Here is a 92,270-nt window from a genome sequence, read left to right on the forward strand (position 1 = left end):
CGGGTTCTTTGACGGTTCAGGTATTGTTCGATCGGCTGCCAATCAATCACTTGATCCAACTTCAATAGTGGGAAGCGGTCGATGTGTTTGGCAATCATGGCTTGTGCGGTTTGCTGGAAGAAGGTGCTCATGAGAAATCCCCTAAACGTCTTGGTGGGAATTTAGGGGATTTTGGGGAATTTTGTAAAGGTCTCAGGCTTTCTCTTTTTTACCAATATTTAATCGGCGGCAATCTCAGGCTTTGGCAAAAACGCTTTTGGGAACATACTATCCGCGATGAGGCCGATTTTGCCTGCCATTTTGATTATCTGCATTTCAATCCGGTCAAACATGGCTATGTAGGACAAATTTCCGATTGGCGGTTTTCTACGTTTAACCGTTATGTCAAACAGGGTATTTATCCGCATAATTGGAGTGGCGGCAATGCAGACTTTTCTATTGAATACGATTAAAGTAATGTCGGATTCAAGAATCCGACATACGGAAGACTAAAGATTTTATGTGTGTTACGGCTTGCTGTAAATTTTGATAGAGATTACTTTTTAACTGGAAGCAAGCTGTATCCTTACCTACTGCGTGTATGGCTGCACCAGACCCCCCGCCTGCGGGCGGCACAAACTTTAAAACCGATGTGCAGGTTAAAACCTACAAGGATGCGTGCGGTACGCAGGCGTTTTTGCCGTTCAAACCATTATTTTAAACCTTGTATCGAAACATCACTCGCTGCTTTATCTTGAAAAAATGCCGTCTGTAAGCAAACGTGCTTCAGACGGCATTCTTTATCCGGCGGTTTGTTATCCGATCCGTTTGAATACCAAGTCCCAAACGCCGTGTCCGAGGCGTTTGCCGCGCGCTTCGAATTTGGTTTCGGGGCGGTAGTCCGGGGTGGGGGCGTAGTCTGCAACTGTATTTTGCAGGCTGTCGAAGCTACTGAGGACTTCAAGCATCTGCTGTGCATATTCTTCCCAGTCTGTCGCAAGGTGGATATAGCTGCCGGTTTTGAGTTTGGGTAGCAGTTTGGCGATGAAGGGGGCTTGTATCAGACGGCGTTTGTGGTGGCGTTTTTTGTGCCACGGGTCGGGGAAGAATATGTGGATGCCGTCGAGCGAGCCGTCTTGCAGCATATTTTCGACGACTTCTACGGCATCGTGCCGCATCACGCGGATGTTTTCCAAATGATTTTCGTCTATGAGTTTGAGCAGGTTGCCTACGCCGGGACCGTGTACGTCGATGGCGAGGAAGTCGGTTTCGGGCAGGCGGCGGGCGATTTCTGCGGTTGCCGTCCCCATACCGAAGCCTATTTCGAGGATTTTGGGTCGGCTGCTTCCGAAACGGGCATTAAAATCGGTCGGTGTTGCTTGGTAGCCGATGCCGAAGTGGTCCCATAAGGTATCGATGGCGCGTTGCTGCGCGGCGGTCATATGGCTTTGGCGGAGGACGAAGCTGCGGATGCTGCGGGGGTGTCCGGCTTGACGGTCGTTTGGTGTTTGGTTTTCGGCGGTGTCTGTCATAATGCTTCCGTGCGCTTGTGCAATCAGGATGCCGTCTGAATGTGAAATGTCTGTTCGGACGGCGGGAAGGGAAAGGGGCGATTATACCTGTTTCGTTTTTGCGGGGTAAATGTACCGGTGTTCAGACGGCATTTTGCCACTGTTGCAGCAGTTCTTGCAGGACGCTTTTTTGCCCGTATCCGTTGTTTATGGCTTCTTGCAGGTAGCGGCAGGCTTTTTCTTTGTCCGGTCCTACACCGTGTCCGCTGTAATGGATGCAGGCGAGGTTGTAGAACGCCATACTGTCTTTTTGCGCGGCGGCTTGTTCAAACCATTTGCGGGCTTTGCCGTAGTCGGCGGCTATGCCCTGTCCGAAGTAGTACATACTGCCCAGATTAGTTTGGGCTTTGCTGTGGCCGAGTTCTGCGGCTTCTGTGTAGAGTTTGAGCGCGGCCGCGTATTCGGGCGCGCATTGTAATCCGTAATGCAGGGCTTGGGCTTTTTGATAAAGCTGTTCTGCCCTTTGCCGCCTGATGGCGGAATCTTTGATGCCGCCGTATTGGTCGGGATGGTTTAACGCGCTGTCGGATATGAGTTTCTGATAGGCGGAAAGGCTGCCGGCTTCGGCTGCCTGCCGGTAATAATGCCGGGCTTTTTCCGTATCGGGGGCTGTGCCTAAACCGTAGCGGCAGATGTCGCCCAGTATCCGCAAACCTTCGGGATGGCGTTCGGCGGCGGCTGCCTCGGCATGATGCAGGGCAAGTTTGTGGTTTCTTTCCTGATATTTGCCTTGCAGGTAGATGTCGGCCAGTGCGGCATGGGCATCGGGGTCATTTTCCTGTGCCGCCTGTTGGAACCGGTAAACGGCTTCGTCGGGGGCGGCAGGCAGGATGAGTTCGGCAAGCGGGGTGCAGGCGGGAATGTATCCTTGTTGTGCGGCGGCGCGCAAATGATTGACGGCCTGTGCCGTGTCAGTTTGCGTCCCTTGTCCGAAACGATATTGCAGCCCGAGTTGCCAATGTGCTTCCGGCAAGCCTTGTGCCGCCGCTTTTCGGTAGAGCAGGTGCGCCGTTTCAAAATCCGGCGGTGTGCCGTACCGGCAGTATTGGGCGAGCAGGTATTGCCCGTGGGGATTGTTGTTTTTTGCGCTTGTTTTTGCCCATTCCAAGGCTTCTTCAAAATGTCGGGACGCATACAGCAGGTACATCAGGCGGACTTGTGCTTCAGGCAGCTCTTCCTCTGCCAGAGGTCTGTAAAGCGATATCAGGGTTTCTGGGGGCGCACCTTCCAATTCTTGGATATATGCCAGATTGTAACGCGCGTAGGGATGCCCCTGTTCGGCTGCGATGCGGAGCATTTCCATACCTTGTTCGCGGTCTTGGTAGGGGCTGTCCGCGTCCATCAGGTGTTTTGCCAACTCGAATGCAGCGGCGGGATGACCTGCCGAGGCCGCTTCTGTCAGCAGTCGGCGGACTTCGGCAAAGTTATATTGTTTTTGAGACAGGCGTTCCAAGGCCTGTCGATAGGTTAAGTCGGGATTGTTCATATCAGATCGTTTTCCGTTTTGTCGAATCATCGTTATTTGTTATGAAGTTAGGTTTATATCGGCACGCCGGTCTGCTGTATCATATTTTCACAGACGGTTTTTGCTTTGACGGCATACTAATGCAGATGATTATAAATGGTTTCCGCCAATGCCTTGCTGATGCCTTCCACTTTTTCCAAGTCCTCGCGGCTGGCTGCAATCACGCCGCGCAGGCCGCCGAAGCGGGTAAGCAGGGCTTGGCGGCGTTTGCTGCCGATACCGGGGATGTCGCTTAAGGAGGAGGTAACGCGTGCTTTGTCGCGTTTTTTGCGGTGGCCGGTAATGGCAAAGCGGTGCGATTCGTCGCGTACGGTTTGCAATAGATGCAAGGCGGGGCTGTTTGGCGGCAGGCGGAAGGTTTCGCCGGTAAAAGGCAGTATGAGTTCCTCCATACCGGCTTTGCGCTCCGGGCCTTTGGCAATGCCGACCAAAGGGATGTGCAGCCCGAGTTCCTCCCATACGGATACGGCGATGCCGATTTGTCCTTTGCCGCCGTCAATCAACACGGCATCGGGCCATTTTACGGTCTCGCTGTTGGCTTCGGCTTCCTGCATTTTGCCGTAACGGCGCGTCAACACTTCACGCATGGCGGCGTAGTCGTCGCCGTGTTTGGCGGTCGTGATGTTGTAGCGGCGGTATTGCGAAGGCTGGATGTTTTGTTCGTCGTACACGACGCAGGAAGCGATGGTGGCTTCGCCTTGGGTGTGGCTGATGTCGAAGCATTCGAGGCGGTTGAGGCCGTCTGAATCCATGCCGAGGATTTTGGCGAGTTCGTCGATTCGGTGTTGCTGGCTGCTTTGTTGCAGGCGGCGTTGGGCAATCGCCATTTGTGCATTTTGTTCCGCCATTTTCAGCCAGACTTTGCGTTCGCCTATGGTTTTGGTTACGAACTGCATTTGTTTGCCGTGTTCGCCCTCTAGGGCTTCTTTCAATGCGTCGGGGACAGGGAAGTTACTGATGATGATGTCGGGTTTGCTTTTGCCCAGATAGTGTTGGGAGACAAAGGCTTCGGCGTAATCTTGCCCGTTTGGTTCGGGATCGTTTTTGGTGTCGGGGAAAAAGCTTTTGTCACCGACGTGCCGCCCGCCGCGTATGCTGACCCAGTGTACGCAGACGATGCCGTCTGAAACCGCCAGCGCGAGCAGGTCGATATCGTTGGGGTTGTTTGGGTTTTTGCTGTCGATGAACTGGTTGCTCTGCATGATGCCGAGTGCTTGGATTTGGTCGCGGTAACGGGCGGCTTCTTCAAATTGCAGGTTGGCGGCGGCAGTTTGCATTTTGTGTTGCAGGGTGCGCGTCAGTTCGTCGGTTTTGCCGTTGAGGAAAGTGGCGGCTTGGCGCACGCTGTCGCGGTAGTCTTCTTCGCTGATGTGTCCGACACAAGGCGCGGTGCAGCGTTTGATTTGGTACAGCAGGCAAGGGCGGTCTCGGTGTTCGAACACGCTGTCTTCGCAGGTACGCAGCATAAAGACTTTTTGCAACACCTGAATGCTGTCGCGCACGGCATTGCTGTTCGGATACGGGCCGAAGTATTGGTTGGGCTTTTTCAGCGCGCCCCGGTAATACGCCATTTGCGGATATTGATGGCCGCTGAGCATCAGATAAGGATAGCTTTTGTCATCGCGGAAAAGGATATTGTATTTCGGCGACAAGGCTTTGATGAGGTTGTTTTCGAGAATCAGGGCTTCGGCTTCGGAACGTGTGATGGTGGTTTCGATATGGCGAACCTGTTTCACCATCAATGCGATGCGCGGCGAATGGTCGTTTTTTTGGAAATACCCGGACACGCGCCGCTTGAGGTTGACCGCTTTGCCGACGTATAAGACTTTGCCGCCTTCGTCAAAAAAACGGTACACGCCCGGCAGCTTGGGCAGGTTTTTGAGGAAGAGCGGGATGTCGAATTGTTCCGGAGGACGGTTTTCTGTATTCATATCAATCATTTGAAAAACGGCTTCAGACGGCATATCGGCAGCGGCAGCCTTATCCGTTCGGAAAAGCTGTCGGGCGATTATATGCGGTCAATCGATTTTTACCCGTTTCAGGCGCAGGGCATTGCCCAATACCGAAACCGAGCTTGCCGCCATTGCCGCGCCTGCGATGACAGGGTTTAAAAAACCGAGCGCGGCAAGCGGAATGCCCAAAATATTGTAGAAAAAGGCGAAAAACAGGTTTTGCTTGATGTTTTTCAACGTCGCCCGCGATACCGACAGCGCATCGGCGAGCTGATTAACCGAATGCTGCATCAGCGTAGCGGATGCGGTGTGTTCGGCAACGTCCGCGCCGCCTTTCATCGCGAAGCTGACGTTGGCGGCGGCGAGTGCGGGCGCGTCGTTGATGCCGTCGCCGACCATCGCCACGGTTTTGCCGGCAGCTTTGAGTTTCTGCACTTCGGCGGCTTTGTCGCGCGGACTCATATTGCCGAAAGCGTGGGCGATGCTCAGTTGTTTGGCGACGTATTCGACCGTGCCTTGGTTGTCGCCGCTCATGATGTAAACGTCGATGCCGTGTTTTTTCAGACGGCCTATGGCTTCGGCGGTATCGGCTTTCAACGCGTCGGCAAGTGCGAATGCGCCGATGGGTTTGCCGTTTACAGATATGGCAACCACACTGGCGATTTCCCAAACGCCGTCTGAAAACTTCGGCAAGGTCAGTTCGGCAAATTCGGCTTTGCCCGCTTTCACCAATCCCGCGCCTTCCACTTCGGCGGCAATGCCTGCGCCGACAAAGGTTTGCGCGTTTTGTGCGGCGGGGATTTCCAAGCCGCGCGCTTGGGCTGCAGAAACGATGGCGCGGGCGAGCGGGTGGGCGGCGTTTTGTTCGACAGCGGCGGCGATGCGGTACAAATCGTCTTCGTCAAAGCCGCTGTCGGGAACGCAGTAAACGGCAGCAACCTGCGGCCTACCTTCGGTCAGCGTGCCGGTTTTGTCCAACACGACGGCATCGACGTGGGCGGCTTCTTCCATCGCCGCCGCGTCTTTAAACCAAATGCCGTGTTTCACCGCCTTGCCCATGCCGACCATAATCGCGGCGGGCGTTGCCAGACCGAGTGCGCACGGACAGGCAATCACCAAAACAGCAACGGCGTGCATCAGTGCCACCGTCCAATCACCTTTCACCAGCCAAGTGGCGATAAAAGTCAGAAGCGCAATGCCCACAACAGTTGGCACAAATACCGCCGCCGCCTTATCTGCCACGCGTGCAATCGGCGCTTTGCTGCCTTGTGCTTCAGAGAGCGCGTTCATCATATCGCCGAGCAGGGTTTGGCTGCCGAGCTGCGTAGCGCGGTACACCACGCTGCCTTCAGTCATCAGCGCGCCCGCCAACACTTTGCCACCCGCCTTTTTCTCTTCGGGATTGGATTCGCCGGTAAGATGGCTCTCGTCCGCCCAACCGCTGCCGCTTTCAATGATGCCGTCTGCGGCAATGCGTTCGCCGTGGTTGGCGCGGATAAGGTCGCCGATTTGCACTTGGTCGATGGGTAGCTGCCGCCATTCGCCTTCGCGCTGCACATTGACTTGGGTGGGCGTAAGTTTCAGCAGCAAGCCCAAGCTGTTCAGGCTGGATTTTTTGGTACGGTGTTCCAAAAACTTACCCAGCGACACAAACCCAATCACCATTACGCCCACTTCAAAATACACATGCGCCATGCCGTGCGCCGCATGCGGACTGAAAAACAGCATATAGACGGAATACAGATAAATCGAGACCGTGCCGATGGTAACGAGCACGTCCATATTCGCCAGTCCGCCTTTAATGCTCGCCCACGCGCTTTTGTAAAACGGGATTGCCAGCCAAAGCTGTACCACGCTTGCCAATGCAAACTGCAACAAGGGCGACAACATCCAATCGTGCCGTGTCCAATTCAGCCCTTTTAGCATCATCCCTACCATACCGATAAGGAAGGGGATATTGATGGCCAGCAAAAGCCACAACCTCCAGCCGATATGGTGTTCTGCTTCGGGTTGCGGCAATGTATCTTCCGTCTTTTCCTTCGCGCCGTAACCGGTTTTCTCAATGATTTTGGCAATGTCGGCTACTGAGGTTTTGCTGTCGTCAAACGTAACCTGAGCTTCCTCGCTGGCGAAGTTCACCCCCGCCGATTCGACAAAATCTTTTTTGTTCAACACTTTTTCAATGCGCGAAGCACATGCCTGACAGGTCATGCCTTCGATTTGGAAACGGATTTTTTGTTGCATAAGCGTGATTCCTGCTTTGATATTCAGACGGCAGTCAAGGCTGCGGGATGCCGTCTGAACGCCGGTATGGTCAAAATTTCTCAAACGCGCCGATAATTCGAGTAGAATCCGAAAACTTGACACAGCAAAGGAAAAACAATGTCCCAACACCGCAAACTGATTATTTTGGGTTCCGGCCCCGCCGGATACACCGCCGCCGTCTATGCCGCGCGCGCCAATTTAAACCCCGTCATTATTACAGGTATCGCACAAGGCGGGCAACTGATGACAACGACCGAAGTGGACAACTGGCCTGCCGATGCCGACGGCGTGCAAGGGCCGGAATTGATGGCGCGGTTTCTCGCCCACGCCGAACGTTTCGGAACAGAAATCATTTTTGACCAAATCAACGCCGTCGATCTGCAAAAACGCCCATTCACACTCAAAGGCGATATGGGCGAATATACTTGCGACGCACTGATTGTCGCAACAGGCGCGTCCGCCAAATACCTTGGTTTGCCGAGTGAGGAAGCGTTTGCAGGGAAAGGCGTTTCCGCTTGTGCCACCTGCGACGGTTTCTTCTACAAAAACCAAGATGTTGCCGTAGTCGGCGGCGGCAATACGGCAGTTGAGGAAGCACTCTACCTTGCCAATATCGCCAAAACCGTTACGCTGATTCACCGCCGCAGCGAGTTCCGTGCCGAAAAAATCATGATCGACAAACTGATGAAACACGTAGAAGAGGGCAAAATCATCCTCAAGCTGGAAAGCAATCTGCAAGAAATCTTGGGCGACGATCGGGGCGTAAACGGCGCATTATTAAAAAACAACGACGGTTCTGAGCAACAAATTGCCGTCAGCGGCATCTTTATCGCCATCGGGCACAAGCCGAATACCGATATTTTCAAAGGGCAGTTGGAAATGGACGAAGCCGGCTACCTGAAAACAAAAGGTGGTACGGCGGACAATGTCGGTGCAACCAATATCGAAGGCGTATGGGCGGCGGGCGACGTAAAAGACCATACCTACCGTCAGGCAATTACCAGCGCGGCTTCCGGCTGTCAGGCGGCTTTGGATGCGGAACGCTGGCTGGGCAGTCAAAACATTTGAATGCCGTCTGAAACCGAAATTTTCGGCGGAATGCAAGTTTTTCGCACCAAATCCTTGATTCCGTCGGCAAACCCCAATATAATGCCCGTACTTTGAACCTTGCCTTCTGCTTTCGCATGGCGGAAGGCTGTTTTTACCATCCATAAGGAGATAACATGCGTCATTACGAGATCGTGTTTATCGTTCATCCTGATCAAAGCGAGCAAGTGCCCGCTATGGTTGAACGTTACAAAACCATGATTACCGAGGCAAACGGTAAGATTCACCGTCTGGAAGATTGGGGTCGCCGCCAACTGGCTTACCCGATTAACAAAATCCATAAAGCACATTATGTTTTGATGAACATTGAAACCACTCCCGAAGTGGTCGAAGAGTTGGAAACCGCGTTCCGTTTCAATGATGCGGTATTGCGTCATCTGACCATCAAAACCAAACACGCCGTTACCGAAGCATCCCCTATGTTGGGTGGTGAAAAGGCTAAGAACCTGCTGAGCGGTGCGTCTGAAGAAGCGGCTGCCCAATAATTGGGATTCACTAATCTTGTTTCGCTTGCCGCGTTAATTGAAAAGGTTTTCCCTATTCGATATACGCCTGCCGGAATCTCTGTCTTAGATATTATCTTAAAGCATGAATCATGGCAGAAAGAAAATGGACAGCAATGTCTTGTCCAATTGGAAATTCCGGCACGGATTTTAGGCAGGCAGGCGGAAGAGTGGCAGCATCGGCAAGGTGTATATGTTCACGTCGAAGGTTTTTTAGCTCAAAAAAGCAGACGTTCCCTGATGCCGATGCTCAGGATACAAAATATTCAAGAATATAAAGGTTAAACGACAATGGCTCGTCAATCATTCAAACGTAGAAAATTCTGCCGTTTCACGGCTGAAAAAATCCAAGAAGTCGATTACAAACAAGTTGATTTGCTGAAAGACTTTATCTCTGAAAACGGTAAAATCATTCCTGCACGCATCACAGGAACGAAGGCATTCTACCAACGCCAATTGGCTGTTGCCGTAAAACGCGCGCGCTTCTTGGCACTCCTGCCTTATACCGACCAACACAAATAATTTTGGAGTTTAAATCATGCAAATTATTCTGTTAGAAAAAATCGGCGGTTTGGGTAATTTGGGCGACATCGTTACCGTAAAAAACGGTTATGCCCGCAACTTTTTGATTCCTGCTGGTAAGGCAAAACGTGCTACTGAAGCAAACATGAAAGAGTTTGAAGCACGCCGCGCAGAACTAGAAGCCAAACAGGCTGAAATTTTGGCAGATGCCCAAGCCCGTCAGGAAAAATTGGATGGTCAAACCATTATCGTTGCCCAAAAAGCCGGTGTGGACGGCCGCCTGTTTGGTTCAGTTACCAATGCTGACATTGCAGCTGCAATCGTTGCTGCCGGTATCGAAGCTGTGAAAGCAAATGTACGCCTGCCAAACGGTCCTCTGAAAGCCGTTGGCGAGTATGAAGTAGAAGTTGCTTTGCACACTGATGCCGTTGCTAAAATTACCATTGCCGTCGTTGCTGCAGCTGAGTAATTAAAATTATCAGAATGCCGTCTGAAACCCTGCCGATTATCGGAATATGGTTTCAGACGGCATTTGTTTTGTTTTCCGTATATTCTGCAAAGGTCTCGGTCAGGTTGTCTGTCCTCTTGTCGGAACAGGAGGCAGGGCAGCTTTGTCCTGATTAATTGCTTGTGCAAACGGTAAGAAGGTTTTTAAAGCAGGTTGTACAGCATTTTTCCGGCAATCAAAAGCAACATAATACCGAAGGATTTTTTGAGTTTGGCAGAAGAAAGTTTGTGGGCGGTTTTGACACCGAGCGGGGCAAAGGTAATGGTTGCCGCGCTGAGGACGGCGACGGCGGGCAGGTAAAGGAATCCCAGCGACCCTTCGGGTAATCCTGCAATATTCAGACCGTTGACCAGATACGATATTGCGCCGGAGAGTGCAATCGGCCAGGCAAGGCCGGATGATGTGCCGATGGCTTTATGGGTAGGGAAGCCGCAGTGGATTAAGAAGGGGACGGAAAGTGAACCGCCGCCTATGCCGACCCAGCTCGACATTGCGCCGAACAGTGTGGAAACCGCAATCAGCCCGGGCAGCTTGGGCAGCGGGCGTGATGCCGTCTGAGGGCCGGTATGCAGTGTTTTGAATGCGACGGCGGTTAAAAACAGGATGAAGAAAATTTGAAGCCCGAACGCGGGGATATATTTTGCGGAGAGTGCGCCCGCGAATACGCCGAATATCATACCCGGCATCATCGCAAATACGGTTTTCCAGTCGACCGTCCGTTTTTTGTGCTGCCCCAACATACTGGAAAAGGCGGTGAAGACCATGACGGCGAAGGATGTGCCGACGGCGAGGTGTTGTGCGTAAGGATGTTGTGCCAAACCCTGCAAATCAAGCACCCATAAAACGACAGGGACAATCAGCGTGCCGCCGCCTACACCGAACAGGCCGGCGATAAAACCTGCCGCACTGCCTACGGCAAGCAGGATTAAGATAATGTCCCAATGCCACATTTAATCCGCCTTTCTATATTTTTTCCAAAATCGGCGTGCCGCCATAATGTAGCCGGACAGGCTGTATCCGAGAAAGAACAGGAAGAGGACGAGCGACGGTTCCCAAGTGACCAGAAGCAGCAGTAAGACGGCAAGCAGCATTCCGACAAAGGGGACTTGTCTGCGGATGTTGATTTCTTTAAAACTCCAAAAAGGGATTTGGACAATCATCGACAGGCCGGCAAACAGTGTGATGCCCAATGCCCACCAGTGGACGGCGGGGAATTTTTCGACGCTGTGGTTGACCCAAATCAGCCCGACAATCAGCGCGGCGGCAGTCGGACTGGGCACGCCGATAAACCAGCGTTTGTCCACCTTGCCGATGAGCGTGTTGAACAGCGCGAGGCGCAGGGCGGCGCAGGCGCAGTAGATGAAGGCGACGGAATAACCGATTTTGCCGAACTGCCAAAGCTGCCATTTGTAGGCAATCAGAGCGGGGGCAACGCCGAAGCTGACCATGTCGGCAAGGCTGTCGAGCTGCTCCCCGAACGCGCTTTGGCTGTTGGTCAGCCGCGCCACGCGCCCGTCCATACCGTCCAGCAGCATGGAGATGAATACCGCGATGGCAGCGGTTTCATAACGTCCGTGCATGGATTGGGTGATTGCGTAAAACGCGGAAAACAGCGCGGCGATGGTAAAGGAGTTAGGTAGCAGGTAAATACTGTTTTGACGCAGAGAGCGTTGCGGGGTGTTTGGCGGGATTTCCATAGTTGAAGTGTCTCACGGACGTGGAGAATTGATGTTCGGATTATAACGCAAACGCTTATCGAACAATACGCCCTTTAGGATGAAGCCCTCGGAGGCGGTTTGTTTTTCTGATGGAGGATGCTTTGCGGGGCGGTTTGACTCTGCCTGCCGCCGGGTGTGTTGTTTCAGATTTTTGCCGGATGGATATTGTTGCTGGGCATTTCTGGGCTTGCCGGAAGGTATCGGGGGGAGGGCATCGGAATATGCGGCGCGTCGTTCAAACCGGGGCGGCGTTTCCCTATTTTCGGGGAGTTTGCAGGTTTCAACAAATTGAAAGATATTTTTTGCATTTCTGACCGTATGCTGATTTTGAAGCGGGATAAATTGTAGGACAAGGTTTTTCGCCCGCTGCAAGGTTTGCCTGCAATGCCGTCTGAAAACAACAGCTTGCCGCTAAGGCGGCAGTATGCGGATTTGCGTTGCCGAAACCGGTTTGCCGTACCCCGGCGGTGCAATCTGAGGGGAGGGATAAGCCGATAAGGCGGGACTTATCCTGTTTTTTGTTTATAATGCGACAGAATTTGGACGAACCGTCAGGAGTTTATGATGATAAAAAGGATGGCGGCAGTATCTGTACTCTGCCTGATGACTGCGGCGGCACAGGCTGCCGATACTTACGGCTATCTCGCCGTTTGGCAGAATCCGCAAAATACGGACGATGTTTTGCAGGTTAAAACCACAAAAGAAGATTCGACGAAAAGCGAAGCGTTTGCCGAGTTGGAAGCCTTCTGCAAAGGTCAGGACACGCTTGCGGGCATTGCTGAAGACGAGCCGACCGGATGCCGGTCGGTCGTGTCGCTGAACAATACCTGTGTCGCGCTGGCATACCCGAAAGCCTTGGGCGCGATGCGCGTTGAAAACTCCGTTGTGATTACTTCTCCGCGTTTTACGAGCGTTCATCAGGTCGCACTCAACCAGTGCATCAAAAAATACGGCGCACAGGGACAATGCGGTTTGGAAACAGTGTATTGCACATCTTCTTCTTATTACGGCGGAACTGTGCGCTCTTTGATTCAAAATCTCAAATAAAACGGAAAATGCCGTCTGAAAGATGTTCAGACGGCATTTCCATATCAGCGGTCAGGATTCTTTTGAATCGGGCAGCAGGCTGTTCAACACAATGGCGAGTACGGCGCACAAGCCCACGCCGGCAAAGCTGAAGCTGCCTAATTTGAGCGTCATGCCGCCGATGCCCGTGGTCAGTACCGAGCTGACGATGACCAGGTTTTTCGGCAGCATCAAATCGACTTTGGCATCAATCAGGGTTTTGATGCCTAAAGAAGCAATCGTACCGAACAGCAGCAGCATAATGCCGCCCATCACGGGCATCGGGATGGAGGCCAAAAACGCATTGAATTTGCCGAAAAACGCCATACAGACGGCAAAAACCGCCGCCCAAGTCATGATGACGGGGTTGCTGTTTTTGGTAATCATCACCGCACCCGTTACTTCGCCGTAGGTTGTAACCGGCGGGCCGCCGATCAGACCCGCAAGGCACACGCCCAAGCCGTCGCCCGCAAGGGTTTTGTCCAAGCCGGGGTCTTTCGTATAGTCTTTCCCCGTCACATTGCCGATTGCCATGATGCCGCCGATGTGTTCGATGGAGGGGGCGACGGCAACGGGCAGCATAAACAGTGCCGCCTGCCAGTTGACCTGAGGCGTTTCAAAATGGGGAACGGCGAACCAGGGCGCGTGTGCAATGCTTGCCGTGTCCACCAGTCCCATCAGCAGTGCCAAAACATAACCCGAAGCGACACCGATCAAGATGGGAATCAGCTTCATCATCCTGCTGCCGAAAACCGATACGATGGCGGTAACGGCAAAGGTAAAGCCGGAAAGAATCAGCGAATCGGTATAGTCGATGACCTGTTTGCCGTCAGCCTGACCCATTGCCATGCTGCTTGCCGCCACGGCAACAGACAGGCCGATAACCATGATGACGGGGCCGATGACGACCGGCGGCAGCAGTTTGTGTACCGCTGCCAGTCCGCGCCAACGGATCAGCGCGGCAAACACAAAATACATAAAGCCGGCGGCAAACAGTCCGAACATGGTGGAAGGCAGCCCCCATTCGCCAACGGAGTAGATAATCGGCGCGATAAAGGCAAACGAAGAGCCGAGAAAAATCGGCACTTTGCGTTTGGTTGTGATTTGGAACAGCAGCGTTCCCAAGCCTGCGCCCAAAAGCGCAAGAGCCGGATTCAGACCGGTCAGCAGGGGGACCAGCACCATCGCGCCGAATGCCACAAATAAAATCTGTGCACCGGAAACGGCAAGTTTCAGTTGGTTCATACCATCTTCTTTCAGTCGGTTCAAACGGCACGGATTATACTGGTTTGCCGAGGGTCTGCGTAAAAATACATACGTCGGGCAACAGATATGCCGTCTGAAAGACAACGTCTGTCTGTTGCAGGATGAAAGCAGGAGAAATGGAGTATAATCCGACACTTTCCATATTCAATCCGCAAGCCGTCCCGACCCTTATTTCAGACGGCATTTTCCGGTAATACGGCATGACAGAAAAATCCCATAAAAAAACAGCAAAAGGCAGGGCGGGAAGCCCGTCCCCAACGTCCGCGCGCAACAAGAAAGCCGACAACGGCGCGCGGGGCAATAAAGTTTCCGAGCGGCTCAAGGCGGTCAAAGAGCTGCAGAAAACCGAAGCCAAAAAGGCGCGTCCCGAACATGTCGTCAACCTGATTGCCGACGCGCTGTGGCTGATGAGTTTGGCGGCAACCCTGTATCTGGCGATTTCCCTGATCAGTTTCGATATGGGCGATCCGTCTTGGTCGCACAGTTCGCCGCTTGCCGGAGATGCCGCCAATTGGGGCGGACTGTTCGGCGCGTATATTGCCGATGTCGGCTATTATCTTTTCGGCTGGTCGTTCTGGTGGTGGATAGCGGCTGCCTGCGTCATGCTGTATAAAAATTTCCGTCTGCACGCAAAACAGACGGAAAACGAGGCATACAACCACAAAATCGCTGCCGCCGCGCTGTTTGTCCTGACGGTCTTCAGCCCCGTCTTGGAGTATTTTGTGCTGGGCGGAAAATATGCCGACTCCCTGCCTGTCGGAGCTGGCGGTATGGTCGGCATACGCGTCGGCGCAGTGTTTGCGTGGCTGCTGGGGAAATCGGGCAGCCTGCTGATTATCCTGGTTGTTCTGCTGTTGTCGTTGTCCCTGCTGGTGCAGATTTCATGGCTGGAATTTTTGAACGGTACGGGCAGGGTGGTTCAAAACCGTCTGAATGCTTTATTCGGAAAGGTCATGGCTTTGGGAAAACGCCGGCCGAATACCAAAACAGACGGTGTCGATACCCAAAACACACGGCGCATGGTGAAAGAAGCCAAAAACATCACCGCCAAACCTGTTATTCCCCTCGAAGGCAGCAGCAGCAACCGCAAATCCGTCGCGGTTTCCGTTGCGCCGCCGCCTAAAATCCAACCTTCGCTGTTTGAAGACAATGAAGTACAGCAGAACGGCGAATACCACAAGCCTGCATTGAACCTGTTACGGATTCCCGACAGCGAGCCGGTCAGCATCAATCCCGCCGAATTGGAAAATACAGCCGAACTGATCGAATCCAAACTGGCAGAATTCGGCATCGGCGTACAAGTCGTATCCGCTACATCCGGTCCCATCATCACGCGCTACGAAATCGAACCCGCGCAAGGTGTCAAAGGCAGCCAAATTGTCGCCTTGTCGAAAGATTTGGCGCGCTCGATGTCGCTGCAATCCGTGCGTATCGTCGAAACCATCGCCGGGAAAAACACGATGGGCATCGAGTTGCCCAACGACAAACGCCAAGACGTGATGTTGAGCGAAATCTTGTCCTCGCCCGTGTTTGCCGAAGCCAAATCCAAGCTGACCGTCGCGCTGGGCAAAGACATCGCCGGTACGCCCGTCGTTGGCGACTTGGCGAAAATGCCGCACCTTTTGGTTGCCGGTATGACCGGTTCGGGCAAGTCCGTCGGCGTGAACGGTATGATTATGTCTATGCTTTTCAAAGCTACGCCCGAGGAAGTCCGCTTTATCATGATCGACCCGAAAATGCTTGAGTTGAGCATTTACGACGGCATTCCGCACCTGCTCTGTCCGGTTGTAACCGATATGCGCGAAGCGGGACAGGCGTTGAACTGGTGCGTCGCCGAAATGGAAAAACGCTACCGCCTGCTCTCCCATGCGGGTGTACGCAACTTGGAAGGCTTCAACCAAAAAGTCGAACAAGCCAAAACGGCAGGAAAGCCGCTGCTCAATCCGTTCAGCCTGACCCCCGACGAACCCGAACCTCTGGAAAAACTGCCGATGATTGTAGTCGTTATCGACGAGTTGGCAGACCTGATGATGACCGAACGCAAAGCCGTCGAGCAACAAATCGCCCGCCTCGCCCAAAAAGCGCGTGCCGCCGGCATACATATGATTGTCGCCACCCAACGTCCCAGTGTCGATGTCGTTACCGGCCTGATTAAAGCCAACATCCCGACCCGTATGGCGTTTACCGTGCAAAGCAAAATCGACAGCCGAACCATCCTCGATCAAATAGGCGCGGACGAACTGCTGAAATACGGCGACTCCCTGTTCCTCCAGCCCGGCAGTGCTGAACCGACCCGCCTGCAAGGTGCGTTCGTTTCCGATGATGAAGTCCACCGCGTCGTCGCTTTCGTCAAGGAGCAGGCACCGGCAAATTATGTAGAAGGGCTGCTTACAGGCGAAGCAGCACAGGAAACGGCAAATATCGTCAGCCCCAATGCAGACAGCGACGAATTGTTCGATCAGGCAGTCGCCTATGTTTTGGAAAGCAAAAAAACTTCCATTTCGTCTTTGCAGCGGCAGTTGCGTATCGGCTATAACCGCGCGGCAAACCTGATGGAGGCACTGGAAAATGCGGGTGTGGTTTCGCCGGCCGATTTGAACGGCAGCCGTAAAATTTTGGCGCGTAAGGATCATTTGTAGCCCGTGTCGCAAAATGCCGTCTGAACGGCGGAATTGGCGTTTCAGACGGCATATTATGTTTCAGGAGGAACATTGTGATATACTTGCCAGCTAAAATTTTCCCTTTGCGGCAATGCGGTTCAAATCCCAGTATCCGCCGCGCGCCGGCCTTCCGTTGCCGGGAAGGGGTGTCATTTTATCAACACAACAAATTTAAGGGTTTATGATGAGCGTAACTGTTGAAACTTTAGAAAATCTGGAACGCAAAGTAGTGTTGTCCCTGCCTTGGTCCGAAATCAACGCAGAAACCGATAAAAAACTGAAACAAACCCAACGCCGTGCCAAAATCGACGGTTTCCGTCCGGGTAAAGCACCTTTAAAAATGATTGCCCAAATGTACGGTGCAAGCGCGCAAAACGACGTGATCAACGAGCTGGTGCAACGCCGCTTCTACGATGTTGCCGTTGCCCAAGAGTTGAAAGTGGCAGGCTTCCCCCGTTTTGAAGGCGTTGAAGAACAAGACGATAAAGAGTCTTTCAAAGTTGCCGCCATTTTTGAAGTGTTCCCCGAAGTCGTGATCGGCGATTTGTCTGCACAAGAGGTCGAAAAAGTAACCGCTTCCGTCGGCGATGCCGAAGTGGATCAAACCGTAGAAATCCTGCGAAAACAACGCACACGCTTCAACCATGTCGAACGCGAAGCCCGAAACGGTGACCGCGTCATCATCGACTTTGAAGGTAAAATCGACGGCGAACCTTTTGCCGGCGGTGCATCCAAAAACTACGCCTTCGTATTGGGCGCAGGTCAAATGCTGCCTGAATTTGAAGCCGGCGTAGTCGGCATGAAGGCGGGCGAAAGTAAAGACGTTACCGTCAATTTCCCTGAAGACTACCACGGTAAAGACGTTGCCGGTAAAACTGCCGTGTTCACCATTACGCTGAACAACGTTTCCGAAGCAACTCTGCCCGAAGTTGATGCCGACTTCGCCAAAGCATTGGGCATCGCTGACGGCGACGTTGCCAAAATGCGCGAAGAAGTGAAGAAAAACGTAAGCCGCGAAGTGGAACGCCGCGTAAACGAACAAACCAAAGAATCTGTAATGAACGCGCTGATTAAAGCCGTAGAGTTGAAAGTTCCGGTTGCTTTGGTCAATGAAGAAGCCGCCCGTTTGGCAAACGAAATGAAACAAAACTTCGTCAACCAAGGTCTGGCCGATGCCGCGAACTTGGATTTGCCTTTGGATATGTTCAAAGAACAAGCCGAACGCCGCGTATCTTTGGGTCTGATTTTGGCCAAACTGGTTGACGAAAACAAACTCGAGCCGACTGAAGAACAAATCAAGGCCGTTGTCGCCAACTTCGCAGAAAGCTACGAAGATCCTCAAGAAGTGATCGACTGGTACTACGCAGAGCCTTCCCGCCTGCAAGGTCCGACTTCTTTGGCAGTAGAAAGCAACGTCGTTGATTTCGTTTTGGGCAAAGCCAAAGTAACCGAAAAAGCTTTGTCTTTTGACGAAGTGATGGGCGCACAAGCCTAATCATCTTCAAAAGGTCGTCTGAAACAGACAACTTGAAAGCACCAAAGCACCCCTTTGGTGCTTTCGCAACATTGACAGGAGACAAAAATGTCCTTCGATTTCAATAATTACCTCGTTCCTACCGTTATCGAACAAAGCGGCCGCGGCGAGCGTGCATTTGATATTTACTCGCGCCTTTTGAAAGAGCGCATCGTATTTTTGGTCGGTCCGGTAACCGACGAGTCCGCCAATTTGGTGGTTGCCCAGCTGTTGTTTTTGGAAAGTGAAAATCCGGACAAAGATATTTTCTTCTACATCAATTCCCCCGGCGGCTCGGTAACGGCAGGCATGTCGATTTACGACACGATGAATTTCATCAAGCCCAACGTCTCCACTTTGTGCTTGGGACAAGCGGCAAGCATGGGCGCATTCCTGCTCTCGGCAGGCGAAAAAGGCAAACGTTTCGCCCTGCCCAACAGCCGAATTATGATTCACCAGCCTTTAATCAGCGGCGGCTTGGGCGGTCAGGCATCCGACATTGAAATTCACGCACGCGAGTTGTTGAAAATCAAAGAAAAACTCAACCGCCTGATGGCGAAACACTGCGGCCGCGATTTGGCAGATTTGGAGCGCGACACCGACCGTGATAATTTCATGTCTGCCGAAGAGGCAAAAGAATATGGTTTGATTGACCAAGTTTTGGAAAACCGCGCTTCTTTGCAGCTTTAAACCTTGTGAAGTAGACAAATGCCGTCTGAAAACAGTTCAGACGGCATTTGTCTTATAGGGACTGTATCGGGATGATTTTGTTCTGGTTGCGTTTGGAGCCGTTTTCGCCGTAGTTGGTTTTGACATACTCTTCAACAATAGCCAGAAATTCCGTTGCAATGTTGTCGCCTTTCAGCGTTACTTTGCGTTCACCATCTACATAAACCGGCGCGACGGGTGTTTCCCCCGTACCGGGCAGGCTGATGCCGATGTCGGCCAATTTGCTTTCTCCGGGGCCGTTGACGACACAGCCCATCACGGCGACATTCAAGGATTCCACACCGGGATAAGCAGTGCGCCATACGGTCATTTTTTGGCGCAGGTAGTTTTGCACATCTTGAGCCAGTTCTTGAAAAACGGTACTGGTGGTGCGTCCGCATCCCGGGCAGGCGGTAACCATCGGCGTAAACGAGCGCAAACCCATAGTCTGTAAAATCTCTTGCCCGACGACGACCTCCTGAGTACGCGGGCTGCCCGGCTCCGGAGTGAGTGAAATGCGGATGGTGTCGCCGATTCCTTCTTGAAGCAAGACGGATAATGCCGCTGTTGATGCGACAATACCTTTGCTGCCCATACCGGCTTCGGTCAAACCCAAATGCAGCGGATAGGCGCAACGGCTGCCCAGTTCGCGGTAAACCTGAATCAGGTCTTGAACCGCACTGACTTTGCACGACAGGATAATTTTGTCTTCGGGCAGTCCCAATAGAACGGCTTTTTCGGCAGATTCCAAAGCGGAGACAATCAGTGCTTCCTTCATCACTTCTTCGGGCGGTTTCGGCGCGGAAGAAGCGAGGTTGGCATCCATCATGCGTTTGGCGAGGCTCTGATCCAAAGAACCCCAGTTTACGCCGATGCGGACGGCTTTATCGTTTTCGGCAGCAGTCCGAATCATAAAGGCAAATTTTTCATCGCCTTTTGCACCTTTGCCGACATTGCCGGGATTGATGCGGTATTTGGACAGGGCTTTTGCACACTCGGGAAATTCCGCCAACAGGCGTTCGCCGTTGAAATGGAAATCGCCAATCAGTGGTGTGGCATAGCCCATATCGTCCAAGCGGCAGCGGATTTCGGCAACTTTGGACGCGGCTTCGGGGCTGTTGACAGTGATTCGCACCATTTCCGAGCCGGCATCGCTCAATTCCTTAATCTGCAATGCGGTGGCTTTTGCATCGGCAGTGTCGGTGTTGGTCATAGATTGGATAACGACGGGTGCTTCTGAACCGACGGTAATATGATCGATGCGGACTTGATGCGTCCTGCGGCGTTGGAGTGTGTTCATATGGTTTGAATCTGTTTATTGACCGGTGAGGACGGTTTGCAATTCTTCCGAGTAGGGGAAATTTGCCTGCAATTGTGCTTCATATTCGTATGCCGCCTGCGCGTTGCCGAGGGCTTTGGCAATTTTCCAGCCAAGCAGCAAATCATCGGCCTGAAGGACTTCTACCCTGCTTTGGTATTTTTTAAAGTAGTAATCGGCATCGCCCAACTGCCCGGCCAGCATTTTGGTGCGCGCCAGTTCTTTAAATGCGGGGGGGAACTGCGGCTGCGAGGCGAGCGAGCGTTCCAAATAGGCTTCCGCCAATCCGAATTGCCCCTGTTTGGCACTGCATATGCCTTTATTCAGGTTGGCAATATAAGGGGTCGGGTAGGTGGGGTCGGCCAAGGCTTTGTCGAAATATGCCATAGATTCGGCAGGGCGGTTGAGCCTGCCGCACAGGAACCAGCCGTAGTTGTTGTTGATTTCGGCACTGTCGGGTTTGATGGATAGGGCTTGCCGGAAACTTTCCTGCGCCTTGTCGTTAACTTTCAGGTATTGATAGATTTCGGCACGAACCAGCCAGGCAAGTTCGTTTTTAGGGTCAGATTTCAAGGCATCTTCAATACTTGCCGTTGCCTGACGGTAGTCCTGACCGCGCATATATTCCATTGCCAACTGGGTTTTGATATTGGAAACCTGATTGGCTTTTTCTGCCCGCGAGGGGCGGTAGGAAGTGCTGCACGCGCCCAAGGCAAGGACAAGCAATAAAGAGATTCGTTTGGATGGCTTAAAAGGCATAATTACCCCTGTTGTCCGATTAAAATCTGCTGCCATTTTTGTTGGCGGCGCGTTTTATCCTGAACCTGACCTGCCAACTGTCCGCAGGCGGCATCGATGTCGTCGCCGCGCGTTTTTCGTACGGTAACGACAAATCCTGCCTGCTGCAAAATATCGCGGAACACACGGATGTTCTCATTGCTGGAGCGTTCGTATCCGGAGTTTGGGAAGGGATTGAACGGAATCAGATTGAACTTGCAGGGAACATCTTTGACCAGTTCGATCAGTTCGCGCGCATGTTGCGCCTTATCGTTTATTCCGTCCAACATGACGTATTCGAAAGTGATGAAATCCCTGGGTGCTTTGACCAGATAGCGTTGGCAGGCCGCCATCAGTTCTTTCAAGGGATATTTTTTGTTCAACGGTACGATTTGGTTGCGGACTTCGTCATTGGAAGCATGGAGGGAAACCGCCAAAGCCACCGGCATGACATCGCGCAACCTGTCCATTTGGGGAATCATACCCGAAGTGGAAACCGTTACGCGGCGGCGGCTCAAACCGTATCCGTGGTCGTCCAGCATGATGCTCAAGGCGGTAACGACATTGTCGAAGTTCGCCATCGGCTCGCCCATACCCATCATTACTACATTGGAAATTACGCGTTCGTTTTTCGGTGTAACGCCCATCGCTTTGTTTGCCCACCACAATTGCCCGATAATTTCGGCAGCGGTCAAATTGCGGTTGAAGCCCTGCCGGCCGGTCGAGCAAAATGTACATTCCAAAGCGCAGCCGACTTGCGAGGAAATGCAGAGCGTGCCGCGATCCGATTCGGGGATGAAGACGGTTTCCACGCCGTTGCCCGTCCCGACATCCAAAAGCCATTTTCGAGTGCCGTCTGAAGATTCTTGAGACATCATCAGCTTGGGAATTTCGATGCTTGCCTGTTCGTTCAGTTTATGGCGCAGGGATTTTGCCAAATCGGTCATTTCGTCAAAATTTTGCGCGCCGGATTGGTGCATCCAACGCATAACCTGTTTGGCACGGAAAGGTTTTTCGCCCATATCGGCAAAATGTCGGGTCAGCCCTTGAAGGTCGTAGTTGAGCAGATTGGTTTTCATGTGTTTGTGTTTTTCTTAAATTAAGGCTTCAAATAAAAAATTGCAGGGCAGGCAAGTTTGATTTAAAGCCTTTTGCAACTGAGTTTTCAGACGGCATGGATATATTTTATGCCGTCTGAAGAGGAGTTGTGCGGTGTATTGTATCAACGGGGGCAGATTTCGGTTTGGCTGAAAAAGTAGGCAATTTCCAAAGCGGCATTTTCCACGCTGTCGGAACCGTGTACGGCGTTAATGCTGACTGATGTGGCAAAGTCCGCGCGTATTGTGCCTTCGGCGGCTTCGGCGGGATTGGTCGCCCCCATCAGTTCGCGGTTTTTCAGAACGGCGTTTTCGCCTTCCAGTACTTGAATCATAACCGGGCCGCCAGTCATAAATTCAACCAATCCGGCGTAGAAAGGGCGGTCTTTGTGAACCGCATAAAATTCTTGCGCCTCTTTGAGGGTAAGCTGCTTCATTTTGGCGGCAACGATTTTCAGACCGTTCTCCTCAAAGCGGCTGTATATTTTGCCGATAACGTTTTTGCCGACGGCATCGGGTTTGATGATGGAGATGGTGCGTTCAATCGCCATGCTATATCCTTATTTTTATTTAAGAAGAATCAAATCGGTATTCTACCAAAAAAATAACTTATCCGCCTGAAGCCTTGGGGGATAGGGTCAGGTGCGGCTGTTCCAAATAAACTTCGGACTGCATTTCGACCATCCGGCTGGCGGTGCGGGTAAATTCTTCGGCAAAATAGCCTTCTGTGTAGATATGGTTGACATCTACCGCGCCGGTGGCACACAGTTTGACTCGGAAATCGTAGAGCACGTCAATCAGCCAAGTCAGCCGCCGCGCCTCCGCCTTTTCTTGCGGTGAGAGTTGTTCCAAACCTGAAACAAAAACCATTTCATAATGTTCGGCCAAATACAGATAGTCGGACTGCGAGCGGGGGCCGAAGCACAGTGCGCGGAAATCAAACCATATGGCACAGCCGGACTCGGCTTTGTGGGGAATCTCCCGGCCGTGGATGGTGCTGATGCCGGGGTTCAAATCGGTAATGCCTGTCATTTCTTTGAACAATTTTGCCAGTTTTGCCTCATTTTCTTCATTGGCAGGCGTAAAGAAAATCTCGGCGGGGCGGAGGGTACGCAGCCGGTAGTCTTCCCCGCCGTCAACGTTTAAGACGGTCAGGCTGGATTCGATGAGCGCGATTGTGGGAAGAAAACTGCTCCGGTTTTGACCTTGCGGGTAGAGTTCGGAAGGCGCGTAGTTTGAAGTTGCCACCAAAACAACGCCCTCGTTAAGCAGGTTTTCCAGCAGACGGCCTAAAATCATTGCATCCGCAATATCGCTGACATGAAATTCGTCAAAACACAATACGCGGGTTTCTTTGGCAATCTCGGCGGCAACGGATTTCAACGGGTTGCTTTCGCTTTTCAGGGCTTTCAGCCGCCGGTGGATTTCTGCCATAAAGGCATGAAAGTGAACGCGGCGTTTGCGGCGGTAAGGCAGACATCCGAAAAAAGCGTCCATCAGAAAGCTTTTGCCGCGTCCGACCCCGCCATAGAAATAAAGCCCTTTGGGAACTTGCGGGGAACGCAAACTCCTGCCTAAAAAACGGTTTCTTTTGCGTTTGAACATCATCAATTCGGTCCAAAGCCGATCGAGGTGTTCGATGGCGGCAGCCTGTGCGTCGTCGCGGATGAAGTTGGGTAGTTGTGAGGCGGCTTGATACCAGGTCAGCGGGCTGTGGTTTTCAAATGGAGGAGCTTTAAAAAGTTGGTCTCTATTACTCATATTTAACCTTGTTATACTTCTTGCGGCGGAGAAAGAAAATGCTTACCGTCGGTATTATAAATGATTTCCTTCAAACTTGGCGTTTTCCGTGGAAAAGAATAATGACGCGCACAAGGGGGGTATGAGCAAAGGCGGCGTTTCAATATGGTGCAGATATGAGCCCAAATGCCTTTTATTTCAGGCTGCGTTTTAATATTGAAGGAGGACAAATGAAACAGATGGTGAATCGCGAAGCTGTTACGCTACCGTCAGCTTGGAGGGAGAGAAAACAAAACAGGAACAGGCTGCTTATGCAAATTCAGCAACGAATAATACGAAGTCTGGAAGTGAAGTAGGAAATACGGGCGATTTTAATGTTTGACCAATCAGGTTTTAAGCTCAAAAATGATACTAATCAAATCAAGGGCAGGGTTTGATAATCTGTAGGGCCGGCTCCTTCAGGTTCAGACGGCATACGTTTATGCCGGCACTTCCTATTCCTCGTGCCGGCTATCCCAAACTGCTTTGAAAACTGAACGCTCTTCGGTTTACTTCAAAAATGCGGCGTGATAAGCAATATGCTCGCCAATAAAACTGGCAATGAAGTAATAGCTATGATCGTAGCCTTTATGGAAGCGTACATCGATCGGCTGGTTTGCCGCACGACAGGCTTCGATAAAATCTTCGGTACGCAATTGTATTGGCAAAAACTCATCTTCCAAGCCTTGATCGATACGCATACCTTGCACTTTATAGCCTTGTTGGATGAGTGAGTTGGCATCATATTGCTGCCATTTTTCACGGTCTTTCCCTAAATAAGCAGTAAAGGATTTTTTTCCCCACGGTACGAGGCTTGGCGATAAAATAGGCGAAAAGGCAGAAACACTTTGATAACGTTCTTGGTTTTGCAGTGCCAATACCAATGCGCCGTGTCCGCCCATTGAGTGTCCCATAATGGAACATTTGCCGTTGGTAGGAAAATGTTCCTCAATCAGACGGGGCAACTCGTTCAAAATGTAATCATACATTTGATAATTCGCCGCCCAAGGCTGTTCGGTCGCATTCAAATAAAAGCCTGCACCTTGCCCCAAATCATAAGCATCATCGTTCGGCACTTGCTCTCCGCGAGGGCTGGTATCAGGCGCAACCACAATCACTTGATGTTCTGCCGCGTAATGCTGAAAGCCTGATTTAGTAATGAAATTTTGTTCCGTACAAGTTAAGCCGGAAAGCCAATAAATCACTCCAAGTGGTCGATTTTCCGGATTATTTGGCAAATAGACGGCAAATTTCATTTCGCATTGCAGCGTTTGAGCATGGTGTGCCCAAACTTGTTGCGAACCGCCAAAAATTTGATGTTGTTCAATCAGTTTCATCGCGTACCTTAGTAATGAATAACTGCACGGATCGATTTACCTTCGTGCATTAACTCAAAGGCTTCATTGATTTCATCGAGTGTCATTGTGTGGGTTACAAACGGTTCTAACTGGATGTCGCCTTTCATTGAGTCTTCCACCATTTTCGGAAGCTCGGAGCGGCCTTTCACACCGCCAAATGCCGTGCCTTTCCAAACACGACCTGTTACCAACTGGAACGGACGCGTTGAAATTTCTTGTCCTGCGCCCGCTACGCCGATGATAATGGATTGTCCCCAGCCACGGTGTGCACTTTCTAATGCCTGGCGCATTACATTTACGTTGCCGATACATTCAAAGGTGTGGTCTATGCCCCATTTGTCGATGTCTAACAACACATCTTTGATCGGTTTATCGTAATCGTTCGGGTTCAAACAATCCGTTGCACCAAACTGTTTTGCCAGCTCAAATTTTGATGGATTGGTATCAATAGCGATAATGCGGCCGGCTTTCGCTTGACGCGCACCTTGCACCACAGCCAAACCAATCGCTCCCAAGCCAAACACAGCCACAGAGTCGCCTTCTTGCACTTTTGCCGTGTTATGTACCGCACCAATACCTGTGGTCACGCCGCAACCGAGCAAACATACATGTTCGTGGTTGGCTTCCGGGTTGATTTTCGCCAATGAAACTTCTGCAACAACTGAGTATTCACTGAAAGTCGAACAGCCCATATAGTGATAGATCGGCTGACCTTGATAAGAAAAACGCGTCGTGCCGTCCGGCATTAAACCTTTACCTTGCGTATCACGCACTGAGACGCATAAGTTGGTTTTACCTGAACGGCAAAACTCACATTCGCCACATTCAGCGGTGTAAAGCGGAATAACGTGATCACCTGGTTTTACGCTTGACACACCTTCGCCCACAGCAACAACTACACCTGCACCTTCATGTCCAAGCACCACAGGGAATACGCCTTCAGGATCGCTTCCTGATAACGTAAACGCATCAGTATGGCACACGCCCGTGTGGGTATTGCGGATTAACACCTCTCTTTTACGCGGCATTTCTACGTCGATTTCCACAATTTGTAAGGGTTGATTTGGAGCGAATGCCACCGCCGCACGAGATTTGATGGTTGAATCGGTTTGTTTCATTTCCATTGTCTTTCCTCTTAATTCATTGACAAAACAGCCTTGCCTGAGCAACATAGCAACAGTTTACACTTTAGAGTTCACTCTAAGGCAAGTATTTTTTACCGTTTTTGTTTAGAGGGAGGGAAAATGACTTATACCACTGCCAAAGCTGCCGAAAAAATAGGCATCTCCGCCCACACTTTACGCTTTTACGACAAAGAAGGCTTGTTGCCTAATATCGGACGTGATGAATACGGTAACCGCTGTTTTACCGATAACGATTTGCAATGGTTGGGTTTATTGCAATGCTTGAAAAATACGGGAATGAGCTTAAAAGACATCAAACGCTTTGCGGAATGTACTGTCATTGGCGACGATACCATTGAAGAACGCCTTTCCTTGTTTGAAAATCAAATAGAAAATGTGAAGTGTCAAATTGCCGAATTGAAACGCTATTTAGATTTGCTTGAATACAAATTGGCGTTTTACCAAAAAGCGAAAGCATTAGGTTCGGTAAAAGCCGTAAATTTGCCGCAAATTCCTGAAACGGCTTAGTTTTAGTGCAATAAGCAGGATTTTTGTCCTGTTCGTAATAGAAATCAACAATTTGTTGTTTAAAAAGCGGATTGTAAGCAATGATAAAAAAATCCACGCTCTAATCCGTTGCTTGCTTGGCTCAAGGTATTGAAGCAGCGGATGAAGTTAAACCACAGAAAAAAACGCCGCTTGGAAGCAGCGTTTTGATGCTAAGGTTTAATTGGCATTTTCTTTTAAAGCCAAGTCGACCCGCTCGCGCAATTCTTTACCGGGCTTGAAGTGGGGTACATGTTTTTCAGGTACTTCCACACGCTCGCCAGTTTTGGGATTGCGACCGATGCGGGCAGGACGATGGTTCAAATCGAAGCTGCCGAAACCGCGAATTTCGATGCGTTGACCTCGGGCAAGCGATCGGGTCATGGTGTCAACCAGGACTTTTACGCTGTACTCTACGTCTTTTGCCTGAAGATGCGTGCCGTTTTTGGCGGCAAATACTTCTGCCAAGCGAGCCATTAACTCAGACTTTGTCATGTCTGCAACCTTATTCTTGCTCGCCGGAGAGTTTGGCTTTCAGCAGGTCGCCCAAGCTGGTGGTGCCGGCATTTGCAGTAGCGGCTGCGTTGACGGAGTTCAGTGCTTCGCGGCTTTCTTTGGCATCTTTGGCTTTAACGGAAAGTTTGATGCTGCGGTTTTTGCGGTCAACGGTAACGATGACGGCTTCAACTTCGTCGCCTTCTTTCAGTTTGGTGGTCAAGTCTTCAACGCGGTCGGCGGCGAATTCAGAAGCGGGCAGGTAGCCTTCTACTTCGTCAGACAGAGCAACAACAGCACCTTTGGCATCAACAGATTTCACGGAACCTTTAACCAAAGAACCTTTGTCGTTCACGCTGATGAAGTTGCCGAAAGGATCGCCTTCCAGTTGTTTGATACCCAAGGAGATGCGTTCTTTTTCCACGTCGATTGCCAATACGACGGCTTCGACTTCTTCGCCTTTTTTGTATTTGCGTACGGCTTCTTCGCCGGATTCGGTCCAGGACAGGTCGGACAGGTGAACCAGACCATCGATGCCGCCGGGCAGGCCGACGAATACGCCGAAATCGGTAATGGATTTAACCGCACCGGAGATTTTGTCGCCTTTGTTGTGGTTGGCGGCAAATTCTTCCCAAGGATTGGCCTGGCATTGTTTCATACCCAAAGAGATACGGCGGCGGCCCTCGTCGATTTCCAAAATCATGACTTCGACTTCGTCGCCCAGTTGTACGACTTTGCTCGGGTGTACGTTTTTGTTGGTCCAGTCCATTTCGGAGACGTGTACCAAACCTTCGATGCCTTGTTCGATTTCGACGAATGCGCCGTAGTCGGTCAGGTTGGATACTTTGCCGAACAGGCGGGTGCCTTGCGGATAACGGCGGGTCAGACCGCTCCAAGGATCTTCGCCCAGTTGTTTCATACCCAAGGAAACGCGTTGTTTTTCTTGGTCGAATTTCAATACTTTGGCTTCAACTTCCTGACCGACTTCCAAGACTTCGCTCGGGTGTTTCACGCGACGCCATGCCAAATCGGTGATGTGCAGCAGACCGTCGATACCGCCCAGGTCAACGAATGCGCCGTAGTCGGTGATGTTTTTGACGATGCCTTTGATGACGGAGCCTTCTTGCAGGTTTTCCAGCAGGGCTTTGCGTTCTTCACCCAAAGTGGCTTCCAGAACGGCGCGGCGGGAAACAACGACGTTGTTGCGTTTTTTGTCCAGTTTGATCACTTTGAATTCGATCTCTTTGCCTTCAAAGTGGGAAGTGTCTTTTACAGGACGTACGTCAACCAAAGAACCCGGCAGGAATGCGCGGATACTGTTGATCATAACGGTCAGACCGCCTTTGACTTTGCCATTGATGATGCCGGACAGGATGTCGCCGTTTTCCATGGCTTCTTCCAGGGCAATCCAATCGGCTGCGCGTTTGGCTTTTTCGCGGGACAGTTTGGTTTCGCCGAAGCCGTTTTCGACGGATTCGATGGTAACGGTAACGAAGTCGCCGACTTTAACTTCAATTTCGCCTTGAGCGTTTTTGAATTCAGCTACATCAATCAGGGATTCTGATTTCAGACCTGCGTTTACGGTAACGAAGTTTTGGTCGATTGCCACGACTTCGGCGGTAATCACCTCACCCGGGTTCATTTCTTGCAGGGTAAAGCTTTCTTCCAACAGCTGAGCAAAATTTTCCATAGACATATATAACTCTTTTCGGTACACCGCCAAGGGGTGCGGGGTAGGTTGGTGGATGCCTGTCGACCTTGGCGCGGCAGGCGGGTAAATAAGGTTTCAGACGGCATATGGGGGATTTTTATGCCGTCTGAAACGTAATGTGGGCAATTATACCTGAAAATTTAAACTTTACGATACCAATCAAGCACTTTTTTTACAGTTTCTTCTATAGTCAGGCGGCTCGTATCCAAAAGCAGGGCATCGGGCTGTTGTTTCAGGGGGGCAACCTTGCGGTTTCGGTCTGCCTCGTCTCTGGCTTCGATGTCGGACAAGATGCGCTCGAATGCCAAACCTTCGCAGGGGATGCCGATTTGTTTGGCGCGGCGTTCGGCTCTGATTTTGGATTCTGCTGTCAGGAAGATTTTGAGTTCGGCTTCGGGGAATACGACTGATCCGATGTCCCGTCCGTCGGCGACCAGTCCTTTTTTGGTCAGAAAATCGCGTTGTCGTTGCAGCAGGGCGGTACGGACTTTAGGCAATTGCGCAACGGCGGATGCCCCCATGCCTATGGCTTCTGTCCGTATGCCGTCTGAAACGTCTTCTCCGCCGAGCAGGATGCGGTTGCCTGAAAATACGGCGGGCAGTTTTTTTGCCAGTTCGGAAACATTTTCTTCATCGTGCCATTCCACGCCTTGTTTTTGCGCATATAGGGCGGTCAGGCGGTAGAGCGCGCCGGTGTCGAGATAATCGTATCCCAATGCGGCGGCGACGCGGGCGGCGACCGTGCCTTTGCCCGATGCGCCGGGGCCGTCGATGGCGATGACTTTTTGTCTGTTCATAAGGGGGATTCCTGATGGTTTGGGGTATGGGTTTTGCCGTCTGAAAGGTGTGTTTCCCGTTGGGGCAGATTCTACCTGTTTTAAAGGACGATTGTCTAAGCAGACGGAACGCCGCCTGCCCGGAAGCGTTCGACAGAAGCCGACAAGCCGGTTCGGATTCCGGCGTTGCGGGTATTGTGGCGGGCATCAATGTAATGCCGTCTGAAAGAGGCATGACCTTCAGACGGCATCGATTGCTACGGATTAGAACAGGTTGCTGACGAAAATTAGCAGAATCACCAGCGGCACGAGGTATTTCACATAGGCAAACCAGATATTGACCGTCGTATGATTGCCTTTATAAAGCAATTCTTCCTTCGCTTCGTCCTTCATCACAAAACCGACAAACAGCGCGGAACCGAGCGCGGTCAGCATAAACAAGATGTTGCCGCTGATGTAGTCGAAGGCATCGAAAATATTTTTGCCGAACACGGAAACGTCTTTCCACGGACCATAGCTCAAAATAGACGGGATGTTGCCGAAAACGAAGATGGCGGACAATACAATCGTAATCGCGGCGGTGCGGCGGATTTTGGTTTTTTCCTGGATGGTCGTAATCAACACTTCATAAATCGTCAGCGAAGTCGTCAGTGCGGCAATCAGGAGCAGAGAGAAGAAAATCACGGCGAACACAGGTCCCGCCCACATATGTGAGAACACAATCGGCAAGCTTTGGAATACCAAAGTCGGGCCGGAGTCGGGGGCAACGCCGAAGCTGAAGAGCGACGGGAAAATCATAAAGCCCGCCAGTACGGCGATGATGGTATTGGTAATTGCCGTGATAACTGAGGTTTGCACCAGATTTTCGTTTTTATCCAAATAGCTGGACAAGGTAATCATCACGCCGAAACCCAGGCTCAGGGCAAAAAATACCTGCCCCAAAACGAAGACGAACAGTTCGGCGGTAATCTTGCTGAAATCAGGTTTCAGATAGAAAGCAACCCCTTCCATCGCGCCCGGAAGGGTAACGTTGCGGACGACCATCGCGATTAGGAACAAAAACAGCAGCGGCATCAGGTATTTTGCCGCTTTTTCAATGCCGCCGATAACGCCTTTGACCAAAATCCATTGGTTCACAACGACAAACAAGAAAGTGTAGAACGCAATTTCCCAAGGGCTGTTTTCAATGTGTTCGGTAAAGAAGCTTTTCGTTATTTCGCCGCTGACTGGGTTGGAAATATTCAAATTTCCTCCAATAATATTAACGATATAGCTGATTACCCAGCCGCCGAGTACCATATAATAAGCCATGATGCCGAACGCGCCGAGCAGCCCCATCCAGCCGACCAGTTTCCAAATTTTGGCAACGGGTTTGCCGTTCATCGAACCGCCGAACGCATCCAGCGCGTTCACGCCTTTGCGCCGTCCGATGACGTTTTCTACCAAAATCATCGGTATGCCGATAACCAGCATCGCGATACAGAATAAAAACACATACGCGCCGCCGCCGTTTTCACCGACCAAATACGGGAAACGCCACGTCGCGCCGAAACCGACAGTCGCGCCGGCAACGGTAAGGATATAAGTCAAACGGCTGGACCAGGTTTGACGGTTGGTATTTGAAGGGGAAGACATATTGAAACCGTGTCCGATTGAGATAAAGCGGAAATTTTACACGTGATTCTTAACAGAAATTGACTGAATGTTTTTTAACTGCCTAGTGATTTTTCCTGAAAAAGGCATATATTTCAGTGAGTATTTCTGATAAGTATAAACAGATAAGGAAGAATCGAAGTTTATGAACAGATTAATTTGTTATTCTTATACATTGGTGTACGGAAGTGAAATTTTGTTGATTATATTAACGATAGTATTTTAATGGTGATGGAAGAGAGAGTTTGAAATAAAAAAACCATCTATACCGAGAAGTATAGATGGTCAAACACATTACGGGGAAAACGTCTTACTCATAAGCCTGCTTGCACAGGCATTGCTCAGACAGGAGAATTATATCGCAAACCGGTTGTTTTTTGAGTTAATTTCGGTTAAATGATTCATTTTAAATGTATGTATTTGAATATAAGGAAATAATGGATTTTTTTAGAATTTGGGGCATCCGATAAATTTCCATTCCCCGGGTTTGAGGTTTCCTGTTTCCAAATCTGCGAATTGCCGGCGGTGAAGGTGCTGCACGCGGTTGCCGGCGGCAGCAACCATGCGTTTGACTTGGTGGTATTTTCCTTCGGTAATGGTCAGCAGCAGGGTAGTCGGGTTTTCCAAAACGGCATCGGCGGCACAAACGGTTTCGTTTTCGTCGTGGAGCAGCACGCCGTTTTTCAAGGTTTCGCAGAGCGTTTCTCCTGTGGGGTGTTTGAGCGTTACTTCGTACAGCTTGGGAATTTTTCTGCTCGGAGAAGTCAGGTTGTGGTTCAATTTGCCGTCGTTGGTAATCAGCAATACGCCGGTCGTATCTGCATCCAGCCTGCCGACCGCCTGCATATCGATGTTCCGCATATTGTCGGGGAACAGGCTAAATACGCTGCGGTAGTGTTTCGGTTTGTGCGAAGTTTCGTAATCTTCAGGCTTGTTGAGCAGGATGTAGAAATAGGGTTCGGGGACGACGGTTACTGTTTCCTCGTCAATATCCAACGTTTCGACGGATGAGGAATCGATGTCTGCATCGGTGTCGTCCATGCAGGTTCCGTTGATGGAGACGTAGCCGCCCCTAATCAGCCATTGGCACTGCTTGCGGCTTCCTATGCCTTGATATTGCAGGTATTTGATGAGTTTCATGATGGTATGGGAAATGTGGGATGAAAAAGACAGGACTGAGAAAGTCCTGTCATGTGCCGTATCCGAATCAGCTTCCAATCAGTTTGACCCTCTGTCCCGGATTGATGGTGTTCAGGTTGGGATTGAGCCGGCGGATGTCGTCGATATGGATATTGAAGCGCGCGGCGATACTTTTGAAGGTGTCGCCTTTGCGCGCGGTGTAGGATACTTTTTCAATACGGGTTTGGGCGGGGGCTGCCTGCGCCAGGCGGAGTACCTGTCCTTTTTGGATGGTGTTGCCTTTGATGTTGTTGGCGACAATCAGGTCGGCTACGCTGACGTTGTAGCGTTTGGCAATGTTGAACAGGGTGTCGCCTTCTACAACACGGTGGATTCCAGTACGGGCGGCGGGGTCTGTTCCGCTGTCGGCGGCTTTGGCTACGCGCGTTTCCAAACGGACGCGGCGTTTGCCGTCGGCGGCAACGGTATGTTGCGGAGATGCGGAAATTTTGTGTTCGGCAACTGTGTCAGGTGTGCCGATGACGGCAGAGATGGTTTCTTCAGCCTGACGGCGCAGGTTGTTTCGGGCAACAAGCTGCATGAGTTCGTCTGCCGCCTGCATGTCGTTTTGGGGGACGATCTGCGCGAGTGTTGCGGTTTGGGTTTCAGACGGCATGGCGGTCTGTTTTTCGGTTTGAGGTTGCGCTGCGGCTGTTGCAAGGGCGGGTTCGGCAATGCGGACAAGGGGGTCGGGTTCCGTACGGACGGTTTCCTGCGGCAAAGGTGCGACGGTAATGTCCGCTGTCTGTGCGGCGGCGGATTGGATTCGGGCAATGCCGACGTTCACCGTGCCTGCCGGCATATTGGAGCGGTAGGTGTCGGGCGTATTGTCGATGTCGATGGAAACGACGGATTCCGATGCCGTCTGAAGGGTCTTGCCGTTCTTGGCGACAAGGATGCTGCGTCCTGCGTTGACAAGGTTGCCGTTCAGGTTGTTGAGGCGTTTGATGTCGGCAATGCTCATGCCGGTTGCCGTCGAGATGTCGGACAGGCTGGTTTTGGCGGCAGGCGTATAGACTTCCCATGAAAACAGGCTGTCGGGCGCGGCGTTGAGGTAGTTGCTTTGGAAGGTTTGGACGGACGCGGCAGGAAGCAGCAATTTGCGTTTGTTTTTGGGGATGAACGCGGGGACGTTGAATGCCGGATTCAGGGCGAGCAGCTCGCTTTGCGTGATGCCGGCGAGCCGGGCGATGGCTTCGTTATCGATGGGGCGGTCAGGTTCGACTGCCTGAAAATAGGGTTTGTTGTCTATGTCGCTGATATTCATGCCGAAAGATTGGGGGGTGGCAATAATGTTGCGCACGGCGAGCAGCTTGGGGACATAGTTGCGCGTTTCGTTGGGCATACGCAGATTTTCGTAGGTCGGTTCGAGACCCTGTGCGCGGGCGCGGTTGATGGCGCGTCCGACGTTGCCTTCGCCCCAGTTGTAGGCGGCAAAGGCGAGCGGCCAGTCGCCGAACAGCCCATAGAGGTATTGCAGATAGTTGAGTGCGGCATCGGTGGCGGCGTAAACGTCGTGCCTGCCGTCGTAAACCGGTGTTTTTTCCAAGCCGTAATGCCTGCCGGTAGCGGGCATAAACTGCCACAGGCCCGATGCGCCGACATGCGATTTGGCTTTGGTAACGAACGCGCTTTCGATGAAGGGAAGCAGGGCGGCTTCGGCGGGCATATTGCGTTTTTTGACTTCGTTGGCGATATGGTACATATAGGGCCGGCTCCGGTTGACGACCCTGTCGAAATAGCTGCGGCTTGCGATGAATTTGCTTTCGTGGCGGCGCACCAGTTCGGGATTGACTTCGTCCATCCGGAAGCCTTGGCGCAGCTCGCTCCACAGGCTGCCCGATTGGAAATATTGTTTTGTCGGGGGCAGGTCGAGTATTGAAGAGTTTAAGCGCATAATCGCCAAACCGATTTGGTGTGAAGAGGTGTTTTGGGCGTACAGTGGGCCGGAACAGACGGAGAGGCCCGAGGCAGTCAGGACGATGGTTTTGAGTTTGGACATGATTTATATCGGCGGAATAAACATATTTCATCGTCCGATGGTACTGTTTGACTGAAAAAGCGTCAAGTTTTACAGGAACTTTATGCGGATTCGGAAATGGGCGGCCGATGTGTTTTTTGACAGAAACTCTGTTTGGAATAGAATATCGGTAGGCAATCTGTTTGAAACGGACGCAATATGGATGCATGGTTTGAAGATACGACGATGGGGCGGTATGTTGCAAAATTGGAACAGGACTTCTTCAGGTGGTATCTGGATTCATACCGTTTTTCGGGAATGTGTGCGGTTCAGGTGGGCGGCAGGTGGCAGATGCCGTCTGAAGATGTTGTCTGTGTGCCGCGAGATATGTCGATGTCGGCGGAAAATATGGCTTTGGCGGATGTTTCTGCGGATATGCTGCTTTTCCCCCATACGCTTGAAGGCGGTGTTCCTTCGCAAATCCTGTCCGAGGCGTACCGGATATTGAAACCGTCCGGACGTTTGATGCTGACGGGTTTCAATCCGTATTCGCTTTGGGGATTCGGCCGTTGGTTTGACGGCGAACGCCTGCCGGAGAAACGGTTTTGTCTGCCGCTGTCCGGGTTGAAAAGGCAGCTTGCGGATGTCGGTTTCGATATTGAATTTGGGAAATTTATGGTGTATCTGCCGCCTGTTTCGTCGCTCGGGCAAATACGCTTTTGGCAGTTTATGGAAAAGGCGGGCGACCGTTGGTGGCCGCAGTGTGCCGCAGTGTACGGTTTGGTTTTGGTCAAAAGGGCGGCGGGCGTAACGCCCCTGCCCGCGTGGGACGGGTATTTGGGCGGCAAAGCCCTTGCGGCGGGTGCGGCAAGGGTTGCGGATTAAGGGACGGCCGTCTTTCAGACGGCATCTGTCAGAAGAAATGTCGGGAGGGGTTATGCCTGAATTGCCGGAAGTGGAAACGACGTTGCGCGGCATCGCGCCGCATATTGAAGGGAAAACGGTGGAAGCCGTGATATTGCGCCAACTGAAGCTGCGCTGGCAGATCAATCCCGATTTGGGGGGGATTTTGTCCGGCCGGCAGGTTTTGTCCTGCGGCAGGCGTGCCAAATATCTGATTGTCCGTTTCCAAACGGGGATTTTGCTGGTTCACTTGGGGATGTCGGGCAGTTTGCGGATTTTTACGCCGTCGGACGGACGTATCGGCAAGCCGGACAGACACGATCACGTCGATATTGTGTTTTCAGACGGCACGGTCATGCGTTACCGCGATCCGAGAAAGTTCGGCGCGATACTTTGGTATGAGGGAATCGAAGAACATCATCCGCTGTTGGAAAAACTGGGGCCGGAGCCTTTGTCGGAGGCATTTTGCACGGATTATCTGTATGTGAGGCTGAAGGCGCAGAAACGCGCGGTCAAACTTGCCCTGATGGACAATGCGGTCGTGGTCGGTGTGGGCAACATTTATGCCAACGAGAGCCTGTTCAGAGCGGGCATTTCGCCCCGCCGTCCTGCCAACCGCCTGAAAAAGAAAGAGTGCGCGCTTTTGGTTGAAACCGTCAAAGCGGTGTTGCGGCGTGCCATTGAAACGGGCGGCAGCACCTTGAGGGATTTTGTGGATAGCGACGGCAAAAGCGGCTACTTCCAACAGGAATATACGGTGTACGGGCGGCACAATCAGCCGTGCCCCCGGTGCGGCGGTTTGATTGTGAAAGAAACTTTGGGGCAGCGCGGCACGTTTTACTGCCCGAACTGTCAGAAATAGGGCGGAACACGGTTTCAGACAGCATTTTATCGGTATGCCGTCTGGACGTTTCAACAACAAACACCGATTATCGGGAAAGAATTGCTCATGTCTTCAAATAAAGCTTCATTTTTTACACGTCTGCGCCGCTTGTGCCGTTTGGCGGTCTGGCTGTTCAAAACCGGCAAAAACCTGCGCGGTATTGACGGCGGCTGCCCCGAGTCGCGTAATCGGGCGGTAATCGAGTTGGGTAGGGGGGCTTTGGCGGCTTTGGATATCGGATTGGAGGTGGGCAGACCCACACCCGAACATCCGAACGGTGTCTTGGTTGCCGCCAACCACGTGTCTTGGCTGGATATTTTCGCTATGAGCGCGGTTTATCCGAGCAGCTTTATCGCCAAGCAGGAAATCAAAAGCTGGCCGGTATTGGGCAAGATGGGGCAGAACGCGGGAACGGTGTTCATCAACCGCAATTCGCGGCGCGACATCGAACCGATTAACCGCGCCGTCTGCGAAACCTTGCAACGCGGTCAAAACGTCAGTTTTTTCCCCGAAGCGCGGACTTCCTCCGGGCTGGGGCTTTTGCCCTTCAAAGCCGCGCTGTTCCAATCCGCCATCGATGCGGGGGCAAAGGTTTTGGCGGTCGCGCTGCGTTATTATGACGAAACGGGAAAAAGGACGGCTCGTCCCTCATATGCCGATGTCGGTTTGCCGACCTGCCTGTGGCGCATTGTGTCTATGAAAAAATTAACGATAAAAGTCGATTTCGTTTGCGTGGCGGATGCGGCGGAAAGCGAAGACCGTTATGCTTTAAAAGATAAAATCGAAGAAAGCATCCGTGCCGTTGTCGCCGACGATGCGGATGTTGCCGTCTGAAACCGATTGTCGGAATATGGCGGTATGATTCGCTTTTGCGGATGTATAGTGGATTAACTTTAAACCAGTACAGCGTTGCCTCGCCTTGCCGTACTATCTGTACTGTCTGCGGCTTCGTCGCCTTGTCCTGATTTAAATTTAATCCACTATATTAAGGCTGCGGCAACGGGAGCACCTCAAACGAAATGGCGTAAGGATGGTTTGTTGTATCTATGGAAAATGCCGTCTGAACCTGTGTTCAGACGGCATATTTTATATGGGATTAACGGCGGAACCTGCCGCCGTCGAAATCATCGAAAGCCTCATAAGCCGCCCGGCATTGGGTTTTCTGTTCCTTATAAGGCAGGGTGCGGAATGCTTTACGCACCTTTTTGTTTTCGCGCAATTCCTGCACGTTGCCTTGCGATCGGTACCACGCGGCACGGCGTTCCAAATATTTCCTGCATTCGGGGTGTAGCATCTGCTTGTTTGCCTTGCGGATATGTTTGGTATGGCGGTGGGCGGGTTCTGACGTACCGGCAGCGGCAGTTGTCGATACCGGTCCCAATATTGCAGACAACAGTATGGCAAGTATCTTTTTGACAGACATGACGATCCTTTCAGTTTGCAATTCTTTCCAGTATAGGATGGAAGGATGGAACGGGCAAACTGTCGGCAGTTTCAGATTCGTTCACCCGGCAAAACTTGCCGTTTGATATACAGATTCAAATAACACATTAATCTCAATAATAAATTCCAATCGGTAAGAAAATGGAATTTGTCGGCGGCGGCGCGGCAAGATCATACTTTGCAAAATTTAACAATTTACAAGGGCAGAAAACCGGAAGCTTTCCTTTTCTGTCGGAAAATCCTTATTTCATCGCCTTGTAGCAGGAGCCGGTCAAAAGGCAAAAAATTTACCCGTTTTTTATCGGTAAAGAATTATCAGATAAAACAAATATTATAGGGAAAATACGACAGGCGGGTTTTATCGTGCATTGCCTGAAACTGAAAAATGCAACCGTTGTCAAGACTGGAGAAAATGCCAAAAATCCACTATATTGTCTGCCTTAATTTATTTGAAAAGACCGTGTCTTGAATATCAAGAGTGGAAGAGGAAGCGATGAATACACCGACTGATTTGAAAGTAACCAAACGAGACGGGAGATTGGAAACCATTGATTTGGATAAGATTCACCGTGTCGTTACTTGGGCGGCGGAAGGATTGGAAAATGTTTCCGTGTCGCAGGTCGAGTTGAAATCGCACATCCAGTTCTACAACGGCATCCGCACCGACGACATCCACGAAACCATCATCAAAGCCGCTGCCGATTTAATTTCGGAAGATACCCCGGACTACCAATACCTTGCCGCGCGCCTGGCGATTTTCCATCTGCGTAAAATAGCCTACGGCGAGTACGAGCCGCCGCACCTTTACGACCACGTTAAAAAACTCACCGATGCCGGAAAATACGATAGGCATATCCTTGAGGATTACAGCCGCGAAGAATTTGACGAGCTGAACGCCTATATCGACCACGAACGCGATATGTCCTTTTCCTATGCCGCCGTCAAACAGCTCGAAGGCAAATATCTGGTACAGAACCGCGTTACCCGCCAGATTTACGAAACGCCGCAGTTTTTATATGTTTTGGTGGCGATGTGCCTTTTCAGCAAATACCCGAAAGAGGCGCGCCTGGGTTACGTCAAACGGTTTTACGATGCCGTTTCCACATTTAAAGTATCGCTGCCGACCCCGATTATGAGCGGCGTGCGTACGCCTACGCGCCAATTTTCAAGCTGTGTGCTGATTGAATGCGACGACAGCCTGGATTCCATCAACGCCACTACCAGCGCGATTGTGAAATACGTTTCCCAACGCGCGGGTATCGGCATCAATGCCGGACGTATCCGCGGTTTGGACAGCGAAATACGGGGCGGCGAAGCCCGGCATACCGGCTGCATTCCGTTTTTCAAAATGTTTCAGGCGGCGGTCAAATCCTGTTCGCAAGGCGGCGTGCGCGGCGGCGCGGCAACCTTGTTCTATCCCTTGTGGCACATCGAAGCCGAAAGCCTGCTGGTGTTGAAAAACAATCGCGGTGTGGAAGACAACCGTATCCGCCAGCTTGATTACGGCGTGCAAATCAACCGCCTGCTGTACACCCGCCTGATTAAGGGCGGCAATATTACGCTGTTTTCGCCCAACGAGGTTCCGGGATTGTACGAGGCGTTCTTTGCCGATCAGGACGAATTTGAACGTCTCTATACGAAATACGAGCAAGACCCGAACATACGCAAGCGCATCATTCCGGCTGCCGACCTGTTTTCCACACTGATGCAGGAGCGTGCCGGAACAGGGCGCATTTACATTCAAAACGTTGACCATTGCAATACGCACAGCCCGTTTGATCCGAGTGTCGCCCCCGTGCACCAGTCCAACCTGTGCATGGAAATCGCACTGCCGACCAAACCTCTGGACAATATCAACGATCCGAACGGCGAAATTGCCCTGTGTACCCTGTCTGCCTTTAACTTGGGTGCATTAAACAACTTGGATGAGTTGGAAGGGCTTGCCGATTTGACCGTTCGCGCACTCGATGCACTTTTAGATTATCAGGGATATCCGGTAGAGGCCGCGCGTACCTCCACTATGGGTCGCCGTTCGCTCGGTATCGGCGTGATCAACTATGCATATTATTTGGCGAAAAACGGTGTCCGCTACAGCGACGGCTCCGCGCTCGGCCTGACCCACCGTACCTTTGAAGCTATGCAGTATTACCTGCTCAAAGCATCGGTAAACCTTGCCAAAGAATACGGCGCATGCCCGCTATTCAATCAAACCGTTTATTCTCAAGGCAAACTGCCCATCGACACCTACAAAAAAGACTTGGATGCCGTGTGTAACGAGCCTTTGCACTACGATTGGGAAAGCCTGCGCGCCGACATCGTCAAATACGGCCTGCGTAACTCTACTCTAACCGCACTCATGCCGTCTGAAACCAGTTCGCAAATCGCCAACGCCACCAACGGCATCGAGCCGCCTCGCGGACTGGTAACGGTCAAAGCGTCGAAAGACGGCATCCTGAAACAAGTCGTGCCGGAGTTTGAAACCCTGAAAAATGCCTATGAAACCCTGTGGCAGCTTCCGGGCAACGAAGGCTATCTGAAACTTGTCGGCGTGATGCAAAAATTCGTTGATCAGGCAATTTCCGCCAATACCGCCTACGACCCGGGCAAATTTGAGGGCAACAAAGTTTCCATGAAACAAATGCTCAAAGACCTGCTGACCGCCTACAAATACGGTGTCAAAACTCTGTACTACCACAACACCCGCGACGGCGCGGACGATACGCAGGCCGATATTCAGGATGACGGCTGTGCGGGCGGGGCTTGTAAGATTTGATAAGAAAGGAGTTCAGACGGCATTTTGTATTTAAAAGGATGTCTGAAGATAAGAAGTTTTCTAAAAACGGTAACCTTGAAACTGTTCGTAAATATTTTCACTGACCACCATTATAGTAATCAGTTATAATAGCAAACTCGCAGTTTTCTGAGTGTGAGCTGGTTTTTATATTCAAAGGATTTCTGTAATGTCATGCGAACATTTATCTATGTCATATAGTACTTTCCCCAAAACCAAAAACGACGCGCTGAAAGAGCCGATGTTTTTTGGTCAGCCGGTGAATGTTGCACGTTATGACCAGCAGAAATACGAAGTATTTGAAAAACTGATTGAAAAACAATTGTCTTTCTTCTGGCGGCCTGAAGAAATCGATGTCTCGCGCGACCGTATCGACTACGCCAATCTGCCTGAACATGAAAAACATATTTTCATCAGCAATCTGAAATACCAAACACTGCTCGATTCCATCCAAGGGCGCAGTCCGAATGTTGCCTTGCTGCCTTTGGTTTCGATTCCCGAGCTGGAAACGTGGATTGAAACGTGGAGCTTCAGCGAAACCATCCATTCGCGCAGCTATACCCACATCATCCGCAATATTGTGAATGACCCGTCGGTCGTGTTTGATGATATTGTCGAAAACGAATATATTACCGCCCGCGCCGAAGACATTGCCTGCTATTACGATGACTTAATCGAATACACCCAGTATTACAACCTGTTGGGCGAAGGGGTGCACAATGTCGGTGGCAAACCCGTTACCGTGTCTTTGCGCGGGTTGAAGAAAAAACTCTATCTCTGCCTGATGTGCGTCAACGTGTTGGAAGCCATCCGTTTCTACGTTTCATTTGCCTGCTCGTTTGCTTTTGCCGAGCGCGAGTTGATGGAAGGCAACGCCAAAATCATCAAACTGATTGCCCGCGACGAAGCCCTGCACCTGACCGGCACGCAGCATATGCTTAATCTGATGCGTTCGGGTGTCGATGATCCTGAAATGGCGGAGATTGCCGCCGAGTTGCAGGACGAATGTTTCCAACTCTTCAAAAAGGCGGCGGAACAGGAAAAAGAATGGGCGGCATATTTGTTTAAAGACGGTTCGATGATCGGTTTGAACAAAGAAATCTTATCCCAATACGTCGAATATATTACCAATCTGCGTATGCAGGCGGTGGGTTTGCCGGCCGGATTTGAAGGTGCAAATCAAAACCCGATTCCGTGGATTAATGCGTGGTTGTCGTCCGACAACGTACAGGTCGCGCCGCAGGAAGTGGAAATATCTTCTTATTTGATCGGTCAGATCGATTCTGAAGTGAATACGGATGATTTGGGCGATTTTGAGTTGTAAACGTTTTTTTGAAAAAATGCCGTCTGAAGCCGGATGTTTCAGACGGCATTTGTATGTTGTATGATGGGAAAAATAGCAGGTCGGATCGGTTATTGTTCCTTTTATAGTGGATTAAATTTAAATCAGGACAAGGCGACGAAGCCGCAGACAGTACAAATAAGTACGGCAAGGCGAGGCAACGCCGTACTGGTTTAAATTTAATCCACTATATTTTTGATTGGTTGGAAATGGCGCACATTGGTACGAATAAGGGTTTTTTTGAACTCTTGGAGGGCGAGACCCTGTTGGAAGGCTTGGAACGGACGGGGCATATGGTGGAATATCAGTGCCGAAGCGGATATTGCGGATCGTGCCGGGTGAAGATTTTGGAGGGAAGCGTTACTTATCGGGAGCCGCCTTTGGCTTTTTTGGGGCGGGACGAGATACTGCCGTGCTGCTGTTGCGTCGAGGGGGATGTCAGGCTGGATTGCGGTTTGGTGGGGGAGGATGAGGGGCTGTCTGACAGTTTGTTGAAATAAAAGCCGTCCGAACATTGGTTCGGACGGCTTTTTGACGGTATTACCGGTTATGCCTGATGAGTCGGTAAAAGGTTTCGCCGTCTTGGATATAACCCAGTTCTACCCGGGCGATTTCCGAAATGGCCTCTTGACCGTTTTCCAAATCATAGACTTCGGCGGCAAGGGAATGATTGCGTAGGGCAAGTGTCTGGTTTTTTTCTTCTTGAACGGCAATCTGTTCTCTCAGACTGCTGTTGCGTCCGATACTGCCTTTGCCGAACCACAGGCTGTATTGGCAACAGACAAGTGCGAAGGATAAAACGACAGTTACCCACTTCATACCTTAACCTTTTCTTATTTGCCCAGTTGGTAGAATGCGGCTTTGCCGGGGTAGTAGGCGGCTTCCGCCAATTCTTCCTCGATACGCAGCAGTTGGTTGTATTTCGCCATACGGTCGGAACGGGACAGGGAACCGGTTTTAATCTGCATACAGTTGGTGGCGACTGCCAAGTCGGCAATGGTGCTGTCTTCGGTTTCGCCGGAGCGGTGGCTCATCACGCTGGCGTAGCGGTTGCGTTTTGCCAGATCGACGGCTTTCAGGGTTTCACTCAAAGTACCGATTTGGTTGACTTTGACCAATAGTGCGTTTGCCACGCCTTTTTCAATGCCTTCGGCAAGGATTTTCGGATTGGTAACGAAGAGGTCGTCGCCAACGAGCTGGACTTTGCCGCCCAATTTTTCGGTCAGCAGTTTCCAGCCTTCCCAGTCGTTTTCATCCATGCCGTCTTCGATGGAGATGATGGGGAACTCGTTGACCAGACCTTCCAGATATTCGGCAAATTCCGCACTGGTGTAAAAGCGGCCTTCAGCTTCCAAGTGGTATTTGCCGTCTTTGTAGAATTCGCTGGACGCGCAGTCCAATGCGAATAATACGTCTTCGCCCGCTTTGTAGCCGGCGGCTTCGGTGGCTTCAACCATCAGTTGCAGGGCTTCTTTGTGGCTGTTCAGGTTGGGGGCGAAACCGCCTTCGTCGCCGACTGTGGTCGGGAAGCCTTTGCTGTCGCACAGTTTTTTTAGAGCGTGGAAGATTTCCGCACCGCAGCGCAACGCTTCGCGGAAAGATTTTGCGCCGACGGGCATAATCATAAACTCTTGGATGTTCAAGCTGTTGTTGGCGTGTTCGCCGCCGTTGATGACGTTCATCATCGGTACGGGCAGGGACATCGGGCCTGCGCCGCCCAAGTAGCGGTAAAGCGGCAGGCCTGAGTCTTCGGCAGCGGCGCGTGCAACCGCCATAGAAACCGCCAAAGTCGCGTTCGCACCCAAATTGCCTTTGTTTTCAGTACCGTCCAATTCAATCATAATTTGATCGATATAAGATTGCTCGTTGGCATCGATACCGATGAGGGCTTGGGCGATTTGGTTGTTGACGTGTTCGACTGCCTTCAATACGCCTTTGCCGGAATAACGGGATTTGTCGCCGTCGCGCAGTTCCAAAGCCTCTTTTTGACCGGTGGACGCGCCGCTCGGTACGGCTGCACGTCCCATTACGCCGGATTCGAGCAATACATCACACTCGACTGTGGGGTTGCCGCGTGAGTCCAAAATTTCGCGGGCGAAAATATCAACGATTGCGCTCATGAATGTTCTCCAAGTGAAGTGAAGGGAGGTAAAAAATGGGAGGGCTTCAGACGGCCTCTTTGCCGGAAAGCCGCCAACTTAAAACTGCTGAAAGTAGGGCGGCTGCCATGAAAATCATGCTGGAAATGCCGTGCCACATTCCGAAAGATCCGCCTACAACCGACAACAGCCAATTTTCATGCCCGTATTTCAACGCCTCGATAACGGGGGTAACCAAAAATTGGTTGGCGGTAAGGGCGGACAATAAAAAAAGCAGCAGGGCGGTTTGCCGCCGGGTTAGGGCGGCAAAGGCGGCAGCCAGTACCGCGCCCCAGACGGCAAGCCCGCTCCAAGAGAGGATGTCGAACAATACGCCAGCAATTTCGCCCGCCTGCATTTTGGGCAGCATTTTGAACAGCACCGGTGCGGCGATATAACCCGTCATAATCTGCATACCGAGCCACAAGGTTGCGGCATACAGGCTGATTTTTCGGAAAGTCTGCATCATAAGGCGAAACCGTGTTATTCGATTGTTAAAATCGGTTGTGATTTGATTAAATCGTCCAATGCTTTGATGCGGATTAAAAAATCTTCTAAAAGGTGCAGCGGCAGCGCGCTAGGACCGTCGCATTTCGCCAGTTTCGGATCAGGGTGGGATTCGAGAAACAGACCGGCAAGGCGGGTTGCCATGCCTGCAAGTGCCAAATCCAAAGCCTGTGCGCGACGACCGCCGGATGCGGCAGAACCGGCATCGCGGGTTTGCAGGGAATGGGTAACGTCGAAAATAACCGGCAGGTTGCCGCAAGTCTGTTTCATCACGCCGAAGCCGAGCATATCGACAACGAGGTTGTCGTAGCCGAAGCTGCTGCCGCGTTCGCATAAAATCAGCTTCCCGTTGCCGGCTTCGCGGAATTTTTCCACGATGTTTTTCATTTGCGAAGGGCTGAGGAACTGCGGTTTTTTGATGTTAACGACGTTGCCGGTTTTTGCCATGGCAACCACTAAATCGGTCTGCCGTGCGAGAAAGGCGGGAAGCTGGATGACATCGCACACTTCGGCGACGGGTTGGCACTGATGGGGTTCGTGTACGTCGGTAATGACGGGGATGCCGAATTCCGCTTTGACTTTTTCGAAAATCTTTAAGCCTTCTTCCAAGCCTACGCCGCGATAAGAATGGATGGAGGAACGGTTTGCCTTGTCGAAAGAGGCTTTAAAGATATAAGGAATACCGAGTTTTCGGGTAACTTTGACGTAATGCGCGCAGGTTTGGAGGGTGGAATCCAAGCCTTCCAAAACGTTGATGCCGCCAAACAGTACGAAAGGAGCATCGTTACCGACGGTAATGCCGTTGATTTTAATATCCATGGTCAATGTCCGTTTTCAGGGTTACAGCACGGTGTGCGGCGGCTCATAGGAGATGATGTCGCGGATTTTATTGTTTCCGTCCACTAAGACGACTTTGGGTTCGTGTGCGGCGATTTCGGGTTCGGAAAGTTGGATATAAGACATAATGATGACGATGTCGCCTTTCTGCACCAGCCTTGCCGCCGCCCCGTTCAGGCAGACCACGCCGCTGCCGCGTTTGCCTGCAATGGTATAGGTTTCAAAACGTTCGCCGTTGTTGTTGTTGACGATGGCGACTTTTTCGTTGGGGTAGATGCCTGCCGCGTCTAACAGGTCTTGATCGACGGTAATGCTGCCGACGTAGTTCAAATCGGCTTCGGTTACGGTGGCGCGGTGGATTTTTCCGCCAAGCATAGTACGGAACATGTATTTCCTTTTGGTTTGTGTGCGGTCTGACGGGCGTGATGCCGTCTGAAAATCTGAATGCCGTATTATAGTGGAGTTTCCTTCAAATTCATAATGGCAAGGCTTCGGGTAGGGAAGCTGTTTTCAGACGGCATTTCATTTTTGCCGATTGGCAATCCGGCTCAACTCTCCCAATCGATTGAGAAAATGCTGCCGTCCAAATGCAGTTTGACGGCAAGGATTTCGTCGCTTTCCATATTGGCGGGCATATAATCCATAACGGCAAAAGCCGGACTTTCTGCCCATAGGCTGATATAGGTCAACTGCATGGTGCGGACAAACTTTGCCGCATCGCGGCTTGTTTGGGTATCTTCGGTGTGAAAGTCGATATAGCGGCTGTCCCGTTTCAAATATTCCGTCAGTGCGGCGCGTGCAGCATCGTCGGCTTTTTCCAATTCGGACAGGAAGGCGGCAAATGCATCCAATGTTTTGGTTGGCAGGCTGTTTTCATTTTCTGCCCACAGGGATACCTCGACAAGATTGCCTTTGACGGTCAGCTCGTCTTCCCAGAGGACATCTTCTTCTCCGTCAAAACCTTCGGTGGACAGTTGTTGGAAATAGGGGTGAAAAATCGACATGATTGTTCCTTTGGTGAGGATTGGGGGATTGTATGCCGTCTGAACGGTGTTCTTCAGACGGCATCGTTACATCAATTTCCTTTGGACAGGCGTTTGCTTTGCAGGGTTTTTAGCACGGTTTTGACGGTGTTGATCCGTACTTCGATGTTTTCCATTTCCGCTGCAAACCTCAATTTGTTTGCCCCTGCCAGCCGGTATTTTTTATCTGTCTGAATCAGCAGGATGATTTCTGTCGGGTCGATTTGGTGGTGTTTACCGAAGGTAATGGTTACGGCTTCGCCGGTGGCGTCGATGGCGTCTATACCCAATTCTTTTGCGGCGAGCCGCAGGTGGTGGCTTTCGATGAGGGTTTTGACGGGTTGTTCTGGCAGGCCGAAGCGGTCGACGAGTTCTTCGTGTATTGCGTTGATTTGCTGCACGGTTTCGCAGACGGCGAGACGTTTGTAGAGGACGAGCCGTTCGTGGATGTCGGGGCAATAGTCTTCAGGCAGTAATGCCGGGCTGTGCAGTTTGATTTCGGTGGTAATACCCAACGGTGCGTCGAGGTCGGGTTGGCGGCCTTTTTTGAGGTCGCGCACGGCCTGTTTGAGCATTTCGGTGTAGAGCGTGAAGCCGACCTGCATCATTTCGCCGGACTGCCCTTCGCCGAGGATTTCGCCTGCGCCTCGGATTTCCAAATCCTGCATGGCGAGGGTGAAACCTGCGCCGAGTTCGTCTGCCGCCGCGATGGCGTCGAGGCGTTTTTCTGCGTCTTTGGTGATGTATTCGGGCGTGAGCAGGTAGGCGTAGGCTTGGTGGTGGCTGCGGCCGACGCGCCCGCGAAGCTGGTGCAGTTGCGCCAGCCCGAATTTGTCGGCACGGTTGATGATGATGGTGTTGGCGTTGGGGATGTCGATGCCGGTTTCGATGATGGTGGAACAGAGCAACACGTTAAATCTTTGTTGCAAAAAGTCGCGCATCACTTGCTCCAGCTCGCGCTCGCGCAGTTGTCCGTGTGCCACGCCGATGCGGGCTTCGGGCAGCAGGGTTTCCAGCCGCTCGCGTATGTTTTCGATGGTATCCACTTCATTGTGCAGGAAAAACACTTGTCCGCCGCGCTTGAGTTCGCGCAACACGGCTTCGCGCACGCTGCCTTCGCTGAACGGTTTGACAAAGGTTTTGACGGCGAGGCGGCGGCTGGGCGCGGTGGTAATCAGCGAGAAGTCGCGCAGGCCTTCGAGCGCCATGCTGAGGGTACGCGGAATCGGCGTAGCGGTCATGGTGAGGATGTCGACATTGGCACGCAGGCGTTTGAGCTGCTCTTTTTGGCGCACGCCGAAGCGGTGTTCTTCATCGATAATCACTAAACCTAAGTTTTTGAATTTTATGTCGTCCTGCACCAATTTGTGCGTACCGATAACGATATCGACCGTACCGCCCGCCATGCCTTCCAGCGCAGCTTTGGTGGCTTTGCTGTTGTTGAAACGCGAAAGGCTGGCGACTTTTACAGGGAAATCGGCGAAGCGGTCGGCGAAATTTTGCGCGTGCTGCTCGACCAAAAGCGTGGTCGGTGCGAGTACGGCAACCTGTTTGCCACCCATCACCGCCACAAACGCAGCGCGTAGGGCGACTTCGGTTTTGCCGAAGCCGACATCGCCGCAAATAAGGCGGTCCATCGGCTTCGCCTGCGTCAGGTCTTTAATCACGGCGGCGATGGTGGCGGCCTGGTCTTCGGTTTCTTCGTAGCCGAAGCCGTCGGCAAACGCCTGATAGTCCAATTCGTTGATTTCAAACTTGTGTCCCGATTGGGCGGCGCGTTGGGCGTAGAGGTTGAGCAACTCGGCGGCGGTGTCGCGCGCTTTTTCGGCGGCTTTGCGCTTCGCCTTGTTCCACGCGCCGTTGCCGAGCTTGTGCAGGGCAACGTTTTCATGCGCCTGACCGGAGTAGCGGCTGATTAAATGCAGTTGCGAAACGGGCACATAAAGCTGTGCTTCGCCCGCGTATTCGAGTAACATCATTTCGTTGGTTTCGCCGCCCAAGTCCATCGTTACCAAGCCCATATACCGCCCGATGCCGTGTTCTTCGTGCACGACAGGGTCGCCAATATTGATTTCGGCAAGGTCGCGCAACAGGCCGTCTGAAACGGCGGCGTGTTTCTTACGATGATGTTTGCGCGAGCGGGCGACATATTGATAAAGATCGGATTCGGTAATGACCGCGATGTTTTGATCTTCTAATTTAAACCCGTAAGCCAACGGCGCCACTGTAATCATCAGCGGCTCATGCGCCGACAAAAAGCCCTGCCAGTCGGACACGCTTTTGGCTTTCAAACCGTTTTGCTGCAAGAAACCGAGCATGGTTTCGCGCCGTCCCAAACTTTCGGCGCACAGCAAAATTCGTCCGTCAAAGGCCGTCTGAAAATCTTTCAATGCCTGCAACGGTTCATCTGCTTGGCGGTTGACGGCCAAGTTTGGCAACGTATGTTCATCACCAAAAATATCCGGCAATACCTGACCATAATTTTTCAGACGGCCTGCGAACACATCGGCAGAGAGATACAAATGCTGTGGAAGTAAAGGCGGATAAGTTTCATCGCCCTGCGCCATGGCGTAACGCGATTTGACGTCGCCCCAAAAGCGGTTTGCCTCGGCGTGAACATCGCCCAAAGAGACAAACAACGCATCTTCGCCGATATAGTCAAACAGCGTTTCCAGCTCGTTTTCAAAAAACAGCGGCAGGTAGTATTCCACGCCCGCGCCGAAGTGGCCGTTGCTGACGGCTTTGTACACGGCGGCATCGTTCGGATTGCCATCGACTTCCTCGCGGAAGCGGCTGCGGAAGATTTTTTGCGCCTCGCTGTCGTTGGGGAATTCGTGCGCCGGCAGCAGGCGGATTTCGGAAACGGGGGAGATGGTGCGCTGCGTGTCGGTGTCAAAGGTTTTGATGCTGTCGATTTCATCGTCGAACAAATCGATGCGGTAGGGCATCTCGCTGCCCATCGGGAATAAATCCACAATGCCGCCGCGCACGGCAAACTCGCCCGCCGCAACAACGTGGGAAACATGGTTGTAGCCCGCATCTACTAAATCGGTTTTCAGACGGCCTATATCCAAAGTCTGCCCCGTTTTCAGCCAAAACGTGCGCCCCGCCAGAAACGGCACGGGCGGCAGCTTCTGCATCGCCGTGGCAACCGGCACGAACAACACATCCGCCGCGCCGCTTTTAATCTGCCACAACGCCGACAGCCGCTCCGACACCAAGTCCTGATGCGGCGAAAAACGCTCGTAAGGCAGCGTTTCCCAGTCCGGCAGGAACACCGCCGTATCGTGCGGACGGAAAAACCGCCACGCCGTCTGAAGGCGCAACGCCTGTTCCGCATCTTGGGTCAGCACGACTTTGAGCCGCTTATGCGGCAGATAACGCGCCAAAGCCAAGGGCAGCGAGCCTTGCGAAAGATTGGGCCAACGGGATTTTTCACGGGGTTTGGGGATGGGGTAGGTCATAGTGCGGCAATAGGCGGACAGTGATGCAAACAGTCATTTTAGCACGGGAGGGTGCGCGATGCCGTCTGAAAGGCCGGCGGATTGTTGCCCGGCGCACTTTGTGGTAAAGTTTAGAAAATCAACTCTAAACTGTGGCAGGCGGTTTGACCGGCCGCCGATTAATGGGAACCGACAGAGGAAGCCGATGATACACACCGAACCGAGCGCGCAGCCGTCAACTATGGACACGGCTGCTTTTTTAAAGCACATCGAATCCGCATTCCGCCGCATTTTTTCAGACGGCATCGACCTGATGCGATACCTGCCCGAAGACAAATGGCTTGCCTTGAAGCATGCGGGTTTGCTGCTGCCCTTCCTCGACAAAAAACACGGCGGGCGCAAGGGCAGCCAGTTTGAAATTCAGGAAGTATTGCGGATTGCGGGGCATTACGGCGTGCCCATTACGCTGCGTACCGGCATCGAAGGCGCGCTGGTGTTGCAGCCTCTGCAAGAATTCGGCGGCGAAGCGCAAATCGCACAGGGTTTGGAGATGATTTTCAAAGGCGAGGGCGGCGGTTTGGGCATTACCGAACCCGAAACCTCCGGCGCGGCGATTGCCCGCGAAATGCAGTCCTACTACGAATATACCGACGATAAAACCATTTACGTCAACGCCGCGAAATACTGGCAGGGCAACTCGCAGAGCGACTTCCTCCTCGTCGCCGCCAAAGAGCGCAAAAACGGCAAACTCGCCAAAGTCATCGACCTGCTGCTCGTCCCCAAAACATACATCCGCTGCGAAACCCTCGCATCCGAAGGTCTGCGCGCCGTCCGTTACGCCGTCAACCGCATCGATGCCCAAATGCCTGCCGCTGCCGTGATGAAACTCTCTCAGGGCGACGCCGCCGGTTTGCGCGCGTTCCAAAACATCTTTATCCGCAGCCGTCTGCAACTGGTCGGTATGACGCACGGCATTATGGAATACATCCTTGAAAACCTGGACCGATACGTCCGCAACGACATCAGATTCGTCGATTACGAACGCCGCGAAATCCAACGCCGCCATCAGGTTTCCGAAATCCTTTACCGCTACGTCTGCCGTTTCGTTTCGCCCGTCTCGCCTGTCGCCCATCAATTAATGGAGGCAAACATCGTCAAAACCCTCGCCACGGAATACACTTACGCCGCCGCGCAAATGTTGCAAAAACTCTTGGGCGCGAAGGGTTTTGAACGCGGACACACCGCCGGCAATATCGCTATCGACATCCGTCCCTTCACGATTTTTGAAGGCCCGAACGATATGCTTTATGCCGAAATTTACGACCAGTTCGTCCGCGCCACCGCCGAAGAAAAAGAAGCAGGTATTAAGTTGGACAAAAACCAAACCCTGCTCGACCGCCTGCAAACCGATGCCCGCTTTGCCGCCGTCGCCCGAAGCTGCACCTTGCCCGAAGATATCCGCAGCTTCTTGCAGGAACACACCCTGACCGATGCCTGCGCCCTGCAAAAAGTCTTCATCGGCAAAATTATCGCCCGACTTTTCGCCTTCGTTCAGGCGGAACACGAAGACACCGCAGCCTTCTTGTCAAACGACATCCGCAAAGATATCTTAGACTGCCGATATTGCGGATAGCGGGCAAATACGGAGCAGGCAATGCCGTCTGAAGGGGGAACGTGCCTTCAGACGGCATTTCCGGCGGCGGCACACGGATTTCGGGCGGTGCAAAAGGCAACGCGCGGCATTCCGCAAAGCCGCCGATTGCGCCGGATGCCGCATTTCGCGCCGCGCTCTTGTGCCACTTTCCCACTTACCCTATTTGTTCGGAATGTATTGATGAAAAAGAGAAAAATACTGCCGTTGGCAATTTGTTTGGCGGCTTTGTCTGCCTGTACGGTGATGGAGGCCCGCCCGCCCCAGGCAAATGAAGCCCAAGCCCCCCGCGCGGATGAAATGAAAAAAGAAAGCCGCCCCGCGTTTGACGCGGCAGCCGTACCGGTATCCGACAGCGGGTTTGCCGCCAATGCAAATGTCCGCCGTTTTGTGGACGATGAAGTCGGGAAAGGGGATTTTTCCCGGGCGGAATGGCAGAATTTTTTTGACAAAGCGGCTTATAAGGCGGACATCGTCAAGATTATGCACCGTCCTTCCACATCGCGTCCGTGGTATGAGTTCCGCACGGGAAATTCGGGCAGGGCAAAATTTCACGGCGCGCGCCGGTTTTATGCGGAAAACCGCGCGGTTATCGATGATGTGGCGCAAAAATACGGCGTGCCTGCCGAGCTTATCGTGGCGGTTATCGGGATTGAAACGAATTACGGCAAAAATACGGGCAGTTTCCGTGTGGCGGACGCATTGGCGACTTTAGGCTTCGATTATCCCCGCCGCGCCGGGTTCTTCCAAAAAGAATTGGTCGAGCTTTTAAAGCTGGCAAAAGAAGAGGGCGGCGATGTTTTCGCCTTTAAAGGCAGCTATGCGGGCGCAATGGGTATGCCGCAATTTATGCCTTCGAGCTACCGGAAATGGGCGGTGGATTATGACGGGGACGGACATCGGGACATATGGGGCAACGTCGGTGATGTCGCGGCATCGGTTGCCAATTATATGAAGCAGCACGGTTGGCGCACGGGCGGGAAAATGCTGGTGTCTGCAACATTGGCACCGGGTGCGGATGTTCAGGAAATCATTGGCGAAAAAACCGCCCTTACGCGGACGGTGGCGGATTTGAAGGCTTACGGCATCATACCCGGGGAAACGCTCGCAGATGATGAAAAGGCGGTTTTGTTCAAACTGGAAACCGCACCGGGCGTGTTTGAATATTATTTGGGTTTGAACAATTTTTATACGGTATGGCAGTACAACCACAGCCGGATGTATGTAACGGCGGTCAGGGACATTGCCAATTCGCTCGGCGGCCCGGGATTGTAGTGTTTTTAAAAATGCCGTCTGAACCACGTTTCGGTTCGGACGGCATTTTTGCATCCTTTTGTGGGGATTTCCGCATCAGGGCGGTATTCGTGGCGAAGCCCGCTTCAGACGGCATTGCCGGTTAAGGTTTGTCCGAAGGAGGATGTCCCTGTCCTTTGGCGGGTGGGAGGAAAAGTATGCAGGGATTGCTTTTAATCTGATTCCAAAAACTTTTGATCAGGTTGCGGATGCTGCCGATTTTCGTGCCGCGCGAGCGCAGGGCGACGAAGAGGGCGAGGGTGAAGCTGACGATGAGGTTGACCAGGCCGATGGCGAGGACGCTGCAAATGCCGAGCAGGAATGTGCCCAAGCCGACGTTGCCACTGACGGCGGCGTAGCCGAGGTTGGCAGAGGAGAAGGCGACATGGCGGATGTCCAGCGGCAGACCGAGGAGGTGTCCGAAGTAGCCGGTCATGCCCAAGAGCATACCGAAGATGAAGTTGCCGACCAGCGAGCCGTAGTGTTTGTGAATGTAGGCGGCGAGGACGCGGCGGGGTTTGGGGCGCATGATTTTGCGCAACAAGGGATTGAAGGGCAGGCGTTGGCGCAGGTTGAGGTAGTCGGCGCGGTTGTCGAAAAAACCTGCGATGATGCCGGAGCAGAACAGCCACAGGCCTGCAATGGCGGCATACCACAGCGTCGGGTAAGCGATGATGTCTATGGATTTGAACTGGTAGGCGGTGGTGTGGGCATCAAGTATAGGCTGTTGGTGCAGATGGGCATAGCCGAACGATATGGCACACGCCAAAAGGATGGCGATGGAAACGTTGCCGAAGACGGCGACGCTTTGGGAGCGGCATACGTCGATGAGGAGCTTGGCGAGTTTGTTGTCCACCGCTTTGCCGCCTTCGTTGAGATCGACCTGTTCGGCAAAGCTGGCGGCAGTCATCGCGGGCTGTTTGGTGGCGACGGTGCAGTGCAGCATATGGATAATCATAAAGCCGATGCCGTAGTTGAACCCCGCCGACAAGGAGGCGAGGAAGGGGCTGAGGCCGAGTGTGCCGATGTGGATTTTGAGCAACGCCATCAGGGCGATGATGATGCCGCCGCCTGCCGCCGAGTAGAACATTTTGAAATATTCTTTGCGGTTGCGGGTGATGTAGTGTTCGCCGTGGTGGCTTTTGTTTTCGGTAATGCTGCGGGCGAGCATACGGATGCTGCTGCGGCGCAGGTGGCGGGTGCTGTATTGTTCGACCGCCGCGTAGATGAGGGAGTTCATCAGGGCGATGGTCAGGCGGTTGCTGTTGCCGGCACCGGTTTGGATGTCGGTGAGCAGCTTCAGACGGCCTACGGTCTGCCGGAGCCGTTCGAGCAGGTGGGCGACTTTGACCGACGAACCGGAGCCGGCCCCCGTCCCTTTGCGGCGCAAATAGTCAATTTGGCTGAAACATTGGTCGAACATCACTTCGAGGTGGGCGGTGTCGTAAGGCGCGGTGCTGTTGCGGTAGTGTTCGACCAGTTTGGCGGTTTCGCGCTGGAGGGCGACGAAGGAAGAATCGGCTTCCAGCAGGCGCGGGGAGATGCGGATGAGGTCGGGTTCGATGGCTTCGGATGCCGTCCAGACAGACAGCATTTCGATGGCGCGCAAACGGGCATCGGCAAGGCGGATGCACGCCGTCTGCAATTTGGACGGTTCGGCGTGACTCCGGATGAGTTCGTATAAAACCAGCCATTGGCGGATATTGAGCGTTTGCAGCCATTTGTCGTCGTTTTCGGAATGGAAAAGATAAAGGAAGACTTCGCCCAAGTTGGCAAAATCTTTATATGACGGGCTGAAGCGTTCGTAGATGCGTATGCCCATTTCCCGGGCAAAGCTGTGGCGCGAGAAGATGCCGAGTTTGATAAGTGCCGGATAAATGTGTATTTGCGCGAGCCAGATGTAAAAACACCGGCTGAAGCGGGAGAGCAATTCCCTGTCTTGTTTGAATGTGTCGATAATCAGGTCGAAACGCTCCCCCGCACATTTTTTGCCGCCACGGCGCAAAAATTTAATCAATGCGTTGAGGACGTTGACAAAATCGGTATGTCCCAAGCTGTCCGAAAGCAGGGGGCGCAGGTTTTGAGGGGTAATTTTCTTCATATCAGCCATTGTACCGCATCGGCAATCCGGCGTTAAACGCCCCGATGGCGGGGAGGGTGCGCCTGCGGAAGGCGGCGCATTTTCCGCCGGTTTGAAATCAAACTATATTAATGATATAATAAATATCGATAAATCAATCTGATAGAATAATCTGTATTGATTTTTAATTTTTTCGATTATAACAATTTCGGCCGGTTTGTGCATTTCGTCATCCGGAAGCCGATATTTTGCCGGCAGGTTTTGACCGCTTTGCCCGATGACCGGGTTTGTCTGTTTTTAACAAAGGAGTGAGAAGGTTTGTCCCTGTCTGAATTTATAGAAAGCCGAACGTCATTTAATCCGATGGTTATTTTGACGACTTTGTTTTTCGTGTGTGTTTTGGTGGTATTGGTTTTAACCGTGCCGGATCAGGTGCAGATGTGGCTCGACCGGGCAAAAGAAGTCATTTTTACCGAGTTCAGCTGGTTTTATGTTTTAACGTTTTCCATTTTTCTGGGTTTCCTGCTGATACTCTCGGTCAGCAGTTTGGGAAACATCAGGCTCGGACGGGATGAAGATGTGCCGGAATTCGGCTTCCTGTCGTGGCTGGCGATGCTGTTTGCGGCCGGGATGGGCGTGGGTCTGATGTTTTTCGGCGTGGCAGAGCCGTTGATGCATTATTTTTCGGACATTACGGCCGGTACGCCGGAACACAGGCAGCAGCAGGCATTGCTGTACACGGTGTTCCATTGGGGCGTTCACGCCTGGTCGGTGTACGGTACGATTGCATTGGCTTTGGCTTATTTCGGTTTCCGCTACAAGCTGCCGCTTGCCCTGCGTTCTTGTTTTTACCCCCTGTTGAAAGAAAAAATTTCCGGAAGGTTCGGCGATGCCATTGATATTATGGCGTTGCTTGCTACTTTTTTCGGCATCATCACCACATTGGGGTTCGGGGCTTCGCAACTGGGCGCCGGATTGCAGGAAATGGGCTGGATTGCCGAAAACAGCTTCAGCGTGCAGGTTTTGATTATCGCCGCCGTCATGTCCCTCGCCGTCGTTTCGGCAATATCCGGCGTGGGGAAGGGCGTGAAGGTGTTGAGCGAGTTGAACCTGGGCCTTGCGTTTTTGCTGCTGTTTTTTGTTTTGGCGGCGGGTCCCACTGTTTACCTGTTGTCGGCATTCGGCGACAACATAGGGAACTACCTCGGAAATCTGGTGCGCCTCAGTTTTAAAACTTATGCGTACGAACGGGAACACAAGTCGTGGTTTGAATCTTGGACGGTGCTTTATTGGGCGTGGTGGTGTTCTTGGGCGCCGTTTGTGGGTTTGTTTATCGCGCGCATTTCAAAGGGGCGTACCATCCGCGAGTTTGTCTTCGGGGTTTTGCTCATACCCGGTCTGTTCGGCGTTTTGTGGTTTACCGTCTTCGGCAATACGGCGATTTGGCTGAATGACGGGGTTGCGGGGGGAATGCTCGAAAAGATGACCTCCTCTCCGGAAACGCTGCTTTTTAAATTCTTTAATTACCTCCCCCTGCCCGAATTGACGAGCATCGTCAGCCTGCTGGTCATTTCCCTGTTTTTTGTAACTTCTGCCGATTCCGGGATTTATGTCCTGAACAATATTACCTCTCGGGACAAGGGCTTGAGCGCGCCACGGTGGCAGGCGGTTATGTGGGGCGTGCTGATGTCTGCCGTTGCCGTTTTGCTGATGCGCTCGGGCGGGCTAGGCAACCTGCAGTCTATGACCCTGATTGTTTCCCTGCCGTTTGCCCTGCTGATGCTGATAATGTGTTTCAGCCTGTGGAAAGGATTGAGTGCGGATAAGAAATATTTTGAGACCCGGGTTAACCCTACCAGTGTATTTTGGACGGGCGGCAAGTGGAAAGAACGGCTGGTGCAGATAATGAGCCAGACGCAGGAGCAGGATATTTTAAAATTCCTCAAACATACCGCATCGCCCGCTATGCACGAGTTGCAACGGGAGCTTTCGGAAGAATACGGCTTGAGCGTCCGGGTCGATAAGATGTTTCATCAGGACGAGCCCGCAATCGAGTTCGTCATTCGGAAAGAGACGATGCGCGATTTTATGTACGGGATTAAGTCTGTCGGGCAGGATGTATCCGACCAGTTGATTAACGACGGCAACCTGCCGCATATCCGGCACCAGACAACTTACAAACCCTACGCTTATTTTTTCGACGGGCGCGTCGGGTACGATGTGCAGTATATGAACAAGGACGAGCTGATTGCCGACATTTTGAAAAATTACGAACGTTATTTGATGTTGTTGGATGATGTCGGTCAGGAACTGATGGCGCACGAGCAGGTGGAATTGGCAGAGTAAATGCCTTTTCTCCGGCGTTTGCCAAAAAAATGCGGTGAATCAGATTCACCGCATTTTTTTGCCGGACGGGGCTTCAGACGGCACGGCGTTCATTTGTTTCCTTCAAACTGCTCCTTCAGCACCCGTTTCAATACTTTGCCCGTAGCGTTGCGCGGCAGCGCGTCTTTAAAGTGGATCTGTTTGGGGATTTTGAAATTTGCCAGCACGGTACGCAGGTGGCGGCGGATTTCGTCCTCGCCCAGATTCATACCTTCCTTCAATTGGACGAAGGCGACGATTTCCTCGTCGGCATAACGGTCTTTCACGCCGATGACGGCGGCGGCTTCGACGGCATCGAGTTTGTAGATTTCTTCTTCGATCTCGCGCGGATAGACATTTTGACCTTTGGAAATAATCAAATCTTTTTTGCGGTCGACGATAAAGATGAAGCCGTCCTCGTCTATGGTAACGAAATCGCCCGTTTTCAACCAGCCGTTGACGATGGTTTCATCGGTGGCGGCAGGCATATTGAGGTAGCCCCGCATCACCGAACCGCCCCTGACAATCAGTTCGCCCACTTCGCCGCGCGGCACTTCGACCAGTTCTTCATCGACGGCTTTGACTTCCAAACCGGGAAGGGGGATGCCGACGCTGCGGGCTTTTTGCCTCTCGGGCGTATTGACGGCGACGACGGGCGAGGCTTCGCTCAGTCCGTAGCCTTCCAGCAATTTGGCGCGGGGGAACTTGGCTTTGAAATCGAGGATGGTTTGTTCCGCCAAAGGCGCGCCGCCGCTGATAAACAGGCGGATGCGGTTGAACCATCTGAAATACCAAGGGATTTTCGCCTTGCTCATCGCGGTGTAAATCGCGGGCACACCCAAAAACACGGTCGCGCGTTTGAGCAGGGCCTGTTTCAAAACGTTGGAAAACGGGAAAACGGATTTGACCAAAATAATCGAACAGGCCATATAAATCGGCAGCAGCACCATAGCCGTCAGCGTGAAGCTGTGGAACATCGGCAGAAAAACGATAAAGCGGTCGCGCTTGGAGATTTTAAAGATGCGTTCGATGCCGTTCAGGTTGGCGAACAGGTTGGCGTAGCTGATTAGCGCGCCTTTGGGATGCCCCGTCGTGCCGGAGGTGTAGATGATGTGTGCCAAATCATTTATCCGGGGTTGGCGGCCCAAGTCGGGTTTTTCGGGGAAGCGGCGCACGTCTTCAAAAAAGGCATCGCCTTCCGCCGCTCCGCCGCCCTGCCAGCTTTTGCCTGTCCAAATGATTTTTTCGACGGGCGTTTGCGCCTTCAAGCCCGCCAATTCTTTTGAAAGGCCGGTCGAGGCGAACAGGAAGCGCGCCTTGCAGTCGTTCAAAATATATGCGTATTCGCTGTTTTTCAAAAATGTGTTCATCGGTACGGCAACCGCGCCGATGGCGGACACGGCGAAATAGGCGGTAATAAATTCCGTGGAATTGGAAACCGCCAGCGCGACCGTGTCGCCGAACTTCACGCCGATATTTTGCAGATACGCCGCGACGGCTTCGGCTTCCTGCTTGAGCGCGCGGTAGGCGGTTTTTTCCTTGCCGTCGAACACTGCCGTGCCGTTGCCGTTTTTGCGGCAGGCGGCGGTCAGCATTTCGTAGAAATTGGCATAAGTCCGGTTCATGAAACTTCCTTTATGGTTGCGGACGGCGAACGCCCTCATTTGAAAACAATATGCCGTCTGAAAACGGAAGGCGGCAGTTTATCATCTTTGCCTTCAGACGGCATATCAAACGCCGCCTTTGCGCCGTATGCCGGAGGTTCGCCCCCGTCCTTCCGATGCCTGAGGCAAATGCCGTCTGAAACACTATTTTTGTCCGACAGTTTTCTGGCAAGTGAAACAATAGACTTTGCCGTTGAATTTTACTTTATTCTGCCAGCAAAACTTAGCCACATTCTCGGAAACGGTTTTATGGCATGAGCAGCAGAACAAACGTCGAGCGGGTACGGGCTGTGTTTTATCTTTAGGGTTTGTTTCAGGGGTGTTTTCTGGCTCCGCAATACCAAAGCGCGCCTTCCAATCAATTTGTAACGGTTTATGAAGTTTGACCAGTTTTTGAGCTAAGTCCATAACCGTGTCTGCGGATACAATTTTTGACATGGAAGCCATTTGATGCAGAAAGGCAGATGGGCTGATTTCATCAATATCTTTGTCAATCCGTTTTTTCAACTGCTCATTCTTAATAATTCTTTCCAACTCTTTCGGATTTTGACTGTTCTTGGGCCGATAGATAATGGCAGAATTTGCAACCAAAATAAGACTGTGCAGGGAGGGCTTCATTTTCAGCCCCATTCTGACGGGCAGTTCGATTTCGTCGCTTCTGAACAGTCTGGACAAAAACAACTGGTGACGGTTGTTTTGTTCGATAGGTGAAGCGATGCCATAGGGTTTACCTTGGTAAAATGCCGAAAATTCCCCATATTCATTAATGGCAATACCTTCGCCAAACCGTTTGCTTTCGCAAACATAGATTTCTAAGAAACGGTTGATTAATAAGTGATCAATCTGCGCGGAATGTCCTTCCAACTCTAAGCGTAAATCATGAATGACTGCCCAATTTTTGTTGTTTCCATAGAGGAAGTTGATTTGATAAGCAGCTTCTTTTTCACCTTTTAATCCAGACTGGATGTTGCGGATTTCTCTCTGAATCTGATTTTTCTGCTCTTGGGACAGCTGTGGCAACTCAAGCAGCCGGTTTAATTCCGACAAATCATTTTCCCGATTATCAGAATCTTTAATAATCATATTGTTTCCTTGATGTTTTCTATTTACAGTGTTTTCAGAAGGCATCTGTATTTTTCATGTCGTCTGAAAGTCTTGGGTTTACGGTTTTGCGTGTGCGGAGCGGACGAGTTCTTCGAGGCTGTCGGCGAGCATTTCCGCTGCGCGCCGGTAGCCTTTGGCGGAGAAGTGTACGCCGTCTTTGGAGGCCCATCCTTGGTTGAGCCAGTTTTTCATACTGCAAACGCCGCCCATCGCGTTTTGCCAAGACCAGAACATCGTCTGCCCCTGACGGGCGACGCGCCGCTGCATCTGTTGGACTTCGGTCAGGCGGGCGGGGCGTGTGCCGCATACGCCGAGCGTGTTTTTCAGGGATTCGGGTGCGCCGATGATGAGGATGCCGGCGGCAGGCAGGCTGTCGCGGATTTGGCGGACGGTATCCAGCCATTTCTGTTCGGTGTCGGCAATGTCGATGTTGTCGCCGAAGGCTTCGTTGGTACCGTAGGCAAGGATGACTAGATCGGCACCGGTTTGGGCAAGGTCGTTCATACGGTCGGCACGCCATTTCGACCAATGGGTCAATTGTGCGCCGTTGATGCCCATGGCGGAAACGGTAATGCCGCCGGCGGGATTTTCGATGTTGATGAAGCCGATGTCCCACGGCATTTCGGTCTGTATGGTCAGGGGGAGTGCCGCGCCCGTATCCAGTACCTGCCAGCCGCCGCCGTTGGCGGAGACGGTGTTGCCGTTGACGGTCAGGGTTTGTTCGGCGAGCAGCGGTTTGGCAAACAGGGAAATGCGCTGTTTGCCGGTTTTGCCGTCAGATGCGGTCAGGGTCATGCTGCCGTTATCGCCTGTCCGGGCAAGGATGCCGCCGAGCGGGAAGTCTCCGGTATTGTTCCTGCTGGTGAGGCTTTGCCAGTTGCCGCTGTAACGGACGGCCGCCATGCGCTGCCCTTTGACGTTGGCGGGGTAAACCCAGCCTATGCCGCCGTCGCCCCATGTTTTTTGCAGGCGTTTGCGCAGGGTGTCGGTAAAGAAGTCGCCGGCGGTATGCGAGTCGCCGATTTGCAGGATGCGGAAGGTCTCGCCGCTGCCTTGTGCGACGGATTGGAGTTTTTTCATCCAAGGCGAGGCGGCGGCGTTGCTGTAATCGGTCAAGAGGCCGTCTTCGCCGGTGTAGGGCGCGGACGGGGAAACGGTAACGGTGTCGAGGCTGACGGAGGCAACGGGCAGGGCGTTTGCCTGGGTTGCGGCGAACAGGGCGGAAAATGTGATGAAGTGTCTGAGGTTCATGGTTGTCTGCCTGGTGTAAAAGTGAGTTTTTCCATTATTTTTTCCGCCAGCAGTTTTTGTCCTTCGGCGGTAAAGTGTATGCCGTCTTTACTGCGGTAGCGGACGGATTTTCCGTTGACGTTGACGGAGTCGGTGTAGCGGTCTTCTCCGCCGCTCAGGGTGTGTGCGGTGGGAATCAGGATGATTTTGCCTTTCAAATGTTCCGAAAGCAGTTTGTCGAGGTAGCGCATCTGCCCGTCAAGCTTGGTTTTTTTCATATAGGGGATGCCGAGCCAGACGACTTGGACGTGGTGCGTGCGTGCGGCTTCAAGGATGCGGTCGACGCGTTTCAGGTATTCTTGCGCCCATTCGTCGGAAGCGAATTTGAGGTAGCGTTTGCCGACGGGAAAATCCCACGGGTCGTTCGGACCGAGGAAGACGGCTAGCACGCTGATTTCGGGATGTTTTTTCAGGGTTTCTTCAATCGTTTTCGGCCAGTCGAAGAATGAGGGGTAGGACAGCCCCGTGCTTTGTTTGCTGAGGTTGACGGATTCGATGCCGTATTGCTGTTTCAGGCTTTTTTGCACGAAGGGGGCAACGCCCTGCATCAGCGAATCGCCGGCAAAAAAGACTTTGTCGCCGCTGCGGACGGCGGCGGCTTCGGTGTCTTGTTTCCATTCTGTTTCACCGGTTTGAGGGGCGGCTTCGGATGCGGCGGCTTCAGACGGCATATCTGTCGAACCGCCGCCTTGAGCCGTCGACGGCGTTTCGCCGGACAGGAAGGCTTTGATGCCGTCTGAAAAGGCGTAGGCGTTTTCTTGCAACGCCGCACCGGTTTGCCACCATCCGTAGGCGGCAAGCGGTTCGAGCGGACTGTTGCGGTGGTAGGTCTGCTGCCAGTAGGCGTTGATGGGGTTTTGGCTGAACCACACGGCAATCAGGGCAGACATCAATATGGAGGCGAAAAGGGAAAGAAAGTTTTTCATGTCCAAACCCTTAAAAATTGGCATAAATAAAACCGGGTATCCCCGAGGGGGCGAGGACGATAATCAGCAGCAGGATGATGGAAATCGGGATAAACCACAGCCACATCGGGATTTTTTCCAAACCTTTGACCGCGCCGTCGAAAGCGCGTTGCAGGTAAGGGTAGAGCAGCATCACGGATGCAAACGAGGCAAGCAGCAGCATATCCGCCCGTTGCGGCGCATTCCAGCCGGTGGCATTGGCAAAGAGGGCACTGAAAACCGCGCCTGCATCGTCGGGGTTTGCGGTATTGAAGACGACGAAGGTCAGGCAGACAAAATGGAAGGTAATGAGCCACGAGAGCGGCGCAAGGTATTTCAGACGGCATAGTGCGTTGCGTCCGAAATAGCGGTCGCCCGTGTTGAGCAGCACCAGTGCCGTGCCGTGCAGCGCGCCCCAAATGAGGAAGTTCCAGCCGTAGCCGTGCCAGATGCCCGAGAGCACCATTGCCGTCATCAGGTTGAGCTGTGTCCGTAAAAAGCCTTTTTTGCTGCCGCCCAAGGGGATGTAGATGTAGTCGCGTATCCAGGTGGAAAGGCTGATGTGCCATTTGTCCCAAAATGCACGGATGTTTAAAGCACGAAGCGGTGCTGAGAAGTTTTTGGGCAGTCGGAAGCCCAGCAGCATTGCCATGCCGATAACCAAATCGGAATATCCGGAAAAGTCTAAAAAGAGTTGGAAGGTATAGCCGTACACGCCGCCCAATACGCCCCAGCCGTCGAATTGGGCGGGATTTTCAAATACGGGCGACACCCAGTTTTCCGCCAGCATCCCCGCCAGCCACCATTTTTTGGCAATACCCAGCAGAATCAGGGAAACGGCTAGTGCGGGGCGGACGGGCGAACGCGGTTGGCGGGTACGGATTTGCGCCAATGCGCCTGCCTGCTCGCCGTCCGCGCTTTTGAATGCGGCGGCGCGGATAATCGGGCCGGAGGTAACGGTGGGGAAAAAACTCAGGTGCAGCAGCAGCTCGTGCCAGCTGAAACGCGCGGCGTGCGGGGCGCGGAAGCAGTAAACCAGATAGGCGAGCGACTGGAAGGTGTAATACGAAAGCCCCAGCGGCATCAGGATGTCGATTGCGCCGCCTTTTCCGGCATATTGGGCAATCAGCGGTCGGAAAAAGTCGAAATATTTGAAAAATCCCAAGACGGTCAGCGAGGCGGCAATGCCGCACCCCAGCCAGAAACGGCGCGTATTTTCGCGATCGGAACGGAGCAGTTCGCCCAAAAGGTACACGCAGGAGGAATAAAGGACGACGATTGCCGCAAATACGGGGCCGATATGGTAGAGCCAGCCCATACCGGCAGCCAAAAGCAGCAGGTTTTGGGCAGACGGGTATTTCGCCATACACCAGTAAAGCGGCAGGAAGGCGAGAAAGAACAGTGCGAACTCGACAGACAGCAGCGGCATAAACCATCCTTGGAATAAGAAAATAGGCGTTAAAACACGGCAAAGCCCGTTATTTTAAGCAGGGGCGGATATTTCTTCAATCAAAATGCCGTCTGAAGGGCGGGAGGGGCTTCAGACGGCATCGCGCGGTCAGGTTCGAATATGGCGGTTCAAGTTCAGGCACAGCCACAGCCCGACCGCCGCCGCAAACATACCGGCGATGCCGATACGGGAAATACCGGCATATTGCGTTACCCAATGTCCCAGCAGCGCGCCGCCGCCGATACCGACGTTGTAAAGTCCCGAATAAATCGAGTTGGCAAGGTCTGCGGCATCGGAGGCGAAATCCAAAACTTTGGAAACCATCCCCAGACTGACGACCACAATCGCCGTCCCCCATACGAACACCAGCGCGTAAATGGCGGCAGGCAAATGCGCCAAAGGCAGCAAAAGCCCCGAAGACAGGGCGATAAGCGATACCGCGCCCGCCAAAAATGCGCGCGGATGTTTGGCAAACCATTTGCCGAACAGGTAAGACGCGGCAAAGCCCGCCAGACCGTACAGGCTCAGAACCACCGTAACCTGCCGGGCGGAGAAGCCGCCGATTTGGATGACGAAGGGCTCGATGTAGCTGTATGCGGTAAAGTGCGCCGTAATCACCAGCACCGTTACCGCATACAGCAGCATCAGTTTTTTCCGTTTCAAAAGCAGGGGCAGGCTGCTTAAAGAACCGGCATTCACGCTCGGCAGGCGCGGCAGGCTTTTGGCAAGCACTGCCATCACCGCCGCCGCACACAGGCCGATCAGCAGAAAACTTGCCTGCCAGCCCAAATATTGTCCGACCATACGCCCGAGCGGAATCCCCGCCACCATCGCCATCACCGTCCCCGTACTGAGCAGCCCCAATGCCTGATTCCCTTTTCCGACAGGGGCGATGCGTACTGCCAGCGAAGCCGTAATGGACCAGAATACCGCATGGGTCAGCGCAATCCCCACGCGGCTGGCAAGCAGGATTTCAAACCGCCACGAGGCAAACGACAGGATGTGGCTGACGGTAAACAGTGTAAACAGTACCAGCAGCAGGCCGCGCCGTTCCATATGGCGCGTCAGCAGCATCAGCGGCAGCGAAGTCAGCGCGACAATCCACGCATAAACCGTAATCATCACACCCGTTTCGGTCGCCGCCATGCCGAAGCTTCGTCCGATGTCGCTCAAAAGCGCGATGGGGATAAATTCCGTCGTGTTGAAAATAAATGCGCCGATTGCCAAGGCTATGATGCTCAACCAGGGTTTTTGCGAAGCGTTCATTGTTGTTGTCCTGATGGAAATTGCCGCCATTATGCGCAAGCATCCGTATTTTTTCAAACCGCCGCACCGTTTCCGCGTTTGCCCAAGTTCACGCCCCGACTTACAATAACGCCCGTCAGAATGCAGTACCAACGAAAGGAAAAACCATGGAAACCCTTATCCTCGACATCGGCGGTATGAGCTGCGGCGGCTGCGTCAAAAGCGTTACCCGGATATTGGAAAGCGTCAAAGGCGTGGCAAGCGTCGAAGTCAGCCTTGAAAACAAAAGCGCGACCGTCGGATACGACCCCGCTCAAACTGATGCAGGGGCGTTGATTGAAGCCGTAGAAGACGGCGGTTATGATGCGGCGTTGAAATAAAGCGGCAAAAATGCCGTCTGAAGCCTTCGCGCCTCCCCGATGCCGTCTGAAGCACGCTCCGTGCCTTCAGACGGCATTTTTTATGTAAGGTTTACGGTTTCTGAGGAATCATCAGTACGGGGATGACGACTGCCCATACCGGAATGTCTTCCCGATATTGTTCGAGATATTTTTTGCCGACATCTTCCAAATAGAAGACACCGACAGCGGCAACGGCGGCACGGGCATGTTTGGGGATTTTTTCTTTAAAATTCTTGGCGGTTTTGGCAACCGGTATATTGTTGGCGCAGAAAAGGTAATTGCCGCCGCCGTCTTCAATGATGTCCAGGCTGTCGCCGGTTTTCAACATTTTGGCAGCTTCGATGCGTTCGCCGATTTCCCCGTATGAAGGATTTTCGTTTTCTCGGGCGATGAAGCCGATATCCAACGCTCCTCCATAGTTGGAAAGCATCCTATATTCGACATTCAATTCAGGCAGTTCGGCAAAGGTGCGGCCTATGCGCTCTACGTCTTCGGGCAGCGCGTTTATCCAGGGATGGCGGGATGAGTGGCAGATCAGCGTCAGCGTCTTTTTGGCACGGGTCATGGCGACATAATAGAGGCGGCGGTTTTCGTCGCTGCGCTCTTCCCAGCCGTCGTCCAGGATAAAGACGTGGTCGAACTCCAAACCTTTGGATGAATGCGCCGTTCCCAAGAATATGCCGTCTGAACGGCTGATTTTTTCGTTGCCGACATATTCGTACAGCCAGTTTTTCAGAAATGCCGCAGGATGTTGCGGTGCGGCAGTGTTTTCAGACGGCCGGGCAATGGGGAATTCGTTGAGGAAGTCGGCTTTAAGCTGTGCGAACCAGTTTTCCCATTTCTTGCCGCTGTGCCTGATTTCTTTCTCTATCAGCCGACAGAAATCCGCCGAAGAAAGCATACCGTCCACCGCCGTTTCGATGCCGTGCACCAGACGGACGAATTCGCGTGTTTTGCATAAAGGCAGGCTTTGTTCGTTTTTCAGGAAGTAGGGGATGCCGTTTTGTTCGCACCATGCCTGCATGGGGTTGAGTGAGGCGTTGTTGCGAGCAAGGACGGCGATGCTGTTCCAGGAGATGTCCGCCAAATTCCGCAAACGCTGTATTTCCTCAATGACGGCTTGGGATTGGATGTTGAAGCGTTTTCTCCGGTTGAACTCGGGGTGCAGGCGGATGACGCGGACGCGGCCTTGGCGTTCGGGATCGGTTTTCGCCCAGCCGCCGCCGTCGGGGTCTTGCCGCCTTTCGGGATTGACGGCGATAGGGTGCAGGGTTTTCAGGCGGTCGGGCATTCCGCTTATCACGCGGTTGGCGGCGGTGATGATGTTTTGCGTGCTGCGGTAGTTGAAAGTCAGGAAATCGGGCGAATCCACGCCGTATTCTTCCTGAAAACGGCGGATGTATTCGTTGCTGCTGCCGTTGTAGGCAAAGATATTTTGGTCGTCGTCGCCGACTGCAAGAATGGTCAGCTTATCTTCATCGTCGCGTTTCCTGCCTGCCAGCGCGGAAACCAGCCTGTAATGCCGTTCGCTGATGTCTTGGTACTCGTCTACGAGGATATAGCGGAATCCCGACATGATGCGCTCGCGCGCTTCGTCCCCGTCGCCGCCGCTTATGCCGTCTGAAAGCATGGCGGTGGCTTCTTCGCACCATTTTTCAAACTGTTCTTTGGTTTTCTGTTCCTCCTGTTCTCTGCTTTTGCTGTCGAAGCCTTTGCTGTCGAAACGTACGCCTAAAAGCCGCATTGCCATACCGTCGTAAGTCAGGATGGTAACGGCCCGGGCAAGGTTGCCGACCAGTCCGTGCAGGCGGCGTTTGACTTCCAGTGCGGCAAGCCGGGTAAAGGTCAGGACGATGATGGAGGATGCCGGAACGTGCTGAACGCGCAGAAGATAGGCGACGCGGTGGACGATGATGCGCGTTTTGCCGGAACCGGGTCCGGCAAGTACCAGGCGGTTCCTGCCGCTCTGATCGGTAACAACGGCTTTTTGCACGCTGTTCAGACCGTCCGTGACGGTATGGAGGGTATCCGGAGAGACGGGTTCTTCCAATTCTTTCAGCCTTCCTGAGAACCATTTGTCCTTAAATGATTTTTCATCCGTTTTAAAATAGTCGGCGACCAGGTTTAAGGCTTCGGTGATGTTTTTGAGCGCGCGTTCCGCATATTCGCGCATGACGTGGATTTGGAAACGTTTTTCCCCGTAAAACGTTTCCAAGGGGCGGTAGTCAGATTTGAGGTATTGCCGTTTGGATTCCAGCGCGTTCCGGTTGGGGACGATGGTCATCGCGTGGCGCAGGATGGTAATGCCGTGGTTCAGTTTGATGATGCCCAGTTTGTGCATGAACAGCAGCGCCTGCTTGAGCAGGGTTTCGCGGCGGTTTGCCGGAATCTGTACCGACAATTGCATATCGTCGGCAAGCTGCTGCACCATTTCGCCGATTCCGGTTTCCACGACGACATCTTTCCGCCGGACACCCTCTGTCTTGCCGACGAGAAAGGACAGGATGCGGGCGCAGATGTTGCGGCGCAAAAGGGCGGTTTCCTGAATATTTTCCCAGCTGTCATTGTTTTTGAAACGGACTTTCAGGCAGCCGTTGCCGAAGTCGCGGATTTCAAAGCTGCCGTTTTTATTGGATTCGAGTGCGGATTTGTCGTCCGCAAAAGACAGGATGAGCTGCTTGATTTCGGCGGGCGTACTTTCCAGTCCCGAATCGTGCATTTCGTAGCAGACGGCATTGACGGCGAGATTTTGCCATATTCCTTGGTCGGCATCGGGAATTTCCGTTTTCAATATCTGCCAGAGTTTTTCTTCCCATCGGCTTATTTTTTCCAAAAGCCCCGACGACGGTTTGACGTTGTCGGTACGCAGGATGACGGTCATACGCGTATCGTTGGTCAATATGCCCATTTCTTCGAGGCTGTGCAGGTGTCCGCGCAATTCTTCCAAGCTGCATGCGGTCGCCTGTATCAGGTCGTCGGTACTGAGCGGCTTGTCATCCGGTGCGTTGAATACGATTTCGGCAATGGTCAGGTAGATTTCTTTGAGCCGTCGGGCGAACCGGCCTTTTTGAATCAGCTCCGAAGCCTGTTCCAGAGTCAGTTTGCCCGAGCGTGAAGGGAAGATTCTGGTGCGGTTTTCTTTGCGGTCGAGCAGTTCGGCACGTTCCAGCCAGGAAATGGCGGTTTTGATTTTGGTATCCGACTGGCGGTCGTCCCTGTCGAAGCTCATATATTCTTCGCTGTCTTTCAGAATCTCGCCGCCGGTGGCGACGACTTCGCCGCAACCGTCCCTGCCGTGTGCAGCCGCGTTGAGCATGCCGATTTTGCGCCATACCGTTTTGAGGTCGCGCAATTCTATTTGCGACATTTTGCTGATGCCGAATTGGGTATCCACATCGCTTTTTTCATAAAGCAGGATGCATTTTGCCTCTGCGCGGTCCCGTCCGGCGCGTCCGGCTTCTTGAAGGTAGTTTTCCAGCGAACCGGTGATTTCGGCATGAATGACCAGCCGTACATCAGGTTTGTCCACGCCCATGCCGAAGGCGTTGGTGGCGACGATGACGCGCAAGCCGCCCTCGATAAAGCGGTTCTGTATGTCTGCCTTGGCATTGGTTTCCAGACCTGCGTGGAAGTATTCGCACGCCCAGCCTTGTTTTTGGAGGTATTCGTTATAGCCTTCTGCACTTTTGCGCCTGCCGACGAAAACGACTGCGCCGCCCCTTTGATGATCGAGTTCGCGGTGGAGCAGTTCGTCGATTTTTTGTTTTTTGATGCCGTCTGAAGCTTCGAAAACTTCGTAAGACAGGTTGTCGCGCGCGTTGTCGCCGATAAATTGCCTAAATTCTATGCCGGCCTGCTCGCGGAAATTATCGGTAATGTCGGCAAGTACATCGGGTTTGGCGGTGGCGGTAAAGCAGCTTACCGGTGCGGTGCCGCCGTTTTTCCTGCCGTGTTCGGCGATGAATTTGACCGCATACAGGTAATCTGGTCGGAAATCGTGCCCCCATTTGGACAGGCAGTGTGCCTCATCGAATACCCAGCCGTTGATTTGACGTTGGGAAATGGCGGAAATAAAACTGTCGTTGCGGAATTGTTCGGGGGCGACCAGCAGGATGCCGATGTCGCCCAATGCGGTTTTGTCCAATATTTCGGCGCGTTCGACCACTTCGACCAGGCCGTTGAGCATGGCGGCGCAGGTAATGTTTTTTCTGAGCATTCCGTCCAGCTGGTCTTTCATCAGCGACTGCAGGGGCGAAATGACGACGGTCAGCCCGCCGTTACGGTAATAGCGGTTGAGTGCGGGAACTTGATAACACAGGGATTTTCCACCGCCCGTGGGCAGGACTGCCAGCGTGTGCAGACCTTTCATCCCCGACTGTACAATGGCGCGCTGCCCGCCTTCGAAACCTTTGAAATGGCGGAATTCGGATAGTTTGAAATAACGCTGCAACTGGGCTTCGGGATTGAGCATGTCGGCGCAGTATTTGCAGTTGCTGTCGCCACAGTCGCGATCGCGCAATTCGGCAATCAGCCGCGCCGTTTCGGGAAAACGGCTCCGCACCCACGGGGCAAGCACGGAGTTGCCGCCGGAGACGTTCAGCCATGACAGGGCATAGGCAAGCGAAGGATAGATTTCGCGATTGCGGATGTCGGTTTTCATCAACTCCAAAAAACGCGTGCGGCAGACTTTCAAACGCCCTTTCCCTTCGTTGTCCTGCATCATCATCCAAATAATGCGTATCAATCGGTTGGTGTCCGGGTGTTCGGTACGTTCGGCGAAGGAGATGCCGTCTGAAGAACGATACGGCAGACGCATATCGGACAATGCCGCCCATAGGGTAAATTCATCGGGTCTTTCGGTTTTGATTTTGCCGAATGCGGTGCACTGATCCTGAAAAAGCTGCCAACAGGCGCGGCAGTCTGCCAACGGGGAGTTGAGTTCGGAAGAGATGATTTTGTAGTTTTTAATCAGACGGTGGTACGGGTTTTGCGGAAAGGCGAGCGGCGACAGCTTCAGCGTATCGATAACGGGCAATGAAAGCCATGCCCGGCCGGGCGCGGCTTTTTTCAAATACGGCAGGTCGTGTTCGAGGAAGTTGTGCCCCATCAGCCATTCCGCACCTTCCGCAAGGGGTAGCATTTCCGCCAATGCCTTCCTGAAACCTTCTTCATGGCTGAAGCTTCGTTCGAAGCCGAGGTCAAGGTCGGGCCGGTATGCGCCGATTTTGAAGACGGTATCGGTTTTGGGGTTAATTTCCAGGTCGATGATTAAAACGGCAGGTACGGCAAAATCCATGGCGGTCGGGATACTGGCATAAAATGGTCAATATACCATAGTGTTGAGCCTTTATCCCTGATTTCGGCAAGACGGCGGAGGGATGTGTCAGGACGTATGCGCATACCTTCAGACGGCATACCTGTTCGGAAGTACCGATAATTTCCGTGCGGTTGAAGTAGGCAGGCGAATTGGTTAAACTTGCGGGCATATTATCTTTAGAGTGAACAGAATATGTCGAACAAAAAGAAAAAAGCCGCTTCCGCGCGCCCCGTCATGTCGAAGAAAGCGCGGCAGGCGGTTGTCGGCAGTCCTGCCTCCCATATGGCGGAACCTTCGGAAATATCGGACATCAAAAATTCATATGATGATTTGATGTATGAATCCAAAGCATTTTCCCAAACCGCTATCAACGCCTTGGAGGCACGCGCCCGCATGATGGGCCTGAAGCCTGCCGCAGCGGTAAATGCCAAGGTCTTGGAGCTGGGCTGTTCGATGGGCGGCAATATCATCACGCAGGCACTTTATTACCCGGATGCGGAATTTATCGGTATCGACTTGTCCGGCAGGCAGGTTGCACAGGGGAATGCCATCATTGAAAAAATGGGCTTGAAAAATGTGCGCCTGGAAGAAAAAGATATTTTGACCGTTGATGAATCATTCGGGAAGTTCGACTATATCATCGTCCACGGCATTTGGTCGTGGGTTCCTGATGCAGTTAAAGACAAAATCTTTTCGATTTGCCGGAACAACCTGACCGAACACGGCATTGCCTATATTTCATACAATGTTTACCCAGGTTGGAAACGACAGGAGCAGATGCGCGAAATTATGCGGTTTGCGGGCAGGGATGCGCTTGAAGAACCCTTGGAAGCGCGAACGCGGAAAGGCTTGGACGCGCTCAAGGCACTGGCGGAAATTTTGGAAAACGACAAGGGCTTGGGCGGCGGCGGCAAACTTCCGGCGATTCAAAAAATATTGAATCACAATACTTATTATGTCGCACACGAATATATGGAAATATTCAACGACCCGATTTACGTCAACGGTTTCATTGAATGGGCAAACCGCCACCGGCTGGCGTATATCGGGGATACCGATTTGCATGTGTCTTTTGTTTCTTGGATGGCGGAGCATACGCGGGAGCGGATTCTGGCATTGGCAGGGGGCGATTATATTGCCAAAGAATTTTACAGCGATATTTTATCCGACCGCCAATTCCGCCGTTCGCTTTTATGCCGTGAGGAAGTCGGGGATACTATCAGGCGTGATGAGTCGGTTACTGTCGAAGTGATAGAAAGTTTGAATTTCCGCCCGGCAAGAGGGGAAACAATCAACTTTGATGAAAACGATACCCTGCTTTCGGGTATACGCGATGTGATGAAAACCGGAGAGGCGTTTAAAACGGAAGATGTTGCGGAAAATCTCGCCCGCCGATTTCCCGGTCTGGAATTTGACCGCATGAAAATCAATTCCCAGCTTTTATTGCAAACCATTCTCGGGCGTTTTTCTGTTTCATCAGACAATGCGGGCAAACAATTTTTTGAAGACCATAAAACCTATGTGCCGGCGCGTTTTACAGATTATGTCGCCGCCTTTGTGGAACACGGCGCGGAAGCGTTTGTCCAGCCTGCCAACCGTTACAACGAAAGCACGCCCTCATTCGGATACGGGCATTTGTACATTATGCGGCAATTATCGCGGCCGACGAGCAAACAGGCGGTGATAGATGCGGTTGCTGAAAACTTGAACATCGTCAGCACCACGCCCGACGGTTTGACATTCCATCCGCCTGCCGAAGTGTATGTGGAAGAAATATTGGCAGACTTGGCAGACAGGCATTTTCTCGTTTCGGCGGGTTGACGGGCAAGGCCCGGCGGCAATCCGTCCGATATATTTTCAGACAGGAAAGACACACACTGCGAAAAACGGTACACGACACATATGAACCAGACATTTACCTTGCCCGATACGCGCCCGTATCCCCAAAATCCGATTAAGAACCACCTGCTGCTCAATGCCTACCAGTTGGCGCATAATTCTTCCCAGGCTTCGCGCAAACTCTCGTCCGGCCAACTTCAAACCGAAATCAGGGGGATGCTTGAGCAAAACCACTATATCAACCTTTCCCTCGCGTTGACGATGTCGCCCGATGCTGGAACTTATGCCGCGCTGCTTTCCAGTGTGAACGCGGTACTCGATTGCGAGAAAGAAGGCGAAGTGCAGTGGTTCGCCCTGCCGGTCGTGCTGGTGTCAGGCTGCAAGAAAGAACGGGCAATCGAGATGAAGCTGCCGACGGAGGCATTGTTTGCCTGCCTGCAAAACTATCCGCACCTGCGCGCGTTGACGCAAGAGACACAATGGCTGCCTTATCTTGTGCATTCTTCCGATTTAAGTGCGGTCGCGCCGGATGAGTGGTGGCGTGCCAAACAAAATACCGAAGCGGCGGCGCAACACTTACGCCGTTTCGCCCCGCGCCCTTTGCTGTTGCCCGAAGGACAGTCCGTCCACGTCGTTTACGCGCTGGGTTTCGGCAGCGGTAAGGTTCAGACGGCATTGGGTCAGAACCTTCTTCAGGCAGGCCTGCCCTTAATGCAGGTATGGCAGGAAAATCTTGCATCGGAAGGCGTTACGCTGTTTGCCAACCCGCTTTCCCCGGATTCTCCGGTACGCGCGCTTTCAGACGGCAGCCACACGCGCCAACGTATGGCGATGGATGTTTTTGCGGCAAACGCGATACGCGCCGTCCGTATGCAGAGTCCGCGCGTCGGCGTGGTCGCTGCGGCAAAGGCGGGCGGACAGATTCTATTCGGATTTAATGCGACCGACGGCGCGTTTGAAGTCGTGCCGCAGGTGTTTTCGTGGCAGCTTTCCTTTACCGACAACATCGCCGTTGTTCAGCAAAATTTTTTGGATTTAATGGCAGAATGCCGTGTAGAACATGTTTACCTGCTGCACAATCCCTTGGGTGAACAGGAAAACATCCCGAGCTATGCGGAAGCGTTGAAACGGGAAGGGCACAATCCGTTTTTCAGTACACAATACGATTGACCTGCCGATGCCGTCTGAAAGGGTTTCCGCTTCAGACGGCATCGCGTTGGAACAGGGTGCGGATATGAAAAAACCGAAAATCCTTTTTGTCTGCCTTGGCAACATCTGCCGTTCGCCGATGGCGGAATACATTTTGCGCCGCCGCGCCGCCGAAGCAGGGATTCTCCTTGAAGCGGACAGCGCGGGGACATCGGGCTGGCACGACGGCGAGGATATGCACCGTGAAACGGCAAAGATATTGAAAAAACACGGTATCGATGCTTCAGGCTTTACCAGCCGCAAAATCCGCCAAAGCGATGCGGCGGCGTTTGACTACATCATCGCAATGGATGGCAAGAATTTGTCCGAATTGGAAAAAACCTTCGGCAGGCAGCCGGAAAAAATATTCAAGCTGACCGACCTGATACCCGAAAGCGGTTACGACCATGTCCCCGATCCGTGGTACACGGGTGATTTTGAAGAAACATACAGGCTTGCGGATGCGGGCTGTCGGGCATTGTTGGAAAAGATTTCCAAATAAAGCAATTGAATACAAACACAAATATATAGTGGATTAACAAAAACCAATACGGCGTTGCCTCGCCTTAGCTCAAAGAGAACGATTCTCTAAGGTGCTGAAGCACCAAGTGAATCGGTTTCGTACTATTTGTACTGTCTGCGGCTTCGTCGCCTTGTCCTGATTTTTGTTAATCCACTATAAAACCGCCTCCTGCCGTATCGGTTGTTCAGACGGCATAAACAGGGAATTTATGAAAACAAATTTCAAACAGAAAATTATCGAACAGGCACGCAGAGAGGGCTTGCAGGTAACCGCTTTGCGCGAGCAGGTACTCGATATCGTTTTGCAGCAAAGCGGCGTGATTAAAGCCTACAACGTCTTGTCGCAGATGCAGCAGCAAAGCGAGGGCGCGGTTGCGCCGCCTACCGCCTACCGCTCCCTTGATTTTTGGGCGGAGCAGGGCGTTTTGCACAAAGTGGCGGCGGTCAACGGCTATATTTTGTGCAGCCACGCGCAGCACGAGTGCAACGACCATTGCCACGACCACGAAGAAGCCGAAGCGCACCACAGTGCGTTTATTTTGGTCTGCACCGAATGCGGCACGGCGGACGAGCAAACCCTCAGCCACGAGTGGGCGGCATTGCGCGCCGGCGTTGCCGAAAGCGGCTTCGCGCTGAAAGAAGAACACGTTGTTTTAACCGGAATCTGTAAAAAATGTCAGAAATGAAAAAAACCAAAGTCCACCTGATTTCAGGTTTTCTGGGAACAGGCAAAACCACCGCGCTCAAAAGTCTGATGGAACAAAAAGACCCCAACGAAAAATGGGTCATCATTGTCAACGAGTTTGGCGAAATCGGCATTGACGGTGCTGTATTGAGCGACAACGGCATCCCCGTGGCAGAAATCGCCGGCGGCTGTTTGTGTTGCACCGCCGGCCCGCAAATGGGCGTAACCGTGCAGAAAATGCTGCGCGATGCCAAGCCCGACCGCCTGATGATTGAGGCAAGCGGACTGGCGCACGCAGCCAGCGTCATCGACGAACTCAAAGCCAAACCGCTGGACAGCCTTTTGGAAATCGGCGCCGTCTTTACCGTCGTCGATCCGCGCCAGTTCATCAACCCCGATTACGCGCAACAGGCGTTGTATAAAGACCAAATCGGCATCTGCGACGTATTGGTCGCCAGTAAAACCGATTTATGCACCCCCGAACAGCTTGCCGAATTTCACGGCAAAGCGGCAAAACTGTTCCCGCCAAAAGCCAAAGTGGTCGAAGTCCGAAACGCGCAACTCGACATCCAATGGCTCGATATTCCCGTCATCGAAAAATCACGCTACCGCCTCAAAGCCCTGCCGGACAACACCATGGGCTTCCAGTCGCAAGGTTTCACATTCCCCGCCGGACGCGATTTCGATGGCGAAAAATTGACCAACTTCTTCAATGATTTGCCCAAGATGACCGAAGGACTCGTCCGTGCCAAAGGCGTGTTCCAAGTGCTCGGCACTTGGGTGTGGCTCAACTGGGTGGACGGACAATGGGGCGCCAACCAAGTGTCTTGGCGGCGCGATTCGCGTTTTGAATTGATTGCCAAATCGTTTGACGCGGATTTAATCGAACAAAAACTTAAAGACGCATTGGAATAGCGTTCACGCGCCTTCAGACGGCATATGAAATGAAAATGCCGTCTGAAGGCTTTAACCGTTTCCAAAATCGCCCGCGTCAAAACCGCCGCGTCGTCGTCGGGTAATAACACGCGGCAGACGTTCAGACGGCGCACCCGTTTCCCAAAAAAACGCCGTCTGAAGTGAAAAAATATTTTAAAACATACAGTTATATATTGACAAATTCAAACCGAGGATTTTAAAATGCTGCCAAGCCAAGCCAAGCCAAGCCAAGCCAAGCCAAGCCAAGCCAAGCCAAGCCAAGCCAAGCCAAGCCAAGCCAAGCCAAGCCCTGATCTAATCGACACAGACGGGGCGAACACCGAGGCAATCTACACTTCAGATGGCATTACCGCCAACTCTACCCAACTCGAACAGCTCAAAAAACTCTTTCCCGCCTGTTTTGACGCAGACGGGCATTTCCTGATAGACAAATTCCAAGCCGAAATCGCGCCGCAGACCGACATCAGCCGCGAATTTTATGCAATGAACTGGCTGGGAAAATCCTATGCCCGCCTGCTTCGCAACCTGCCGCCCGAAACCCTGATAAGTGAAGACAAGACGCACAACGCCAAGCCCGAAAACGCAAACAGTCAAAACCTGCTGATTCGCGGCGACAATCTGGAAGTGTTGAAACACTTAAAAAACGCCTACGCAAACAGCGTGAAGATGATTTACATCGACCCACCGTACAACACGGGTTCGGACGGCTTTGTCTATCAGGACGACCGCAAATTCACACCCGCCGAACTTGCCCGTCTGGCCAATATTGACGAAGACGAAGCCGCGCGGATTTTAGATTTCACCGACAAAGGCTCAAACTCGCACAGCGCGTGGCTGACCTTTATGTATCCGCGCCTGTATGTCGCCCGCGAACTGTTGCGCGAAGATGGCGTGATTTTTATCTCGATTGACGATAACGAAGCGGCGCAGTTGAAGTTGTTGTGTGATGAAGTGTTTGGGGAAGGGAATTTTGTTGCTTCTTTTATCTGGAACAACAAATATACAGTTTCAAATGATACAGATGTCTCATATCAGCATGAACATATTTTATGTTATGCAAAAAATAGAAATATATTTTCTTTAAATTTGTTAGATAGAACAGATAAGCAAAATAAAGATTATAAAAACAGAGATAACGACCCTAAAGGTGCTTGGAAAGCAACACCACTTCACGCAAGAAGTGGTAGTAACAATAGCATTTATACAATTACATTTCCTAATGGAATTACTTGGACTGCCCCAACTGGTCGTTATCCACGATATTCAAAAGCTAGGCTACAAGAGCTTTATAATGAAGGTGCCTTATATTTCAATAAAAATGGTGGAATTGATAAAAAAACTTATTTAAATGAAGTAAGAGATGGCGTTACTTGCGGAACATTTTGGAGTTATGAAGATGTTGGACACTCTCATGGAAATAACGAAGAATTAGCAGAAATGCTTGGTAAAGGAATTTTTAATGACCCGAAAGGTATCGCTTTATTAGAACGAATTATAAAACTAGCAACTGCAAAAGATAATGGCGATATTATTTTAGACTTCTTTGCTGGTAGTGGTTCAACCGCTCATGCTGTAATGAAATTTAATTTGGATAAAGGAAACAGAAATTTTATTTTGGTCCAAATTAATGAAGAACCCAAAGCGGAAGCAAAAAAAGCAGGCTACCCGACCATCTTCGACATCACCAAAGCCCGCATAGAAAAAGCCGCCGCCAAAATCCGCGCCGAGCATCCCGATTACACGGGCGATTTAGGCTTCAAAATCTTTCAAACGGCAGACAATTTCAGGCAGCATCCGGACAAGGATTTTTCGCCCGAACAACCGGATTTGCCGTTTAACGACGAATTAAGCGAAGAACAGCTGCAAACGCTTCTGACCACCTGGACGCTGTATGACGGGGCGGCACTGACCACGCCGGTTGAGCCTGTGCGGTTAGGGGATTACACGGCGTATCTGTGCGAAAAACGGCTGTATCTGATGAATGCCGGTTTTACTTCCGCCGATTTGTTGGAGTTTATCCGCAAGCTGGACGACGATGCGGATTTCAATCCCAACCGCGTGATTGTGTTCGGCAGCAATATGGCAAGCGCAATGCAGCACGAACTTGACCAGGCGGTACGCGGTTATACCAATAAAAAAGAGATTGAGTTGAATGTGGTTATCAGGGTTTGACGGAGGCAATTCATGAGCGGTTTTAATTACGAGAAAAACCAGCCGCACCAAATGCGGGCGGTTTCAGCGGTTTTGGGCGTGTTTGACGGGGCAACGCCCAAATATCGGACGGCAGACGAAAATCCCGAACTTTTGTTTGCTGCAAAACAATACGCAGACAATATCCTGAAAGTGCAAACCCAAAACGGCATAGGCGGCCGATTTCCAGACCGTTCGGACGACCAAAATATCCTTGATATTTCCATGGAAACGGGCACGGGCAAAACCTATACCTACACACAAACCATGTTCGAGCTGCACCGTTGGCTGGGCGTGTTCAAATTTATCGTGGTCGTGCCGACTTTGTCCATTAAGGCGGGAACGCAGCAGTTTTTGCAAAGCAAGGCTTTGGCGGAGCATTTTGAACAGGATTTCGGCGGCGATTATGAAGGCGTGCGCCTGAAAACCTATGTGGTGGAAAGCGCGAAAAAGAATAAGGGCAAAAAGTCCAATGCGCCCATCACGATTGAGCAGTTTGTCAAAGCGGAAAACAAAAAGGAAATCCATGTGCTGCTGATTAACGCAGGCATGGTTAATTCGCCGTCCATGACCGATGCGGGCGACAAGGCATTGAAGGATTTGTTTGACAATCCCGTTGATGCATTGGCCGCCGTGCACCCGTTTGTGATTGTGGACGAACCGCATAAATTCCCGACCCGGGAGAGCGCGAAAACGTGGGGCAATATCAAACGCTTAAAACCGCAATATATTTTGCGCTACGGTGCAACGTTTAACGACGAATATTACAACCTGCTTTACCGTTTGACGGCAGTAGGCGCGTTTAACGACGGGCTGGTCAAAGGCGTGCGCGTGTTTCAGGAAGAAATGCAGGGGGGTATGGATGCAGCGGTAAAACTGGTGTCGTCGGACGGCAAAGAAGCGAAATTTGAATTAAACGAAAAAGACAAAAAGCAGACGTTCAAACTGGCAAAAGGCGAAGATTTGGCGAAAATCCATCCGGCCATTTCGGATTTGAAAATCGACAAAATGAATAAAACCGCGGTGGTGTTAAGCAACGGCTTGGAGTTGAAAACGGGTGCCGTCATCAACCCTTATTCCTATTCGCAAACGGTGCAGGACGCGATGATGCAGCGGGCGGTTGCCGAACATTTCAAGCTGGAACGCGCGCTTTTGGCAGAACGCGCACCACAGCCCAAAATCAAGCCGCTGACGCTGTTTTTTATTGACGATATTGCGGGCTACCGCAGCGGCAACGAGCTTTCAGGCAGCCTGAAAGATAAATTTGAAAGCTGGATTCGCGCGGAAGCGGCACGCCGCCTGGAAACGGAAAGCGACCCGTTTTACCGCGATTACCTGCAAAAGACGTTGGACGATGTATCCGCCTGCCACGGCGGTTATTTTTCCAAAGACAATACAGACAGCGACGATAAAATCGAGCAGGAAATCAATGAAATCCTGCACGATAAGGAAAAACTGCTGTCTTTGGACAACCCGCGCCGCTTTATTTTTTCCAAATGGACGCTGCGCGAAGGCTGGGACAATCCCAACGTTTTCCAGATTTGCAAACTGCGTTCCAGCGGTAGCACGACTTCCAAGCTGCAAGAAGTCGGACGCGGCCTGCGCCTGCCGGTAAACGAGCTGATGGCGCGGGTGCGCGATGTGCCGTACAAGCTGAATTATTTTGTCGATAGCAGCGAAAAAGACTTTGTGAATCAGCTTGTCGGCGAAATCAACGACAATTCTTTTCAGGAAGAAATCTCCAAAAAGTTTACCGAGGAGCTGAAACAAAAAATACTGCAAAAATACCTCGATATCAAACCGCTGGTATTGGTAAACAAACTGTTTTCAGACGGCATCATTGACGACAATGAAAACTTTACCGAAGACGGCTATGACAAATTAAAAGCCGCCTATCCCGAAGCCTTCCCCAAAGGTTTGGACAAAGGCAAAGTCAGCAACGCCAAAGACGAAGGCAAAGACACCATCATCATGCGCGAAGGCAAATATGAAGAACTCAAAGCCTTGTGGGAGCTGATTCACCATAAAGCCGTTTTGCAGTATAAAATCAAGGATGAAGCCGAATTTGCCGATTTATTTACCGCCTATTTGCGTGAAAACGCCGCCAAATTCCCGCAGGCAGGCATACGCACGGCGGTAAACGAAGCTTATATCAACAACGGGCTTATGCTTTCCCGCCGCATAGACAGTTTTGAAGATGGAGATTTTATCCGTTTCAACACAATGAATTACCGCGAGTTTTTGGAAAAGCTGGCACAAACGGCAAAAATCCGCATGCAGACTTTGCATCAGGCGTTTTACCGCGTCCGCAACGAACTGGACATTGGCGATTTTTTGAATATGCAGACCATCGCCCAAATCAAAAACGGCTTCAACCGGTTTTTGCTTCATCATTCCTTCCATAAATTCGAACTGGATTACCGGCTTGTCGGCAGCAAAATCCATCCGACCAAATTTACCGATAAAGACGGCAAACCGCGCGCGGTGAAAAAAGCAGATTTGGGCAGATTTGAAGATACGGAGCACCGGCCTGCCGCCGGCTATCTCTTCGGCGAGATTTTCTACGATTCAGTTATCGAACATGAAAATGTCGCCAACAACCAAATTGAAGGCGTAACCGTATTCACTAAAATACCGAGAAACTCCATCAAAATCCCTGTTGCCGGCGGCGGCACGTATTCGCCCGATTTTGCCTATATCGTGAAAACCAAAAGCGGCGAGATTCTGAACTTTGTGATTGAAGCCAAAGGGACTGACGGGGCGGAAGATTTGCGAAAAAGCGAAGAGCGGAAAATCAAACATGCCGAAAAGCTGTTTGCCGAGATTTCCAAAGAAATCAAGGTGGTGTTCAAAACGCAGTTTGACGGCGAGAGGATAGCCGAACTGATCGGGCAAAATATGCCCGCAGGCGGGCATTCTGAAAACGGACGTTAAAGAACAGATGTCCGGGGCGCGGGCTGCCGGCTTCGGGATTTTAAAATGCCGTCTGAAACGCCAAACGGGCTTCAGACGGCATTTTTGACGGCGGAGGTTTACGCGCCGCAGGTTTTCGGCTTGTTCGCTAGAATGTTGATGACTTTGCGTTCGGCTTTTTGCGGCTCGATTTTGATTTCGCTTTCGTCTTCTTCGCTGCCATCTGAAAAACGTTCGGGCATTTTTTCGCTGTCAAAAGCCAAATCGCCGCCGTGTTTCAGGCTTTGACCGCGTTCCAATCCAACAAAGTCAAAGAGTTCGGTATCGGCAAGGTGGGATGGGACGACGTTTTGCAGGGCGGAGAACATCGATTCGATACGGCCGGGGAAGCGTTTGTCCCAATCGCGCAGCATATCGCCGATGACTTGGCGTTGCAGGTTGGGCTGTGAGCCGCAGAGGTTGCACGGGATGATGGGGAATTGCTTCAATTCGGCGTATTTGATCAAGTCTTTTTCTTTCACATACGCCAGCGGGCGGATGACGATGTGTTCGCCGTTGTCGCTCACCAGCTTGGGCGGCATGGCTTTGAGTTTGCCGCCGTAAAACATATTCAGGAACATGGTAGCGAGGATGTCGTCGCGGTGGTGTCCCAAGGCGATTTTGGTGCAGCCCAATTCTTTTGCGGTGCGGTAGAGGATGCCGCGGCGCAGGCGGCTGCACAGCGAACAAGTCGTTTTACCTTCGTCTAATACGCGTTTGACGGTAGAGTAGGTGTCTTCTTCGACGATTTTGTACGGCACGCCTATGCTTTCGAGATAGGTCGGCAATACTTCTTCGGGGAAGCCCGGCTGCTTTTGGTCGAGATTGACGGCAACCAGTTCGAAATCAATCGGCGCGCTGGCTTGGAGCCGGCGCAGGATGTCTAACAGGGCGTAGCTGTCTTTGCCGCCGGAGAGGCAGACCATGATTTTGTCGCCCGGCTCGATCATGTTGAAGTCGTTAATCGCGTCGCCGACGGCGTGGCGCAGGCGTTTGCTGAGTTTGTTGTTTTCGAGTTCTTGTTTGGTTTTTTTGGACATGGCGGTTTGGGTTTGAAAATTGGAAAGGCGGCATTGTAACCGATTGGCGGGGCGGCAATGCCGTCTGAAGGGCTTCAGACGGCATCGGCGGCTTATTCCGCACTTTCGGTTTTAAAGAAAGTGCGGACCGCTTTGAAGATACCGCCGTTTGGGACGGTCAGTTCTTTTTGTGCGGCGGAGAATTTAATCACGGCAAGGGCTGTAAAGTTTTCCGAATCTTGAACGCTGTCGAGTACGATGCCGGCTTCTTCGCCATCCGCCGTCAGCAGGATGCCCGCTTCGGCTGCCGAATTTCCCGACAATACCGCCAAGCCGCGTTTGACCTGACCGCGATACTGGGCACGGGCAATGATTTCCTGTCCCGGATAGCAGCCTTTTTTGAAGTGTACGCCGCCGATGATGTGCTGGTTGAGCATTTGGGCAACGGCAGTTTCTTTGGTAGCCGCGCATATCCACGGATAACCGCTGAGGATTTCGTGCAGCCGCCACGCGCTTTCGGCAGCGGCATCATAAGGGGGCAGGGCGGTTTCGGGGGCGATGTGCAAAATGCCCCGATGGGGCAGGACGACGGTGCAGATGCCGTCTGAAACGCATTCGGCGGTAAAGGCGAGACTGGGTTCTTGCGCGGCAATCGGTTCGGCGGATGCTTCCAGTTCCGCGCCGACGGCGTAATCTTCAAGGATTTCAAAAACGGCTTTGGCACGCAACACAAACATCCGCAGGCGTTTGACCGTTGCTTCAAGCAGGTCTTGCGCCATAATCAGCAGCAAATCGCCGCCTCGGTTGACGACAATCATATTGGCGATGACGCGGCCTTTGGGCGTGTTGTAAGTCGCGTAACACGCCTGCCCGGACTGAAGATTATTGATGTCGTTGGAAAGCTGTCCGTGCAGGAAGGTTTGGCGGTCTTCGCCGCTGACGCGCGCCACGCCGAAAAAGGGCAGTAAGGTTTTCATCATTTGCCTACTCTGAAATATAAAGGAAATCTGTTTATGCGGTTGCCGCGTCTTTCTTCACGGCGGTTATTTTGATTTCGACGCGCCACTCCGGACGGGCGAGCCGCGCTTCCACGCAGGCGCGGGCGGGCGTTCTGCCGGCGGCAACCCAAGCGTCCCAAACTTCGTTCATCGCGGCATAGTCGCCCATATCGCGCAGATAGATGACCGCATCCAAAACGTGCGCCTTGTCCGAGCCGCATTCCGCCAGCCAGCGGTCGGTTTGGGCAAGCACGTCGGCAGTCTGTTCGGCAGCCGTTTCACCGTTTTCGGGAACCATGCCGGAGAGGAAAATCAAACCGCCCGCGCAAACCGCTTCGGAATAGCGGGGCGTAGTGCCGAAATATCGGATATCCATCACGTCGTCCTTTCACAAAGGGGATATATGGTAACATTGCGTTTGACCGATTTCCATGTTTTGCATGACGAAAAATGAGTAAACACACTTATCCGATAACACCTGCCGTGCGCGTTTTGCGTGAAAACGGCATCGAATTTGAACCTTTTGTTTATCTTTACGAGGAGCACGGCGGCACGGCGCAGTTTGCGCGACTGTTCGGCAAAGACGAACACTTGGTCATCAAAACCATTGTTTTACAAGACGAAAATAGGAAGGGGCTGATTGTCTTGATGCATGGCGACAAACAGATTTCCACGCGCAATCTGGCGCGGCATTTGGGTGCGAAACACATCGAACCTGCCGCGCCCGCACAGGCAAACAAGTGGACGGGCTATTTGGTCGGCGGCACAACGCCGTTCGGCATCCGGACAAAATTGGATATTTACGTCGAACAGTCGGTAATGGATTTGGAAACCATCTATATCAACGGCGGAAAACGCGGGTTCATTATCGGCATCCGTCCCGGAGATTTAAATATTTTGAACCCGAAAACAATACAGGCAGCGGTTTGACCGGGAAGTATAGTGGATTAACAAAAACCAGTACAGCGTTGCCTCGACTTAGCTCAAAAAGAACGATTCTCTAAGGTGCTGAAGCACCAAGTGAATCGGTTCCGTACTATTTGTACTGTCTGCGGCTTCGTCGCCTTGTCCTGATTTTTGTTAATCCACTATATAAGGAGCAATATGGACAAAGATTTGTATGCCGTATTGGGCGTGTCGCCGCAGGCGGGGGCGGACGAAATCAAACGCGCCTACCGCAAGCTGGCGATGAAATACCATCCCGACCGCAACCCGGGCAATCCGCAGGCGGAAGAAAAGTTCAAAGAAATCCAACGGGCTTACGATACGCTTTCCGACCTGTCGAAACGGATGCAATACGACGCGTCCTTCAGACGGCATGAGGAACGCGGGCGGCAGGAAGAGGCATTCCGCCGCGAACAGGCGCGCAGGGAGCAGTTTTACCGCGAACAGATGCGCCGCGAACAGGCGTTCAGACAGGAGTTTGAACGGCAGGCCTCACGTTCGCGCCATGCTTACGAACCGTCCGGCGGCGGAAGCGGGCGCAACTATGTCCTCGCCGCCTACATCCTGTTCGGTTTGGGTGCAATCATGCAGTTCATGCCCATAGACGGCGTGATTTTCGCCTATATGCCCATAGTCGGCGTGATTCTCGCCTATATGAAACGGAACAGTTTGGACAGCATTGTCTATGCCGCACATACCGAATACCTGATTAAAACCTTTTGGCGCACATTTTGGCTTTATCTTTTGGGCGCGCTGACTGCCCTTTTGGGTATCGGCGTGCTGATTATTATTGCAACGAACGTCTGGTATTTCTACCGCATCATCGTCGGCTTTATCCGCTTCAACGGCGGCAGGGCGGTTGCACCCGAGAAATGGATATAGTATGGCTTACCTGTTAATCAGCATCGTGTTCAGCGTGTCGGTTTCCATTTTGCTGAAAATGGCAAGAAAGAAAAAAATCGACATCGCGCAGGCAGTCGCCGTCAATTATGTGGTCGCGGTCATACTGACCCTGCTGGTATTGAAGCCGGATATCGGCAATATCGGCGCATTTTTGCCGACGTGGCCGCTGTTTGCCGCTTTGGGCGTGCTGCTGCCGTCCGTATTCGTGATAATGGGCAAATCTGTAGAAGCCGCCGGTATCGTCAAATCCGACGCGGCGCAGCGTTTGTCGCTGTTTTTGCCAATTGTTGCCGCCTTGACGCTGTTTGGCGAAAAACTCAGCGAAGGCAAACTAATCGGGCTGTGCCTCGCATTTGCCGCACTGTTCTGCCTGCTTTGGAAAAGCGACAGCGGCAAAAAATCAGGCAGCGCGTGGCGGCAGGCGGCCTTGCTGCTGGGCGTGTGGGCAGGTTACGGCATTATCGACATCCTGTTCAAACAGCTTGCCAAAAGCGGCACGGCATTTTCAGGCAACCTGCTGGTTGCATTTGTGCTGGCGGGTGTGCTGATGTTTGCCTGCCTGTTTGCCAAATCGGTCAGATGGCGCGTTGAGAGTGTGGTCGGCGGCATACTCTTGGGCGGTTTGAATTTTATGAATATCGTAACCTACATCACCGCGCACCAAATGATGAAGGACAATCCCACGCTGGTTTTTGCCGGTATGAATATCGGCGTGATTGTTTTGGGGACGCTTTCGGGCGCACTGTTTTTTAAGGAAAAAATCAACACAATCAATACGGCGGGAATCGTGTTGGCACTGTGTTCCATCGCCTGCCTGTTTTATTGGGCGGAGGTCAAGGTACTGTTCGGTATATAATCCCGCGTGTCCGCATACCGCGCGGGCGCGCTTTAAGGAATGGTTTTAAATAATTGTTTTTTTTATTAATAAGATAGATTTTTGCCCGAACGGAAATAACCGGCTTTTTCCGACAAACCGCCGGAATCGGGTGGCGGCTAAAACAGCATTGAATGCCGAAAATGCCGTCTGAAGCAGCATCCCTTCTTCAGACGGCATTTGTCTGCAACGTTACAGATGGGGGTTCATCAGGTTTTCAGGAGAGAGAATGCGGTTGAGTTCTTCTTCGCTCAACAGCCCGCGTTCCAAAACGACCTCACGCACGCCTTTGCCGGTTTGGGCGCAGATTTTGCCGACCAAATCGCCGTTGTGGTGTCCGATATACGGGTTCAGATAAGTAACCAGCCCGATGGAGTTGAAGACATACCGCTCGCAGATTTCGCGGTTGACCGTAATGCCTTTGACGCATTTGTCGGACAGGTTGACTGCGGCATTGCCCAAGAGGGAAATGGTTTCAAACATACATTGGGCGATGACCGGCTCCATAACGTTTAATTGCAGTTGCCCGGCTTCGGCGGCAAAAGTGATGGTGGTGTCGTTGCCGATGACTTTGAAGCAGACTTGGTTGACGACTTCGGGAATCACGGGATTGACTTTGGCGGGCATAATGGAAGAACCGGCCTGCAATTCGGGCAGGTTGATTTCTTTCAAGCCGGCACGCGGGCCGGAAGAGAGCAGGCGCAAGTCGTTGCAGATTTTGGAGAGTTTGACCGCCGTGCGTTTCAATGCGCCGTGTACCATCACATATGCGCCGCAATCGGAGGTCGCTTCGATCAGGTTTTCAGTCAGTTTGCAAGGCAGGCCGCTGACTTCGGAGAGTTTTTTGACCACCAGTTCGGCGTAGCCTTTGGGCGTGTTCACGCCTGTGCCGATTGCCGTTGCGCCCAAATTGACTTCCAAGAGCAGTTGGCGGGTGCGGTCAAGGTTGAGGATTTCCTCTTCCAGCAACACTTGGAAAGATTGGAATTCTTGTCCCGCCGTCATCGGTACGGCATCTTGAAGCTGGGTGCGCCCCATTTTCAAAACGTCTTTAAACGCTTCGGCTTTGGCGGCAAAGGCGTTTTTCAATACGGTCAGTTTTTCCAGCAATTCGCCGATGCTGTAATACACGGCAAGGCGGAAGCCCGTAGGATAGGCATCGTTGGTGGATTGGCTGGCGTTGACGTGATCCATCGGATTGACGATGTCGTAGCGGCCTTTTTCGTATCCTAAGACTTCCAATGCGAGGTTGGCAATCACTTCGTTGGTGTTCATATTGACCGAAGTACCGGCGCCGCCCTGATACACGTCGGACGGGAATTGGTCGAGGCAGCGGTTGTTTGACAATACTTCGTCGCAGGCTTTTTCAATAGCGGCGGCGATTTCGGGCTTGACCGCGCCCAACTCGCCGTTTGCCTGTGCGGTCGCTTTTTTGACCATCACCATACTGCGGACAAACTGCGGCACGTCGGAAATTTTTTGTGTGGAAATTTTAAAGTTTTCAATGGCGCGCAGCGTGTGGATGCCCCAATATACTTCGGCGGGAATCTCGCGGTCGCCCAATAAGTCGTGTTCGGTACGGACAGTCATGTTTTTACCTTTGTAAGTCGGATAATTAATATTGAAAAAATGCGTCATCGGAAAGATGCCGCAGCAGGACGAACACTATACCAGTTGGGCGGTATTGTCTATGGTGTTTTCAAGAACAATGCCGTCTGAACGCAGAAGTGCCGCGTCTTAAGGATGCTGCTCCGGCAGGTCTGCCAGCGTTTTCCGCGCCAGCGTCGCACCGAGGTTATGGCGGTGCAGCCCCAAAACGATGCCCGTCCACACACCGCGTCCGCTCGTGCCGGTCAGCAGCGCAACGCCTCCGGTCAGCCATTGGTAGAGGGAATGCGGAAGCACATGGACGGAATATGCCGCATCATGCCTGCCGCGATAACGGACACGCCCGAACGCACCATAAACAACCAGTTCCTTATCATCGATATAAACCGATTTGCACGTCGTCAGCGCATACCACCAACGCTCCATGCGCCACATCCAAAACACGGCAAAACCCGCCGTCAAGACGCTGTAAAGCGAATCGGATACGGGAGGAACACCCCATTCGAGCAACTGGTTTCCGCCGCCTATCCAAAGCAGCAGACCGAAAAACAGCGCAAGCAGCGGCTGAAACAACCTGCCACGCAGAACGGAATGCCGGAACAGCAGCCCTTCGCCCGCAACAGAAACCCCGAACGGCAAATCACGTTTTAAGGTTCTGATATATTCGGAAAGGTTGGTCGGATTGGAATGCGGTGCAGCCATATCGGTTTTCGGTTTGCAGCATGTGGAACAATGCCGTTTGAAGGGGTACACCTTTTGAGTCCTTACAGGCTTAGGAAGAGGGTAAAACATACCGCAAAACATACCATAAAAAACGGTAACGGATAGTTGTAAACGGTTGATGACGATTATAGGCAATAACGGATTTTCCCAATGAAATTATTGTTTGAATAATAAAAAATCCCAAACTGTAAAAGTTTGGGATTTGTATTTGGCAGAGAGGAAGGGATTCGAACCCTCGATACGCTATTCACGTATACACGCTTTCCAGGCGTGCGACTTAAACCACTCATCCACCTCTCTAATGGCGGAAAATTATCCCAATCGGGATAATTTATTATTTGGTGCCCAGGAGAAGACTCGAACTTCCACACCCGTGAGGATACCAGCACCTGAAGCTGGCGCGTCTACCAATTCCGCCACCTGGGCAATATAAATATCTAAATAAAGCAAAGTATGATTGGTGCCCAAGAGAAGACTCGAACTTCCACACCCGTGAGGATACTAGCACCTGAAGCTAGCGCGTCTACCAATTCCGCCACCTGGGCTTTGCTTTATTTACTGTTTTGCGGTACAGTGTCTTTCCGCAAAGAAGTCGCTATTATATAGGTCATAAAAAGAATGTCAACGGTCAAAATGAACAAAAATATTAAATATTTAAATTTACGGGAAAAAGATCCGTTTTTGGGTCGGGAGAAACAGCGTTATGAACATCCTTTGCCCAGTCGGGAATGGATAATTGAATTGTTGGAGCGCAAAGGTGTGCCTTCAAAAATCGAATCGCTTTCACGCGAGCTTTCGATTACGGAAGACGAGTATGTCTTTTTTGAACGCCGTCTGAAAGCGATGGCGCGGGACGGTCAGGTTTTAATCAACCGCCGGGGCGCGGTTTGCGCGGCGGACAAATTGGATTTGGTCAAATGCCGCGTCGAGGCGCATAAGGACGGTTTCGGCTTCGCCGTACCGCTCATGCCGACGGGCGAAGGAGATTTCGTTTTATACGAACGCCAGATGCGTGGTGTCATGCACGGCGACATTGTTACCGTCCGCCCTGCCGGCATAGATCGCAGGGGGCGGCGCGAAGGGACGGTTCTGGATATTGTCGAACGCGCGCAAAGCAAAGTTGTCGGTCGTTTCTATATGGATAGGGGCGTGGCGATTTTGGAGCCGGAAGACAAGCGTCTGAACCAAAGCATCGTATTGGAACCTAACAGCGTCGCGCATTTCAAACCCGAATCCGGTCAGGTCATTGTCGGCGAAATCGAGACTTATCCCGAGCAAAACCGCCCAGCCGTAGCGAAAATCATTGAAGTATTGGGCGATTATGCCGACAGCGGCATGGAAATCGAAATTGCCGTGCGCAAGCATCATTTGCCGCACCAATTCAGCGAAGCGTGTGCCAAAGCCGCGAAAAAAATTCCCGACCATGTACGCAAAAGCGATTTGAAAGGCCGCGTCGATTTGCGCGACCTGCCTTTGGTAACGATAGACGGCGAAACGGCGCGCGATTTCGACGACGCGGTGTTTGCCGAAAAAGTCGGACGCAATTACCGTCTGGTCGTGGCGATTGCGGATGTCAGCCATTATGTCCGCCCTGACGATGTGATTGATGCAGATGCTCAAGAACGCAGTACCAGCGTATATTTCCCGCGCCGTGTGATTCCGATGCTGCCGGAAAACCTGTCTAACGGCATTTGCTCGCTCAATCCCGATGTCGAGCGTTTGTGTATGGTGTGCGATATGGTCGTTACCTATGCGGGCAATATCAAAGAATACCGCTTCTATCCCGCTGTGATGCGCTCTCATGCAAGGCTGACGTACAACCAAGTTTGGAAATGGCTTTCAGACGGCATCGACTATCCGCACAAAGCCCAAATCGACACCCTCTACAAACTCTTCAAAATCCTTCAGAAAAAACGCTTCGAACGCGGCGCGGTGGAGTTTGACAGCATCGAAACCCAAATGCTTTTCGACGATAACGGTAAAATCGAAAAAATCGTTCCCGTTGTCCGTAATGAAGCCCACAAGCTGATTGAAGAATGTATGCTGGCGGCGAATGTTTGCTCAGCGGATTTTCTGTTGAAAAACAAGCATACGGCTTTGTTCCGCAACCATTTGGGTCCCACGCCCGAAAAACTCGCCACCCTGCGCGAGCAGCTCGGTCTGTTGGGGCTTCAACTTGGCGGCGGCGACAACCCGTCGCCGAAAGACTATGCCGCACTTGCCGAACAATTCAAAGGCAGGCCCGATGCCGAATTGCTGCAAGTGATGATGCTGCGCTCCATGCAGCAGGCAGTTTACGAACCGCATTGCGACGGACACTTCGGCCTTGCCTACGAAGCATACGCCCACTTCACCTCCCCCATCCGCCGCTATCCCGACCTGACCGTACACCGCGCCATCAAAGCCGTGTTGAACCAACAAACCTACACGCCAAGCAAAAGCTGGCAGGCTTTGGGCGTACACACCTCGTTCTGCGAACGCCGCGCCGACGATGCCAGCCGCGACGTGGAAAACTGGCTGAAAACCTATTACATGCGCGATAAAGTTGGCGAAGTATTCGAAGGTAAAATCTCAGGGGTGGCAAATTTTGGAATATTTGTCACTTTGGACGATATCCATATCGACGGTCTAGTGCATATCAGCGATTTGGGCGAAGATTATTTCAACTTCCGCCCCGAAATTATGGCAATCGAAGGCGAACGCAGCGGCATCCGTTTCAATATGGGGGACAGGGTTGCCATTAAAGTGGCCCGTGCAGATTTGGATACCGGAAAAGTTGACTTTGTCTTGATTGCGGGCGGCACGTCCGGCAGAAAGCATTCTGGAAAAAACAAAATGCCCAATGCAGAACCCAAAAGAAAAAAAGCCAAACCACCCAAGAAGAATACCCCGTCAAACGGCAAATTGGAAAAAGGAGGGAAAGGGCAGAAGGGGAAAAGTAAAAAATCCGTTTCCATCAAAATAAAGAAAGCCAAGAATAACCGCTAATCCGTATCGAGGAAGTTGCCGATGCGGTCGAACTTTACCTTTCTCCAATCCGATTTCCCCATTCTGTTTACGCTTGTGCGCAATGCAGAACGCTATTTTGCCGACGATTCCAACATGTTGATAATGAAAACCCATCAGTTTGCTGAGCTGACGGAGAAAACCGTGGCGGCAAACTATGGACTGGCGGAGTCGGAAAACGGTTCGTAGTCGGATCTGCTCAAACAGTTGCACGTTATGGCATTAATCGAGATATGCTGCATCTTTTCCACGGTTTGCGTAAGTCCGGCAATGCGGCAACGCACGTATTTAACGACGACCGTAAAGCGGCGGTAGAAAGTTTGATGGCAGCGTGGCAGATTGCATTGTGGTTTTGCCGCATTTTTGCCGACGGGCAGGAAGATTTTGTGTCGGAAGCCTTTAATCCTGCCTATTTGCAGACACAAAGTACGCTAGAAAATCCGCCGGTTTCCAACGGAGAAGAGCAACGCCTGTTGAAAGCGCAAGAAGCGGAATTGGCAAAATTGCACACGGAATTGGCCGCGAAAAGCGAAAAAGAACAACAGGCACGCCGCAACCAATTGGACAAACATTTTGCCCACAGCCGCCAGATGCAGAATTTGGATGAAAAATAAACCTGGCTGCTGTTGATTGATGCCCAACTGCGCGAAGCCGGTTGGGAAGCGGATACGGAAAATCTGAACTACCAAAAAGGCACGTATCCAGAAAAAGGGCGGAATTTGGCGATTGCCGAATATCCGTGCGGCAAGGACAGGGCGGATTACGTGCTGTTCTGCGGTTTGATGCCGATTGCCACGGCGGATGAAGCACACCAAGAAAAATCTCGGCATTTTCTGAAAAAAAACTTTGGCAGTTTATTGCACTATTTGCAACTCCCTTGCACTTTTATAAAAGCGACGGTTATCGTCGCTTTTGTTTTACCGGTTGCAGATAACCGGTTCGCCGCTTGAGACCTTTACAAAATTCCCCAAAATCCCCTAAATTCCCACCAAGACGTTTAGGGGATTTCTCATGAACACCTTCTTCCAGCAAACCGCCCAAGCCATGATTGCCAAACACATCGACCACTTCCCACTATTGAAGTTGGATCAAGTGATTGATTGGCAGCCGATCGAACAATACCTGAACCGTCAAA

The 92,270-nt window shown here is 52.1% G+C and carries 79 protein-coding genes, 3 tRNA genes and 5 pseudogenes; 39 read left to right on the forward strand and 48 right to left on the reverse strand.

Annotated features, from left to right (window positions below):
• Positions 1-131: pseudogene (locus Q9I99_RS05200) on the reverse strand (IS5/IS1182 family transposase); the annotation flags it as partial.
• Positions 132-212: 81 nt separating this feature from the next.
• Between Q9I99_RS05200 and Q9I99_RS05205 the strand changes: the two are divergent.
• A pseudogene (locus Q9I99_RS05205) lies at positions 213-452 on the forward strand (transposase); the annotation flags it as partial.
• A gap of 342 nt (positions 453-794) precedes the next feature.
• On the opposite strand, the gene trmB reads toward Q9I99_RS05205, so the two are convergent.
• From trmB to Q9I99_RS05225, 4 genes are all read right to left on the reverse strand, one after another.
• The gene (gene trmB, locus Q9I99_RS05210; protein WP_301667200.1) at positions 795-1,511 is read right to left on the reverse strand and encodes a tRNA (guanosine(46)-N7)-methyltransferase TrmB; all 717 of its coding nucleotides are present in this window, start codon (positions 1,509-1,511) and stop codon (positions 795-797) included.
• A 121-nt stretch (positions 1,512-1,632) separates the two neighbouring features.
• Complete coding sequence (locus tag Q9I99_RS05215; RefSeq protein WP_301667199.1) at positions 1,633-3,036, reverse strand: tetratricopeptide repeat protein; 1,404 nt, start codon at positions 3,034-3,036, stop codon at positions 1,633-1,635.
• A 116-nt stretch (positions 3,037-3,152) separates the two neighbouring features.
• Positions 3,153-5,039, reverse strand: coding sequence for an excinuclease ABC subunit UvrC (gene uvrC, locus Q9I99_RS05220; protein WP_301667198.1), 1,887 nt, complete (start codon positions 5,037-5,039; stop codon positions 3,153-3,155).
• 54 nt (positions 5,040-5,093) lie between these two features.
• Positions 5,094-7,271 (reverse strand): heavy metal translocating P-type ATPase, encoded by a 2,178-nt coding sequence (locus Q9I99_RS05225; protein ID WP_301667197.1) that lies wholly within the window; start codon positions 7,269-7,271, stop codon positions 5,094-5,096.
• Between the two features lie 138 nt (positions 7,272-7,409).
• On the opposite strand from Q9I99_RS05225, the gene trxB reads away from it, so the two are divergent.
• The 6 genes from trxB to Q9I99_RS05255 all read left to right on the forward strand — a co-directional run bounded on the left by trxB (position 7,410) and on the right by Q9I99_RS05255 (position 10,048).
• Positions 7,410-8,360 carry a thioredoxin-disulfide reductase gene (gene trxB, locus Q9I99_RS05230; protein ID WP_301667196.1) on the forward strand — a complete coding sequence of 317 codons (951 nt, stop codon included), beginning with the start codon at positions 7,410-7,412 and terminating at the stop codon, positions 8,358-8,360.
• Between the two features lie 155 nt (positions 8,361-8,515).
• Complete coding sequence (gene rpsF, locus Q9I99_RS05235; RefSeq protein WP_002232587.1) at positions 8,516-8,884, forward strand: 30S ribosomal protein S6; 369 nt, start codon at positions 8,516-8,518, stop codon at positions 8,882-8,884.
• Complete coding sequence (priB, locus tag Q9I99_RS05240; protein ID WP_301667195.1) at positions 8,885-9,187, forward strand: primosomal replication protein N; 303 nt, start codon at positions 8,885-8,887, stop codon at positions 9,185-9,187. It begins immediately after the preceding gene.
• Between the two features lie 6 nt (positions 9,188-9,193).
• On the forward strand, positions 9,194-9,424 hold the full coding sequence (gene rpsR / locus Q9I99_RS05245) for a 30S ribosomal protein S18 (protein WP_002213306.1): 231 nt from the start codon (positions 9,194-9,196) through the stop codon (positions 9,422-9,424).
• A 16-nt stretch (positions 9,425-9,440) separates the two neighbouring features.
• Positions 9,441-9,893 (forward strand): 50S ribosomal protein L9, encoded by a 453-nt coding sequence (gene rplI, locus Q9I99_RS05250; protein ID WP_301667193.1) that lies wholly within the window; start codon positions 9,441-9,443, stop codon positions 9,891-9,893.
• Between the two features lie 14 nt (positions 9,894-9,907).
• Positions 9,908-10,048 carry a hypothetical protein gene (locus Q9I99_RS05255; RefSeq protein ID WP_301667192.1) on the forward strand — a complete coding sequence of 47 codons (141 nt, stop codon included), beginning with the start codon at positions 9,908-9,910 and terminating at the stop codon, positions 10,046-10,048.
• 27 nt (positions 10,049-10,075) lie between these two features.
• Here the strand turns inward: Q9I99_RS05255 and Q9I99_RS05260 are convergent, their stop codons facing one another.
• Positions 10,076-10,882 carry a sulfite exporter TauE/SafE family protein gene (locus tag Q9I99_RS05260; RefSeq protein ID WP_301667191.1) on the reverse strand — a complete coding sequence of 269 codons (807 nt, stop codon included), beginning with the start codon at positions 10,880-10,882 and terminating at the stop codon, positions 10,076-10,078.
• Entirely contained in the window at positions 10,883-11,629 is a 747-nt protein-coding gene (gene pssA, locus Q9I99_RS05265) for a CDP-diacylglycerol--serine O-phosphatidyltransferase (RefSeq protein WP_025458074.1), read from the reverse strand. It lies immediately after the preceding gene.
• A 585-nt stretch (positions 11,630-12,214) separates the two neighbouring features.
• Here pssA and Q9I99_RS05270 point away from each other — a divergent pair.
• Positions 12,215-12,697, forward strand: a complete 483-nt coding sequence (locus tag Q9I99_RS05270) for a DUF4189 domain-containing protein (RefSeq protein ID WP_301667205.1) — start codon at positions 12,215-12,217, stop codon at positions 12,695-12,697.
• Positions 12,698-12,748: 51 nt separating this feature from the next.
• On the opposite strand, the gene Q9I99_RS05275 is transcribed toward Q9I99_RS05270, so the two are convergent.
• Together Q9I99_RS05275 and Q9I99_RS05280 are read right to left on the reverse strand one after the other, a co-directional pair.
• Complete coding sequence (locus Q9I99_RS05275) at positions 12,749-13,960, reverse strand: uracil-xanthine permease family protein (protein ID WP_301667190.1); 1,212 nt, start codon at positions 13,958-13,960, stop codon at positions 12,749-12,751.
• Between the two features lie 34 nt (positions 13,961-13,994).
• Positions 13,995-14,165, reverse strand: coding sequence for a hypothetical protein (locus Q9I99_RS05280; protein ID WP_301667189.1), 171 nt, complete (start codon positions 14,163-14,165; stop codon positions 13,995-13,997).
• Between the two features lie 16 nt (positions 14,166-14,181).
• Between Q9I99_RS05280 and Q9I99_RS05285 the strand changes: the two genes are divergently transcribed.
• From Q9I99_RS05285 to clpP, 3 genes are all read left to right on the forward strand, one after another.
• Entirely contained in the window at positions 14,182-16,620 is a 2,439-nt protein-coding gene (locus Q9I99_RS05285) for a DNA translocase FtsK (RefSeq protein ID WP_301667188.1), read from the forward strand.
• Positions 16,621-16,825: 205 nt separating this feature from the next.
• Positions 16,826-18,136: a trigger factor gene (tig, locus tag Q9I99_RS05290; RefSeq protein WP_301667204.1), complete on the forward strand. Its 1,311-nt coding sequence runs from the start codon at positions 16,826-16,828 to the stop codon at positions 18,134-18,136.
• Between the two features lie 87 nt (positions 18,137-18,223).
• Positions 18,224-18,844 carry an ATP-dependent Clp endopeptidase proteolytic subunit ClpP gene (gene clpP / locus Q9I99_RS05295; RefSeq protein WP_118792151.1) on the forward strand — a complete coding sequence of 207 codons (621 nt, stop codon included), beginning with the start codon at positions 18,224-18,226 and terminating at the stop codon, positions 18,842-18,844.
• A gap of 52 nt (positions 18,845-18,896) precedes the next feature.
• Here the strand turns inward: clpP and ispG are convergent, their stop codons facing one another.
• The 7 genes from ispG to Q9I99_RS05330 all read right to left on the reverse strand — a co-directional run bounded on the left by ispG (position 18,897) and on the right by Q9I99_RS05330 (position 26,315).
• Complete coding sequence (ispG, locus tag Q9I99_RS05300; protein WP_301667187.1) at positions 18,897-20,162, reverse strand: flavodoxin-dependent (E)-4-hydroxy-3-methylbut-2-enyl-diphosphate synthase; 1,266 nt, start codon at positions 20,160-20,162, stop codon at positions 18,897-18,899.
• A gap of 15 nt (positions 20,163-20,177) precedes the next feature.
• Positions 20,178-20,939 (reverse strand): type IV pilus biogenesis/stability protein PilW, encoded by a 762-nt coding sequence (gene pilW, locus Q9I99_RS05305; RefSeq protein ID WP_301667186.1) that lies wholly within the window; start codon positions 20,937-20,939, stop codon positions 20,178-20,180.
• Positions 20,940-20,941: 2 nt separating this feature from the next.
• Positions 20,942-22,036, reverse strand: coding sequence for a dual-specificity RNA methyltransferase RlmN (rlmN, locus tag Q9I99_RS05310; protein WP_301667185.1), 1,095 nt, complete (start codon positions 22,034-22,036; stop codon positions 20,942-20,944).
• Between the two features lie 143 nt (positions 22,037-22,179).
• Positions 22,180-22,605, reverse strand: coding sequence for a nucleoside-diphosphate kinase (gene ndk, locus Q9I99_RS05315; protein ID WP_014573969.1), 426 nt, complete (start codon positions 22,603-22,605; stop codon positions 22,180-22,182).
• 58 nt (positions 22,606-22,663) lie between these two features.
• Complete coding sequence (gene zapE, locus Q9I99_RS05320) at positions 22,664-23,815, reverse strand: cell division protein ZapE (protein WP_301667184.1); 1,152 nt, start codon at positions 23,813-23,815, stop codon at positions 22,664-22,666.
• Positions 23,816-24,342: 527 nt separating this feature from the next.
• Positions 24,343-25,170, reverse strand: coding sequence for an S-formylglutathione hydrolase (gene fghA, locus Q9I99_RS05325; protein ID WP_301667183.1), 828 nt, complete (start codon positions 25,168-25,170; stop codon positions 24,343-24,345).
• A gap of 8 nt (positions 25,171-25,178) precedes the next feature.
• Positions 25,179-26,315, reverse strand: a complete 1,137-nt coding sequence (locus Q9I99_RS05330) for an S-(hydroxymethyl)glutathione dehydrogenase/class III alcohol dehydrogenase (RefSeq protein ID WP_439652320.1) — start codon at positions 26,313-26,315, stop codon at positions 25,179-25,181.
• Between the two features lie 120 nt (positions 26,316-26,435).
• On the opposite strand from Q9I99_RS05330, the gene Q9I99_RS05335 reads away from it, so the two are divergent.
• Positions 26,436-26,843, forward strand: coding sequence for a MerR family transcriptional regulator (locus Q9I99_RS05335; RefSeq protein WP_002213348.1), 408 nt, complete (start codon positions 26,436-26,438; stop codon positions 26,841-26,843).
• A 198-nt stretch (positions 26,844-27,041) separates the two neighbouring features.
• Here the strand turns inward: Q9I99_RS05335 and Q9I99_RS05340 are convergent, their stop codons facing one another.
• The 7 genes from Q9I99_RS05340 to Q9I99_RS05370 form a co-directional block, all read right to left on the reverse strand.
• Positions 27,042-27,356 carry an integration host factor subunit beta gene (locus tag Q9I99_RS05340; protein ID WP_107818963.1) on the reverse strand — a complete coding sequence of 105 codons (315 nt, stop codon included), beginning with the start codon at positions 27,354-27,356 and terminating at the stop codon, positions 27,042-27,044.
• A 10-nt stretch (positions 27,357-27,366) separates the two neighbouring features.
• Positions 27,367-29,052 (reverse strand): 30S ribosomal protein S1, encoded by a 1,686-nt coding sequence (gene rpsA, locus Q9I99_RS05345; protein ID WP_301667181.1) that lies wholly within the window; start codon positions 29,050-29,052, stop codon positions 27,367-27,369.
• Between the two features lie 155 nt (positions 29,053-29,207).
• Positions 29,208-29,864, reverse strand: coding sequence for a (d)CMP kinase (gene cmk, locus Q9I99_RS05350; protein ID WP_301667180.1), 657 nt, complete (start codon positions 29,862-29,864; stop codon positions 29,208-29,210).
• 95 nt (positions 29,865-29,959) lie between these two features.
• Positions 29,960-30,094, reverse strand: coding sequence for a hypothetical protein (locus Q9I99_RS05355; RefSeq protein ID WP_301667179.1), 135 nt, complete (start codon positions 30,092-30,094; stop codon positions 29,960-29,962).
• Between the two features lie 13 nt (positions 30,095-30,107).
• The gene (locus Q9I99_RS05360) at positions 30,108-31,478 is read right to left on the reverse strand and encodes a sodium-dependent transporter (protein WP_301667178.1); all 1,371 of its coding nucleotides are present in this window, start codon (positions 31,476-31,478) and stop codon (positions 30,108-30,110) included.
• Between the two features lie 465 nt (positions 31,479-31,943).
• Entirely contained in the window at positions 31,944-32,636 is a 693-nt protein-coding gene (locus tag Q9I99_RS05365; protein WP_301667177.1) for a 16S rRNA pseudouridine(516) synthase, read from the reverse strand.
• Between the two features lie 67 nt (positions 32,637-32,703).
• Positions 32,704-34,677, reverse strand: coding sequence for a lytic transglycosylase (locus tag Q9I99_RS05370; RefSeq protein ID WP_301667176.1), 1,974 nt, complete (start codon positions 34,675-34,677; stop codon positions 32,704-32,706).
• A gap of 177 nt (positions 34,678-34,854) precedes the next feature.
• On the opposite strand from Q9I99_RS05370, the gene Q9I99_RS05375 reads away from it, so the two are divergent.
• The 3 genes from Q9I99_RS05375 to Q9I99_RS05385 all read left to right on the forward strand — a co-directional run bounded on the left by Q9I99_RS05375 (position 34,855) and on the right by Q9I99_RS05385 (position 37,255).
• Complete coding sequence (locus tag Q9I99_RS05375) at positions 34,855-35,520, forward strand: class I SAM-dependent methyltransferase (RefSeq protein WP_301667175.1); 666 nt, start codon at positions 34,855-34,857, stop codon at positions 35,518-35,520.
• A 52-nt stretch (positions 35,521-35,572) separates the two neighbouring features.
• Entirely contained in the window at positions 35,573-36,400 is an 828-nt protein-coding gene (mutM, locus tag Q9I99_RS05380) for a DNA-formamidopyrimidine glycosylase (RefSeq protein ID WP_301667174.1), read from the forward strand.
• A gap of 87 nt (positions 36,401-36,487) precedes the next feature.
• Entirely contained in the window at positions 36,488-37,255 is a 768-nt protein-coding gene (locus Q9I99_RS05385; protein WP_301667173.1) for a 1-acyl-sn-glycerol-3-phosphate acyltransferase, read from the forward strand.
• A 40-nt stretch (positions 37,256-37,295) separates the two neighbouring features.
• On the opposite strand, the pseudogene Q9I99_RS05390 reads toward Q9I99_RS05385, so the two are convergent.
• Positions 37,296-37,406, reverse strand: a pseudogene (locus tag Q9I99_RS05390) (IS5/IS1182 family transposase); the annotation flags it as partial.
• A gap of 111 nt (positions 37,407-37,517) precedes the next feature.
• Positions 37,518-37,844 carry a stress response protein gene (locus tag Q9I99_RS05395; RefSeq protein ID WP_301667172.1) on the reverse strand — a complete coding sequence of 109 codons (327 nt, stop codon included), beginning with the start codon at positions 37,842-37,844 and terminating at the stop codon, positions 37,518-37,520.
• A gap of 513 nt (positions 37,845-38,357) precedes the next feature.
• Between Q9I99_RS05395 and nrdA the strand changes: the two genes are divergently transcribed.
• The 4 genes and pseudogenes from nrdA to yfaE all read left to right on the forward strand — a co-directional run bounded on the left by nrdA (position 38,358) and on the right by yfaE (position 42,497).
• Entirely contained in the window at positions 38,358-40,637 is a 2,280-nt protein-coding gene (nrdA, locus tag Q9I99_RS05400; protein ID WP_301667171.1) for a class 1a ribonucleoside-diphosphate reductase subunit alpha, read from the forward strand.
• A 208-nt stretch (positions 40,638-40,845) separates the two neighbouring features.
• On the forward strand, positions 40,846-41,979 hold the full coding sequence (gene nrdB, locus Q9I99_RS05405; RefSeq protein WP_301667170.1) for a class Ia ribonucleoside-diphosphate reductase subunit beta: 1,134 nt from the start codon (positions 40,846-40,848) through the stop codon (positions 41,977-41,979).
• Positions 41,980-42,081: 102 nt separating this feature from the next.
• A pseudogene (locus Q9I99_RS05410) lies at positions 42,082-42,190 on the forward strand (IS5/IS1182 family transposase); the annotation flags it as partial.
• 16 nt (positions 42,191-42,206) lie between these two features.
• The gene (yfaE, locus tag Q9I99_RS05415) at positions 42,207-42,497 is read left to right on the forward strand and encodes a class I ribonucleotide reductase maintenance protein YfaE (protein WP_301667169.1); all 291 of its coding nucleotides are present in this window, start codon (positions 42,207-42,209) and stop codon (positions 42,495-42,497) included.
• Positions 42,498-42,537: 40 nt separating this feature from the next.
• Here yfaE and ftsB read toward each other — a convergent pair whose 3' ends face one another.
• From ftsB to mfd, 7 genes are all read right to left on the reverse strand, one after another.
• On the reverse strand, positions 42,538-42,816 hold the full coding sequence (ftsB, locus tag Q9I99_RS05420; protein WP_002213385.1) for a cell division protein FtsB: 279 nt from the start codon (positions 42,814-42,816) through the stop codon (positions 42,538-42,540).
• A 14-nt stretch (positions 42,817-42,830) separates the two neighbouring features.
• A complete protein-coding gene (gene eno, locus Q9I99_RS05425; protein ID WP_301667155.1) occupies positions 42,831-44,117 on the reverse strand; it encodes a phosphopyruvate hydratase in 1,287 nt (428 codons plus the stop codon).
• A 46-nt stretch (positions 44,118-44,163) separates the two neighbouring features.
• On the reverse strand, positions 44,164-44,604 hold the full coding sequence (locus tag Q9I99_RS05430) for a DUF4149 domain-containing protein (RefSeq protein ID WP_301667154.1): 441 nt from the start codon (positions 44,602-44,604) through the stop codon (positions 44,164-44,166).
• 14 nt (positions 44,605-44,618) lie between these two features.
• Complete coding sequence (gene kdsA, locus Q9I99_RS05435) at positions 44,619-45,461, reverse strand: 3-deoxy-8-phosphooctulonate synthase (RefSeq protein ID WP_301667153.1); 843 nt, start codon at positions 45,459-45,461, stop codon at positions 44,619-44,621.
• Positions 45,462-45,482: 21 nt separating this feature from the next.
• On the reverse strand, positions 45,483-45,866 hold the full coding sequence (gene panD / locus Q9I99_RS05440; protein ID WP_301667152.1) for an aspartate 1-decarboxylase: 384 nt from the start codon (positions 45,864-45,866) through the stop codon (positions 45,483-45,485).
• 161 nt (positions 45,867-46,027) lie between these two features.
• Positions 46,028-46,483, reverse strand: a complete 456-nt coding sequence (locus tag Q9I99_RS05445) for a DUF2004 domain-containing protein (protein WP_003708575.1) — start codon at positions 46,481-46,483, stop codon at positions 46,028-46,030.
• A 71-nt stretch (positions 46,484-46,554) separates the two neighbouring features.
• Entirely contained in the window at positions 46,555-49,965 is a 3,411-nt protein-coding gene (gene mfd, locus Q9I99_RS05450; RefSeq protein WP_301667151.1) for a transcription-repair coupling factor, read from the reverse strand.
• A gap of 184 nt (positions 49,966-50,149) precedes the next feature.
• Between mfd and Q9I99_RS05455 the strand changes: the two genes are divergently transcribed.
• Positions 50,150-51,577: an acyl-CoA dehydrogenase family protein gene (locus Q9I99_RS05455; RefSeq protein ID WP_301667150.1), complete on the forward strand. Its 1,428-nt coding sequence runs from the start codon at positions 50,150-50,152 to the stop codon at positions 51,575-51,577.
• Between the two features lie 201 nt (positions 51,578-51,778).
• The gene (gene mltB, locus Q9I99_RS05460; protein ID WP_301667202.1) at positions 51,779-52,870 is read left to right on the forward strand and encodes a lytic murein transglycosylase B; all 1,092 of its coding nucleotides are present in this window, start codon (positions 51,779-51,781) and stop codon (positions 52,868-52,870) included.
• A 121-nt stretch (positions 52,871-52,991) separates the two neighbouring features.
• Here mltB and Q9I99_RS05465 read toward each other — a convergent pair whose 3' ends face one another.
• A complete protein-coding gene (locus tag Q9I99_RS05465) occupies positions 52,992-54,989 on the reverse strand; it encodes a site-specific recombinase (RefSeq protein ID WP_500793372.1) in 1,998 nt (665 codons plus the stop codon).
• A 297-nt stretch (positions 54,990-55,286) separates the two neighbouring features.
• Here Q9I99_RS05465 and Q9I99_RS05470 point away from each other — a divergent pair, with 297 nt between their 5' ends.
• The gene (locus tag Q9I99_RS05470; protein WP_301667148.1) at positions 55,287-57,314 is read left to right on the forward strand and encodes a BCCT family transporter; all 2,028 of its coding nucleotides are present in this window, start codon (positions 55,287-55,289) and stop codon (positions 57,312-57,314) included.
• A gap of 89 nt (positions 57,315-57,403) precedes the next feature.
• On the opposite strand, the gene Q9I99_RS05475 is transcribed toward Q9I99_RS05470, so the two are convergent.
• Positions 57,404-58,957 (reverse strand): fatty acid--CoA ligase, encoded by a 1,554-nt coding sequence (locus tag Q9I99_RS05475; protein ID WP_301667147.1) that lies wholly within the window; start codon positions 58,955-58,957, stop codon positions 57,404-57,406.
• Between the two features lie 50 nt (positions 58,958-59,007).
• Between Q9I99_RS05475 and Q9I99_RS05480 the strand changes: the two genes are divergently transcribed.
• Positions 59,008-59,136, forward strand: coding sequence for a hypothetical protein (locus Q9I99_RS05480; RefSeq protein WP_259677180.1), 129 nt, complete (start codon positions 59,008-59,010; stop codon positions 59,134-59,136).
• Positions 59,137-59,140: 4 nt separating this feature from the next.
• On the opposite strand, the gene Q9I99_RS05485 is transcribed toward Q9I99_RS05480, so the two are convergent.
• From Q9I99_RS05485 to Q9I99_RS05505, 5 genes are all read right to left on the reverse strand, one after another.
• Positions 59,141-60,079, reverse strand: a complete 939-nt coding sequence (locus Q9I99_RS05485) for a nuclease-related domain-containing protein (RefSeq protein WP_301667146.1) — start codon at positions 60,077-60,079, stop codon at positions 59,141-59,143.
• Between the two features lie 78 nt (positions 60,080-60,157).
• Positions 60,158-61,351 (reverse strand): SGNH/GDSL hydrolase family protein, encoded by a 1,194-nt coding sequence (locus tag Q9I99_RS05490; RefSeq protein ID WP_301667145.1) that lies wholly within the window; start codon positions 61,349-61,351, stop codon positions 60,158-60,160.
• Positions 61,348-62,316 (reverse strand): peptidoglycan O-acetyltransferase PatB, encoded by a 969-nt coding sequence (gene patB / locus Q9I99_RS05495; RefSeq protein WP_301667144.1) that lies wholly within the window; start codon positions 62,314-62,316, stop codon positions 61,348-61,350. The genes Q9I99_RS05490 and patB overlap by 4 nt, the downstream gene beginning before the upstream one ends.
• Before the next feature lie 10 nt (positions 62,317-62,326).
• Positions 62,327-63,763: an MBOAT family O-acyltransferase gene (locus Q9I99_RS05500; protein WP_301667143.1), complete on the reverse strand. Its 1,437-nt coding sequence runs from the start codon at positions 63,761-63,763 to the stop codon at positions 62,327-62,329.
• A gap of 129 nt (positions 63,764-63,892) precedes the next feature.
• Positions 63,893-65,050, reverse strand: coding sequence for a sugar transporter (locus Q9I99_RS05505; protein ID WP_301667141.1), 1,158 nt, complete (start codon positions 65,048-65,050; stop codon positions 63,893-63,895).
• Between the two features lie 146 nt (positions 65,051-65,196).
• Between Q9I99_RS05505 and Q9I99_RS05510 the strand changes: the two genes are divergently transcribed.
• Positions 65,197-65,409: a heavy-metal-associated domain-containing protein gene (locus tag Q9I99_RS05510; protein WP_002232550.1), complete on the forward strand. Its 213-nt coding sequence runs from the start codon at positions 65,197-65,199 to the stop codon at positions 65,407-65,409.
• A 91-nt stretch (positions 65,410-65,500) separates the two neighbouring features.
• Here Q9I99_RS05510 and Q9I99_RS05515 read toward each other — a convergent pair whose 3' ends face one another.
• Positions 65,501-70,726, reverse strand: coding sequence for a RecQ family ATP-dependent DNA helicase (locus Q9I99_RS05515; protein WP_301667140.1), 5,226 nt, complete (start codon positions 70,724-70,726; stop codon positions 65,501-65,503).
• A gap of 303 nt (positions 70,727-71,029) precedes the next feature.
• Here Q9I99_RS05515 and Q9I99_RS05520 point away from each other — a divergent pair, with 303 nt between their 5' ends.
• The 7 genes from Q9I99_RS05520 to Q9I99_RS05550 all read left to right on the forward strand — a co-directional run bounded on the left by Q9I99_RS05520 (position 71,030) and on the right by Q9I99_RS05550 (position 81,041).
• The gene (locus Q9I99_RS05520) at positions 71,030-72,568 is read left to right on the forward strand and encodes a methyltransferase regulatory domain-containing protein (protein WP_373325191.1); all 1,539 of its coding nucleotides are present in this window, start codon (positions 71,030-71,032) and stop codon (positions 72,566-72,568) included.
• Positions 72,569-72,649: 81 nt separating this feature from the next.
• On the forward strand, positions 72,650-73,756 hold the full coding sequence (locus Q9I99_RS05525) for a conjugal transfer protein (protein WP_118779169.1): 1,107 nt from the start codon (positions 72,650-72,652) through the stop codon (positions 73,754-73,756).
• Between the two features lie 64 nt (positions 73,757-73,820).
• Positions 73,821-74,276 (forward strand): low molecular weight protein-tyrosine-phosphatase, encoded by a 456-nt coding sequence (locus tag Q9I99_RS05530; protein WP_444543419.1) that lies wholly within the window; start codon positions 73,821-73,823, stop codon positions 74,274-74,276.
• A gap of 229 nt (positions 74,277-74,505) precedes the next feature.
• A complete protein-coding gene (locus Q9I99_RS05535; RefSeq protein ID WP_301667137.1) occupies positions 74,506-74,982 on the forward strand; it encodes a Fur family transcriptional regulator in 477 nt (158 codons plus the stop codon).
• Complete coding sequence (locus tag Q9I99_RS05540) at positions 74,970-75,896, forward strand: CobW family GTP-binding protein (RefSeq protein ID WP_301667136.1); 927 nt, start codon at positions 74,970-74,972, stop codon at positions 75,894-75,896. Before Q9I99_RS05535 ends, Q9I99_RS05540 begins: the two co-directional genes overlap by 13 nt.
• Before the next feature lie 222 nt (positions 75,897-76,118).
• Positions 76,119-78,089, forward strand: a complete 1,971-nt coding sequence (locus Q9I99_RS05545; RefSeq protein WP_304666191.1) for a site-specific DNA-methyltransferase — start codon at positions 76,119-76,121, stop codon at positions 78,087-78,089.
• Between the two features lie 12 nt (positions 78,090-78,101).
• A complete protein-coding gene (locus tag Q9I99_RS05550; protein WP_301667134.1) occupies positions 78,102-81,041 on the forward strand; it encodes a type III restriction-modification system endonuclease in 2,940 nt (979 codons plus the stop codon).
• Positions 81,042-81,139: 98 nt separating this feature from the next.
• On the opposite strand, the gene ttcA is transcribed toward Q9I99_RS05550, so the two are convergent.
• From ttcA to Q9I99_RS05565, 3 genes are all read right to left on the reverse strand, one after another.
• Complete coding sequence (ttcA, locus tag Q9I99_RS05555) at positions 81,140-82,099, reverse strand: tRNA 2-thiocytidine(32) synthetase TtcA (protein WP_115177862.1); 960 nt, start codon at positions 82,097-82,099, stop codon at positions 81,140-81,142.
• A 92-nt stretch (positions 82,100-82,191) separates the two neighbouring features.
• Complete coding sequence (gene ygfZ, locus Q9I99_RS05560; protein ID WP_301667201.1) at positions 82,192-83,055, reverse strand: CAF17-like 4Fe-4S cluster assembly/insertion protein YgfZ; 864 nt, start codon at positions 83,053-83,055, stop codon at positions 82,192-82,194.
• Positions 83,056-83,089: 34 nt separating this feature from the next.
• Positions 83,090-83,452: a RidA family protein gene (locus tag Q9I99_RS05565; protein WP_301667132.1), complete on the reverse strand. Its 363-nt coding sequence runs from the start codon at positions 83,450-83,452 to the stop codon at positions 83,090-83,092.
• A 74-nt stretch (positions 83,453-83,526) separates the two neighbouring features.
• Here Q9I99_RS05565 and ybaK point away from each other — a divergent pair, with 74 nt between their 5' ends.
• The 3 genes from ybaK (at position 83,527) to Q9I99_RS05580 (ending at position 85,780) form a co-directional block, all read left to right on the forward strand.
• Positions 83,527-84,006 (forward strand): Cys-tRNA(Pro) deacylase, encoded by a 480-nt coding sequence (ybaK, locus tag Q9I99_RS05570; protein WP_301667131.1) that lies wholly within the window; start codon positions 83,527-83,529, stop codon positions 84,004-84,006.
• 174 nt (positions 84,007-84,180) lie between these two features.
• Positions 84,181-84,903 carry a DnaJ domain-containing protein gene (locus Q9I99_RS05575; protein ID WP_301667130.1) on the forward strand — a complete coding sequence of 241 codons (723 nt, stop codon included), beginning with the start codon at positions 84,181-84,183 and terminating at the stop codon, positions 84,901-84,903.
• Between the two features lies 1 nt (position 84,904).
• Complete coding sequence (locus Q9I99_RS05580) at positions 84,905-85,780, forward strand: DMT family transporter (protein ID WP_301667129.1); 876 nt, start codon at positions 84,905-84,907, stop codon at positions 85,778-85,780.
• Positions 85,781-85,990: 210 nt separating this feature from the next.
• Here the strand turns inward: Q9I99_RS05580 and aspA are convergent, their stop codons facing one another.
• The 5 genes from aspA to Q9I99_RS05605 all read right to left on the reverse strand — a co-directional run bounded on the left by aspA (position 85,991) and on the right by Q9I99_RS05605 (position 88,674).
• On the reverse strand, positions 85,991-87,388 hold the full coding sequence (aspA, locus tag Q9I99_RS05585) for an aspartate ammonia-lyase (RefSeq protein ID WP_301667128.1): 1,398 nt from the start codon (positions 87,386-87,388) through the stop codon (positions 85,991-85,993).
• Between the two features lie 147 nt (positions 87,389-87,535).
• Positions 87,536-88,108 (reverse strand): hypothetical protein, encoded by a 573-nt coding sequence (locus Q9I99_RS05590; RefSeq protein WP_301667127.1) that lies wholly within the window; start codon positions 88,106-88,108, stop codon positions 87,536-87,538.
• A 230-nt stretch (positions 88,109-88,338) separates the two neighbouring features.
• Positions 88,339-88,429: transfer RNA gene (locus Q9I99_RS05595), tRNA-Ser, on the reverse strand.
• A gap of 39 nt (positions 88,430-88,468) precedes the next feature.
• Positions 88,469-88,555, reverse strand: a tRNA-Leu gene (locus Q9I99_RS05600).
• A gap of 32 nt (positions 88,556-88,587) precedes the next feature.
• A tRNA-Leu gene (locus Q9I99_RS05605) sits at positions 88,588-88,674 on the reverse strand.
• A gap of 88 nt (positions 88,675-88,762) precedes the next feature.
• Between Q9I99_RS05605 and rnr the strand changes: the two genes are divergently transcribed.
• The 5 genes and pseudogenes from rnr to Q9I99_RS05630 all read left to right on the forward strand — a co-directional run.
• On the forward strand, positions 88,763-91,117 hold the full coding sequence (gene rnr / locus Q9I99_RS05610) for a ribonuclease R (protein WP_301667126.1): 2,355 nt from the start codon (positions 88,763-88,765) through the stop codon (positions 91,115-91,117).
• A gap of 21 nt (positions 91,118-91,138) precedes the next feature.
• Positions 91,139-91,324 carry a hypothetical protein gene (locus Q9I99_RS05615; RefSeq protein WP_301667125.1) on the forward strand — a complete coding sequence of 62 codons (186 nt, stop codon included), beginning with the start codon at positions 91,139-91,141 and terminating at the stop codon, positions 91,322-91,324.
• A 44-nt stretch (positions 91,325-91,368) separates the two neighbouring features.
• Positions 91,369-91,749 (forward strand): hypothetical protein, encoded by a 381-nt coding sequence (locus Q9I99_RS05620; RefSeq protein WP_301667124.1) that lies wholly within the window; start codon positions 91,369-91,371, stop codon positions 91,747-91,749.
• A 12-nt stretch (positions 91,750-91,761) separates the two neighbouring features.
• Positions 91,762-92,085 carry a hypothetical protein gene (locus tag Q9I99_RS05625; protein ID WP_304666193.1) on the forward strand — a complete coding sequence of 108 codons (324 nt, stop codon included), beginning with the start codon at positions 91,762-91,764 and terminating at the stop codon, positions 92,083-92,085.
• 61 nt (positions 92,086-92,146) lie between these two features.
• Positions 92,147-92,270 (forward strand): annotated as a pseudogene (locus Q9I99_RS05630) (IS5/IS1182 family transposase); the annotation flags it as partial.

The organism is Neisseria basseii (assembly GCF_962707005.1).
Lineage (GTDB): Bacteria > Pseudomonadota > Gammaproteobacteria > Burkholderiales > Neisseriaceae > Neisseria > Neisseria bergeri.

Bases quoted from the DNA above. Each gene is read 5' to 3' on its own strand.
- Q9I99_RS05480 (WP_259677180.1), top strand. From the start codon at position 59,008: ATGCCGTCTGAAAACGGAAGGCGGCAGTTTATCATCTTTGCCTTCAGA.
- uvrC (WP_301667198.1), bottom strand. From the start codon at position 5,039: ATGCCGTCTGAAGCCGTTTTTCAAATGATTGATATGAATACAGAAAAC.
- ybaK (WP_301667131.1), top strand. From the start codon at position 83,527: ATGAGTAAACACACTTATCCGATAACACCTGCCGTGCGCGTTTTGCGT.
- Q9I99_RS05620 (WP_301667124.1), top strand. From the start codon at position 91,369: ATGCTGCATCTTTTCCACGGTTTGCGTAAGTCCGGCAATGCGGCAACG.
- trxB (WP_301667196.1), top strand. From the start codon at position 7,410: ATGTCCCAACACCGCAAACTGATTATTTTGGGTTCCGGCCCCGCCGGA.
- tig (WP_301667204.1), top strand. From the start codon at position 16,826: ATGAGCGTAACTGTTGAAACTTTAGAAAATCTGGAACGCAAAGTAGTG.
- ftsB (WP_002213385.1), bottom strand. From the start codon at position 42,816: ATGAAGTGGGTAACTGTCGTTTTATCCTTCGCACTTGTCTGTTGCCAA.
- Q9I99_RS05475 (WP_301667147.1), bottom strand. From the start codon at position 58,957: ATGAACCGGACTTATGCCAATTTCTACGAAATGCTGACCGCCGCCTGC.
- Q9I99_RS05530 (WP_444543419.1), top strand. From the start codon at position 73,821: ATGAAAAAACCGAAAATCCTTTTTGTCTGCCTTGGCAACATCTGCCGT.
- nrdB (WP_301667170.1), top strand. From the start codon at position 40,846: ATGTCATATAGTACTTTCCCCAAAACCAAAAACGACGCGCTGAAAGAG.
- Q9I99_RS05385 (WP_301667173.1), top strand. From the start codon at position 36,488: ATGTCTTCAAATAAAGCTTCATTTTTTACACGTCTGCGCCGCTTGTGC.
- Q9I99_RS05370 (WP_301667176.1), bottom strand. From the start codon at position 34,677: ATGTCCAAACTCAAAACCATCGTCCTGACTGCCTCGGGCCTCTCCGTC.
- pssA (WP_025458074.1), bottom strand. From the start codon at position 11,629: ATGGAAATCCCGCCAAACACCCCGCAACGCTCTCTGCGTCAAAACAGT.
- Q9I99_RS05615 (WP_301667125.1), top strand. From the start codon at position 91,139: ATGCGGTCGAACTTTACCTTTCTCCAATCCGATTTCCCCATTCTGTTT.
- Q9I99_RS05335 (WP_002213348.1), top strand. From the start codon at position 26,436: ATGACTTATACCACTGCCAAAGCTGCCGAAAAAATAGGCATCTCCGCC.
- clpP (WP_118792151.1), top strand. From the start codon at position 18,224: ATGTCCTTCGATTTCAATAATTACCTCGTTCCTACCGTTATCGAACAA.
- ygfZ (WP_301667201.1), bottom strand. From the start codon at position 83,055: ATGAAAACCTTACTGCCCTTTTTCGGCGTGGCGCGCGTCAGCGGCGAA.
- ttcA (WP_115177862.1), bottom strand. From the start codon at position 82,099: ATGTCCAAAAAAACCAAACAAGAACTCGAAAACAACAAACTCAGCAAA.
- Q9I99_RS05365 (WP_301667177.1), bottom strand. From the start codon at position 32,636: ATGAAACTCATCAAATACCTGCAATATCAAGGCATAGGAAGCCGCAAG.
- Q9I99_RS05505 (WP_301667141.1), bottom strand. From the start codon at position 65,050: ATGAACGCTTCGCAAAAACCCTGGTTGAGCATCATAGCCTTGGCAATC.
- Q9I99_RS05215 (WP_301667199.1), bottom strand. From the start codon at position 3,036: ATGAACAATCCCGACTTAACCTATCGACAGGCCTTGGAACGCCTGTCT.
- Q9I99_RS05545 (WP_304666191.1), top strand. From the start codon at position 76,119: ATGCTGCCAAGCCAAGCCAAGCCAAGCCAAGCCAAGCCAAGCCAAGCC.
- Q9I99_RS05270 (WP_301667205.1), top strand. From the start codon at position 12,215: ATGATAAAAAGGATGGCGGCAGTATCTGTACTCTGCCTGATGACTGCG.
- kdsA (WP_301667153.1), bottom strand. From the start codon at position 45,461: ATGGATATTAAAATCAACGGCATTACCGTCGGTAACGATGCTCCTTTC.
- patB (WP_301667144.1), bottom strand. From the start codon at position 62,316: ATGAAAAACTTTCTTTCCCTTTTCGCCTCCATATTGATGTCTGCCCTG.
- Q9I99_RS05255 (WP_301667192.1), top strand. From the start codon at position 9,908: ATGCCGTCTGAAACCCTGCCGATTATCGGAATATGGTTTCAGACGGCA.
- Q9I99_RS05225 (WP_301667197.1), bottom strand. From the start codon at position 7,271: ATGCAACAAAAAATCCGTTTCCAAATCGAAGGCATGACCTGTCAGGCA.
- Q9I99_RS05285 (WP_301667188.1), top strand. From the start codon at position 14,182: ATGACAGAAAAATCCCATAAAAAAACAGCAAAAGGCAGGGCGGGAAGC.
- Q9I99_RS05280 (WP_301667189.1), bottom strand. From the start codon at position 14,165: ATGCCGTCTGAAATAAGGGTCGGGACGGCTTGCGGATTGAATATGGAA.
- mfd (WP_301667151.1), bottom strand. From the start codon at position 49,965: ATGACCTACCCCATCCCCAAACCCCGTGAAAAATCCCGTTGGCCCAAT.
- Q9I99_RS05260 (WP_301667191.1), bottom strand. From the start codon at position 10,882: ATGTGGCATTGGGACATTATCTTAATCCTGCTTGCCGTAGGCAGTGCG.
- Q9I99_RS05455 (WP_301667150.1), top strand. From the start codon at position 50,150: ATGATACACACCGAACCGAGCGCGCAGCCGTCAACTATGGACACGGCT.
- Q9I99_RS05550 (WP_301667134.1), top strand. From the start codon at position 78,102: ATGAGCGGTTTTAATTACGAGAAAAACCAGCCGCACCAAATGCGGGCG.
- Q9I99_RS05575 (WP_301667130.1), top strand. From the start codon at position 84,181: ATGGACAAAGATTTGTATGCCGTATTGGGCGTGTCGCCGCAGGCGGGG.
- Q9I99_RS05330 (WP_439652320.1), bottom strand. From the start codon at position 26,315: ATGGAAATGAAACAAACCGATTCAACCATCAAATCTCGTGCGGCGGTG.
- Q9I99_RS05485 (WP_301667146.1), bottom strand. From the start codon at position 60,079: ATGATTATTAAAGATTCTGATAATCGGGAAAATGATTTGTCGGAATTA.
- trmB (WP_301667200.1), bottom strand. From the start codon at position 1,511: ATGACAGACACCGCCGAAAACCAAACACCAAACGACCGTCAAGCCGGA.
- fghA (WP_301667183.1), bottom strand. From the start codon at position 25,170: ATGAAACTGATTGAACAACATCAAATTTTTGGCGGTTCGCAACAAGTT.
- Q9I99_RS05520 (WP_373325191.1), top strand. From the start codon at position 71,030: ATGGCGGAACCTTCGGAAATATCGGACATCAAAAATTCATATGATGAT.
- Q9I99_RS05360 (WP_301667178.1), bottom strand. From the start codon at position 31,478: ATGTCTTCCCCTTCAAATACCAACCGTCAAACCTGGTCCAGCCGTTTG.
- rlmN (WP_301667185.1), bottom strand. From the start codon at position 22,036: ATGAAAACCAATCTGCTCAACTACGACCTTCAAGGGCTGACCCGACAT.
- Q9I99_RS05395 (WP_301667172.1), bottom strand. From the start codon at position 37,844: ATGTCTGTCAAAAAGATACTTGCCATACTGTTGTCTGCAATATTGGGA.
- Q9I99_RS05540 (WP_301667136.1), top strand. From the start codon at position 74,970: ATGTCAGAAATGAAAAAAACCAAAGTCCACCTGATTTCAGGTTTTCTG.
- rnr (WP_301667126.1), top strand. From the start codon at position 88,763: ATGAACAAAAATATTAAATATTTAAATTTACGGGAAAAAGATCCGTTT.
- Q9I99_RS05355 (WP_301667179.1), bottom strand. From the start codon at position 30,094: ATGCCGTCTGAAGGTCATGCCTCTTTCAGACGGCATTACATTGATGCC.
- rpsF (WP_002232587.1), top strand. From the start codon at position 8,516: ATGCGTCATTACGAGATCGTGTTTATCGTTCATCCTGATCAAAGCGAG.
- mutM (WP_301667174.1), top strand. From the start codon at position 35,573: ATGCCTGAATTGCCGGAAGTGGAAACGACGTTGCGCGGCATCGCGCCG.
- ndk (WP_014573969.1), bottom strand. From the start codon at position 22,605: ATGGCGATTGAACGCACCATCTCCATCATCAAACCCGATGCCGTCGGC.
- nrdA (WP_301667171.1), top strand. From the start codon at position 38,358: ATGAATACACCGACTGATTTGAAAGTAACCAAACGAGACGGGAGATTG.
- pilW (WP_301667186.1), bottom strand. From the start codon at position 20,939: ATGCCTTTTAAGCCATCCAAACGAATCTCTTTATTGCTTGTCCTTGCC.
- Q9I99_RS05580 (WP_301667129.1), top strand. From the start codon at position 84,905: ATGGCTTACCTGTTAATCAGCATCGTGTTCAGCGTGTCGGTTTCCATT.
- Q9I99_RS05275 (WP_301667190.1), bottom strand. From the start codon at position 13,960: ATGAACCAACTGAAACTTGCCGTTTCCGGTGCACAGATTTTATTTGTG.
- Q9I99_RS05445 (WP_003708575.1), bottom strand. From the start codon at position 46,483: ATGTCGATTTTTCACCCCTATTTCCAACAACTGTCCACCGAAGGTTTT.
- Q9I99_RS05490 (WP_301667145.1), bottom strand. From the start codon at position 61,351: ATGAACCTCAGACACTTCATCACATTTTCCGCCCTGTTCGCCGCAACC.
- panD (WP_301667152.1), bottom strand. From the start codon at position 45,866: ATGTTCCGTACTATGCTTGGCGGAAAAATCCACCGCGCCACCGTAACC.
- Q9I99_RS05500 (WP_301667143.1), bottom strand. From the start codon at position 63,763: ATGCCGCTGCTGTCTGTCGAGTTCGCACTGTTCTTTCTCGCCTTCCTG.
- rpsA (WP_301667181.1), bottom strand. From the start codon at position 29,052: ATGTCTATGGAAAATTTTGCTCAGCTGTTGGAAGAAAGCTTTACCCTG.
- Q9I99_RS05590 (WP_301667127.1), bottom strand. From the start codon at position 88,108: ATGGCTGCACCGCATTCCAATCCGACCAACCTTTCCGAATATATCAGA.
- yfaE (WP_301667169.1), top strand. From the start codon at position 42,207: ATGGCGCACATTGGTACGAATAAGGGTTTTTTTGAACTCTTGGAGGGC.
- Q9I99_RS05565 (WP_301667132.1), bottom strand. From the start codon at position 83,452: ATGGATATCCGATATTTCGGCACTACGCCCCGCTATTCCGAAGCGGTT.
- eno (WP_301667155.1), bottom strand. From the start codon at position 44,117: ATGAGCGCAATCGTTGATATTTTCGCCCGCGAAATTTTGGACTCACGC.
- rpsR (WP_002213306.1), top strand. From the start codon at position 9,194: ATGGCTCGTCAATCATTCAAACGTAGAAAATTCTGCCGTTTCACGGCT.
- rplI (WP_301667193.1), top strand. From the start codon at position 9,441: ATGCAAATTATTCTGTTAGAAAAAATCGGCGGTTTGGGTAATTTGGGC.
- cmk (WP_301667180.1), bottom strand. From the start codon at position 29,864: ATGAACAGACAAAAAGTCATCGCCATCGACGGCCCCGGCGCATCGGGC.
- Q9I99_RS05340 (WP_107818963.1), bottom strand. From the start codon at position 27,356: ATGACAAAGTCTGAGTTAATGGCTCGCTTGGCAGAAGTATTTGCCGCC.
- Q9I99_RS05510 (WP_002232550.1), top strand. From the start codon at position 65,197: ATGGAAACCCTTATCCTCGACATCGGCGGTATGAGCTGCGGCGGCTGC.
- Q9I99_RS05515 (WP_301667140.1), bottom strand. From the start codon at position 70,726: ATGGATTTTGCCGTACCTGCCGTTTTAATCATCGACCTGGAAATTAAC.
- Q9I99_RS05465 (WP_500793372.1), bottom strand. From the start codon at position 54,989: ATGAAGAAAATTACCCCTCAAAACCTGCGCCCCCTGCTTTCGGACAGC.
- Q9I99_RS05525 (WP_118779169.1), top strand. From the start codon at position 72,650: ATGAACCAGACATTTACCTTGCCCGATACGCGCCCGTATCCCCAAAAT.
- mltB (WP_301667202.1), top strand. From the start codon at position 51,779: ATGAAAAAGAGAAAAATACTGCCGTTGGCAATTTGTTTGGCGGCTTTG.
- zapE (WP_301667184.1), bottom strand. From the start codon at position 23,815: ATGAGTAATAGAGACCAACTTTTTAAAGCTCCTCCATTTGAAAACCAC.
- aspA (WP_301667128.1), bottom strand. From the start codon at position 87,388: ATGACTGTCCGTACCGAACACGACTTATTGGGCGACCGCGAGATTCCC.
- Q9I99_RS05375 (WP_301667175.1), top strand. From the start codon at position 34,855: ATGGATGCATGGTTTGAAGATACGACGATGGGGCGGTATGTTGCAAAA.
- Q9I99_RS05535 (WP_301667137.1), top strand. From the start codon at position 74,506: ATGAAAACAAATTTCAAACAGAAAATTATCGAACAGGCACGCAGAGAG.
- ispG (WP_301667187.1), bottom strand. From the start codon at position 20,162: ATGAACACACTCCAACGCCGCAGGACGCATCAAGTCCGCATCGATCAT.
- Q9I99_RS05430 (WP_301667154.1), bottom strand. From the start codon at position 44,604: ATGATGCAGACTTTCCGAAAAATCAGCCTGTATGCCGCAACCTTGTGG.